We start from the raw sequence: 110,727 nt of genomic DNA on the forward strand, positions 1-110,727 counted from the left end.
CCGGATGGTCGAACAGGCCGGCTACCCCGCCGTCGCGACCAGCAGCTTCGCAACGTCCACGATCCTCGGGTACGACGACGGCGAGCAGGCCCCGGTCGACGACGTACTGACCGGGACGGCCCGGATCGTCCGCGCGGTGTCCGTTCCCGTCACCATCGACTTCGAACGCGGGTACGGGCTCCCGCCGGCCGAACTCGTCGAGCGCTTCACCGCGACCGGAGCCGTCGGTCTCAACCTCGAGGACTCGGACCCGGCCACCGGCGCGATGATCGATCCGGCCGAACAGGCGGACTTCCTGGCCGCGGTTCGCGCCGCGGCCGGGTCCGAACTCGTGATCAACGCCCGCACCGACGCATTCATCCGCAACGCGGGCTCGCCCGAGGACCAACTTCGTACGTCGATCGACCGCGCCGAGCGCTATCTCGCCGCGGGCGCCGACTGCGTCTACCCGATCGCGGTCGGCGATCTCGACGTCGTCGGCATCCTGGTCAAGGAGATCCCCGGCCCGGTCAACGTCGCCTACGGCCAGGGCGCACACTCACTCGCCGACTACACCGCCCGCGGCGTCGCCCGGATCACCTTCGGCCCGATGTTCCAGCGCCACCTGTACAGCAAGCTGGCGAACTCCCTCCTCCCAGCCCTCCAGGCGGACGAGAATCCGTTCGCCCGCTAGGCGACCGGGTCACTGCATGAGATCGGGGACCTCATGGGCCAGGATGCGGCCACGGTCCGCGGTGGTCCGGAGCTTCGCCGCTGGTACGACGGGATCCGCGGGGCGCCGGTGATGCCAGTCGGTGACAGCCTGGTAGGCGGCCGCGACGGCGAGGAGGCGGTCCTCGCCGAACGGCTTGCCACCGAGGATGGTGCCGATCGGCAGGCCGGCGGCCGTGAAGCCGATCGGCAGTGCGAGCTCGGGCAGGCCCAGCGCGTCGAACGGAGTCGGTGAGGTCTGGACGACGACGTCGCACTGGCCGAAGAGATCCTCGAGGACTCGTTCGAGCAGCAACATCTTGGCGCGCTGACCGATCAGGTACTCGTTGGCGCCGAGCAAGGCGCCCTGCAGCCAGCCCGTCAGCGAGACGCCGAAGCCGCGCAGGTCCGACCGCAGCATCGGGAGGAACGGCTCGCTCCGCTCCGGCAGCCGCACGTTGTTGAAGGCCGCGTTCGTGAGCAGGTCCCACTCGTCCGGCATGGTCACATCGACGACCGAGAGACCGTCGATTCCCGCGAGTACGCCGAGGGCCGTCGTGCGCGCCACCGCGGTCTCCGACGTACCGCTGGTGAAGCCGGGGATGACACCGATCCGGGTCCGCCAGCGGGCCTGGACACCCCGGCCGCGCACGACCGGCGTCGCGGCGGCCACCAGGTCCGGCACCGGCGGAAGCCCTTGTGTTCTGGGGTCTTCCGGGTCCGCGCCGGCCATCGCGGTCAGCATGATCGCGGCGTCCATCGCGTCGCGCGCCAGCGGACCGGGATGATCGCGGGTGTAGCTCAGCGGCACGATGCCGTGCAACGAGACCCGGCCCATCGTCGGCTTCAGCCCGGTCAGGTTCTGGGCGTTCGACGGCGCGGTGATCGAGCCGCCGGTCTGCGTTCCCACCGCCGACAGCGCCATCCGGGACGCCACCGCGGTCGCGGACCCGGACGACGAACCGCCGGGATCCGTGCTCGGATCGGCCGGAGTCCAGGCGTTCACCGTCGTGATCCGTCCGGCCGGCGTCGTCGCACGAGTAGTTGCCAACGGCCCCATCTGGGTCTTGCCCAGGACGATGCCACCGGCAGCGGTCAGCCGCCGGACGGCGGTCGCGTCGTACGGCGGGACGAAGTCCGCGAACAGGTACGAGTTCGCCGTCGTGGTCACGCCGCGCGTGTAGTAGTTGTCCTTGATCGCCAGCGGGATGCCGTGCAGCGCACCGCCGCGAGTGCGGCCGAGCGCCCGCGCCCGAGCGAGCGCCTCGTCCGCGAGCACCAGGTTGAACGCTTGGTACGTCGAATCGAACCGCTGGATCCGGTCCAAACATGCTTCCAGCAACTGTTCTGGCGTCAGCCGGCCCTTGCGGATCAGCGTGGCCGCTTCGGCGACGGTCAGCTCGCTCACGTCAACCGGCCGGACCGGGACATCGACAAGCGTCGCAGCACCGGTGGTCGCCGGTGCCGCGTGCGCGATCGACGGGAGCGCGACAGTGCCGACGGTTGTTGCGGCCGCCAAGGCGCCCGCGCGGTAGAGGAACGATCGCCGGTCGACCTGGTCGTCCTGCGGCGTGCTCATCGCGCGTCCTCCCGAACGACATCGATCGACGGGTACAGCTTCGGCGGTGCGACTTGCTGGGCGAGTGCGGCGTCGGCAGCGAACGCGTAGGCGCTCAACGGCAGAACTGTCGTCCGCATGAACCCACGGAGACTGGCGAGCACCGAATCCAGGCCCGGACTCCCGGTGTCCGGGTCCGGCGCGCTGCCCGTGGGCAGCTGATCGAGATCGATACCGATCGAGGCAAGACGCGCGCGGATCAGCACATCCAGTTCGGCGTCCGTCGGCTGACTGAGACCCATGAGTCCCTCCCGGTCGTGGCGGCAACCTGTCAGCTTTTTTATGTCACCTTCAACTACTCCGGACATTTCACCGATGTCACGACGGGGTTGCGGTCCGCCGGCTTGTGCGGGATCGGTGCGCGGTCTCTACTCCGGCACCTTCCGTGGCCCGGCACAGGAACCGGTGGGCTTGAACAGGTTATTGCTTGTCTACGCCCCCCAGCAGGGGTCTAGGCCCCCGCGATTAGGCGTCAGACCGAGCCGTAGAGGTAGCCGATCTCTGGACGCCAGTGCTGCCCAGCGTGCCGGGCGAGAGCGGCGACCAGGTCGGCGTGTTGTTGCTCGGTCAGCGGGCCGAGGACATACAGCGGGACGCTGCCGTCCGTGCGGACCGCCGGATACTGCGGGCGGGTGGGAGGTCAGGTCGCAGCCCAGCAACGGACGGCGCGTCTTCCGCGAGTTTGCGGCGTACGACGGCGAACCCGTTCGGACCCGTGTACGGCGGTTGCCCGGTGAGCAGCGTGAACAGCACGCCGCCCAGCGCGTACAGGTCGGAGCGTTCGTCCCCGCGCTCGGTGCCGAACTGCTCGGGAGCGCCGTACTCCGGTGTGCCGGCGGTCGGCAGGTCGGCCGAGCGGGCCACCGTGAACGTGGTCTGGATGAACCCGGCGATGCCGAAGTCGACCACCTTCACCCGGCCGTCCGTCGTCAGCATCACGTTCAGCGGCTTGACGTCGTAGTGGATGACGCTCGCCTTGTGTGCGGCGACCAACGCGGCGCAGATCTCCTGCGCGATCTCGAGCGCCCGGCCAGGCGGGAGCGGACCGGAGTCGCGGACGTGCGCGGCGAGCGTCGTACCGTCGACGCGTTCCATCACCAGGAACAGGTAGTCCTGGTCGACGCCGCGGTCGTGCAGGGCCACGACGTTCGGATGGTTGAGCTGTGCGGCGGCGACGGCCTCGCGTTCGAAGCGTTGCTGCAGATCGGATGGTACGGCGTCGTCCAGCGCGAGGAACTTGACGGCGACCTCCCGGCGGAGCTCGCGGTCCCGGCAGGTCCAGACTTCGCCCATCCCACCGCGTCCGAGCCGCTCGATCAGCTCGTAACGCCCGGCGATCAGCTCACCACTTCTCACACATCACCCCAGCACGACGTGACAGACCGAGCGGCTCACACTACTGGCCGTCAGGGGCTCCAGCGCCAGATGACGGCTTCGATTTCGCGGCGGCGTTCGGAGAAGTGGCCTGCGTCGGAGGCGTCCGTCAGGAGGGTGCGGAGGTCGGCTTCGAAGGCGGGAAGGTCTGAGCCGAAGAGGTGTGGGGTCGAACTGGAGAGGGAGAAGACGGAGGCGGTGACGTCGCCGACGGTGCGTTCCTCGACTTCGTTGCCGCCGACGACGATGCGGGTCGTGCCGCTGTAGCCGGCGGAGCGCATGACTTCCTCCTCACCTGGGCGCGTGCCGGTCGGCAGCGTGCCCTGACCAGCGCGGCGGACCGGACCGAGATACCGGGCGACGAGTTTGTCGATGTCGTCCCAGGGCGGGCGTGGATGCGGGAGAGCGTCCGTGCCTTCGACACCGCGATGCGTGGTGGCGCCGACGTGCACCCAAGCGCCGTCCGGCGTCAGCATCCCGCGAATCCGATCGGCGACGAGCGCCTGATCCATCCAGTGGAACGACTGCGCGAAGGTGACCACCCGGAAGCTCCCGAGATCGGCCGGCAACTCCTCCGCCCGCAACTGTCGCCAGGTCGTGTTCGTCAGCCCGGCCTGGTTCGCACGCCCCACGGCGGTGGCGAGCATGTCGCCGTCCGCGTCCACCCCCACCGCTTCCTCGACCAGCGGCGCGAGCAACAGCGTGAGCGACCCCGGACCACACCCCACGTCGAGCAACCGCCCGCGACCGTCCAGACCGAGTTCGTCGCGTACCGCATCCGCCAACGCCGCCGGGTACGCCATCCGCCCGACCGCGTAATGCTCGGCGCTCCCGGCGTACAGGCTTGGATCCCACTTCCAGTTCCACCCGGTCGAGTCCATCCCGCGATGCTATCGATGCCCCACACCCTCCCGTCGAACGAATATCCAGCGCACACTCGGCAGTGGGGAAGGGAGGGGGCATGTGGCAACCAGATGGCTGGGATGTACGAGCGCGGATCGGTGTACTCACCCCGCACGGTGACGTCGGTCCCGAGTCCGAGCTCCAGGCAATGGCTCCGGAAGGTGTTCGCGTGCATGCGGCCCGCGTCCCGTTCGGGGCGATGGCAGCAGGTGGGACGATGGACCCGACGATCCCGCTGGCGCCCGTACGGGCGTTTGTCGAAACACCGGCCATCGACGAGGCCACGGCGTTGCTCGCAGCCGCACCGATCGCCGCCATCGGGATCGGGTTCACCAGTTCGTCATACGTGGTCGGTGTCGAGGGCGAGCGCAAGGTCGTCGAGCGGCTGATGCAGCGGAGCGCCGGCATCCCCGTCGTCGCCACCTGCGCCGCCGCGGTCGCCGGGCTCCAGGCGCTGAAGGTTCAGCGGATGGCACTCGTCGATCCACCCTGGTTCGATGCCGAGCTGGACCGGCTCGGAGCCGAGTACTTCGTCTCCCAGGGGCTGGACGTCGTACGCCACGGGTCCTGCAATCTGCCGAGCGGTCAGCGCAGCATCAACCCTGCCGAGCTGTTCAGCTGGGTCGTCGCCAACACCCCGAACAACGCCGAAGCGGTCTTCATCGGCGGGAACGGCTTCCGCACGGTCGGCGTGATCGCCGCGCTCGAGGAGGACCTCCAACGCCCCGTCCTCACAGCAAACGCCTCCCTCCTGTGGGGCCTCCTCCACGCCGCCCAAACCGCGGCCAGACCAACGGGCTACGGCACACTCTTCCGCCTCTAACCGAGTTCGGTCGACAGTTGGCGCAGGAAGCTGTTGGCGACCCGACCGGCCTCGAGGGCGGCGCTGTCGACGCGAACGCAGACCCGAGTTGTGTCCGGGCTGTGGATCGGTCACCCTGCTCACGTGGTCCCGGATGATCGGTCCCAGTCGATCAGCACCGGACGATCTGCCCACCGGTCTCGGTCCAGTACCTCTTGACGAAGTAGGTCCCGCCGGCCGGCTCCAACCGCCAGGTGTCGGTGTCGCACGTACGCCGACCAGCTCGAGCGTCGCTGCTGATCCAAGGTCTCGCGGACACAAGTGTCTGGTCCACGCACGCGATCCGCCTTGTCTGGCTGAGAATTCGCTGTGAGCTCGATGGCAAGGCGAGCGTTCTTGCGGTGCGCGCCGGTGCTGATAGCAATGGCGTCGTCGCTGGTAGTCAGAAACGCCGACAGGGGTTCGATCTGACGCGATAGCGACGTAGGCTGCTGCTGCTGCGGGGGGACCGTTGGGGCTGCAGGGGGGAACTGCGTGATGCTCGACTTTGGCCTGCCCTTGGGCAGGTGGATGCGGTGATCGGGTTGGGACGGATTCTGGTCTGGATCTCTGGTGCGTCGGCCGGACTAGGCGCCGCACTGGCGGCGACGATCCCGTTCGACGCGGAAGTCGTGGACATCTCGCGCCGCGGTGGTACGCCGGGGGCCCACCACGTCGCGGTCGATCTCGCGGACCCGGCCTCGTGGCCCGTGGTCGAGAAGGATTTCTGGCAGCGGATGGATGAATATCCCGCGGACATGGTGATCTTCGTCCACAACGCCGGCACGCTGACCCCGCTGGGACCGGCCGACCGGGTCGACACCGCGCAGTACACGCGCAACGTGCTGCTCAACTCGGCCGCGGCCCAGGTCCTCGGTCACGCGTTCCTGAGCGCGGTGTCCGGGCGGGACTGCGAGCAGCACCTGATCATGATGTCGTCGGGTGCCGCCCGACGTCCGCACGAAGGCGAGTCCAGCTACTGCGCCGGCAAGGCCGCGATCGACCAGTGGGTCCGCACGACCGGCCTGGAACAGAACCGGCGAGATCGGGGCTGCCGGGTGATTTCGGTATCGCCTGGCGCGGTCGACACCGACATGCAGGCCGAGTTGCGCGCGTGTAGCGACGATCAGGTCCCCGAGTCCGACCGCTTCCGCGAGATGGACGCCAAGGGCCTGCTGGCCAAGCCGGAGGACGTCGCCCGTACGGTCTGGTCGCTGCTCGACCGCGACCTCGACAACGGCAGCGTCCTACACATCCGCGATCTCACCTGAGCGTGCCAGCCGGTGGATCTGCGCACGAGTCGCCGGATACAGCTCCGTGTAGGTCTGGAAGAGCTCAGCGTACGTCGAAGCCGTCGACGGATCGGGCCGAACCACGTGATCAGGCTTCGCCCAGTCTGTGTCCGGCGAGACCAAGCCGATCCCGATCGCCGCCAGCAGCGCATCGCCGTACGACGCTCCGATCGTCTGCCGGGGCAACTGCTGTTCGACCCCGCAGACATCGCTCACGATCTGCGTCCACAACCCGCCCTGCGTACCACCGCCGACCGCGACGATGCGTTCCGGCCGCCCGGCGGCCACCTCGAAGTTGTCGACAATCTGCCGCACCCCACAGGCGATTCCTTCGTACGCCGCTCGCAGCAAGTGACCACGTCCGTGCCGCAGGGTGAGTCCCGCGATCACGCCACGCGCCAGCGGATCGTAGATCGGCGTCCGTTCGCCACTGAAGTACGGCAGCATCACCAGTCCCTCGCTGCCCGCGGGAACAGCGGCGGCCTCCGAAACCAGGGTCTCGAACGGCACGCCGCCGGTCAGGTCCTGCAGCCAGGTGGTGATCGTCCCGGACGTCGCCATGCCGGCGGCCAGCGTGTGGGATGACGGCTCGACGCCGGATGTAGTCCAGAGCCCACGCACACTGGTCGGTGCAGTCAGCACCTGCACGAAGAACATCGTGGAGCCGTACATCAGCATCAGATCGCCAGGACGCCGTACGCCGACGCTGAAGGCTTCCGCCCACGCGTCGACCGTGCCCGCAACAACCGGAGTCCCCTCAGCCAGACCCGTCGCCGCAGCCGCCGCGCCGTGCACGACCCCGACCTGCTCGGAAGGCCACACCAACCGCGGCAGCGCCAGGCCCGGCAGTACGGCGTGCGCCCAGTCCCTGGCCCAGTCCTGCGTGTGGATGTCGTAGAAGGGATCGCACTGGCTCGCGGTGTGGTGATCCAGCACCCATTCACCGGTCAACCGGGCCACGACGTACGTGTGCGCGCTGAACCACCGGTCCTGCGGACGCCATGCCTCCCCCGCCGCACGCCGCAACCACGCCAGCTTCGGACCGATCGCCTGACTGGACAGGTCCTTGCCACAGCGTTCGAGGATCGCGTCCGCACCGAGTTGCTCGGTGATCTCGGTGATCTCCCGGGTCGCTCGCGTGTCGACGCCGTACAGGATCGCGGGCCGGCGTGGCCGAAGCTCCGCATCGGTCTGCACCACGCACGGCCCGAGACCGGAGACACAGACCGCGGCGACGTCGGGCTGCGCTGAGGTCAGCTCCGCCAGCACCTGGACGACATCACCCCACCAGTCGCGGTCCGCGTCCATCTCGGCCCAGCCGGGCCGGGGCAGGTCGGGCGCGTGATCGCGCCGCGCGACCGCGTGCACCGTCCCGTCCGGCGTGGTCAGGACGGCCTTGGTACTGGCGGTGCCGATGTCGACCCCGATGACGAAGCTCATCCGCCAATCTTCCAGCAGCGTGCGGGGTCACGGTTTGGACACCCGGGCGGCGAGGTCTTGTCAGAGATTATTCCAATGGTTAGTTTAACCGCCACTCTAATCGAGCGGGGCTGCGCGGAAGAGGTGTGCGATGGGAACAGGGTTCTCCCGGCGAGGTTTTCTCGGCATGGGACTGGCGGCCGGCGTGATCACGCTGACGGCCTGTGGATCGGACAACGACAAGGGCTCGACGTCGGGGAACAACGCCACCGCCGCCAACCTGGTGATGACGGTGTGGGGCGGGGAGAACGACAAGACGACGTACCAGAAGCGGATCGACCTGCTGGTCAAGAAGTACCCGGAGCTGAAGATCACGCTGCAGCTGATCCCGAACGACGGGTACGCCCAGAAGGTCCAGACGATGATTGCCGGTGGCAAGGGCCCCGACATCATGCAGGTCGCGGAGAGCGTCAACGTCTACTCGAGCAAGAACCAGATCCAGCCGCTGGACGACCTGGCCTCGAAGGCCGGACTGGACCTGGAGAAGCGGTTCGGCGCGATCGGCAAGCTCTACTCCTACCAGGACAAGGTCTACGCGATCCCGGACCGGTCCGGCGCCATGATCGTCTTCTACAACAAGGCGCTGTTCGATGCCAAGGGCATCAAGGCGCCGAGCGCGGACTGGACCTGGGACGACGCGCTCGGCGCGTTCAAGGAGCTGACCGTCCCCGGCAAGCAGTGGGGCTACGCCGGCGGCGGCTGGTGGGCGCAGTGGTGGAGCTTCGTGTACCAGAACGGCGGCAAGATCATCGACGACAGCGGCAAGCCCGCGGTCGCCAGTGACGAGGTGATCGACGCGCTCCAGTGGACCGGGGACCTGATCTTCAAGCACGGCGTCGTACCGACCCAGAAGCAGTACGCCGACATGGGCGCGGACGTCGGCGGGGACCAGGCCTTCGCGAACGGCAAGGTCGCGGTCAACACCACCGGCTTCTGGGGGATCAGCGGCCTGACCAAGTCCAAGATCGAGTGGGACATCGCGCCGCTGTGGAAGGGCAAGCAGCAGGCCGTGACCGCGTTCGGCAGCGGCCTGGCCATCTCCCGGACGGCGAAGAACCCGGAGGCGGCGTTCAAGGCGATCGACTTCCTCACCTCGCCCGAGGCCCAGCAGCAGATCATCGCAACCGGCCAGGACGTGCCGGCCAGCCTGGAGGTGCAGAAGAGCGACGCGTTCCTGAAGCCGGCCTGGATGACCAAGCCGGTGAACATGGATGTGTTCGGCGAGTCGAGCGACTTCATCTACCGGGCGCCGTTCATCCCGGCCTGGAACGAGATGCAGAAGGCGTTCGACGACGGGCTGGCCGACTTCTGGCTGGGCAAGCAGGACGCCCGGACGGCGCTGACCGCGGTCCAGAAGCGGCTCGAGTCGATCGTCAAGCCGGGCTGATGTCGAGGCTGCGCCGCCGTGAGGCGCTCTGGTTCTACCTGTTCGCGTCGCCGTGGATCATCGGGTTCGTCGTCTTCCTGCTCGGCCCGATGCTCGCGTCGGTCTACATCTCGCTGACCGACTGGGACTCGTTCACGGCGCCGAAGTGGGTCGGGCTGGACAACTACACCCGGCTGCTCACCGAGGATCCGGTGTTCTGGAAGGCGTTGTGGAACACGTTCTACTACGCCGCGATCTCGGTCCCGCTCGGGCTCGTGATCGGCCTGTGGCTGGCGAACCTGCTGAACAAGCAGGTTCGCGCCCGCAAGGTGTTCCGGACGCTGATCTACCTGCCGACCCTGGTCCCGCTGGTGGCGACCGCGATGATCTTCAAGATGGTACTCGCGCCGTCCGGGCCGCTGAACGACGTACTGGGCTGGTTCGGGATCCCCGGGCCGTCCTGGTTGCTGGAGTCGGGCTGGGTGAAGCCGGCGCTGATCCTGCTGTCCGTCTGGGGTGCCGGTGGCGCGACCGTACTGTTGCTCGCGGCAATGAAAGGCATCCCGCGGGAGCTGTACGAGGCGGCCGAGGTGGACGGTGCCGGACCGGTCCGGCAGTTCTGGAGCATCACCGTCCCGCAGCTGACCCCGATCATCTTCTTCAACCTGGTGATGGGACTGATCGGCGCGTTCCAGGTGTTCTCGCAGGTCTACATCCTGACCAAGGGCGGGCCGAACAACGCCAGCCAGATGATGGTGCCGCTGCTGTTCGACGAGGCGTTCTCCTTCTACCACCTGGGCTACGCGTCGGCGATCTCGTGGCTGCTCTTCGCGGTGATCCTGGTGTTCACCCTGCTCGCCTTCCGCACCGCCCGGCGCTGGGTGTTCTACGAAACCGAGGTGAAGTGATGACCACCGTCATCTCCGCTGTCGCACCACCGGAGCAGGAGTCCGGGCCCGGACCGGAGCGGACCCCCAGCAAGGACCGGATCATCGGGGTGTTCCGGGCGACGCCGTTCAGCTACGCGACGCTGATCATCGTGTCCGCGGTGCTCTCCGTACCGCTGGTGTTCGTGGTGTCGATCGCGCTGTCGAGCGATCAGACCGTCAACGCGAACACCTTCACGATCTTTCCGCGGGAGTTCGGCTGGGACAACTTCACCCGGGTGTTCAGCACCGAACTGCCGATGCAGCGGTTCCTGCTGAACTCGGTGATCATCTCGGCCGGCGCGGTGATCGGGCAGGTGCTGTCCAGCGGACTGGTCGGGTACGCGTTCGCACGGCTGCGCGCACCGGGCAAGAACGCGCTGTTCATCATCGTGATCGCGACCATGATGATCCCGGCGCAGATCACGATGATCCCGCAGTTCATCCTGTTCAAGGAGCTCGGGTGGGTGAACACCTACCTTCCGCTGATCGTGCCGAACTTCTTCTCCAACGCCTTCAACGTCTTCCTCGTCCGGCAGTTCGTGTCCCGGCTGCCGAGTGAGATCGACGAGGCCGCGATGGTGGACGGGCTCGGCTTCTTCGGGATCTACCGCCGGATCATGCTGCCGATGCTCGCACCGGTGCTGATCGCGATCGGCATCTTCACCCTGACCGCGACCTGGGGTGATTTCATGGGTCCGTTGATCTACCTGAACGACGAGGCCAAGATGCCGCTCGCCCTCGGCGTGCAGTACATCACCAGTACGTCGGCCGCCCTCCAGGCGCCGCCGTGGAACCTGGTGATGGTCGGCTCGATCTTGCTCACCTTGCCGATGATCCTGGTCTATTACCTGGGTCAGCGGTATCTGTACGAGATGGACATCAGCGGCGGGAGTGCGGGAGTCAAGTGAGCTCGATTTCTTTGAACAGCCAGGGCGTCGTCGTCGACGGCAAGCCGGCGGTCGTGCTGTGCGCGTCACTGTTCTACTTCCGGTTGCCCCGGGAGCAGTGGCGCGCTCGGCTCGAACAGGTCCGCGCATCCGGCTACACCTGCGTGGATGTGTACCTGCCGTGGAACTTCCACGAGCTCTCCCCCGGCCGGTGGTCGTTCGAGGGCCGGCGTGACGTGGCGGCGTTCCTGGACCTCGCGGCCGAGGTCGGGTTGCACGTCATCGCCCGGCCCGGGCCGTACATCTGCTCGGAGTGGGACGGCGGCGCGCTGCCGGCGTGGCTCGGCTTGGACCCGTCGTTGCGGGTCCGGCAGAACGAGCCGCGCTTCCTGGCCGCGGCGACGGCCTGGTTCGATCAAGTCCTGCCGATGCTTGCCTCGAGACAGTACGGCGCGGGCGGTTCGGTGATCATGGTCCAGCTGGAGAACGAGCTGGACTTCTTCGACTGCACGGACCGCCCCGGATACCTGACCGCTCTGCGCGACCAGGCTGTTGCGCACGGCATCGGCGTACCGCTGATCGCTTGCGCCGGGCAAGGAGATCTGTACGGCGCGACCGGCGACGTCGAGGGCGTCGTACCGGCGTGCAACTTCTATCCGAACGACGATTCGCCTTTTGTCGAAGAGGAAGTACGGCGGTACGCGGCGCTGCTCGCGGATCGTGGGTTGCCGCTGCTGATCACCGAGACCAACCGGCGGCACCGGACCCTGCGCCGGCTCTTGGCGAGCGGTGCGTCATTGCTCGCGCCGTACCTGCAGTCGTCGGGATGGAACTTCGGCTACACGCCGTCGAGTGGGAACTGGGGTCAGCCGGGCAACTTCATGAGCCACGGCTACGACTTCGCCGGGTACGTCTCGTCGACGGGCGCGGAGCGGCCCGAGTACGCCGAGGCGCAGGTGCTCGCCCGGGTGCTCGGAGCGCTGGGACCGCGGTTGGCGGTGGCGGCACCCGGCGAGGCGGTGGCGGTGGTCGCCGATTTCCCGACCAGCTCGTCTCCTTCGGTGCTGGAGCTGGACGGTGGTGGGCGGCTGGTCGCCGTACCCAACCTGGGCGCGGATGACGGGCGAGCTGTCGTCAACGGGGTGTCGGTGGCGGTCGGCGCGGACTCGTGTCCGCTGATGCTGGTGGATCTGCCGCTTCGGGACACGACACTGTCGCTGGCGTCGGCGGATCTGGTGGAGCTCTCCGATGACGGTCTGGTGTTCTGTTCGGCCGTCCCGGTGACCGTTGTCATCGGCAACACCTCGGTGGAGATCGCGGTCGGATCGTCGTTGGTGGTCGAAGACGTCGCGGTCACCGTCGAGCCTAGGCCCGGCGTCACGCAGCCGGAGACCTCCGGTGTGGAGCATGGGGCGGTTCTCCGCCGTACCTCGGCGGCTCCCTCGAAGCCGGCCGGTACGCATGAGCTTCCGCCGGCCTTGGAGTCCCTCGGCGTCTTCCGCGGCCGTGGTGTCTACACGACCACCACGGAACTGACTGACGAACTGCTGCTCGTGGGTGCGACGGACATCGTGGACCTGTCGATCGGCGGCCGTGTTCAGACGCTGGCCGGATTCGGTGCGACCCATCGCATCGACACTCGTGGTCTCAGTGGCGAGATCCAGGCGACCGTGGAGATCTGGGGTCACGCGAACTTCGACGACTCCCGGCTGCCTGCGCTCCGTCTCGGCGCGCTCCGCGGTCTCGGCACGGTGTGGACGATCGTCGAGTCCCGGGACATCTCCGCGCTGTGGACGGTCGACGGCCACTGGGCCGGCGACCCGGCGCCGCTGCGCACCCTCACCGGCTGGAGCAGCACCCGCGTCGGTACGCCGACCACGTACACGCGCCGTATCGACACAGACACCCCGACGGCTCTGCAGTTGAACGGCGTCCGCGAGCCGGTCACGGTAACCGTGGACGACGGGGAACCGCTCACCGTGCACGCCGAGAACCCATGGGCGCTGTTGCCCGCGGGCACCAAGCAGATCTCCGTGACGGTCCCCCATCACCCGAGCGGTGGCGGTCTCCGCGCCGAGCTGCTCTCGCTGAATCCGGTGGTCGACTGGGCGTGCGCCGTACAGGACGACGAGCTGCTGACGGCCTTCGCCGGCCACGACGCTCCGGGCTCGGCGATCGGGCTTCCGTTGACGCTGGAACCGGGCGAGGAGGCCTGGCTCGACGTGGAGCTTCCAACGTTGGAGAATGGTCTTGTACTCCGGCCGGAGGGGACCCAGTTGCGCGTCACGGGCTGGGCGTCCGGAGAGTGTGTGGGGAGGGTGTGGCTCGGTGACCGACCGGCCTTTTCCGGCGGCGATCCCGACGTACTGTGGATTCCGCCGGGCTGGTCCGGGCTGACGCTGCTGGTGCGGGGCGTCGAGGGTCCGGCCACGCCTGAGCTACGTACGCTACGGCTGGAGTCGACTTAGAAGGGGGACAGAGTGCCGCGGCAGACATCCCGTGACCTGCGCAACGAGAGCCGGTTCGAGGTCCTGCACGCACTCTTCACGCTCGGGCCGTCGACCCGGCAGGAGATCGCCAAGCACACCGGCCTGAGCACGGCGACCGTCGCCACGCTCGTGACCCAGTTCCTGGCCGAGGGCGTGCTGCGGATCGCGACCGTCGAGCAGAACACCGTCGGCCGCCCGTACGAGCGACTCACCATCGACCCCGACCGTGGCCGCATCCTCGGCATCGACGTGGCCGAGACCTACGTCGACGCGACCGTGTACGACGTCACCCTCGGCCCGCTCGGCCAGAGCGAGGTCGCGCTCGACGAGCACCAGAACGGCCAGGCGTACGTCGTGGACGGCATCGTCGCCGCGATCGACGCGGCGGTCGCGGCCAGCGGCACCGACCGCAAGCGGATCATCGGCGCCGGCGTCAGCATGCCCGGCCAGGTCCGCCCGGACGCCGGCGTGTCGGTGTTCGCGCCGAACTGGGACTGGCACGACGTCAAGATCGAGGCCCTGCTCGAGGAACGCCTCGGCATGCCGGTGTACGTCGACAACCCGCTGAAGGCCGTTGCGCTGTCGGAGATGTGGTTCGGTGTCGGCCGGGTGACGAAGAGCATGGCCGTGGTCAACCTCGGCACCGGGGTCGGCGCCGGGATCGCGATCGACGGGTCGCTGCTGCGCGGTGCGGCCAACAACGCGGGCGAGTGGGGGCACACGCTGCTCCAGCTCGACGGGCGGCCGTGCCGGTGTGGGCGGCTCGGCTGCGTCGAGGCCTACCTCGGTGTGCACGGCCTGCAGACCACGCTGGCCGAGATCGACCCGGATCATCCAGCGCTGCGGCAGCCTTTGCAGCGCGGGTTCGTCGACGCGGTCGCGGATGGTCTGGCCGAGGACGACCCGGCGCTGATCGAGCTCGCCCGGCGTACGTCGCACTACCTCGCGGCCTCGCTCGGCGACCTGGTGAACCTGCTGAACCTTCCGCACATCACCCTCACCGGCTGGACCACCGTGGCGTTGTCCGAGTGGCTGATCCCCGCGGTCCGCGAGGAGTTGCCCGTGCATGTCCTGCCCGGCTCCCTCCCGGGCCTCACCGTCGAGGCCTCCCACGTCCCCGGCAACCCGGTGTCGCTGGGCATGGCGGCGTTCACCTTGGAGCAGTTCCTCGGCGCCCTCGGCCTGGCCAGCCCGGCGAGCGCCCCCAGCACCCGCCGCCGCCTCCGCTCGCCGGCTTAGGCGGCTTTCTCGAACTGGGTTGCGTAGAGGTCGGCGTACAGGCCGCCGTTGGCGAGGAGTTCGTCGTGGGTGCCGCGTTCGCGGATGCGGCCGTCGTCCAGGACGAGGATGACGTCGGCGTTGCGGACCGTGGAAAGGCGGTGCGCGATCACCAGCGACGTACGACCGACGAGCGCATTGGCCAAAGCGGCCTGGACCGCGGCCTCGGACTCGGAGTCCAGGTGGGCGGTCGCCTCGTCGAGAATGACGAGCGACGGCGACTTGAGCAGTAGCCGCGCGATCGCGAGCCGCTGGCGCTCACCACCGGACAACCGGTAGCCGCGATCACCAACGACGGTCTCGAGACCGTCAGGCAGACTGTCGACCAGAGTGGAGATCTGCGCGGCTTTGAGTGCCTCGTGCAGTTCCGCGTCGGTCGCTTCCGGGCGGGCGAGCAGCAGGTTGGCGCGGATCGTGTCGTGGTACATGTGCGAGTCCTGGGTGACCACGCCGATCACCGCGCGCAGCGAGCGCTGAGTGACCTCGCGGACGTCGTGGCCGCCGACGAGTACGGCACCACCGGTCACGTCGTACATCCGCGAGACCAGCGACGAGAGTGTCGTCTTGCCGGCGCCGGACGGGCCGACGACGGCGACCATCTGCCCGGGCTCGACGGTGAAGCTGACGTCCTTCAGGACCTCCTCGCCGGTCTCGGCCGACAGGGTCGCGACCGACTCGAGCGAGGCGAGCGACACGTCCTTGGCGGACGGGTAGTGGAAGGACACGTGGTCGAACTCGATCGACGGCTCGGCGCTGGCCGGCAGTTCCTTCGCGTCCTTGCGATCGGCAACCATCGGCGGGAGGTCGAGTACCTCGAGCACGCGCTCGAAGCTGACCAGCGTCGTCATCACGTCGACCTGGATGTTGGACAGTGCGGTGAGCGGGCCGTACAGACGGTTCAGGTACGCCGTCAGGGCGACGACCGTACCGATCCCGAGGGTTCCCGCGACCGCGAACACGCCGCCGACGCCGTACACCAGAGCGACCGCCAGAGCGGCGACCAGGGTCAGGGAGACTCGGAAGATGCTCGCGTACATCGCGGTGGTGACGCCGATGTCGCGGACCCGGGCGGCCTTGCCGGCGAAGTCCCGGGACGAGTCCTCGGTCCGGCCGAACACCTTGGCCAGGACGGCTCCGGCCACATTGAACCGCTCGGTCATCGTCTGCGCCATCGTCGCGTTCAGCTTGTAGGTCTCTGCGGTTGCCTCGCGCAACTTCCCGGCCAGCAGCCGGGCGGGGATGACGAACAGTGGCAGCACGACCAGCGCGAGCAGGGTGATCTGCCAGGACATCACGAACATCGCGGCGAGTACGAGGGCGACGCTGAGCAGGTTGCTGACGACATTGGACAGGGTCGAGGTGAACGCCTGCTGGGCACCGAGAACGTCGCCGTTCAGGCGCTGGATCAGCGCACCGGTCTGCGTCCGGCTGAAGAACGCGACCGGCAGCTGCTGCACGTGGTCGAACACGGCGGTACGCAGGTCGTAGACGAGCCCTTCACCGATCCGGGCCGAGAACCAGCGTTCACCCAAGGTGATCGCGCTGTTGGCGATCGCAAGCAGTGCGACGACGAGGGCCAGCCACACCACGACCTGGGCATCGCCCGGGACGATCCCGCGGTCGATGATCGCTCGGAAGAGCAAGGGGGTGACGGCGCCGGTGCCGGCGTCGAAAGCAACGAGAACAAGAAAGACGGCCAGATAGCCGCGGTACGGCCTGGCAAACCCGGCGATCCGGCGCAAAGTGCCCGCGGAGAGCTTGTGGTGCCGAACAGAAGAGTCCTTCAGCAACGACCGCATCGCACGCCCGCCGCCACCTCCCCCACCCGGCATTCCAGAAATCTGTGACATACAGCCCCTTCCGATCAGAAACCAAACATACTGAGGTTACCTCACTATGAGCTAACCTCACAAGATGCCTGTTTTCTTCCCGCTCACGGACGTCTGTCGCCGCGGCCGCCACGTGCCGCCCCTCCGGCTGACCTGCAACTAGGCTCTGCGCATGCACGCTCCGGATGATGCCGCGGAACAGATTGCGGCTTTGCTCGACGGGATTGTCCGCCGCCAGCGGCGCGCGTCCAGGGAGGGCTTGGGCGACACCGTCACCCACGGCCAGTTCCGCGTGCTCCGTACTCTCGACCGCGCCGAGCGGCCGCTGCGCCTGAGCGAACTGGCCGCCCAGTTGGGCATCGTCCCTCGCTCAGCCACCTCGGTCGTCGACGACCTCGAGTCCGCCGGCCTGCTCGCCCGCCGGCCCGATCCCAACGACCGCCGCGCCACCCTGGTCACCCTCACCGCCGCCGGCACCCAGATCCTCACCACCCTCCGCCAAAACCGCCGCGAAGCCATGGCCACCCAACTAACCCGCCTGACCCCCACCGAACAATCAACCCTCATCCACCTCCTCCAACGCCTCGCGGACGACTGATCTGGACCAGACGCGCCGCCGAGCGCCGAGCACGGTCGGATCCAGCTGATCGAGGGCACGAACCTCAAGTACATGCTGCTCGAGTATCTCGGTCTCGACGTGGTGATCGGCGAACTGAAACGGGCCCCACGACGCTTGTGAACACTACTGTTCTCGGATGACGAGCTATCCGGCCCAGGCACCACGGCCCGCACAAAAGAACTCACGACCCGTTCTGACGATCATCGGAGCTGGGATTGTCGTGGTGGGGCTGGTGGTCAGTGGGTTCTTCATGGTGCAACTTCTGGGGAACATTCCGGGGTCGCCGGCGCGGGTGGATGGGCGGCCGGTGGGGTTGGAGCGGGTGGGGCTGACGATCTTTTCGACGGACCGGGATGCGGTGCAGAGTTGTACGGCGAAGGATGCGAGCGGCAACGAGATTGCGTTGGAGGTGCCGTCCCGTCACGAGCAGTGGGACGACGCGGGCGACCTGTACTACGTGGTGGCTCACTCGGTGGAGCGGGTGCCGGCACAGACGGTGCAGGTGGTGTGCACCGATCAGAACACGAGCTACTTCGTCGGCCAGCGGCAGTCCGCGGACATGTTTGTGGGGCCGCTCGTGCGGACTCTCGGGTCGTTCTTCGGACCGGCCGCGATCGGCGTCGTGCTGATCGTGATCGACCAGGTCAGGCGCCGGCGCCGCGCTGTCCGGTGAGCGCGGCGCCGGCCGGAAAGTGGTCCGGTCAGGCTTTCGTCTCCGCGCTCGCGTCGACCACTGACGGATCAGCTGGCGGCCGCTCGGGCGGCCGCCAGCTCGTAGAGGAACGTGTTGACCGGGGTGGGGACGCCGGCGTCGGCGCCGAGGCGGACCACCGCACCGGTCCAGGCGTCCAGCTCGGACGGTCGACCGGCGATCAGGTCCCGTTGGAGTGACGTCGTCCCGTCGGCGGGAAGCTGGTCGATCCAGGCAAGGGTCCGCGGTACGACGTCCTCGGCAAGAGCGATCCCTCGCGCGAGGGCCACGTCGCGGATCTCGGTGGTGGCCTCGGTGAGGAGCCGGCGCGTACCGGGCCTCGACCGGAGTACGCCGTACCCGACGCCGCTCGCTGCACCGAGGCCGCCACTCGGGACGACCGACAGGAACTTGGTCCACAGCGCCGCCCAGATGTCATCCGGGACGGCCGCTTGCAGTCCGGCGTCGACGAAAGCCTCACGCAGTTGGTCGGTACGAGATGACGGCTGGTTGTCCCACTCGGCGAAGCTCAACTTGCCGTTGCCGAGATGGCGGATGATCCCCGGCCCGTCGACGTACGCGATCACCTCCGCCGCTCCGGGCAGAACCGCCGCCCGGCCGTACACCTCCGCCACCTGGTCCGGCGCCTCGACGCCGTTCTGCACGGTGACGATCGCCGTACTCGCGCCGACCAGCGGGGCCATCGTGGTGATCACCTCGGGCAGCTGCCACGTCTTCACACTGACGAGCACGTAGTCGACGGCACCGAGCCCGGCCGGGTTCGCGGTCGCCCGCACCGGGAGCTCCAGGTCACCGCCCGGGCTCCGCACCACCAGTCCCTGGGACTGCAGCGCCTCCAGGTGTTTGCCGCGCGCAACAAAGCTGACGTCCTGCCCGGCCGCGGCCAAACGGGCACCGAAGTATCCGCCCACGCCACCCGCCCCGATGATCGCGATCTTCACAGCCCCACTCCTCGGTTACCGGTTTATCTGGTAACAGCGATGATAGACTACCGATCATGACGACGCGCTTCACCTGGGTCGGCGGTCGCTCGTCGGTCGACTTCACCGCGACGCTCGGCAAGCGGCTGCAGACCCCGATCGAGCGGATCCCGGCCGCCGCCGACCTGAGCCGTTGGTTCCGCGACGCCGGCCTCACCGACCAGTCCGTGACGGTCTCAGGACGCACGTTCACCCAGGCCCTGGTTCTCCGGGAAGCGCTCTACCGCCTCCTCGCGGGTACGCCGCTCGCCGAAGACGTCGACGTGGTCAACCGGTGGAGCGCCCGGCCGCTCCCCGGTCCCCGCCTGACCCGCGACCTTCGCGCCGAGCCCATCACGACCGACGCCGCCAACCTCCTCAGTGTGCTGGCGCGCGATGCGATCGACCTCCTCACCGGGCCACTCGCGGACCGGATCCGGACCTGCGCCGCCGACGACTGTTCCCTGCTGTTCGTCGATGAGAGCCGGGCCGGCCGACGTCGCTGGTGCTCGATGAACCTGTGCGGCGCCCGCGCCAAGATGGCGCAGTACCGCGCGAGCCGGGTGGATTGAAGACTTTCTTCAATCCACGGCGGGTGCGACGCGGGAACTGGTTGATTCGGGACATGCGTACACCGATGACTTCTCCGGTCGAGGCGGCCCGGTTGATCCGGGTCGACCAGGACCTGCTGTTGAGCTGGGTCGACGGACGGACCGAGGCTGAGCTGCGAGCGCCGTACCGGGTGACGGCCGGACCACTCGGCGACTTCTGCGACTCCTTGCATGACCTGATCGCGCACATCCTGATGTGGGACGAGATCACTCTTGCCGTACTCCGCGACGCCAAGGCGGGTCGTCTCCACTGGAGTCTCGACCCGCGCTGGGAGACCGCCGAGATCGGCCGCGCTCTCAACGTCGGCGGGGTCGAGGCCGGTCGCCACCTCCCGTCGGATCTGCTCCGGCACCGGTTCGACAGCGTCGGCGCTGCCCTGCTCGCCGAGATCGAGCAGTACGACGAGAAGTCGTGGGCGGACCCGTCGACGGGCGGCGGGTTCGACGGCGGCATCGGCGCTCTCGCCGAGTACGCCTCCACTCCTCCGGACGGCGTCGTCTTCGGTCACGCGGCCCGTCACCTCCAGCCCGCGCCGGTGTCCGCATGACGCCCGAGATCGTCGCCAGCCCGGAGTTCGGGGCCGAGACCGACGCACTCCTGAAGTACTTCGCGAACCAACCCGACGGGCCGGACCTCGATCCCTATCAGGCCCTCTTGCTGGACCGCGAGGAACTCCCCGATCCCGAGCTGGCCGGCGAGCGTGACCCGCGCACCAGCGCCGACGATCTCACCATCGACCTGCCGGGCCGCACCCTGCACGCTCGGGTCTACCGGATCAACCACGAGCCTCGACCGATCGTCCTGTGGCTGCACGGCGGCGGCTTCATCGGCGGCGACCTCCGCGACATCGAGAACGCGACGTCCGGGATCGCTGCCGCGGGCAACGTCATCGTTGTCTCACTCAACTATCGCGTCGCACCCGAAAACCCTTATCCAGCTGGGCTTCACGACGTCCGGGACACCCTCGACTGGCTCCGCGAACACGCCTTCGAGCTGAATGGCGACGGCCGGATCGCGGTCGGCGGGCAGAGTGCGGGTGCCGCACTCGCCGCCGGCGCCTGCCTGCTCGCGCGGGACGAGGGTACGGCGCTCCCCGACCGCCAGATCCTCTGCTACCCGAGCCTCGACGTCGACCAGGACACCGAGTCGTACCGGCTGTTCGACGGCACCTTCCTCAGCATCGCCTCCGGTCGGTGGTCCGTCGCGCAGTACTTCCCCGAGGGCGAGCTGCCCGCTGCCGCCGTGCCACTCAGGGCCGAAACCTTCGCCGGTCTCCCGCCCGCGCTGGTCCTCGCGGCCGGACGTGATCCACTGCGCGACGACGCTCGTACCTATGCCGGCCGGCTCGCGCGGGACGGCGTACCGGCGCGGTTGGTCGAGTACGCCGACACAATGCACGCATTCCTCAACTTCCCCGCCGTACTGTCCGCCGGCCGGCACGCGGTCGAGCTGATCGGCGCGGACCTGCGCACAGTGTTCAGTTGGTGTGAGGGATGAAGAACTTGCCCGGATTGCCGGCGGCCCGCGCGCCGGACTCGAGCCATGCCGCGAACGCCGCGGGCCGGCGCCGCTCGAGTTCGTCGAGGTACGCGCGGCGGACGTCCGCCATCACGATCCGACGCTCGCCTCCGGCCGCCACCTGCAGTTGCCGGAAGCTGCGCCGCCAGGCCAGACAGAGCTCCGCGTCGGTCAGTTCAGCGAGAGTCTGCCGTACGGCGAACAGATATGGACGAACCGGGAAGTCGATGAGCGGTGGCTGCGCCGTGTCGGGTCGCGTCCGGGGGGCCCGTGCCGTGACCGATCGCTTGCCGCCGGCAGGTTTCGTGGATTCGGCCGGCCGGGCGGACCGCACGCGAGCGACCACCGGCGGGGAGGAGGCGATGATCAGCCCGAGCAGGATGAGCGTGTTCAGTCCCGCGGCTGCGGCGTACCCGCTGATCGCCAGCGCCGTCAGGCCACCGCGGCCGGCCCAGCGAGGCACGATGTGGATCAGCTCTGCCGTCGGGCGCTCGTACGACAATCCCACGCTGAGGCAGATCGCTCCGGCCACGAACGCCGAAGCCAGGAAGGCGATCAGATTCGTCGTCAGGCTGAGGAACAGCGGCGCGGCGGCCACCCCGAGGACAGCCAGCAGCCCTACGGCAATTGTCCAGATTTGGTTGTACCGCGACTCCAGGCGCTCCCGCATGCGCTACTAGTGCCCATCGGGCCCCCGCTCAACACAGCGCCTCGATGAGGGCCGCCGTGGCCGGGGGGTCCGGAGGTTCGCCGTACGTCGCGAGGTAGATCCGGCGGACGATGGGCAGCTCGGTGGTCTGCACGCCCTCGAGGTGATGGGATCGCAGGGCCAGGCCGGGCATGGTCGTGACTCCGAGACCGGCCGCGACCAGAGCCTGCTTCACGATGATGTCGTCGCTGGTGTATGCGATATTCGGCGTGAATCCGGCGTTTTCGCAGTGCTGGAGCAGCTCTTGCCGGCAGTTCACGCACCCCGCGATCCACGCCGAGTCGCGATGGTCGGAGAGGGACTCCCCGGTACGGCGGCTCAACAGGTGCACCGGGTCGTCGAGCAGGTGCGTGTACCGAAGACCGTCGGCCGGGAGGTCGTCGTCGTACCGGAACAGGATCGCCAGGTCGATCTCGCCCGCGCGCAAGGCCCGCGTCGCGACGTTCGGGTGGACATCGGACAGCTCGAGCTCGAGATTCGGATGTTCCCGGCGCAGCTCGGCGGCGGCCGGTGGCACCAGGACGCTCAACGCCGAGCTGAACGCCCCGACCCGGACCCGGCCGGACCGCAGACCGACCAGCTCCGCGAGTTCGGCGTCGGCCGCGTCGACCCGGCCGATGATCTCGACCGCCCGGCGCGCGAGCACCTCACCTTCGGGCGTGAGCCGGATGCCACGCCCGACGCGCTGGACCAGCTTCGCGCCGGTCGCCGCCTCCAGGCGGGCGAGGTGGTGACTGACGGTGGGCTGGGTGTAGTGCAGCGCGTCGGCCGCCGCGGTCACCGAACCGTGCGCGGCAACCGCAGCCAGCACCCGCAGCCGAACCAGATCAAGCATGCATCGATGCTATCTATACTTCCCACCTCAGATTGGCGTTAGACGCATACGTCTGATCCGGGCAAGGTGTGAGTCATGACCGGCACAGTGATCTGGCACATGACCATGTCCCTCGACGGCTTCATCGGCGACCGGGACGACCAACTGGACTGGAGTTTCGGTTCGACCGAGCCATCCGAACTAGCCGCCGAGGTCATCCGGACCACGGGCGCCTTCCTGTGCGGCGGCCGGCTCGTGGAGGCCGTCGGCGAGAACCGGCCGTACGGCGGTTCCTGGACCGGACCGGTCCTGATCTACACGCACAAAGACCCAGCGACCAACCCGATCCCGGAGTTCACCTATGTGTCCGGCGACATCCGCGACGTGGTCGCCGGCGGCCTGAAGGCGGCGGATGGCAAGAACCTCGTCGTCACCGGCGGCGCGGTGCCCCGGCTGGCTCTGGAAGCAGGACTGGTCGACCAGATCGTCCTGCACATCGTCCCGATTCTGCTCGGCGAGGGCGTCCGCTTCTACGACAGCCCCGGCGTCGAGCCAACCAAGCTCGAACTCCTCACGGCCGAAGCCATGAACTTCCGCTTCGAGGTCGTCAAGCCGAGCTGACCCGAGCCAGCGACCTGGCGATCAGGTCACCTACCTGGTCGAGCTCGATGAGGAAGCCGTCGTGACCGTACGGCGAGGTGACAGTGTGCACGGCCCAAGGCATCGGTCAGCGCGGCTTCGGCGGTGACCTGGTCCCGGACGGTGATCGCCGGGAACCTGCTCCCCCACGGCCGCCCCTCCGGCGCGTCGCTCGACGGGCCGGTGGTCCCCTGGCAACCACCGAGCACGTTCGCGGCGACGACGTACCAGTCGGCCGGATCGAGATAGGGTCCGTCCGGTGTCTCGCGTGCTGGACTCACACGCCGGCGGGCTGATCCGTTCCCTCTGTATGGACAGATACGCGCAGCGAGTGGCCAAAGCCGACTGGGACGCCGTGACCGCCGAGGTGAACGACCTCGGGTGCGCACTGCTGCCCCGCCTGCTCACGCCGGCGGAGGCGGCGCGGATCGCGGCCCTGTACGACGAGGTCGAGCACTTCCGCGCCACGATCGACATGGCCCGGCATCGGTTCGGCGAAGGCCAGTACCGGTACTTCGACCGGCCGTTCCCCGAGGCCGTCGAGGCGTTACGGCAGGCGCTCTATCCGCGATTGTTGCCGATAGCCCGTGATTGGTACTTGAAGCTCGGTCGTGAGGCGGAGTGGCCGGACACGCTCGACGAGTGGCTCGAGATCTGCCACCGCGCCGGGCAGCCCCGCCCGACCCCGATCCTCCTGCGCTACAGCGCGGGCGACTGGAACGCCCTGCACCGAGACCTGTACGGCGACAAGGTCTTCCCCCTGCAGGTCGTCATCAACCTCAACGACCCCGGCGTCGACCACACCGGCGGCGAGTTCCTCCTCGTCGAGCAACGCCCCCGAGCCCAATCCCGCGGTACCGCAACCCTCATCCCCCAAGGCCACGGCCTCGTCTTCACCACCCGAGACCGCCCCGTCCCCTCCACCCGAGGCTGGTCAGCCTCTCCCGTCCGCCACGGCGTCTCCCCCATCCACACCGGCCAACGCCACACCCTAGGCCTCGTCTTCCACGACGCCAAGTAAAACAACAAGCCCTCAAACACAGCCTCGCCCAAAGGACACGGCCTCAGGCCGCGGCTGCCATTCCGGCCGCCTCCGGTGGCAGTCGCCACATGCATTGCGGACTACTGCAGTCGGCGATGCAACGCAAACACCCGACCACGCACACCCACGGCACGGCCTCCGGCCGCGGCAGTTCCTTCGGCCACCTTCGGTGGCAGTCGCCCACCGGTGATCAGGAGCGCCGCGCTCGGCGAGCACAGCCCAGACACCTGGCACCAGTCCAAACCGCCGCACGAATGATTCGATGGGGCCTCACCCATTCGGCGACTGGGAATCTCTCGCCACCCGCGCCGACCTCCACCTCCCCAGCCACAGAAACCGCGGTGCGCTGACTGGCGTACCTAAGGGCGTACCTAAGAACAGGACGTAGTCGTCTACGCATACCCCGGGCTGAGCGTGAATCCGCCCAGCCCAGCACCCAGAACCGGACCACCTCCTGTTCTTAGGTACGCAACCCGACTCGTAGGCGACAATTTGAGGGCCAGCCGCAGAGGAGGTGGTGCCTTTCTGACGCGAACTGAAAGAGCCCTGCAGCTATTGCGAAAGGGACAGACCCGATGGCTCGACTAAGGTGTCCGGGGTGACCGGATCTTCATCGTCGCGGTCGACCGCGGTTCTACCAGTAGAGCAGTACGTTGCCGGGCTGGCTCGAAAGCGGATGGCTGCTGGTCTGTTGTTCCGTGATCGGTCAGATCAGATCCTCTTGGTCGAGCCTTCATACAAACCGAATTGGGAGATCCCGGGCGGGGCTGTCGAAGCCAACGAATCGCCGTGGTGCACAGCGGCCCGGCAGCTGGTCGAAGAGCTCGGAATCGACCGACCAACGGGCCGACTGCTTGTGGTCGACTACGTCCGGCCGCAGGATTTCCGACCAGAAGGCGTGATGTTCGTATCCGACGGCGGTGTGCTCAACGAGAACGACGTGGCGAGGTTCGTGCCGGCCGACGGCGAGATCGTATCTGCCGGCTTCTACTCGCTGAAGCAAGCAAGAAGGCTGCTGAAACCGATCCTGGCCGACCGCATCTCCGCCGCAATCGACGCAGCTCACAAGGGCGTGACAACACTCTGCGAAGACGGCGTCCCCATCACCTGAACCACTCACCCCGCCGCACGGACCCGCCCCGCCGTCTCGGCGGCTGGTCTTCCCGTCGGCGCAGCGGGAAGAGCCAGCGAGGCGTCGTGTGGAGTTTACCCGCGCTTCGGTTGCGGCTGTCATGGATGCCGTCGGCAAGCAGCAAACCGGCCAGATCACGGCGAGTCTTTGCAATCGGCGAATCGGCCCAAGAACCAGCCAGGGCACAGCCCAGACACCTGGCACGAGTGGTTCGACGAGGGCCTCACCCACTCGGCGACTGAGAATCTCTCGCCACCCGCGCCGACCTCTACCTGCTCACCCGCACCCACGGCACCACCCTGCGCTGATCGGCGTACCTAAGAACGGGACGTAGTCGTCTACGTATATCCCCGGCTGAGCGTGACTCGGCCAAGCCAACCGCCCAGAACCGGACCACCTCCCGTTCTTAGGTACGCAGCCCGGTTCATAGGCGACAAACCACTGGGCTGATCACCTTCGCGCGTGTCCGCGTGGCGCTCGCCGACCAGCGCACCCGCCACCACTCCGCGGACCAGCACCGAAGGCGCCGCGAGAGAACAGCCGCCGCCGACGGCGGTGGCCTTAGCCCTTTACGCCGGTGAGGGTTACGCCTTCTACGAAGTAACGCTGGAGGACGAAGAAGATGAGGATGATGGGGAGGATGACTACCAGGGAGGCGGCCATCAGGAAGCCCCATTGGGCTGTGTAGCTGGATTGGAATCCTGCCAGGCCCAGCGCCAACGTGAACTTGCTGTCGTCGGTCAGGTAGAGGAGCGGACCCAGGAAGTCGTTCCAGACGCCGATGAAGGTGAAGATCACCACGACGACGATGACCGGTCTCGACAGCGGCATGATCACGCCCCAGAAGACCTTCCACGGCGTTGCGCCGTCGATGTACGCCGCCTCGTCCAGCTCGTACGGGATGGTCAGGAAGAACTGCCGGAACAGGAAGATGTTGAACACCCCGCCACCCGCGCCGGCGAACCAAGCGGGCACGGTCAACGGGACGAAGGTGTCCAGCGCCCCGACCGAACCCCACATCACGAACGTGGGGATCAGCGTCACGGCGTACGGCAGCATCACGCCGGTCAGCAGCAGGCCGAAGATCAGGTTGCGGCCGCGCCACCGGAGCCGGGAGAAGGCGAACGCCGCCAGCGCGCAGGTCAGCACGGTCCCGGTGACGACCAGCACCTCGATGATCATCGTGTTCAGGAAGTAGCGCGCGAACGGTTGCGACCCGAGCGCACCGCTGAAGTTCCCCCATGCGAACGGACGCGGGATCCATTCCGGTGGCGAGACGAAGATCTGGTTGTCGTCCATCAGCGCGCTGCGCACCAGCCAGGCCAACGGCATGAGCATCACGAGGCTGCCGGCCGCGAGCAGCACCCAGACCGCGGTACGGCGGATGACCTCCAGACGCGTCATCGGGCGGCTCCCATCTCGTAGTACACCCATCGGCGCGCGTTCCGGAACAACAGCACGGTGATGACCAGGACCACGACGAACAACACCCAGGCGAGTGCGCTCGCGTACCCGATCTCGCTGTCGGTGAACGCCTTCGTGTAGAGGTAGTAGATGTAGAACTCGGTCGCGTTGTTCGGCCCGCCTTGCGTCATGATGTAGGCCTGGTTGAACACCTGGAACGTCCCGATCACCCCGGTCACCAGGTTGTAGAAGATCACCGGCGTCATGAACGGCAACGTCACATGCCGGAACCGCGCCCACGTCCCGCCGCCGTCGATCGCGACCGCCTCGTACAGCTGCCGCGGCACCCCCTGCAACCCGGCCAGGAAGATCACCATCGTGTTGCCGAATCCCCAGGTGCTCATCAGGATCAGCGACGGTACGGCGCTCCGTTCGCCGTAGATCCAGGTCGACGTCGGCAGCCCGCCTTGCCGGAGGAGGCTGTTCAGCAATCCGAAGTCGGGGTTGAAGATCCAGATCCACAGCACCGAGCTCGCCACCGCCGGTACGAGCGTCGGCAGGTAGTAGATCGTCCGCCACGCTGACCGCCCGCGCACGCCCTGGTTGACCAGGATCGCCACGGCGAATCCGACCAGCAGCGTCAACGGTACGACGCCGAGGGTGTAGTAGGTGGTGACGTTCAACGACTTCCAGAACAGGTGGTCGTGCGCCAGCCGGTCATAGTTGCCGAAGCCAACGAACCGGGCCGGCGCCCCGATCCGCCAGTCCGTCAGGCTGAAGAACAGCGAGGCGACCATCGGCCCGATCGTGAAGATCAGGAAGCCCAGAATCGCCGGCATCGCGAGCAACCATCCCCAGCGTGCCTCCGACCGGCCGAGTTCTGTCGGGCGACCTGGCCGGGTCGGCATCGTCCGCTGGGACGGCACCGTCTCCGTCTGCGTTGCTGTGCTCATCAGCTGCCGTTGACCGGGTAGGTGCCTTGCAGCAGGCCGCCGTTCAGTTTGGCGGCCAAGGGCTTGAGCACCTCCGCGGCCGGGGTCTTGCCCTGCTGGATGACCTGGATCGCCGGCGTCAGCACCTTGTCGATCGCCTCGATGTTGCGCAGCTTCTGGTAGAAGTACGGCGCCGAGTTGTTGACCGTGTAGTCGATCGCGGCGGTCTTGTACTCCGCCGGGTGCGCGTCGTTCTTGGTCCAGACGTCGATGTCCTGCTGGTCCGTGTAGTACCGCTTCTCCAGCGGCATCCACAGACCGGAGCTGAACAGATCGACCTTGGTCGGGTTGTCGTGGACGTACTGGGTGCGTTGTTGCCGAGCTGGGCCGGGGTCGGCGCGACCCGGTGCTTGTACATCAGATCGGCCAGGTCCTGGAACACGCCGATCGCCTCAGGCGTGTCCAGCAGGGACTTGCGCCCGGCCTCGTCGGTGAAGTCGATGCCCCGGCTGAGCAGGAGTGGCTGGTATACCGTCGGTCCGAGGCCCGCGGAGACGCACGGTTAGGCAACATGTTGCCGCGATTTCCGGACCACAGCGCGGTGGTCTATCCGGCGGACGCCAACCCGGAGCAGATGTCCCAGGCTGCCTGACGAAGGAGAGCCGAGGTGTCGGCGTCGAGGCCCTTCACCGGTACGTCGATGCCGACCGGGTCCTCGTTCAGGAGCGCGATCAGGAACACGCACGCCGCGAGGTAGCTGCCGGCCGGTGCGGGGTGGCTGTTGTCCGCGTCGTGCAGCACCGGCTCATCGTGATCGGCCAGGAATCGCTCCCAGACCATTCCGACGGGTACGAGCGTCGCGCCGAGCTCCACCGCGCTCCCGGCGTACGCGTCGGTGAGCGCTCTCTGGGTTTCCGGAGCGTTCCGTCGCGCCCACGTCTCGTAGAGGGCGGTCCGGGCGCCGGCCGGTTTGATCGCGGCGTCGAAGTCGCGAGCGCTCTCCCGGAACCGCGCCGGGCTTTTGATCGGGAGCGTGCTCTGCTCCTGCAGTACGACGGTGTCGAAGCCGCCGGACGCGATCGCTTCGAGTGCTGCCCCGGCGTTGAGGTGCTGCCGGAGCGACGCGCCGCCCGCGGAGATCAGCTTGTGCTCGAGGTCGATCCCCCGGGCTCCCGCCAGACCCTTCAGCAAACCAGGCAGGTTGTTCCGCGCCGTGAAACTGTTACCGACAAAGAGAATGCGCACACCCCGGACGCTACTATGCCGAGGTGATGCCTGGGCTTCGGATCGTGCCGGTGCAGGACGACAACACCATGCAGGACGACAACACCATGCAGGACGACTCCACCCTGCTGGACTGGCAGCGCGTCCACAACGAGATCATCCCGACCGCACCGTTGTCGGTGGACGAGATCCGGGAGCGAGCCGGCCGCAACGTCCTCGAGGTCGCGTACGACGGCGATCTCCTGGTGGGCAACTCGACCGTACGGCCGCCGTCGGAGGACACCACCGCGGCGACGGTGATCGCTCGGGTGCTGCCGGAGTACCGGCGCCGTGGATTCGGGGAGGCGATCTACCAGCGCTGCCTTGCCCGTGCGCGGGAGTTGAGCACTGCGGGGGTGGAGACGCACATCCTCGCCTCCAACGAGGACGGACTGCGGTTCGCCAGGGCGCACGGGTTCGTCGAGGTCGAGACGTACCTGCTGCCCGGCGACACTATTCCGTTCGTCGAACTGCGTCTCGATGAGTGAGGATTGCGGGCATGCGCTTCTCGATCAACGTGCCGAACTTCGGAGACTTCGCCGACGCTCACACGGTCGCGCGGGTAGCCGCCGCGGCCGAGGAGGCGGGGTGGGACGGGCTGTTCGTGTGGGACCACGTCGTGCACAGCAAGGAGCGGCGGCCCGGGCAGGCGTTCGGTGATCCGTGGATGCTGATGACCGCGGCCGCACTGGCGACGTCGCGGATCAAGCTGGGCCCGTTGGTGACGCCGGTGGCGCGGCGGCGACCCGAGCAGTTGGCGCGGCAGGTCGCGACGCTCGACGCGATGAGCGGCGGGCGGGTGATCTTCGGTGCCGGGCTCGGCGGGCCGATCGAGGACGAGTTCGGCAGCTTCGGCGACGAGACGGATCCGAAGGTGCTGGCCGAGAAACTGGACGAGGGCCTCGACCTGCTGGCGGCGTACTGGTCCGGTTCGACGGTCGATCATGACGGCAAGCACTACCGCGTCGACGACGTTACGTTGCTGCCGGCAACCGCTCAGCAACCGCGGCCGCCGGTGTGGATCGCCGGCTACTGGCCGCGGAAGGCGCCGATGCGACGGGCCGCGCGCTGGGACGGCGCCGTACCGCTGTTCAAGAACGCCAACCACGGCGAGGCCCCACCCGTCAACGAGCTGCGTGACCTGATGGCCTTCCTCCGTGAGCAGCGCGGCGACCGGACCACGCCGTACGACGTGATCGTCGGCGGCATCAGCCCCGCGGACCCGGCTCGCTCGCGCGCACTGATCGAGCCGCTCGCCGAAGCCGGCGCCACCTGGTGGGACGAACGCCAACTGATCACCGGCACAGACTTCTACCGCCTCGACCCAGTCCTCCGCCGGATAGAGCAAGGCCCCCCGACCCTCAGCTGACCGATCTCCCCTCAGCCCGGATGATGTGCGGACTGGCTGAGTTGAGATCCTGGGGGCATGACCGACGAGCACCCGTCCTGCTGCGCACCGGCGAGACCGGCGGCCTCCGCGCCCACGCCGGACGCCCAGCCGGCGCGGGACGCGGGAGCGGCGGCGGATGCCGGGGCCATGCAGGACGCGCGCCCCGCCGCAGCGCATCGGGTTCAGCAGGTGGTGGTTGGGGACGGCGAGTTTGTGATGGGCGACGGCACCGGGGACGGCAACCCTGGTGACGGTGAGACGCCGACGCATCGGGTTCGGGTCGCTGCATTCAGTATTGACGCGACGAGCGTGACGAATGCGGACTTCGCGCGGTTCGTCGACGGGACCGGGTATCGGACGGAGGCGGAGACCTTCGGGTTCTCCGCGGTGTTCCACCTGGCGTTGCAGGCGGAGCCGGATGAGGTGATGGGCCCGGCATCGGGTACGCCGTGGTGGGCCGGCGTACGCGGAGCCGACTGGCGGCATCCGGGTGGATCACGGTCGGATCTGGACGGGCTCGACGACCACCCTGTCGTACACGTGAGCTGGAACGACGCCGTCGCCTACTGCCGGTGGGCCGGTCGTCGCCTGCCGACCGAGGCCGAGTGGGAGTTCGCGTCCCGCGGCGGTCTCGAGAGTGCGCGCTATCCGTGGGGCGACGACCTGCTCGGCGACGACGGTGAGTGGCGCTGCAACATCTGGCAAGGCGTGTTCCCCCGGACGAACACCGAAGAGGACGGGTACCTCACCACCGCGCCGGTGCACAGTTTCGCGCCGAACGGGTATGGCCTGTGGCAGACGGTCGGCAACGTGTGGGAGTGGTGCGCGGACTGGTTCGGCCCGCGGTACTACAAGTTCTCCCCCGACGCCGACCCCCAGGGCCCGTCCCTCGGCGCGGCCCGGGTGATGCGTGGCGGCTCCTACCTCTGCCACGACTCCTACTGCAACCGCTACCGCAACTCCGCCCGCTCCTCCAACACCCCCGAGTCCTCCATGGGCAACACCGGCTTCCGCACCGTCGCTCTGTGAGCCTGAGGACAGGAGGTAGTGGGCCAGCGGCGGCCCCGGTCGAGCAGCTCAGACGGAAGACCGCCTGGCAAGCCGGACTACCTCCTGTCGTTAGGTACCTCGGAGGTTCGCAGACCGGGGGTGGTGGCGGCGACTGTTGCTACGGCGGCTACGCAGAGCAGGGCGCCTGAGGCGAGGGCGGTGACGGGCGAGGTGAGCTGGGCGACCAGGCCGCCGCGGAGGTTGCCGAGGTCGGGGCCGGCCTGGCCGACGATCTGCTCAGCGGCGCTGACCCGGCCGAGCAGTTCGCTCGGCGTGTGCAGCTGGACGATCGTGCTCCGCGAGACGACCGCCACGGTGTCCGCAGCGCCGGCCACGGCCAGAAACACCAACGCCAGCCACGGCGCGGGCGAGAACGCGAACAGCGCCAGCGCGATCCCCCACCCCGCCGACCCCGCCAGCATCACCACTCCATGTCGCGGCAGCCGGGTGAACGTGCCGGATAGCAACGACGCGGTGACCCCACCCACCGCGATCGCGGTCAGGAACAACCCGAGCGTCCGCGGATCGTTGCCGAACCGTTCCGCATTGATCACCGGAAACAGGCTGACCGGCATCGACAGCACAGTCGCCGCGAGATCGGTGATCAACGCACCACGGATCACCGGTGTCGACCCGACGAACGCCAGCCCTTCCCACACTCCCCGCAATCCGGCCTTCACGACAGCCTCGACCCGGAGATGAGGCAGCCCGAGTACGCCGTACAGCGCGGCGAGGAAACTGAGACAGTCGATCAGGTAACAGGCGCCCGTACCCCAAGCGCCCACCACCAGACCACCGATCGCCGGTCCCAGAAGCATCGCCCCCTGGAACGCGATCCGGTTGAGCGCGATCCCGGCGGCGAGGAGCTCCCGCGGCAGCAGTTGCGGCAGAACGGTCCGCGCGACCGGCCCGGCCGCGGCCGCGAACGACGCCTGCATGGCGACGAGCCCGAGCAGTACGCCGACGGGCACCGAACCGATCACCAGCTGACTCGCCATCACGGCCGACGTGATCAACTGCCCGCACGTGGTGATCAGGTAGAACCGACGCCGCTCGAACCGATCAACGGCCGCCCCCGCGAACAGCCCGAGCAGGATCAACGGCACCGCCTGCGACAACCCGACCGCACCGGTCCACGCGGTGCTCTGCGTCTGGTCCCACACCTGGAACATCACTGCGACAAACGCCAACTGCCCACCGAACGTCGACAGCACCTGACCGAACCACAGCCGCCGGAACACCGGCGAGGCCCGCAACGGCTCGAGGTCGATCAACGCCCGCCGTACGCCGAGCGCCCCCTTCACTTCGGTGCGCCGAGCTCTTGTAATTTCTCGGCGATCCGGTCGTGGAAGCTCTTCCGCGCCAGCGCTTCTTCGACATCCCGGACGACTTGCGTCATCGGGTACGGGAGCTCTGCCTCCAGTTCGGTGATCGCCGCCTCGGTGGCCCGCCACTCGGCCGCGAGCAGCTCGACGATCTTCTTCGCCTTCGCGGTCAGCGCGACCTTCTTGCTCCGGGCATCGGTCCCCGGCACGGTCCGCACCAGCCCTGCGGTCCGCATCGCCGACACCTTCTGGCTGAGCGCCGAATGCGTCCGGCCGACCGACTCGGCCAGCTCGGTGATCGTCATCGGACCTTTGGCGTGCAGCCGGAGCAGCTCCATCACGTAGCTCGGCTTCAGTCCCTTGATCTGCCGATCGGTGTAGATGCGCCCGATCTCGGCGTCCATCCGCGCCTGCAACTGGTGCAGGCCCCGCCACTGACTCTGCTCGGTCGGATCGTCCATGGCGGAATCATAACAGCACTTATATAAGTCCTGTTGCTTCGAGCTGAGCGGCCGGCCGGGAGGAGGCTGACCGCCTGATCCAGAGCGCGGCCAGTACGGCGGCCGGCACGCTGATCGTGACGAGGGTCGCGAAGCCGTACCGGGTGTCCGTCCGCCCGGTGACCACCGAGGTCACCAGCATGACGACGACCGTGGCGGCGAGCCCGTACCCGTTGGCGACGCCGAACGCGTGCCCGACCCGCGACTCGTCGACCGAGGTCATCAGCAACGACCGCGTCGCGATCCGAGCCTGCCCGAAGACGAACGCCCCGACGAGCACCAGCCCCATCAGCGCACCCACCCCGAAGAGCGGCTGCAGCAGGAGCAATACGTTGCACACCAGGAACCCCGCCAGCGCGACCCGAAGATCGCCGAACCGTACGGCGCTCCGCCGATACGCGATCGCAGCCAGCAAGAATCCGGCGCCTCCGACCGCATCCACGATCCCGAGGATCGCCGGACCACGGTGCCACTCACCGACGAGCAGCACCGGCAACAACGCGTTGAACACCGTCACCACCACAAGCCCCTGCCCGAAGAGCAGCGCAAGCGGCGCCAACGGCAGTGCAGCCCCGGTGACCCACCCAGTCGATCCAGCCGACTCGGTCGCGGCCGGGACGGCCGGCTCGGCGGGACGGCGGCGTGGGCCGGCCGCGGCAACGAAGAGCGCCGAGGCAACGAACGTCGTCGCGTTGAACACGAACAGTGGCGTGGAACCGAAGTACTGCAAGGCGAATCCGCCGACCGATGCCGATAGCAACATCCCGCACTGCAGCGCGATCTCGTAGTGCCCGTTGAAGCGCCGGAGCTCCGAGCCCGGCACCCGCTCGCGGACCAGAGCCGCACTGGTCGGCACGAAGAGCGCGGCGATGACCGCGAGCGCGAAGTTGCTCGCGTACACGAGCGCCTGTTGCGGCCCGCCGAGCGCCAGCCCGATCGGGAGGCACAGTGCCGCGACCGCGCTCAGCACATCACACCCGATCCACAGCCGGCGCCGATCGAAGCGGTCCGCGAGGCGACCGAAATACGGCGAGAGCACTGCCTGCGGTACGGCGACCGCGATGAACAGCCAGCCGACGTCCAGCATCGACCCCTGCGCGCGGACGAGCAGCAGCGCGGCGCCGATCAGCTGGATGTTGTTTCCGAGGGACGTGATGAAGGCTGCCGGCAACAGCAGCTTGTGTCGTTGGGTCACCCGTCTACGGTCACAGCAAAACCTGACAGTTCGTGGCAGTGATCTTTTCCGCTACCGCAGTTGCGTAAATGGCTGTACAGTTCTTTTCGACACCACAGTAGCGAAAAGGAGCGACGATGGTGGGACGTGGGCGGCCGCGGGATGCCGGGGTGGAGGGACGAGTGCTGCAGGCCGCCATGGCCGAGATGCGGGCCGGCGGGTACGACGGAATGTCGGTCGACCGGGTCGCGGAACGGGCCGGGGTCGCGAAGACCACGATCTATCGGCGCTGGCCGACCAAGGCCGAGCTGGTGATCGCGATGATCGCCGGCCTGCGCTCCGCCGTACCGTTCGCACCGAGCGGCGACCCGCGACGCGATCTCACCGAGCTGGTGACCGGGATCGCCGAGACGCTGAACGGTATACCAACCACCCTGATCGCGGACCTCGCTGCGGCTGCAGCCCGGGAGCCGCGGGTCGGTGAGAGCGTGCGCGGCCTCTGGGGTGAGCGGCACGCCGCTGTCACCGCAGTCGTCGCGCAAGCCCAGGCCGATGGTCTCGTGCCCTGCCATGCCGCCCCCGCAGTTTTGGTCGACCAGACGGTCGGACCGCTGTACTACCGGCTCCTCATCACCGGCGAGCCGATCACTTCTGCCTATGTGAGGGAGCTGGTGCACAGCACCCTCGGACCTGATCCGGAGCAGTCATGAAGCTGGAGTCACCCAAGAAGTCCCGCAAGATCAAGAAGTCCCGCAAGGTACTGGCCGTTGTCGCCGCTGTCGTGGTGCTGCTGGCCGGCTACACGACGTACACAATCGCGCGGCCGTTCGTCCTGCACACCGAGATCGACATCGACGCGAGTCCCGAGCAGGTCTGGAAGGTACTCACGGATCGGCAGGCGTACCCGGAGTGGAACCCGTTCATCATTTCCTCGACCGGTGAACTGACCAAGGGCGCCAAGATCACCAACGTGCTCCGCGACACCAAGGGCGCCGAGACCAAGTTCACGCCCACGCTGCTCGCGGTCGAGCCGAACAAGGAGCTCCGCTGGGTCGGCAAGGTCCCACCCGGCGGGATCTTCGACGGTGAGCACTCGTACCGGCTCGAGGCTCTGCCGGACGGGCGTACCCGGCTGATCCAGGAGGAGAAGTTCCGCGGGGTGGCGATCCCGTTCACCCGGTCGATCCTGAACAACACCATCAAGCCGCAGTTCGTCGCCATGAACCACGCCCTCGCCGCCCGAGCTACCGGGTACTGAGCCGTAAACCGCAGCGACATCCATGCAGTGCATGCATCAAAAGCGCCACAAAGATGCATTGGACCGGATGAGAGGCGGGCTGATTGGCTTGACGGCATGGAGATGCGCAGGTTGGGACGAGTAGGGATCGAGGTCAGCCCGGTGGGGTTCGGATGCTGGGCGATCGGCGGTCCGTTCAGCAATCCGGCCGGAGAGCCGCTGGGGTGGGGCGAGGTCGACGACGACGAGTCGGTCCGGGCGATCCGGCGGGCGATCGAGCTCGGGGTGACGTTCTTCGACACCGCGGACGTGTACGGCGCCGGCCACAGCGAGCGCGTTCTCGGCAAGGCGCTCGAGGGCCGGCGCGACCAGGTGGTGATCGCGACCAAGTGGGGCAACACCTTCGACGAGTCGACCCGGGTCATGCATCACCAGGACAAGACACCCGAGTATGTGCACAAGGCCGTCCGGGCGTCCCTCGAACGGCTCGGCACGGACTACCTCGACCTCTACCAATTGCACTTCGACACGACCGACGACATCGCGCTTCCACTCCGCGAAGCGTGCGAGGACCTGGTCCGGGAAGGGCTGATCCGCAGCTACGCCTGGAGCACGGACACACTGCACAGCGCCGAGCTCTTCGCCGAAGGCGAGCACTGCGCGGCGATCCAGCACGAGGCGAGCGTTCTGCACGACGCTGCCGACTTCTTCGCGCTGTGCGAGCGGGCCGACCTCGCGAGCATCAACCGGACGCCGCTGGGGATGGGCATCCTCGGCCGGCGGAACGCGGATCGGCCGGCGACCGGCGCGGACATCCGCACCCTGCCGCCATCCTGGCTCCGGTTCTTCGACGAGGGCGGCGTACCCGCGCCGGAGTGGTGGGACAAGGTGTCGGCGATCCGCGACGTACTCGAAAGCGACGGGCGGACGCTGGCGCAGGGCGCGCTGGCGTGGCTGTGGGCTCGGAGCCCGCGGACGGTGCCGATTCCTGGGTTCCGGACGGTCTCTCAGGCCGAGGAGAACGCCGGCGCGATGGCCCTCGGTCCGCTCAGCGACGACCAGCTGAAGGAGATCGCCAAGCTGCTCGCCGACTAGGCGGGGACCCCCTCGGCCCGGCAACCGTCCAGGGACCGGTTCCGGGCCGAGGTCTTGCCACCGGCGAGGTTTATCGATATACCTCTGCGCAACAAACTCACTGCTGCGTGACGAGGTAGGCCGTGGTCTCAGTCGACAGGTTTGGTGGTGCCGCGCAGGATCAGCCGCGCCGGCGCGACCAGCTCCTGCGGTTCGCCGGTCGGTCCGCCGTTGATCTGGGCGATCAGCTGCGCGACGATCGCGTCGGCCATCTCCTCGTGTCCCGGATTGATGCTCGACAGCGCCGGGACCAGGTACGGCGCCTCGTCGATGTCGTCGAAGCCGATCACCTGGACGTCGTCCGGCACTCGCAGTCCGGCATCGGCCAGCGCTCGAAGCGCGCCGAGGGCAACTACGTCGGTGAGCGCGAACACCGCGTCGAAGCCGATCCCGCGCTCGTGCAGCGACCGGATCGCGTCGTACCCCTCTTGCAGCGTGAACTTGCACCGAACCGTCAGCTCGGGGTCCATCGGTACGCCGGCCTCGGTGTGCGCAAGCGCGTAGCCCTCGGCGCGCAGAGCCGGCATGTTCGCGGTCCACTCCGGGTTGCCGCCCAGCATGGCGACACGGCGGGCGCCGGTCGCGAGCAGATGCGCGGTCGCCTGCCGGGCGCCGTCGACATTGTCCATCATCACGTGGTCGAAACGCGACGGCAGCGCGCGCTCGCCGATCATCACCACCGGTGCGTCGGGGTGCATCTGGGTCAGCTCGGCCGGGTCGATGTCGACCACGCTGAGGATCAGACCGTCGTACATCCGCAGCCGGGAGAAGGCGACCGCGTCGAGCTCGCCCTCGCGGCTGGCGCCGGTGCGCTCCATCACGATCCGCAGCCCGTGCGCCTCGAACCGGTCGGCGAGCCGGCCGGCCAGCTGGGCGAAGTACGGGCGCTCGAGCTCCGGGACCGCGAGGCCGACCACTCCGGTGCGGCCCGCGCGCAGGTGCCGGGCGGCCAGGTTGACCTGGTAGCCGAGGTCGCTGATCGCGGCCAGCACCCGCTCGCGCGTCGCGGCACCGACCCGCGGCCGCCCGTTGATCACGTTCGACACGGTCATCGTGGAGACCCCCGCGGTCCGCGCGACGTCGGCCATCGTCACCACGGTGGATGGCCGCTTCTTGCCTACCCCACCCAGCCGCCCCGGTTTGTTCATGGCCCCAACCTTACGTAAGGAGTTCGCGATGAAACTGCGCCGTACAGTAGCCGCCCTGGCTGCCGTCGCGCTCGCCGTCCCGCTCGCCGCCTGTGGCGGTTCGTCGGACAGCGGCGGTGGCAGCGGCAAACTCACCTTCTTCTCCTGGGACGGAGAAGACACGATGAAGCCGCTGATCGCCAAGTTCGAGCAGGACAATCCCGGCCTGAAGGTCGAGTTCTCCAACGCCCCGCCGGTCGCGGAGTACATCTCCACGCTGCAGTCGCGGATCCTGTCCGGTACGGCGGCCGACGTGTTCGCGATCGCCGCCGAGAACAAGACCAACTTGATCAACGGCAAGCATGTCGTCGATCTGAAGGACAAGCCGTTCCTGAAGAACGTGCCGAAGTTCAACCAGACCACGTACTCCGGCTCCGACGGCGCGGTGTACGGCCTGTCGGTGGCGTCGTGGGGCGCGGGAATCCTCTACAACAAGGACCTTTTGGCCAAGGCGGGCGCGACCACGATCCCGCAGACCTGGGACGAGTTCCTTGCCCTGTGCCACAAACTGAAGAACGCCGGGGTCACGCCGTACCTGGAGTCGGTGCAGGCGATGTCCACGCCGCTGTCGGCGTTCCTGGGCGCGGAGAGCGCGGCCGACGGCAACTCGATGGACACGAAGATCTTCGACGGGTCCGCGAAGTTCAAGGACTACTGGGTCGAGCCGCTCACACAGTGGTCGCGGCTGTGGACCGAAGGCTTGGTCACGCCGGCGGTCGTCGGCCTGACTGGTGACCAGGTCCGGACCGAGTTCGCGACCGGCAAGGTCGCGATGATGGTCGCCGGCCCGTGGGACATCCCCGGGGTCCGCAAGGCGGCGCCGAAATTGAAGATCGAGATGGCGCCGATCCCCGGGATCGACGACCGCAAGCCGTACCTGGCCGGCGCCGCCAGCCCGGGCTACGCGATCAACGCGAAGGCGAAGAACCCGGAGGCCGCGGAGAAGTTCCTCGCGTTCCTGGACACGCCCGAGGCGATGGCCCTGTACCAGAAGGCGACCGGCGCGATCACCGTCACCACCGACTTCGAGCCAACGCTCGACCCGGCGCTGAGCCCGATCGTCAAGGACGTCCGGGCCGGCAACGTCTACCTCCCGCAGATCGCATGGAAGCGGGCCGAGGACATCCTGAACGTCGAGGCGACCGCGCAGCTGCAGCTGCTGGTCCAGGGCAAGGCGACCCCCGAGCAGGTCGCGACCGCCCTCGACACCAAGCTCGCGAGTACGTCGTGACCACAAGCCAACTCGCTCCGGCCCGGACCACCTCCCAGGTCCGGGCCGGAGCGGAACGACCACGTCCCGGGTTCAGCTGGGAGAAGGCGCGGGCGACGTCGGCGAACCAGCTGTTCCTGGTGCCGGTGGCCCTGGTCTTCGTGGTGCTCCTGGTGGTGCCGCTGACGCAGACGTTCTACTGGAGTTTCACCGACTTCACCGGCTACTCGGCCGACGTGAAGTTCGTCGGGCTGTCGAACTACCACAAGGTCCTCACGGATCCGTCGATGCTGGCCGGCCTCGGATTCACGCTCGCCTACACGATCGGTACGGCGGTGCTGATCACGGCGTGCGCGATCCCGCTGGCCGTCGTACTGAACAAGAAGTTCTTCGGCCGGAACTTCGTCCGGTCGGTGTTCTTCTTCCCGGCCATCCCGAGTATCGCGATCCTGGGCCTGGTCTGGGGTTACATCCTGTCGCCGCTCGGCTCCGGCGTACTGAACTCCGTCCTGGAGAGTCTGTTCCACGCCGGGCCGTACCCCTGGTTGTCGGATGCAACGCTGGCGCGATTGTCGGTGATCGTGGTCGCTGTCTGGGGTGGCGCCGGATGGCACGCGATGCTGTATCTGGCTTACCTGCAGTCGATTCCGACCGATTACTACGAGGTGGCAACCATCGACGGCGCCTCGGCGCGGCAACAGTTCTTCCACCTCACCTTGCCGTTGCTCACGCCGGCGATTGTCATCAGCAACTTCCTGCTGATGACCGGCGGGCTCAAGGTGTTCGACCTGCCGTTCACCCTCACCAAGGGCGGTCCGGGGTACTCGACGTACACGATCACGCAGTCGATCATCACCAGCGGCGTCGCACAGGGCCGCTACGGCCTGGCGTCCGCCCTGGCTGTCCTGTTCACCTTCGCGGTCGCCCTGGTCGCGGTCGCCCAACTCTGGGCCTCCCGCCGAATCGAACGGAGAGTGCTGTGAAACAACGACGGTCTCCGATCACCAGCGTGGTGATGATCGCGCTGGCGTGTCTGGTCGGCGTACCGCTGTACTACATCGTCGTCAACACGGTGAAGACGCAGGAGGAGATGACCCGGTCGCCGCTGGCGTTGCCGACGCGGCTGTTCCTGGACAACTACCAGCGGATCTTCGAGACGGTGCCGCTCGGGCGCAGCTTCCTGAACACGTTGCTGGTCACGATCGCGGCGCTGCTGGTCCAGCTGTTCGTCGGCTCGACGGCGGCGTACGCGATGGCGATGCGGGCCAGCCGGTTCAACCGGATCTTCGGGGCACTGCTGCTGCTCGGGTTCATCGTGCCGGGCCAGTCGACGCTGATCCCGCTGTACCGGATGCTCGTCGGGGCGGAACTGGTCGACACGTTGCGCGGGCTGGTGATCATCTACTCCGGCGGCGCGATCTTCTGCTACTTCCTGATCCAGGCGTACATCAGCCGGCTGCCGTTCGAGATCATCGAGGCGGCGCGGATCGACGGCGCCGGGGCGTTCCAGATCTACTGGCGGATCGTGCTGCCGCTGATCCGGCCGATCCTGGTCACGGTCGGGATCTTCCAGACGATGGGGATCTGGAACGACTTCATCACCCCGAACGTGTTCCTGAGTTCGCCGGAGAAGGCCACCCTGGTGCTGCAGGTCTACCGTTCGGTCGGCGAATTCTCGACCGACTGGCCGGCGTTCATGACGATGAGCGTTCTGGTGCTGATCCCGATGGTGGTCTTCTTCATCCTCACGCAGCGCCACATCGTCAGCGGCCTCCTGGCAGGAAGCGTGAAGTCTTGATGCTCTACACGGATCCGGTCCATCTGGCGCCGACCGATCCGGCGTTGATCGCCGGGCCGGACGGCTCATGGTGGATGTTCTACACGCAGCGCCGCGCGCACGAGCCGGACGACGGGCACCGCTGGGTGCACGGCACGGACATCGGCGTCGCGCGCTCGTTCGACGGCGGCCTGACCTGGCAGTACGACGGTGTTGCCGCGGGCATCGATCCGCATCCGGGCCGGAACACACTCTGGGCGCCCGAGGTGATCCTGGCCGGCGATCGGTACCACATGTTCACCAGCTACATCACCGGCGTACCGGATCAGTGGGCAGGTCACCCGCGCACGATCTTGCACCACACCTCGACGGACCTGACCGATTGGCGGTACGACGGTGTGCTGCCGCTGTCGTCGGATCGGGTCATCGACGCGTGTGCCTACGAACTGCCGACCGGTGGGTGGCGGCTCTGGTACAAGGACGAGGCGCACGGCTCGACGACCTGGTCGGTGGACTCGCCGGACCTCACCGCGTGGTCGGAGCCTGTCCAGGTGATCGGTGGGGCTCCTCACGAAGGGCCGAACGTGTTCAGGCTCGGTGAGTTCTACTGGATGATCACCGACGACTGGCGCGGACAGGCTGTCCACCGGTCGCGGGACCTGACCGCGTGGGAGCCGGCCGGCCGGATCCTGGACGAGCCCGACCGCGGATTCGGTCACCACGCCGATGTTGTCGTGGGCCGGGACGCCGATGGTCGGCACGTCGGGTGGATCTTCTACTTCACCCATCGCACCTCCGGCGTGGGTGTAGCCGATCCGCGCCGGCTGACCGACGTCCATGTCGCCGTACTGTGGGCGGACGGAGACCGGCTCGTCTGCGACCGGAACGCGCCTGTCGCACTGGATTTACGCCGCAGCATCTAGCACAAGGAGAGTTCGTTGTCTTCAGCATCTTCTGCCCGGGTCGTGATCGATCTCGACGTACCGGGTCCGACCATCAGCCGGCATCTGTACGGGCACTTCGCCGAGCATCTCGGGCGGTGCATCTACGGCGGCTTCTACGTCGGCGAGGACTCCGGCCTGCCGAACGAGGGCGGGATCCGGCTCGACGTGGTCGAGGCGCTGCGGGCGCTGAACATCCCGAACCTGCGCTGGCCGGGTGGCTGCTTCGCGGACGAGTACCACTGGAAGGACGGCATCGGGCCGAAGGCGGACCGGCCGTCGATGATCAACACGCACTGGGGCAACGTCGAGGAGAACAACCACTTCGGCACCCACGAGTTCCTGGCGTTGTGCGAGTTGCTCGGCGCGGATCCGTACGTCAACGGCAACGTCGGCAGCGGGACCGTGCAGGAGATGAGCGAATGGGTCGAGTACCTGACCCGCGACGGTGACAGCCCGATGGTCCGGCAGCGCAAGGTCAACGGCCGCGACGAGCCGTGGAAGGTGCCGTTCTGGGGTATCGGCAACGAGACCTGGGGCTGCGGCGGGAACATGCGCGCCGAGGCGTACGCCGATCTGGCCCGCCGGTACGCGACGTTCTGCCGGGACCACGGCGACAACAAGCTGTACAAGATCGCCGCGGGTGCGTCCGACGACGACCTGAACTGGACCGAGGCGCTGATGAAGGCGATCAGCTGCCTGGGCTGCGGGCGCGACCCGAAGAACATCTTCCAGGCGATCTCGTTCCACTACTACACGGTCGCCGGGACCTGGGAGAACAAAGGCCGCGCGACCGACTTCGACCTCGACGACTACTACCGGACCATCATCAAGGCGCAGGACATCGAGCGGGTGATCCGCGGCCACTCCGCAGTGATGGACGCGTACGACCCCGAGCACAAGGTCGGCCTGGTGCTCGACGAGTGGGGCACCTGGTGGGACGTCGAGCCGGGCACGAACCCCGGGTTCCTGTACCAGCAGAACGCGATGCGGGACGCGTTGGTGGCGAGCCTGCACTTCGACGTGTTCCACCGGCACGCGGACCGGTTGGTGATGGCGAACATCGCCCAGACGGTCAACGTGTTGCAGGCGATGCTGCTCACCGACGAAGACGGTGGGCTCGTGCGGACCCCGACGTACCACGTTTTCGAGATGAACAAGGGGCACCACGACGCGGTCGCCGTACCGGTGCATGTCGTCGAGCAACCGACGCCGTACGAGCTGGACGGCAAGGCGATGGAGCTGGTGTCGGCCTCGGCGTCGGTGAAGGACGGGCGGGCGCTGGTGTCGGTCAGCAACCTGGATCCCGGTGCGTCACTGGACGTCGTACTGGACCTGCGCGGTGCCGACGTCCGTGAACCTGTGGGACGGTTGCTGACGGCATCTAAGCCGCAGTCGTACAACACGACGAGCGACCCGGCCGCGGTGGCTCCGGTCCCGTTGACCGGGCTGGAACCAGAGCCCCGCGGACTGCGGGTCACCCTACCGCCGCACTCCTTCGCGACGGTCAGTGTGGCCGTGTGACCGGGATCTGGAACTCGTGCACCCAGTTCGCCGGGTTCTCCATGTCGAACTGGAGTGTGACCTCCCGGGCATAGCCCTGGCTGCGGTAGCCGTTGTCCTCGATCCACTTGGCCAGCGTCTGCATGCTGCGTTCGGCTTCCATCATGTCGCCCTTGTGCACGATGGTCGCGGCCTGCGCGAGCTCGGGGAGTTCGGTGATCTCGACGTCCGCCGCCGTACCCGCATCGACGGGTACGGCGGCGTGGACGCGGATCGTCTCGTTCTCGGCATCCTCGTAGTACGCGACCGGCGAACCGCACGGATTGATGCCGGCGGCACCGAGGCGCTCGAACAGCTGGCCGAACAACGGCTGGAGGACCGGACCGATGTCCGCACCGTCGTAGCTCGCTGAGATCGCCGACAACTCGGCGATCCGGGTCGGGGCGATGTGCTTCAGGACGACGTCATCAGTAGGCATCTGACCTTCTCTCTCGATGAGCCGGAGCCTCGCCTCGACACTCGTCAGCCGGGCCGAACTGCGGGCCAGCTCGTCCTCGAGCTGGGCCTGTCGCAGCCGCAACATGCCGCGCAGTTCCTCGGCGGACAGCTTGGCGTCGACGATCTCGTGCACCTGCTGGAGCGTGAAGCCGAGATCCTTCAGCGCGATGATCCGGTTCAGCCTGCTGAACTGCTCAGCCGAGTAGTACCGGTAGCCGGTCGCGCCGTCGACGACCGCCGGCCGGAGCAGCCCGATCGCGTCGTAGTGCCGAAGCATCCGGGCAGACACCTGCCCGAACGCCGCGAAGTCTCCGATGGTGAACATGCCTCCACCCTCCCGGTTGACACAGTGTCAAGGTCAACAGCGGACCTCCGGCACTCATCAAGTGTCCACCGGGTCCCGCTCAGGAGCCGGCCGACGGTCGCCGCCGGCGAGGCTGGTGAGGTTGGTGAGTGCGGCAGGTCCGGGTCAGGAGGTGACGCGAGTGCGGCGGTCGCGGATGGCGGCGACCGCGAAGCCGGTCAGGACGACGGCGACTCCGCCGGCGCCGAAGCCGGTGACGAAATCGCCGCGGCTGCGCAGGCGGGCGTCGCACTGCATCGGCGTGATGCCCTTCTCGGGCTGGAAGACCGAACCGCAGGCCTCACCGTTGACGTGGACCGGACGAACCGCGAAGACCACCCCGGCGATCAGCAGGACCACACCCACCGCGCCGAGAACCTTGCTCAGCACTGCCCGTCTCGCGGGGAGGCACATCGGGCAGCCAGGACCGACCACACCTGCCTGGTCAGATCCCGCATACGGCCCTCACGCTCCCTGGCTAGCACCTAAGATTTGATCAAATCTAACGCAGCTAGCAGCCTCCGCTGAAGCCCGGACCCAGCCCCTGATCGAATCTTCACTCAGTTCTAACGATCTCCGGGCGCGAACTGTTCACCCTGGGCGGAGGTTGGTTCAGGCGTCGAGTACGGCGACCAGGGAGCCGGCCGCCCTGCCGTGGGCCACGTCGGCGAGCGCCCGATCCACCGCGTCGAATCTCACCGAATTGACGTGGGCCGTGACCGGTAGCCGAGCGACGAGCCGGAACAGTTCCTCCCCGTCGCGGCGGGTGTTGGACGTGACGCTGCGAAGGTCGCGTTCATGGAAGAGGTGACGCTCGTAGTTCAGCACCGGCACGTCGCTCAGGTGGATCCCCGCGACCGCCACCGTCCCACCGGGCTTGAGCGCCTCCAACGCGTACGGCACCACCTCACCAGCCGGGGCGAACACGATCGCCGAGTCCAGCGGCACGGGCGGTCGGTCGGCGGTCTCCCCGACGTACGCGGCACCCAAGGCGCGCGCCAACTCCCGATTCTGTTCGCCACGGGTCAGCACGAAGAGCTCGGCGCCCTGCGCGGTCGCGAGCTGAGCGGTGAGGTGCGCGCTCGATCCGAACCCGTAGAGGCCGAGGCGACCGCCCGGCGGCAGGTTCGCTCGCAGCAGGGAGCGGTAGCCGATGATCCCGGCACACAGGAACGGCGCGAGCTCTTCCGCCGGACGGTCGGTCGGCAGTGCGTACGCGTAGTCCTGCGGCACGACGGCGTACTCGGCGAATCCACCGTCCGCATCCCAGCCCGTGTACGTCGACCGCGGACACAAGTTCTCGGCTCCGGCCCGGCAGAACTCGCACACCCCACAGGTCCCGCGCAGCCAGGCGATCCCCACCCGGTCGCCGTTCGCGAACCGGTCCGCGCCCGGTCCACGATCGACCACCGCACCGACAACCTGATGCCCCGGTACGACGCCCGGCCGCCGCGGCTCCAGGTCTCCTTCACACAGATGCAGATCTGTCCGGCAGATTCCGCAGACCTCGACCTTCACCAGCACCTCGCCGGATCCGGGTTCCGGCACAGTACGACGTACTCGCCGCAAGGGCCCGTCGTCGATCGGGCCGGGCCGCTCGACTGCCCACACATCCATCAGATCGGCCATGAACCAACGATCTCAGGCGACGCGCTGCAAGGCCCGCTCCCGGTGTTCGGCGATCTTCGAGCCGGACTCCCGGCGAGCCATCCGGCGCAGTACGACGGGTGCCAGGAGCAACCCACCCACGGCCCAGATCCCGAGCACGCCGACCGTCTCGAGGTGACGCCACGAGTCGCCGAGTTCGACGACGACCGCGCTGTCCGGGAGCAGCGCCGACCGCATGCCCAGCCCCATCCAATAGACAGGGGTGAGATGCCCGATCCACTGCAGCCAACCGGGCAGCGCGGTGATCGGATAGAAGATGCCGGAGATCGCGATCAGCGCGAGCACCGGCAACTGGATCAGGCCCTGTGCCCGGGCGGTGGTGAAGACCGAGCCAAGGATCGCCCCGATCGGCAATGTCGCGATCAGACCGAGTAGCAGCACCCACCCGAGGGTCGGCCAGTGCGCTGATCCGAGCGCGAGACCGTCGACAATCAACAATCCTGGAATCAGCAGGATGGCGAGATCCGCGAGCAGCCCGCCGGCCACCGAGACGACCTTGCCGACGAGGTAGCCGAGCATGCCGTTCGGGATCGCCTTGGCCCGCAACAAGGTGCCGTCCTCGCGATCGGCGGTGAGCTGCTGGCTCATGCTGACCATGCCCATCGCGGCGTTCATTCCGAGGATGCTCGGCAGGGCCAGCGCGCCGAGCAGGAACCCGGTCGAGCCGAAATCCCTGTGTCGCAGGAAGAACAGCGCGGCCAGCATCAGCACCGGCCAAAGGAAGTGACTGAACAACTCACCCCCATTGGTGAACGACTGCCGCAACTCGATCACCCCACGCCGCCACCCCGCCCGGACCGCCGCCGCCCGCGGCGACATCCCCCGCGCGCCCGCCCCCGACGCCGTCCGCTCCACGGTTCCTCCTTGTTTCATGACGCAAACTCCTGTCCTCGGACGAGTGCGAGGTACGTCCCTTCCAGTGAGGCCCGGCGGACCTCGAGCTCGCGGACGGCGGCGCCGTACGTCGCGAAGAGGTCGCGGACGAACTCGGTCGAGTCCGGTGTCGACTTTCGGAAGTGCTGATTGTCGACAATCCACCGGACCTCGTCCTCCCCCGCGATCAGCGTGGTCAGCTCGGCCGTCGTCCCGGCCGCGACGATCCGGCCGCCGGTCAGAATGAGAATGCGATGCGCCAGCTTGCTCGCCTCGTCGAGGTCATGTGTCGTGAGCAGGATCGTGGTGTCCTGCTCGACCGCGAGCCGCCGCACCAGATCATGGAACTCGTACCGCGCCTCCGGATCGAACCCCGCGGTCGGCTCATCCAGGAACAGCAGTTCCGGCCGCCCGACGATCCCGATCGCGACATCGAGCTGGCGCCGCTGCCCACCGGACAACGTCTTGATCTTCTGCGCCGCGTACGCGCCGAGTCCCACCGCCTCCAACAGCTCACCGGTCTCCCAAGGCCGTACGGCGGTCGCACTCGAGTACGGCGCGTAGTACGAGCCGAGGTGATGCAACAGCTCACGCACCCGCCAGTTGCCGTGGTCGCGCCAGGACTGCAGCACGATGCCGAGCCGGGATCGCCATCGCTCGTCGCCCTCGGCAGGATCCACTCCGAGCACCGCGACGTTCCCGGCAGACCGCAGCCGGAACCCCTCCAGGATCTCGATCGTCGTGCTCTTCCCCGCGCCGTTCGGCCCGAGTAGGGCGACCACCTCACCCGGCCGGGCCCGGAACGAGACATCGTGCAGAACCTCGGTGCCGCCGTACCGCATCCGCAGACCGTCGACCGCCAGAACCATCGTCCACCTCCTTCACAAGTGCCTGAAAGCTACGTTGCATTCACCACACCGGCAATCCCGGTCAAGCCCGAAAGGAGTGCAAAGCCTCGGGAAACCTGGCAATCTGTGCAATGAGCCTGACGCAGAATGCAACCCAGGTTGACACTCGTTGCAATGAGCTGACGGTGAACGCAGAGAGGATCCCCGATGCCCGGAGGCAGGCTGAGCCACCAGGACCGGCTCGACATCGCGACCGGCCTGACCGAAGGACGCGGGTACGCCGAGATCGCCCGGGACCTCGATCGCCCCACGTCGACGATCAGCCGCGAGGTCGCCCGCAACGGCGGCGCCCACGGATACCGCGCCGACCATGCCCACTACGCGACGGTGTCCCGAGCCCGCCGCCGCAAGCCGGCCACCGACGATGCCAGAGTCGATGCTGCCGGCGCCGATGCCCAGCAGGCCTCAGGCGCCGATCGCCGGCGACGCGAGTACGTCGAGCGGTTCGCGGCGATGATGGTCGACGGCGGTCTGCCCCGAATGGCGTCGCGCGTCCTCGCACTGCTCTATACCGCCGACTCCGCCAGCCTGACCGCGGCCGACCTGGTCCGCGAGCTCCGCGTCAGCCCCGCGTCGATCTCCAAGGCGATCGGCTATCTCGAACACGTCGGCATGGTCCACCGCGAACCGGACCCGCACCGCCGCCTGCAGCACTACGTCATCGCCGAAGAGGTGTGGCTGAAGGCCTGGCAGGTGAGCGCCCGGACCAACCTCAACTGGGCCGAGACCGCAACCGAAGGCGCGGACCTGCTCGGCCGCGAGACCCCAGCCGGCGAACGCCTCACACAGATGGCCGACTTCTTCCACCGCCTCGGCGAGGACATGTCCGGCGGCCCCGCCTTCGAAGTGATCGACGACGCGTTCACACTCCTCGCGGCCCTCCTGCACGCGGCCCGCCCACTCACCGCGGACCAACTGGCCACCGCCCTCGACTGGCCGCCCACCCGGATCACCGATGCCCTCGCCAACGCGACCAAATACGCCGAGTACTGCGATCCCGTCGTACTCGACCAGTTGGACGACACCTATCGCGCGATCCCCAACCACGCCCGGCTCACTCCGGCCCAGCTCCGCGCCCTCCGCTGACCAGTCCCCGCAGCAGTCGCGGGGTGATCAGGCCATCGGCCAAGCCGATTTCGACCAGGTCGTCGAAGATGCCCTGGTGGCCGGCGGCCGCGCGGATCCCGGCATCGAGCACGCGACCGGAGCGGGTGAGCTGCGCCGTCAGCGCGGTATGCCGCAGATGCCGCGCCAGGAGGTGAGTCGTCCGGCGACGGTACGGCGTACCCGCATCGGAACTGCCCGCCCGCAGCGCATCGGCGACCGCACGTCCGGCGAGCAGGCCGGTCGCCACGGCGTAGTAGATGCCCTCGCCGGTCATCGGATTGATCAGCCCGGCAGCGTCGCCCGCGAGCATCACGGGACCCGCCTCCGGACGCCAGGACCACCCGGACAGCGGTAGATGGTGTCCCCACCACGACTCCCCGCCATCCGTTGCGCCCGGCAACAATGCGTCCAGGTGTGCGAGCAGCTCGGCCCGGGTCGGGCGAGGCCGGTCGCTCGTCAACTGTTCGCCGTACCCGACATTCGACCAGCCGTCACCACGGTCGAACGACCACGCGTACGACGGCTGCCGCCCCGGACCGTACGCGATCACCTGACTAGCGGCCCGCGCCACCGGCGTCGGCGCATACCCGCGGATCGCCAGCGCCGCCGGCCCCGGCTTCACCCCAAGATCCCGCCGTACGACGGAATGCGCACCGTCGGCGCCCACGACGAACCGGGCATGGAGCTCGCCGTCCACCAGCACCGACCGATGATCGATCTCGAGACCACGGACCCGCCGACGGACGAGCCGTGCACCGGCCGACTGCGCCGCCTCGACGAGCCGCTGATCGAAGACGGTTCGCGGCACCACCCAGTTCGCGCGCGCCATCTCGCGGTCCACTCCGACGTCGCCGCGGGTCAGCGCGAACCGCCGTACCGGCGTCCAGTCGTCGAGGAGTCCGGTGACGCCGACCCCGGCGAGCAGATCGAGCACGTGCGGCGCGATGCCGTCGCCGCACGCCTTGTCCCGGGGGAAGTCGTGCCGATCGAGCAGCAGCACCGCGAGACTCGGGTCGGCGGCCAGCGCCCCGAGCGCGGCCGAAGCCCCCGCCGGCCCGGCTCCGACGACCACCAGATCCCACACAGCGACCTCCCCTGCGACCCATCCCAGTGTGGCAGCAGCGTGATCCGCGAGATGCTAGAGGCACCGCGTCAGGCTCCGCGGCTCTCTCCCTACTATGTCCCCGGGCGTTTCCCCGGTTTGTTGTTACGCCGAGATCCGGTGCGACGCGGGCGCGGCATCGCCCTCTCGGACAGTCCGCTGAACTGACTCGACGAGGTGACCGGACGAGCCTCGTCCAGGTCGACCACCTTCGGTGGCCGCGGTACGAAGACCGGGATGGTCTCCTCGTCATCCGGCGATGGCGGCGGGGCCTCGACGACCGGAGCCGGCTTGGCCCGCGCCGCGGACTCCTTACTCACCCGAGGCCGAGGTGCCGCGATCCTCGCCACCGACGCGGCCGCGACCGGCTTCCGGACCGCGCGGCGCGGCAGCTTCGTCCGCAGCTCGATGCCGAGCGCATCGATCAGCTTGCGACAGGCAACGATCGACAGGGCCACCGCGAACACCGTGCACCCGGCGAACAGCACCGCCTGGCCACCGGCCGCCCAGTTCGACGGGTCGGTCCGGTTCATCGCGGCGATCATCGCCACCACGATCGCGTTGGTGATGCCGAGGGCAACGGCCAGACCGCTGGTGCGGACCAGCACCCCCTGCGCGAGGTCGACGTCGTCGGCCGCCGCCACCAAGCCCGCGATCAGGCCTGCCAGCACCGGCACCGTATAGACCAGCGCCAGCGTGAGGCCCGGGCTCGCGACGAGATAGAAGACGTCGAACACCAGGGCGGTACCGGTCAGCGCTGCCGCGAAGCACACCACCATCGGCGGATACGCGCGTACCACAGCAAGCGCGTCCGCGGGCACCGTCCTGATCATCCGCAAGGCCAACAGCAACGACCTATCCCCTCGTCCTCCCCCATTGTGCAGGTCCGTCGCTCCGTGTGTGACATTCACGCACAGGCGAGTCGTCACCAGGCTGCCGGAACCTCGAGGTTCTGGGAATGGACAAAGCACACCGACCGTCACAGCCTCGGGTTGACTTCGCCGCAGGCAAACAAGTTGCCGAGGCCGCGACGGCCGGTGCGTTGGGGTGAACTAGGCGGCAGCCGGCAGCGGGGCCAGCTTGTCGCGCAGATCATCCAGGATCTTCCGCAGGACGCGGGAGACCTGCATCTGGCTGACGCCGATGTCGTTGCCGATCTCGGACTGGGTCCAGCCCTCGACGAAGCGCAGCTGCAGGATCCGCCGCTCGCGCTCGCCCAGATCGGCCAGTACCGGCTGCAGCATCTCGACTGTCTCCAGTTGGTCGATGCTGCCGTCGTCCAGATCGGCGACGACGTCGGCCAGCGTCAGCTCGGCGTCGACCTCGGCCGGACGGTCCAGTGAGAGGACATTGAAGCAGCCCTTCGCGGCGAGCGCCTGCTCGACCTCGATGACCTCGACCTCGAGGTGCTCGGCGATCTCGGCCGGCGTCGGCTCCCGGTTCAGCTCCTGCTCGAGTTCGGGCACCTTGGCGGCGATCGTGCCTTGCATCTCCTGGAGCCGGCGCGGGATCCGGACCGTCCACGCGCAGTCGCGGAAGTACCGTTTCACCTCGCCCCGGATGGTCGGGATAGCGAACCCGATGAACGGAGTGTCCGCCTCGAGCCGGTAGTGGTGCGCGGCCTTGACCAGGCCGAGGTACGCGACCTGTTCCAGGTCGTCGGCCTCGGCGCCGCGGCCGCGAAAGCGGCGCGCGATCCCCCGGGCCATTTCGATGTTGAGTTCGACGACCTCTTCGAGCAGTTGTTGCCGCTCGTGGTCGTCGGTGCTGGCAGCCCTGCGTTCCATCAGTTCCCGGGTGGCTGCTTCTCTGGCGGCCCGATCGGCCGGAGTAGAACAGCGGACAGAAATCCGCTCTGTGATGCTCGTAACCATGGGTATGACCTCGCGACTGTCGTCACGGCGTGGCACTTAGCTGAACCACGGTCATGCCTGCGTATCTCAAGTCGTACCCACCCTGCGCGAAGTCATGCATACGAAAAGGCGCGCATCCCGTCGGGGATGCGCGCCTTGTCGTCGCAGAGGGTGAGATCAGCCCTTCTTGGCGATACCCGCCATCAGGATCCGCTGCCACGGCTCCAGGTCCGCCGCGGCCGGAACGTCGCCCTCGGGGTCCTCCGGGAACCAGCGGGCCAGGAAGTCCACGCCAGGGGGCACCAGCGGCAGTCCGAGGAAGTGCTGCTCGATCCGCTCAGGGGTCCGGATCCAGCCGTTGCCGAGGCTCTCAAGTCCGGCCCGCTCCATTCCCTTCTGCAGCGGCTCGCCGGTGTCGACGAAGTCGGTGATGAACAGGTAGCTACCGGGGACGAGGGCGTCCATCAGTGTGCGGACCCACTCGTCCGGCTTCTCGTCGTCGTGGAAGTGCATGTGGATGCCGACGATCATCAACGCGATCGGACGGCCGAAGTCCAGGTGCTTCCGGATCTCCTCGTTGTCGAGGATTGCCTGCGGCTGACGCAGGTCGGAGGTGACGACGATGGTGCTGTTGTTGGTGGCCAGCAGCGCCCGGCCGTGCGCGAGCACGATCGGGTCGTTGTCGACGTAGGCCACCTTGACGTCCGGGTTGATCTCCTGCGCCGCCTCGTGGGTGTTCTTCTGCGTCGGCAGACCGCTGCCGATGTCGAGGAACTGGTCGATCCCGGCCTCGCGCACGAGATAGTGCACGCCCTTGACCAGGGCCTCGCGGTTCTCGATCGCGCACCGGCCGGCGTCCGGCACGTACTTCAAATACAGTGCCGCGCCCTCGCGGTCGGCGGCGAAGTTGTCTTTACCACCGAGCAGAGCGTCGTAGACGCGGGCGATGGTCGGTTGGGAAGTGTCGAAGTCCGGAGTCGCATCCGGACCGTCTGAAGTCGCCATCGGCGCAGCCTTCTTGTCGGGAATTCTTGATGTCATCGTAGGGCAGTTGCAGACCTGCCGACCCAGTGGTTCGGCTCGGCGTGAGTGTCGAATCCAAACTTCCCCGGAGTGCCTGATTCGTCAAGCAGATAAGGCTTTTCGGATTCACTTCAGGTCCTGACATACCACCCTCGGATGAGGGTCACTTGCCACCCTCCCCCACCCGGGCGCCGTCAATCGCTAACGACGCGCACCCAGCCTTCGCGAACACCGCCGCCGGCGCGCACGACGAGGCCGCCCGCCCGGCTGCGTGCCGCTGCCGCCGTCCGCCCTCCAGATCGGCGCGTCGCTACGGATCGCAACCGAAACCAGTGGGCCAACGGTCGTTTGACCGCAACACGATCACTACACGTAAGGGAGCGGACACGGGCCTCTGGAGCGTGTACGATGCAAATGCAAGGCCAAATGCACGTGCATATGCCAAGGACGTACGGAAGGTGCAGCTGATGACTGCTGTCTACAACGGCATGCCCGGCGACTCGATCAGCGAGCTGATCTGGCGAAAGAGCCAGCGGAGTGGCCCCAACGGCAACTGCGTCGAGGTAGCGAAGCTGCCGGACGGCGGCGTGGCGATGCGGAACTCGCGTCACACCGACGGCCCGGCACTGGTGTTCACCAAGGCCGAGATCGAAGCATTCCTCGGCGGCGTTCACGACGGCGAGTTCGACTACCTCGCCTGAGCGACCCCGGAAGCAAGAGGCCCCTTCGCCAGGCGAGTGACGAAGGGGCCTCTTCCTTTGTGTTCGATCCAGAGCCCGGGTACGACGGTCGGCGACAAACCTCACGTGCGGCCGGCCGGCCCAGGCGATCGCCCGCGGGCGATCGATCGCCGACCGGGCGAGCGCCGTACCGAGACGACGAAGGCCGACCCTCGAACGAGGGTCGGCCTTGGTGTTGCTGGAGCGCGAGCGGACTACTGGACGGTGAGCGGCCAGAGCTGTTCGCTGGGCAGTTCGGAAGCCTTGCCGGTGGCCGCATTGTCCACAGTGATACGCAATCCGGTGAACTTCGGCGTCATCACCCGCTGGTACCGCGAGGCGCGGTCGGGCTCGGCAACGTACTCGGCGATCAGGTGGTCTCCCAGCCAGATCCGCACCATTTTTCGGCCTCCTACTGCTCTGTCGGTGGTCATGGGGCCAGGCTCACGATCGGGTCGCCGTCGAGGTGGCGAACTCCGCGCAACCAGCCCTCGAAGGCCCAGCGCTGTTGCTCAGGGCAACGCGCGACCAGTTCCTGGATCTCCCGCTCGGTCAGCTCGTCGGGCGCACGTCCGCTCACGTCGGCGGTGTGCTGGGCTGCCTCACTGTCGTTGTCATTCATCGACTCGGGTTCCCCAACCAGTCATGCCAACGGGAGGGCCGTTGACGGGTCTGTAGGACCGGCCTACTGGATCGCGCGCTGTCACTTTTCGCGAGATCCAGCTCACCTTCTGTGCATGAATCAATCATGGCGTCGGCACGCTGCGAATGCAAGCGCCCGATGCACGTGCATCCGCACGGTTTCCAGTTCGTGACCCGAAGTCGCCCGTACCCGGCTTGCGGGGAGCCCGATCGGGCCGGGCGAACACTGTTCGCACGGGCATGGTGACATGGCTTTGTCCTGACAAACTCACCGGTACGCGATGGTCCGAAATGACACTGTGTGATCAGCGGCACGATTTCGGAGAGCTTGTGTAAGAAGTTCGGCAGATTGCCTGCCAGGCGTGCGATGATGTGCATTCGCGGCCGAAGTCGCCGCTGATTGAGCTGTGGGGCCTGCCTGGGAGGACAACGTGACGGAGTCGGGCGCGCAAAGCGGACCGACTGCGCTTCGAATCATCCTCGGAGCGCACCTGCGGCGAATGCGGGAAGCCGCCGGGATCACTCGGTCCGACGCCGGCTGGGAGATCCGCTCGTCGGAGTCCAAGGTCAGCCGGATGGAGCTCGGCCGGGTCGGGTTCAAGGAGCGCGATGTCCGCGACCTGCTCACCCTCTACGGCCTGGACGACGGCGAGGAGCGCGAGCGGCTGCTGTCGCTGGCCCGGGACGCCAACAACCCCGGGTGGTGGCACCGGTTCGGCGATGTGCTGCCGAGCTGGTTCCACTCCTATCTGGACCTCGAGGCCGCCGCGACGCTGATCCGTACCTATGAGCTGCAGTTCGTCCCCGGTCTGCTCCAGACCACCGACTACGTGCGTGCGGTGGTGCAGCTCGGCCGCGGCCTGATCCCGGCCGAGGAGGTCGAGCGCCGCGTCGCGCTGCGGGTCAACCGCCAGAACATCCTCACCCGTCCGGACCCGGTGCGCCTGTGGGCCGTGCTCGACGAGTCGGTGCTGCGCCGGCCGATCGGTGGCACGAAGCCGATGTGCCTGCAGCTGGAGCACCTGATCGAGATGACCCACCTGCCGAACCTGACGCTCCAGGTCATGCAGTTCAAGTCGGGCGGCCACGCCGCCACCGGCGGTGCGTACAGCATTCTCCGTTTCCCGGAGCAGGACCTGCCGGACATCGTCTACATCGAGCACCTGACCAGCGCGCTCTATCTGGACAAGCTCGAGGACCTCGACAGCTACACGGCCACCATGGAGTCCCTCTGCGTGGCGGCCCCGCCGCCGAACAAGACCCGCGACATCCTCGCCGGGATCTTGAAGGAGTTCGAGCGCTGACGCATCAGCGTTTCAGCTGTTGTCGGTCAGCCAGGTGATGAGTGGCTTGGTGGCCCGCCAGTCCGCGCGGACCTGCTCGGCCAGCTCCGGCTTGTGGATGATCGGCTCGAAGCCGTAGGACTTGCTGACGGTCAGGGACTTGTGCCGGAGCAGCTCGATCCTCGGGTGCTCGGCGTCGTACCCGCGCGGGCTCGTCTTGAGCCGGTCGCCGCCGACCGTCCAGCCGGCTGCGGTCAGCTTGGCCAGCAACTTCTCCAGCTGCTTCCCGCGCCGGTCGTCGTCGATCGCGGTCCGGACCCGGGCCAGTCGATCGGAGTTCGCCTCGTAGAAGCCGGCCGCCACCCGCACGCCCGGCGCCGACACCTGGACGTACCACCCGGTCGACGGCGCCACGTCGATGAAGGCTCCCTGATGGGTCTTGTACGGCGTCTTGTCCCGCGCGAACCGGACATCGCGGTACGGCCGGAAGAGCTTCGCCGTCCCGAACTCCGCCTCGAGCTCCCCGAGCAGCGCCGCCATCGGCGCCCGGACCGATTCCTCGTAGACGTGCTTGTGCTCCGTCCAGAAGGTCTTGGTGTTGTCCATCTCGAGATCGTCGTAGAAGTCCAGCGCGGCGGCCGGGAACCCGGTGAAGCTCATGCGGTCCACGATAGTTCGGCACGCATACTTCGGGCGTAGTTGGGTACGGGCTCGGTCAGGAGGGCTCCGGGCAGGTGCGTCGGCCAAGACCAGGCGCGGGCCGGCGCACCGCCGCTGGCTTATGCTCGACGACCATGCGCGCGATTTCAGGTCACCGAGCTCGGTGGCCCCGAGGTCCTGGTTCCTGCAGAGCTCGAACCCCCGGTCGCGAGCCCGGATCAACTCCTCGTCGAGGTCAGCGCGGCCGGCGTGAACTTCGCCGACACGCATCGCACCGACGGCTCGTATCGCGGCGGCGTCAAGCTCCCGTTCGTCCCCGGTGTCGAGATCGTCGGCCGGACCGAGGCCGGTAGGCGGGTGCTCTCCCCCATCTTCGAGACCGGTGGCGGGTACGCCGAGTACGCCGTCGCGCCGGCGGACCGGGTGGTCGACGTACCCGACGAGGTCGGTGACGGGCAGGCGCTCGCGTTGCTGATCCAGGGGCTGACGGCGTGGCATGTACTGCGGAACAGCGCGCGACTCGCACCCGGTGAGTCGGTGCTGGTCAACGCGGCGGCCGGCGGCGTCGGCTCGTTGGCGGTTCAGCTCGCCAAGCACACTTCGGCGCCGGACAGGTCATCGCGACGGCCTCCACACCAGCCAAGCGCGAGCTGGCGCTGGAGCTCGGCGCCGATGTTGCGGTGGACAACGATCCGGACGGGTACGCCGATCGGATCCGGGCCGCGAGCAACGATCGCGGAGTCGACGTCGTCCTCGATTCGACCGGTGGACCGACGATGCTCGCCGGGCTCGAGTGCCTGGCCGGGTTCGGCCGGCTGGTCAACTACGGGAACACCGGACGCGAAGGCCGGCCGTCCGTCGATCCCAGTGCTCTTGCTCAGCGCAACCTTTCGGTCGCCGGATTCTGGCTGGTGCCGGCGATGGACCTGCCGGGTGGGTACGCCGAACCGTTGACCGAGCTCCTCGCGTTGACCGCGGCGCGAAAGCTCCGGCCACTCGTCGGCGTGGAGTATCCGCTCGAGGACGCCCGCCGGTCGCACGAGGACCTGCTCGCCCGCCGGAGCACCGGCAAGCTCATACTCAGGATTCGATAGTCGCGAAGAAGGCGCGGATGTCGGCAACCAGGATGTCGGGTTGTTCGAGGGCCGCGAAGTGGCCGCCGTGCGGGTGGCTGGTCCAGCGGACGATGTTGTCGGTGTGGGCGACCTTGTGGCGCAGCGGGATGAAGTTGTCGTGGGCAAGGTCGAGCAGCGCGGTGGGCGTGGTGGACGGCTCGGTCGGCCGGCCCCAGTACGACGCGTGCGCACGCTCGTAGTAGATCGCACCGGAGGATCCAGCGGTGCGCGTGAGCCAGTAGAGCATCACGTTCGTGAGCAGGTGGTCGCGGTCGATCTCGGACGCGGGATCGGACCAGGCTTCGAACTTCTCCGCGATCCAGGCCAGCTGTCCGACCGGTGAGTCGGTCAGGGCGTACGCCAGGGTCTGTGGCCGGGTCGACTGCAGGTCGGCGTACCCCTGCTGTTCCTTGCGCCACTGCTGGAAGCGCCGCCACGAGGCCCAGGTGCGATCCCGCTCGGCCTGGTCGAGCGGCGCGAGCTCCTCCGGGGTCGGTTCGGAGGTGGCGCCGGAGTTGGGGAGGAGATTGAGATGTACGCCGATCACCTGCTCGGGGTGGATCCGCCCGAGCTCACGGGAGATGCCGCCACCCCAGTCGCCGCCCTGGACGCCGTACCGGTCGTAGCCGAGCCGGGTCATCAGGACGGACCACGCACGGGCCACTCGCAGGAACTCCCAGCCGGGCTCCCGGGTTGGTCCGGACAGGCCGAAGCCCGGGATGCTCGGCATGACCAGGTGGAACGCGCCGGCCGGGTCGGCGCCGTACGCGCGGGGGTTCGTCAGCGGACCGACGATCTCGGTGAACTCGGCGAACGAGCCGGGCCAGCCGTGGGTGATGATCAGCGGGGTCGCGTCCGGTTCGGGCGAGCGGACGTGGGCGAAATGCACGTTCGCGCCGTCGATCGTGGTGGTGAACTGCGGCCATTCGTTGAGCCGTGCCTCGGACTTGCGCCAGTCGTACTCGTGCCGCCAGTACTCGACGAGGTCCTGCAGGTAGCCCAGCGGTACGCCGTACGCCCAGCCGACACCGGGTAGTTCGTCCGGCCAGCGGGTCAGGTCCAGGCGCGCTCGAAGGTCTGCCAGGTCGGTCTCGGGCACGTCCAGGTGGAACTCGTCGACAGTCACCCCGGCAGGGTCTCGCGGCAGCCGCGCGACCGCATCCGAATTCAGGCGTTGACCTTGTCCGCCTTGTCGCGGACGACCTTGACCGTGACAGCGGCGATCAGGCAGAGCGCACCCGCGCTGATCACGATCGTGACCAGCGTGCTCGAGCCGTTCAGCGCGTTGTCGCACGTCATCGGCGTGATCCCCGCCGCGGGCCGGAAGGACGAGCCGCAGTCGACCCCGGCCGACGAGACCGACCGGAAGCCGAGCAGCACCCCGGCGAAGACCAGGACCACTCCGGCGATACCGAGAATCTTGTTCAGCATCGTCACGGTGAGACCGGCTCCGCTGATGGTGGGCATGCCGATGGCATACCCCGTGAGCCCCGTTGCACTTCGTTCACTCCTGACGTCGACGGACCACCCACCATCGAACTTACGGTCCGTTGCCGGACGATCCCCACCCGAGCGGCCCGTCAGGACTGATTCTTCACATACTCCTTACTCAGGACATGACGCTGTGTGACGGCGGTCTCAAACTGCGACCGGGCCGGCGGAGGTGACTTTCAACCGAGGCGTTCTTCCAGGTGGACGGTGATCTCCTCGCCGGGCGCCTTGCCGATCAGGTCCCGGAGATCGCCCTTGACGGGGAGTTTGTGGGTACCGTCGCCGAGGGCCATGAACGAGCTCTCGAAGGGGTGGCCGTCCATGGTGCCGCGAACCTTGACCAGGCCGCGGGTGCCGAAGTACTCGGCCGAGCCGGGCATCTGCACGTAGGTCCAGCCGCCCTTGGCGTCGCTCTTCAGCAGCGGCGCGGTGAACGTCTTGTCCAGCTTTGCGGTCTTGTTGCTCACGATGAGCTCCTCTCTACACCCCTAGGTAGAGACTGGCGGACGGGTTTCGACATCCCTGGCCAAACTATTCTGGGGAAGTGCAGATGAACATCCGCCGCGCGGGGCGGGACGACGTGCCGGTGGTGCTGGGACTGCTCGACGGGGCGACCGAGTGGCTGGTCGCGCGGGGGCTGACCGACCAGTGGGGCACCGAGCCGCACTCGACGAGTCCGCGGCGGATCGCGCAGATCACCTCGTTCGCGGACGACGACGGGTTGTGGGTGGCCGAAGCGGACGGCCGGGTCGTCGGGGCGCTCGCCGTCGGGGACGCGATGCCGTACGTGCGGCCGGCCGAGGAGCCCGAGCTGTACGTGCGGCTGCTGGTCACCGATCGAGAGTCCGCCGGGCAGAACATCGGCGGCGTACTGCTCGATCACGCGCGCGAACTGGCGCGTGAGGCGGGAGTCGGGCTGCTCCGGGTGGATTGCTTCGCCGGTGGGGACGGTGCGCTGGTCCGGTACTACGAGAAGCAGGGGTTCACGCGGACCGAGACGTTCGCCGTACCGGTCAATGGTTCGGAGTGGCCGGGTCAGGTGCTCGCCCAGCGGTTGTGATCGAGCGATGAACGGTGCCGTGGGCATCCGAGCAGTGCGCGGAGAGGTCGTCGCCGGTGGCGTGGTCGACCTGGAGGGTCGAGTGCGTCAGGTGATAGCGGTCCGCGAGGAGTGCCTCGATCTCGATCCGGATCTGGTGGCAGTCGAGTCCCTCGGCGACCAGGATGTGCGCGGATGCGGCCGGCTCGCCGGAGGTGATCTCCCAGACGTGCAGGTCGTGCACCTCGACCACGCCGTCGATCGCGCACAACTCGGTGCCGAGCGCCTGCGGGTCAATGGCGGCGGGCGCGGCCTCGAGGAAGATCCGGCCGGAGTCACGGACCAGTGAGACACCGGCCTTCAGCATCAGCGCGGCGACCACCAGCGCGGCGATCGCGTCCGCCCGGGCGAAGCCGGTGAGGAGTACGACGAGACCCGCGATCGCGGTCGCGATGAACGCGAACAGGTCGTTCAGGATGTGCTGGAACGCGCCCTCGACGTTCAGGCTCGAGCGGTTGGCCTTGCTGATCAGCCAGGTGGCGAACAGGTTCACGACGATGCCGACCACACCGGTGATCAGCACCAGCGCGCCCTTCACCTCGGGCGGGTCGATCATCCGGTTGATCGCCTCGTAGACGAAGTACGCCGCGAGCAGCAGGAGCGTGATGCCGTTCGCCTGCGCGGACAGGATCTCGACCCGCTTGAACCCGTAGGTGAAGCCGCCGGCCGGCGGGCGGGCCGCGAGCCGGATCGCGATCAGCGCGAGCACGATGGCGATCGCGTCGGTGAGCATGTGCGCGGCGTCGGTGATCAGGGCCAGCGAACCGGCCGCGAGGCCGACGACGACCTCGGCCACCATGAAGCCGACGATCAGCGCGAGCGCACCACTGAGCAACTTCCGGTCGGCGCTCGAGGTCACGCCATGGCCGTGGCCGTGGCCATGGCCGTGTCCTTCGGCGCTCACGATTCCGACCTTTCCGGGTGGATGACGTCGGTGTGCTCGGTGTGGGCGACGGCCAGGTCGAGCAGCATCCGGACGTGCGCGTCGTCCAGCCGGTAGAAGGCGTTCCGGCCGTCACGCCGTACGGCGACCACCCGGTGGGCCCGGAGCAGCCGGAGGGCGTGCGAGGTGGCGGACTCGCTCAGACCGGTGATCGCGGCGAGATCGCAGACGCACAGCTCACCGTCGAGCAGCGCGACCAGCAACTTCAGGCGGCGGGCATCGCCGAGCAGGCCGAACACGTCGGCCGTATCGACGATGTCGCCCTCCGCGGGCATCCTGGCGTTGACGCTCGCCACCCGCTCGGGGTCGACCAACCGGATGTTGCAGGAGTCGAGCTGCACATCTGCAGAACTCTTCATACGTCGACAGTAGAGGACCCACTCGCGCCCCGCAACGTGCCGCCGGTTACAGCGTGTCAGCGAGCCACCGTAGTTGCCGCATCCGCTGCACCTGTGCGCCACCGTCGTGCCCGTTGAACGGCCAGACGTCGATCTCCGCCGTACCGCCGTAGTGGTTGAACGCCGCGAAGACGGTCGACGGTGGACAGACGGCGTCCATCAGCGCGACCGAGTACCGCGCCGGCGCGGTCGCCCGGGCGGCGAGATTCACACCGTCGAAGTAGTCGAGGACGGAGAACACGTCCTCGGGTGGCACGCGCCGACGGGCGAGATAGTCGGCGATCTCGCCGTACCCGCTCTCCCCCGCCATCTCGGCGGCCCGCCGGAAGTGCGTCAGGAACGGTACGTCGATCAACGCCGCCGCCAGGTCGGAACGCAACCCGGCCACCGCCTGCGCGATCGCTCCCCCTTGGCTGCCGCCGGCCACCACGATCCGGGCCGGGTCCGCGACCGGATGGCTCTGCGCCGCGTCCACCGCCCGGACCGCGTCGGTGAAGACCCTGCGGTAGTAATAGGAGTCGCGGTCGACCAGTCCACGGGTGAGGAATCCGGGCACCTGCGGGTTCGCGCCCGGATCGGGATCCGCCGTCTCGGTCCCTTGACCGCGGGTGTCCATCACCAGTACGGCGTACCCGGCGGCCGGGAACACGAGCCAGTCGATCGGCCAGTTCCGCCCACCCTGGTACCCGAGGAACTGGACGACCGTCGGCAGTGGACCCTGCATCCCCCGCGGTGCCAGGAACCACCCCGCGATCCGATGCCCGCCGAAGCCGGTGAACCGCACGTCCCACACGTCGACCAGTGACAGGCCTGCGTCGTACGGGACGAACGACGCGTCGAGCGGATCGGTCTCGGCCTTGGCCAGCGTCTCCTGCCAGAACCGCTCGAAGTCGGCCGGCTCGGTGCGCTCCGGCGGTACTCGCGAAGCTCCGGCAACGGCTTGTCGAACAAGGGCATGGTGATTCCTCTCGAGGTCGGCTGATCAGCCTTTGATGCCGCCGGCCAGACCGGCCCCGCGGATGAAATAGCGCTGGAAGAGCAGGAAGATGACGATCGGCAGCACCACCGAGATCAGTAGACCCGCCATGAACAGATTGAGCTGCACGTTGTCGCGGATGGACGGCAGCATCACCGACAGCGGCTGCTTGGTCCGGTCCGGTAGGACCAGCTTCGGCCAGAGGTACTCACGCCAGGCCGCGATGATCGACAGCAGCGAGACCACGCCGATGATCGGGCCGGACAACGGCAGCACCAGCGAGGTGAACATCCGGAAGTTGCCGACGCCATCGATCTTCGCCGCCTCGAACAGCTCGGGCGGAAGCTGTGCGAAGAACCGGCCGGTGATGATCACGTTGAAGGCGCTCGCCCCGGCGGGCAGCCAGATCGCCCAGTAGGTGTTGATCAACGACCCGCCGAGGATCGGTACGTCGAGCACCGTCAGGTACAGCGGTACCAGCGAGATGACGCCGGGGATGAACAGGGTCGCCAGCAGCGCGCCGTTGATGATCTTGGCGTACTTCGGTCGCAGGATCGCCAGCGCATAGCCGCCAGTCGTTGCCACCAGCACCGAGACCGCCCAGTTGCCGAGGGCAACCCGATCCCAGCTGAACGGCGGCCAGCACCCCGGCGACGACCACCGCGAGCACTTTCCGAGCCGAACCGAGCATGGGCGGTCCCTCCGACAGCGAGGCGTCCGCCCGGGTGCTGCCGGCAACCTCGACCTGCTGGTGGATGCGATCACTCAGGCGAGGCCGAGGCGGTAGGCGTAGGCGACGGCTTGGGCTCGGTCGCGGAGGTTGGCTTTGGCGAAGAGGTGGTTGATGTGGGTTTTGACCGTCGCCTCGCTGACAACCAGGTGGCGGGCGATCTCGGTGTTGGAGAGGCCGTCGGCGATCAGGCGGAGCACCTCGATCTCGCGCGGGGTGAGACCGGTGTCGGCGGGGTCGGCGGGTTTGGGGGTGGCGGCGCCTTCGATCAGGCGGCGTTGGACCTCGGCGTCGACGATGGACTGGCCGGCGGCCGCCGCCTGCAGGGCACGGCCGATGGACTCGGCGTCGGCGTCCTTGGTCAGGTAGCCGCGCGCACCGGCCCGGAGCGCGGACAGGACCGAGTCGTCATCGCTGTACGTCGTGAGTACGACGACCGCCGTGCCCGGGTGGTCCGCGCGGATCCGGCGGGTCGCCTCCACGCCGTCGCAGTTCGGCATTCGCAGATCCACCAGCAAGACGTCCGGGTTGTACTCGGCAACCAACCGAACGGCCTCCTCGCCGTCAGATCCAGCCGCGACCACGTCGATGCCCGGCAGCAGCTTGAGCAACGTGACCAGCCCGTCCCGGACGACCCTCTGGTCATCGGCGACCACCACTCGCACCGCACTCATCCAGGCACCTTCAGTTCCACCCGCCAACCGTCGGACGTCGGTCCGGCCTCCAGTGTGCCGCCGATGAGGTCGGCCCGTTCCCGCATACCGAGCAGACCATAACCCCCGGGCGCGGCCCGGTCCGGGCGCCTCCCCGGCCGGTCCTCGACCGTCAGCCGGACCTCGTCGCCGTACGACAGCTTCACGACCACCGGCGCACCTGGCGCGTGCTTGCGGGTGTTCACCAGCGCCTCCTGGACCGTGCGATACAGCGTGCTCATCACGTCCGCCGGCAGCTCCCGCTCGCCGCCGCTCACCTCGAACTCCGCCGTCGCCCCGCTCTCCAGCCGGTACGCCGTGACCAGATCGTCCAGCGCCCGTACGTCGGGAACCGCATCCTCACGCAAGGCCGCCACCGCCCGCCGGGCCTCGGCCAGTCCCTCGGCTGCCAGACCCTGCGCCCGTGTCACCTGCTCGATCGCCTCCGACGACGCGCCGTCCCGAACCAGCATCAGCCGCGCCCCCTGCAGACTTAACGACAGTCCGGCCAGGGAATGCGCGAGTACGTCGTGCACGTCGCGAGCGATCCGCGCCCGCTCGGCCAGCGCGGCAGCGCGACTGTGTTCCTCGATCGCCGCCTGCTTGCGCGCCACCGAGACCTCGAGCTGATCGAGTTGCTCCTCGCGGGTACGACGGTTGATCGAGGCAAGCACCAGTGCCGTGACGCCGAACGCCGTACCGACCGCGCCCGCGACCGAGTGGGTGTTGAGGTAGATCGGCACGCTCGCACCGAGGATCCCGAGCAACACGACGACCAGTTGCAGCTGCCCGGGCGGGCGGTACCGGACGGCGACCCGCGCGGCCCAGAACGGCAGCACGATGAACAGACTCTGCGGCAACGCGAACCACAGCAGCCCACCGGCCACGGTGAAGACCAGCAGGCCGGCAGTTGCCCGGCGCGGCTGCTCGCCGTACCGCAGCTGGAGCAGCGTGAAGTTGCCCAGGACAACGAATACGGCGAGCACGAGCAGCACCGGCAACGGGAAGCGGCGCTCGTCCGCACGGGCGGCCGTCGGCAGCAGCGCGGCGATCACCAGAACCCCGGGCGCCGACCGGAGCAGGATCCCTGGGCGGGGCGAGGCCTTCGCCCGGTCCCAGAGCGTCTGGTTCATACCGCCATCATGCCCGCTCGACGGCGAACGGGATCCGCAGCCCGAGTGCCCGGCGGTAGATCATCACGTTCTGCGCCCCAATGGTGAGGCCGATCGTCAGCGCGAGGGTCGCCTGGCCGAGCTTGCTGTCCGGCCACAGCGCGGCCGACGCCGCGGCGGCACCGACGCGTAGCGCGATCGTCAGCACCCAGAGCAGCAGTGTCGCGACGGTCCCCTTCTGCCACAAACCCGCCTCCCGCCGCTCGAGCCGGATGCTGCCACCGCGGGCGAGCCCGACCCCGATCAGTACGACGCAGTCGAGCCCGAGAAACGCGAGTTCCCCGGTCGACGCCCCGTCGACGGTGGACCAGATCGCGTACACCCCGACGAGCGTCAGGACCGCCGGCATCAGCACCAGCGATCGCTGGGTCACCAGCGAACCGGTGACCTGCCGGCCGACCACACGCACCAAGACCAACAGACCCACCAAGATCCCCACCACGAGGCTGGCCGACATATCCGGTTGTCCTTTCCGAGGAGTTTCGTTGCCGGTCACAACACTCCTCGGAAAGGACGCCGTACACGTCAGCCCGGAGTTGAGACCCGGGTGGAACCGGGTCTCAACCCCAGGGTTGAGGATCAGGCCAGGGAGACCAGATCCAGGTAGTCGTCGGTCCAGAGGTCCTCGGTGGCGTCCGGGAGGATCAGGACCCGGTCGGGGCGGAGGGCCTCGATGGCGCCCTCGTCGTGGGTGACCATGACGATCGCGCCGGGGTAGCTGCCGACCGCCCCGAGGACCTCGTCGCGGGAGGCAGGGTCCAGGTTGTTGGTCGGCTCGTCCAGCAGCAGCACGTTGGCGCCGGAGTGAACGAGACCGGCCAGCGCCAGGCGGGTCTTCTCCCCACCGGACAGCACATGCGCCGGCTTGTCCGCGTCGTCACCGCTGAACAGGAACGAACCGAGCACGTTGCGGACCTCGCCGTCGGTCAGGCCGGGCGCGACCGACGCCAGGTTCTGCCGGACAGTACCGGCCAGGTCCAGGGTGTCGTGCTCCTGGGCGAAGTACCCGAGCCGTAGCCCGTAGCCGGGGACGACCTGGCCGGCGTCCGGCTCCTCGCGACCCGCGAGCAGCCGGAGCAGGGTGGTCTTGCCCGCGCCGTTCAGCCCGAGGATGACGACCCGGCTGCCCCGGTCCACGGCCAGGTCGACGCCGTCCAGGACCTGCAGTGCGCCGTACGCCTTCTTCAGGCCGACGGCGGTCAGCGGGGTCTTTCCGGACGGCGCCGGCTCGGGCAGCCGGATCCGGGCCACTCGGGCGGACCGGCGTACCGGCTCCAGGTCGGCGAGCATCTTGTCCGCGCGCCGGGCCATGTTCTTGGCGGCGACGGCAGTGTTGGCGCCGGCCTGCATCTTCGCCGCCTGGGCGTGCAGGACCGCCGCCTTGCGCTCGGCCGTGTGGCGTTCCCGGGTCCGGCGGCGCTCGTCGGTCTCCAGCTGTTCGAGGTACTTCGTCCAGCCGGTGTTGTGGAGGTCGATCGTGAGGCGCTGCGGGTCCAGGTGGAACACCCGGTTGACCGTTGCCTTGAGCAACTCGCGGTCGTGGCTGATCACGATCAGGCCGCCCGGGTAGCCGAGCAGGAAGGACCGCAGCCACAGCACCGAGTCGGCGTCGAGGTGGTTGGTCGGCTCGTCGAGCAGCAGCGTGTCGTGCTGCGCGAACAGGATCCGGGCCAGCTCGACCCGGCGGCGCTGGCCGCCGGACAGTTCGCCGATCGGCTGCTCGAGGGCGCGGTTGGGCAGGCCGACGCCGGCCGCCAGCCGGGCCGCTTCGGCCTCGGCCGCGTACCCGCCCCCGGCCTGGAACTGCGCCTCGGCCTTGGCGTACGCCGCCATCGCGCGCTCCTGGGCTTCGCCGACGGCCGTGCTCATCGCGGACTCGGCCTCGCGAAGCTTGCGGACGGCGACGTCGAGTCCGCGCGCGGACAGGATGCGTGCCGTGACCGTGACGGCGGGGTCGGCGGCGCGCGGGTCCTGCGGCAGGTAGCCGATCGAACCCGACACGGTGATCGAACCCGCAGCCGGGCGCTCTTCGCCGGCCAGCGTCTTCATCAGGGTGGTCTTGCCGGCGCCGTTGCGGCCGACGAGCCCGACGCGGTCGCCCGGGCTGACGTGGAACGAGAGGTCGGACAGCAGCAGGTGGCCGCCGACGCGAATATCTACACCGCGAACGGTGATCATGGTTACTCTCCGTGATAGCTAAAGGACACACTTCTGGCGCGGAAGCGGGTCCACAGCTAGACACAGAGGCAAGTAGCCATGCATTCACGGTAGCTGGGCGGACAAGAACCGTCAGCTGATTTTCGCCGGGAGTTCGACGGTGAAGCGTGCACCGCCGCCGGGGCGGTCTTCGACGCGGATGGTGCCGGCGTGCCATTGGACGTGGCGGGCGACTATGGCCAGGCCTAGGCCTACGCCGCGGCCTCGGCCGGAGGTTTCGCCGCGACCGAAGCGTTCGAAGATGCGGGTGCGGTCCTCGGCGGCGATGCCCGGGCCGGCGTCGTCGACGGTGATGATGACGCCGAGACCGCCGGCCTCGACACCGACGCCCTTGCAGCCGCCGGCGTGGTCCTCGGCGTTCTCGACCAGGTTCGCGATCACTCGCTCGAGCCGCCGCTTGTCGGCCTGCAGGATCAACCCCTCGGCCTCGGGCTCGACCGTGGTCACCTCCCGCCCGGCGGTGGCGTCGGCCGCGGCTCGGACCAGGTCGGCGATCCGGACGATCTCCCGGCTGCCCTGGTCACCACCGTCGTCGCGGGAGATCTCCAGCAGGTCGATCACCAGCCGCCGGAACCGGTCCAGGTCGTATCCCAGCAGCTCGACCGGCTCCCGCACCGCCGCGGGCAGTTCGGCGCGGTGGTTCTGGATCAGCTGCATCGAGTTCAGCATCGTCATCAGCGGCGTCCGCAACTCATGGCTCACGTCGCCCGCGAACCGCGCGTCCGCCGCGACCCGGCGTTCCAGGTCGGCCGCGGTCTGGTTGAACGACCTCGCCAACCCACCCAGGTCCCGGTCGTTCTCGGCCTGCAGCCGGGCATCGAGCTTCCCGCGCGCGACCGCGTCCGCCACCCGGGTCAGCTCGGCCAGCGGCCGCAGCGCCAGCGTGCTCGCGAGCCGGCCGACCGCCAGGCCGATCAGCGCGGTCACGAGCGCGGCGACGATCAGCGTGATCTTCAACGTCCGCAGCGTGTTGTCCAGGTTGTCGAGCGGATGCCACTCGAAGAACGCCTCCCCCGGCCGCGTCATCGGTACGCCGACCGCGAGCACCTGCTGCCCACTCACGTCGATCCGGCGATGCGCGGTAGCGCCGGCCCGCACAGTCGCGATCAGGTCGGGCGGGAGGTCCGGCGGCTTGCCGGTCAGGGACCACCACTGATCGTCGAAGTACAGCAGTGAGGCCGCGGAGTCGGTGGACGGCAGCGTGTTCAGCAGATCCATCACGCTGACGTCCGGGTTCGGCGTCGGGCTGCCGCACTCCGCGCGTTCGCGGGCCGGGTGGCAGGGCTGGGGCGCGCCGAACAGCCCGTAGTGCAGCGCCGCGGCGTTGTCCGCCGTCTCGACCACCGCGGACGACTCGCGCTGCTCGGTCAGGTAGTTCGAGACCACGCCCCACGTGACCAGCGCCAGAGCCGTCGACAGCCCGAGCGCCAGCAGGCCGTACGCCAGCATGACCCGACCGCGCAGGCCAAGGGGTCGCACCAAGTCGTGGCGCCTGCTACGCGCCGCCCCGCGGGCGCGACCCCTCAACCGTCCCAGCAAGGTCAGCTCACCAGTCGGTAGCCCAGACCGCGGGCGGTGACGAGGTGTTTCGGGCTGGCCGGGTCGTGCTCGATCTTCAGCCGGAGACGCCGGATGTGGACGTCGACGATCCGGCTGTCACCGAAGTAGCCGTACCCCCACACCTTCGACAGCAACTGCTCCCGGGAGAGCACCTTGCCCTCGGCACCGGCCAGCTCGGCGAGCAGCTTGAACTCGGTCCGGGTCAACGGCAGTACGGCGCCGTCGCGGGTCACCTCCGCCCCCGGAACGTCGATCCGCAGGTCGCCGACCTCGAGCAGGTCGGACTGCCGCGCGTTGCCCGGCTCGACCCGCCGCAGCAGCGCCCGGATCCGGGCCGACAGCTCCTTGGCCACCAGCGGCTTCGTCACATAGTCGTCTGCTCCCGCCTCCAGTCCGGCGACCACGTCGTGGCTGTCGGTCCGCGCGGTCACCATGATGACCGGCACGTCACTGGTACGGCGGATCTCGCGGCAGACCGTGAATCCGTCCCGGTCCGGCAGCATCAGGTCCAGCAGCACCACGTCCGGCTGGACCCGGCGAAGCGCGGCCAGAGCGTCGTACCCGTTGGCCGCCTCGGCGACCTGGTACCCCTCGTCCTCCAGGGCGAGCCGCAGCACCCGCCGGATGCGCGGCTCGTCGTCGACCAACAGCAGGCTGTGTGCCACGCCCCCAGTGTCGCTCACCGCCGGGGTTACGAGCGTCATGAAACCGTCATGTCCCCGCGCGCCCGAGGTGACAACTCGTTGACGGTTGCGTGATCGCGGATCCGGCCGCGCCCGGGAGTCCTAACTTCGGCGCTATCGAGTCCCGGAGGAGGACCAATGGCCAGAAGACGGCTGGCGGCAGTATCCCTTGCCGCCGTGGCGAGTCTCGTGCTCGCCGCCTGCAGCAACGACGGCGGATCGGCATCCGGATCCGGAGGCACCGCTGCCACGCCGGTCACCGGCGGCACCCTGAACATGCTCGGGGCCGGCGATGTCGACTACATGGATCCCAACCTCAGCTACTACTCCGTCGGGTACCTGAACCTGCGAATGTGGAGCCGGCAGCTGTTCACCTACCCGGCGGATCCGGGCACCGACAACACCAAGCCGGTGGCCGACCTGGCCACCGACATCCCGACCGCGGCCAACGGCGGGATCAGTGCCGACGGCAAGACCTACACGATCAAGATCCGCCCGGGCGCGCAGTGGAACACCACGCCGGCCCGCCAGGTGACCGCCGCGGACATGGTCCGGGGAGTCAAGCGGACCGCGAACCCGGTGCAGCCGTTCGGTGGCATCCCCGACTTCGCCAACCTGATCGTCGGGTACAAGGCGTTCACGGACGGTTTCGCCAAGGTGGCCAAGACGCCGGCCGCGATCCAGGCCTACATCGACAAGACGCCGCTGCCCGGTGTGGTCGCCAAGGACGACACCACGGTCGAGTTCCACCTCACCCAGCCGGCCACGTACTTCGTCGACATGCTGACCCTGACCGCGTTCTCGCCGGCTCCGGTCGAGTCGCTCAAGTACCTGCCGGCCAGTACCGAGCTCGGCAACCACTACCCGTCCGACGGCCCGTACAAGGTCGACTCCTGGGTCCCGACCAAGTCGATCACGTACTCGCGCAACCCGGCCTGGAACGCGTCCACCGACCCGGTCCGCAAGGCGTACGTCGACAAGATCGTGGTGAACGAGACGGTCAGTCAGGACTCGATCCAGCAGCAGTTGCAGACCGGGACCCCGACCGCCGACCTCGAGTGGGACGTCCCGCCGCCGCCGTCGCAGCTGCCCGGGCTGATCGCGAAGAAGGACAAGAACCTGAACCTCGGCATGACCGCGTCCAGCAACCCGTACGTCATCTACAACACCGCGTCGCCGAACAACAACAAGGCACTGGCGAACGTGAAGGTGCGGCAGGCGATCAGCTACGCGATCAACCGCGACCACATCCTGCAGGTCCTCGGCGGTCCGACGATCAACCCGCCGCTGACGCACGTCCTGCCGGACAACATCGTCGGCTCGAAGCAGATCGATCCCTACCCGTACAACCCGGACAAGGCCAAGCAGCTGCTGGCCGAGGCGGGCTTCCCGCACCTGACGCTGAAGTTCCTGTACCGGAACGCGTCCGAGGGCAGCAGCAAGTCCTTCCAGACGGTTCAGCAGGACCTGTCCAAGGCCGGTATCACGGTGGTCGGCGTACCGTCGCCGAACGCGGACTTCTACGTGAAGTACCTGCAGGTGCCGACGGTCGCGCAGCGTGGGGTCTGGGACCTGTCGCTGGCCGGCTGGGGTGCTGACTGGTACGGCAACGCGGCGCTGTCGTTCTTCAACCCGCTGTTCTCCGGCGAGCCGTCGTACCCGCCGATCGGCAGCAACTTCGGGCTGTACAGCAGCTCGGCGACGAACGCGCTGATCGACCAGGCCGAGAAGGCGCCCAGCGAGGACCAGGCGGCGGACCTGTGGGCCAAGGCCGACGCGCAGGTGATGGCCGACGCGCCGTTCTTCCCGCTGACCAACCCGAAGAACGCGAACTACCACGCGCCGCAGGTCAACAACGCCGTCTACGTGCCGGCGCTGCAGATGTTCGACCCGACCAACGTGTGGCTGTCCACAGGCAAGCAGGGCGGCTAGAACTGTGCTTTGGCCGGGCCTTCGGCGCCGGCAGGGTCATGGGGCCTTGCCTCCCGTCCTTCCCTCATCGCTCCAGTCGCTGCGCTCCCTACGCTCCTCAGTCCAGGACGGGAGGGCCCATGACCGCGCTATTGGCCGGGAGATCTCATGACACTGCTTGAAGTAAGGGACCTCCGGGTCTCCTTCGACACCCCGGACGGCACCGTCCGCGCCGTCCGGGGCCTGTCGTTCGACGTGGAGGCCGGGCAGACGCTGGCGATCGTCGGCGAGTCCGGTTCCGGCAAGAGCGTCTCCACCCAGACCATCGTCGGGCTGACCCGCGGCGCCAAGGTCTCCGGTACGGCGTTCTTCGACGGAACCGACCTGATCACCGCCGATCAGTCGACCCTGCGCCGGTTGCGCGGGGCCCAGATCGGGATGATCTTCCAGGACCCGCTGTCCAGCCTGCACCCGCACTACCGGATCGGCTGGCAGATCGTCGAGATGATCCGCGCGCACGACCGGGTGATCAGCAAGCAGGCGGCCCGGAAACGGGCCGCCGAGCTGCTCACCCTGGTCGGCATCCCGCGCGCGGCCGAGCGGATCGACGACTACCCGCACCAGTTCTCCGGCGGGATGCGGCAGCGGGTGATGATCGCGATGGCGATGGCGCTCGACCCGGCGCTGCTGATCGCGGACGAGCCGACCACCGCACTCGACGTGACCGTGCAGGCCCAGGTGCTGAACGTGATGCGCCGGCTGCAGGAGCAGTTCGGTACGGCGATCATCCTGATCACCCACGATCTCGGGGTGGTGGCCGAGATGGCCGACGAGGTGGTGGTGATGTATGCCGGCGCGGTGATGGAACGGGCGCCGCGCCGCGACATCTTCTACCGCAACCATCACCCGTACACCCAAGGGTTGCTGGCCTCGCTGCCGGCCCGCAGCGGCGACCGGCTGACCCCGATCCCGGGCACGCCACCCAGCCTGATCAGCCTGCCGGCCGGGTGCCCGTTCGCGTCCCGCTGCCCGCACGTGTTCGACAAGTGCCGCACCGAGGCACCGCCGCTGACCGACGTCGCCCGCGATCCGAGGCACCAGTCGGCCTGCTGGCTGCCCCACGAACAGAACGAGGCGATCGCGTCATGAACGACGACGTACTACTCAAGGTGGAGGACGTCCGCAAGGAGTTCCCCACGCAGGCGCGGGAGGTGGTCCGGGCGGTCGACGGGGTGTCTCTCGAGGTGAAGAAGGGCGAGACGCTCGGCCTGGTCGGCGAGACCGGGTGCGGCAAGTCGACCCTGGCCCGCTGCATGGCCCATCTGTACGACGTGACGTCCGGCTCGGTGTGGTTCGACGGCGCCGAGATCAGCACGTTGTCACGCCGGGCGATGCGGCCGATCCGGCGCGAGGTCCAGGTGATCTTCCAGGACCCGTACGGCTCGCTGAACCCGCGCCGCCGGGTCGGCTCGATCATCGGGGACCCGTTCGCCATCCACAACATCGCGTCGGGTGCGGAACGGAAGCGGAAGGTCCAGGAGCTGATGGCGCTGGTCGGGCTGAACCCTGAGCACTACAACAGGTTCCCGGCCGAGTTCTCCGGTGGCCAGCGGCAACGAATCGGGGTGGCCCGGGCGCTGGCCCTGCGGCCGAAGCTGGTGATCTGCGACGAGCCGGTGTCGGCGCTGGACGTGTCGATCCAGGCTCAGATCATCAACCTGCTCGCCGATCTGCAGAAGGAGTTCGACCTGACCTACGTGTTCATCTCGCACGACCTGTCCGTGGTCCGGCACGTGAGTGACCGGATCGCGGTGATGTACCTGGGCAAGATCGTCGAACTCGCGCCGACGAACGAGTTGTTCGGCCAGACCCGGCATCCGTACACCCGCGCGCTGCTGTCCGCGCTGCCGGTGGCCGATCCGGACACGGCCGACAGCCGTGAGCAGATCATCCTCGGGGGCGACATCCCGGCCGCGACGAACCCGCCGGAGGGGTGCAGGTTCCACACGCGGTGCCCGAAAGCCCGAGCCGACTGTGCATCCGGCGAACCACCACTCCAGCCGGTCCTGGATGACTCCGGCAACCACCGGACCGCGTGCTTCTACCCGTTGACCCTGGGCGAGGACTTGTCCACAGCCGTACCGGACTTGAAGGCATCATGACTGTGCTTTTGGCCGGGCCTTCGGCACCGGCGGGGTCATGGGGCTTTGCCTCCCGGCCTTCCCTCGTCGCTCCGGTCGCTTCGCTCCCTCCACTCCTCAGTCCAGGCCGGGAGGCCCCATGACCACGGCGATCGAGATGGTTGATGTCACGGGTGAGGCACCGGCGATCGAAGGGCGTAGTCCGTTCGTCTTGGCGCTGCGGAGGTTGCGGCGGGACAAGGTGGCGATGATCTCGCTGGTGGTGATCCTGCTGATCGTGCTGATGGCGATCTTCGCGCCGGTGTTCGCCGCCATCACCGGGCACCCGCCGAACGAGCAGTACCGCGACATCGGGCTGACACCGGACGGCCTGCCACGCGGACCGAACGGAACGTTCTGGCTGGGCACCGACGACCTCGGCCGGGACATCTTGGTACGAATCGCGTACGGCGCTCGCGTGTCACTGCTCGTGGGTGTCATCGCGACCGCCATCACCGTGGCGATCGGAGTCGTGCTCGGGCTCGCGGCGGGGTTCCTCGGGGGGATCACCGACACAGTCCTCGCACGACTGATCGACGTCGTCCTGTCGGTACCGTTCCTGCTGGTCGCGATCGCGCTGGTGTCGGTCACCGGACCGAGCCTGACGGTGACGGTCCTGGTGATCGGATGCTTCAGTTGGGCGTCCGTCGCCAGGATCGTGCGCGGTCAGGTGCTATCGCTGCGCGAACGCGAGTTCGTCGAGGCGGCGCGCTCACTGGGCGCGGGTGACAAGCGGATCATGTTCGTCGACATCCTGCCGAACGTGCTGGCGCCGGTGATCGTCTACACCACGCTGCTGATTCCGGTGGTGATCGTGACCCAGGCGACGTTGTCGTTCCTCGGGCTCGGACTGCCGCCGCCAACCGCCGACTGGGGCGGGATGATCAGCGCATCGCAGAACTACTACACGACCGCGTGGTGGTTCATCCTGTTCCCCGGTCTGGCACTGCTGATCACGACGCTCGCGTTCAACCTGTTCGGCGACGGTGTCCGGGACGCCTTCGACCCACGCGCGGATCGGACCTAGTCATGGCTGTCTTTCTGTTACGCCGGATCGGGCACGGCATCCTGGTCCTGTGGCTGATCACGATCGCGGTGTTCGGCCTGTTCTTCGTTGCTCCGAGCAACGTGGCGCAGACGCTGGCCGGCCGGCAGGCGACGCCGGAGACCATTGCCCTGATCAAGCACCGGCTCGGGCTGGACCTGCCGGTCTGGAAGCAGTACCTGCACTTCGTCGAGAACGCGGTGCAGGGCAACCTCGGGTACGACTACTACCACCAGGTGCCGGTGACCACGATCATCGGGCAGGCGCTGCCGATCACGGTGTCGCTGGCGCTCGGCGCCGCCGTACTGTGGTTGTCCCTCGGCGTCTTCAACGGGGTGATCTCGGCGGTGCATCCGCGGTCGCTGGCGGACCGCGGGCTGACGTTGTTCGCGTTGTTCTTCTACTCGTTCCCGTCGTTCCTGCTCGGGCTGCTGTTGCTGTACTTCCTCTACTTCCGGCTCACGCTGGCCGGATACCACTGGTTCCCAGCCGGCGGCTACTCGCCGTTGTCCGCCGGAGCCGGGGCGTGGTTCCAGCATCTGTTCCTGCCATGGATAGCGCTGGCTTTGTTGCTGGCAGCAACCTATACCCGGCTGACCCGCGGATCGATGCTGGACGTGCTCGGCGAGGACTACATCCGCACGGCGCGTTCGAAGGGCATCCGGGAGAGCCGGGTGATCGTCCGGCACGGCCTGCGCAGCGCGATGACGCCGGTGGTGACGCAGTTCGGCATCGACCTAGGCCAGCTGATCGGCGGCGTGGTGGTGACGGAGACCGTGTTCAGCCTGCCGGGGCTCGGCCAGACCGCCGTGGTCGCGATCAACCAGCAGGACCTGCCGGTGATCATCGGCATCGTGCTGTTCGCCTCGGCGGCGGTCGTGGTCGCGAACATCCTGGTCGACATCGCGTACGCCGTCCTGGATCCGCGGGTCCGCCTGCACTAGAGATAGGTAGTTCTTGCCGATGAGCCGGGCGTGGGCATCGCCGTACAAACGAAGGCATGAATGGATTACGTGAACTGATCAAAGGCCCGGTCGTGCTGCCGGGCGACCCGGGCTGGGACGCCGCACGACGCGCGTGGCACCTGCTAGACCGCGGCCAGCGCCGCGTCGGTGGCGCCGGCCAGGTAGCAGTGCCGCGACTGCTGCAGCAGCGTCTCCGTCAACGGCACGACGTCACCCAGCTGCTCGTACAGGTCCACGGCCTCCGCACAGCGGGCGACCGCCTCCGGGAAGCGGTGCGCGATGTGCAGCTCCCAAGCGAACCCGGCCAGCACCTCGGCCTGCTCGGCGATCGGCAGCCGACCGACGTACGGGATGACGGCTTCGTAGTGGGCGAGCGCCTGGCGGTGCGAGCCGGCCGCGGTCGCGTCGCGCGCCGCCCGGGGCGCGTACGCGACAATCGTGTCGGCGTCACCTGCTCGGACCGCGTGGTGCACCAGTGGATAGAGCAGCCGCTCGTGGTTGGTGCCCAGGATCAGCTCCACGATCCGCGCGTTCAGCGCGCGGCGCCGGATCACTGGCAGTGCCTGCTCGATCGCCCGCCGGGCCAGCTCGTGCCGGAACGCGACCGCGCCTGTGCGTGCCTCGAGGATGCCGCGGCGCTCGGCGCGGGTGAGGGCGTCGGTCCGGCCCTCGACGACAACTTCGGCGTACTTGAGGCCGAGCGGCCGCGGGATCACCGAGAGCAGCTCGACCACGCCGACACTCTCCTGGTCCAACGTATGCAGCCGGGCCAGCGTCGCGTCCACGACCGTCGCGGGTACGGCGTCCGCCGGGCTGGCGAGCGCTTCGGTCAGGTAGAACGGGTTCCCGTTGGTGAGGCGGAACAGCTCGTCCGCGTCACGGCCGGCGTCGACGGCCATCGACCGTACGGCGTCCTCCGAAAGCGGCCGCAGCACGACGCGATGCACCGTGACATCGGTCAACGCGCCGAGCAGGACGCGCAGTGGGTGCCGCGCATCGATCTCGTCGTCACGGTAGGTCAGAATCACCACTAGCCGGAGCTGATCCACGCGTCGCGCCAGGTACCTGAGGAGGTCGAGCGTGGCGTCGTCGGCCCAATGCACGTCCTCGATCACCAGCACGGTCGGCGTCGACCCGCCGAACTCCTGGATCACCGGCTCATACAGGTCCAGGCCACCTGCCAGCGCCCGGGCCAACGGCCCATCAGTCCCACGTACGGCGTCGCGCAATGGTTGGAGCGGTGGCGGCGCGAGCATGTCGTCGCACGCACCCCGCAGTATCCGCGTGGCCGGGCCGAGCCGGCCGGCCACTTCACGGACCACGCTCGTCTTCCCGATCCCCGCTTCTCCGGTCAGCAGCACGACGGACCCATGGTCCGCGTCCACCGCGGTCAGGGCAGCACGAACCGCCCATTCCCGCTCCAGCAACTCCATCAAAAACCCCCGAGATAGATCTCAAATCCCCCCAGCACACTCTGGTGGGCGGCGCTGTGGGAAGTGCTAGGGGTTCAGCTGAGCAGTGCTGTGGTCTGGGGACTCGGGGTGGTCTGGAGCTCGGCGGCGAGCAGGTCGGCCAGGACGTTGTACTGGCGGACGGCGGCGGCACGGTCGCCCTGGATCAGGTGCAGCGAGATGAGGGCGCGGTGTGCCGATTCGAGCAGGGGGTCATGGCTGACCGCCCGCTGATAGAGGTCGACGCTCTCCTCCACGCGTCCCTCCGTCGCGCGGGCGTCGGCGAGCGTGAGGAGGGATCGCTCGAACGTTTGCCTGAGCGCCTCCCGGCGGTCGTCGATCCACGCGGCGCCGGCGACGTCGACCAGATAGTCGCCCTGGTAGAGCGCGATCACGCGGGCCAGGTCCCCGGCTGCAGCGGCTCCCTCCAGGTCCGCGACGTCGTACGTGTGCTCGAGGGTCCGGTTGAACTCGTAGCGGCCGCCGCGGAAGGTGATCCAGTCCGAGCGACCGAGCGTACGGCGTACCTGGTGCAGGCAGGTGTGGAAACTGTTCCGCAGGGCCTGGGCGGAGGCGTCCGGCCAGAGCTCCGCGCCGATCTGGTCCTTGGTCACCGGACCGGAACCCAGCAGATAGAAGAACAGCTCGCGCGGCTTCGCATAGCCCCAGGCCGCGGCATCCAGCACGCTGTCGTTGCGCCGTACTTCGGATGCACCCAGGGCCTGCACGTGGAGTGACTCGACTCGGGTGTCCGCGATTGTGAGGGGTACCACCGACCGGCGAGCGCTTGGCTCGATCCCCGTGAGCTTGTCGACCGTGAACACCTCCCCCTCGGTCCACGCCGTACGAAAATCGTCCGGTGACAGGGCGTCGCGGGCCACCGCCAGGGTGGTCGAGACGTCCGCGGCCTCGACTGCCGGTACCGGAGTCCCCAGCTTCTCCCGCAGTGCGGCCGCATGACTCAGCAACCGGACGGCTTGCCTGATGTCCTTCTCAGCCAGGGCGGTGGTGGCCAGGGACTCGAGCAAGCTGGCTACTCGCCAGCGGTTGCCGGAGTCGTGGTGCAGACGAAGGCTCTGGGTGAGGAGGTCTCTCGACTCGGTGAGCTGACCGGACTTGCGTGCCTCCAAGCCCAAGAGGTGGAGAGCCCAGGCCAGGGTGACGGTCTGGCGCGTGCGCTCGGCCATCTGGCGAGCCTCTGTGAGGAGGATTGCGGCGGCCGCGGAGTCACCGCGGTAGTGCTGCACCGCGCCGAGCAGAGCAGTCGTCCACCCGAGTCCTTCGCCCGCACCGTCCTGCTCGTAGCGGGCGCGGGCGTCACGGAGCAGCTCTTCCGCATAGTCCAGCTCCCCGGCGAGCAGCTCACGCATGCCCAGGTAGTCGATCGCGCGGGAGAGGTTCGACTCGATGCCCAACTTCCGCCAGAGCTCGATACACCGCTGTCCGAGTCGGCGGGACTCGTCGTACTCGCCACGTCGCATCGCGGCCCCACCGAGCCAGTGCAGCTCGCGTGCCTCGGCCGTCGGATCCCCGGCAGCCTTCTGTGCGATGAATCCGGCCCGCAGTTGGGCCGTGGCCAGCTCGGCGTCGCCCTGCAGGTGGGCCATCGTGCCGAGGGCGATCTGGGCATCCGCCCGCAGCTCCGGCGGAACCGGGCCAGGCATCGCCAGCACCCGCTCCAGCCAGTCGCGGGCGTCCCGGTACCACCCGAGCAGGTACGACGCCCACCACATCCCGACCACGATCCGGGTCGCGGCCTCGGCCTCCTCGCGCTGCACATGCCAGGTCAGCACGGCCCGGATGTTCTGGCGCTCGGCCAGCAGGACATCCAGCCACTCCTGCTGTTCCTCGCCCTCCAACCGATCGGCCGCCCGCTCGATCAGGTCCAGCGCGTAGGCCGCCAGCCGCCGCGCCGGACCGAGGTCCGAACCGAGCCGGTACGCCGCGTACTGGCGGACGATCTGCAGTAACCGGTACCGCACCTCGTCGCCCTGCTGGACCATCACCAGCGAACGATTCATCAACCGGGACAGCGATTGCAGCACGTCAGGTCCGCGCAGTACGGCGACTGCCTCGACCGCGTCGACGCTGAAGCTCCCGGGGAACACCGAGAGCTGCGCGAGCAACTCCTGCTCCGGCGGATCCAGCAGACCCCAACGCCAGTCCAGCGCGTCCCGCAACGTGCGATGCCGCGGCATCGCCTCCCGATCGCCCCGCGTCAGCACGGCCAGGCTGTCGTCGAGGCGGCTCGCGATCTGGGCCGGAGACAACGTCGGGATCCACGCGGCGGCCAGCTCGATCGCCAGCGGTACGCCGTCCAGCCGGGCGCAGATCTCGGCGATGTCCGACGCGTTTCCCTCGGTCCGCTCGAACGTGTACGACGCCGCCTGCGCACGGTCCACGAACAAGCGGGTCGCCGCCTCGGCCAGCGGCGGTACGGCGAACACCGCCTCACCCGCGATCCCCAGCGCCTCCTGGCTCGTCGCCAGCACGGTGAGCTTCGGACAGGTCCGTAGCAGCTCACCGATCAGCGGGGCGACGGGATCGAGCAGGTGCTCGCAGTTGTCCACGACGAGCAGCAAGGGACCGCTGCACAGCCGCCTGGTCGCCGCCGCGACCGTTGCCTCCGGCAACTCGAGGACGTCGGCGAGGGCGGCCAGCACACCCGCGGAGCCGTCGCCCGGGCTGGTCGTGGCCAGGCCGAGCCAGCGCACTCCGGCGTACCGGGGGCGCACCCGGTCTGCCAGCGTCACCGCCAGCCTGGTCTTGCCCCCGCCCCCGGGTCCGGTCAGCGTCACCAGCCGATGCTTCCCGACCAGCTCCGCCAGCTCGGCCAGTTCACTCTCCCGACCGACGAAACTCGACAACCGCACGGGGAGATTCCCCTCCGCCACCGCTTCAGACTAGCGTTCGCGGGGCAGCGGCGTACCGAAGAACGGGTAGTGGTGGATGGGCAGGCAGGTTCACCCGCAGGCGCTGAGCGTGCGGCAGGAGCGGGAACCCGACCACTACACGTCCTTCCGTACAGTGAGGTCGTGCGGATCGTGGTGTACGGCGCGGGTGGGATCGGGTGCTATGTCGGCGGGCGGCTTGCCGCGACTGGGACCCCGGTGACGTTCGTCGGGCGGCAGCGGATGGCCGACGTACTGGCCGAGCACGGGCTGCGGCTGACCGACTACCTCGGCGCGGATCTGCGGGTCGACACCGTCCGGTACGAGACCTCGCCGGCGGCGGCCGCGGAGGCGGATCTCGTGCTCGTGACGGTGAAGTCCGCTGCGACCGAGGGGGCGGCGGCCGAGTTGGCCGACGTACTGAAGCCTGGAGCGATCGTGGTCAGCTTCCAGAACGGCGTACGCAACGGTGAGCTGCTGCGGGAGCGGCTGACCGATCAGGTCGTACTGACCGGGATGGTCCCGTTCAACGTGCTCAACCGGGGTGGCGGGGTGTTCCACCAGGGCACCGAGGGTGCTCTCGACATTCAGCGTCATCCGGGGCTGGCGCCGTACCTGGACGCCTTCGAGCGCGCCGGACTGCCACTCGAGCAGCACGACGACATCCTCCCGGTGCAGTGGGCGAAGCTCCTGCTGAACCTGAACAACCCGATCAACGCGCTGTCGAACCTGCCGCTGCGCGACGAGCTCTCGCAGCGTGCCTACCGTCGCTGCCTGGCCGCGGCGCAGGCCGAGACGCTCGGGTTGCTGGCCGCCGCGGGCATCGAGCCGGCCCAGCTGCTGGCGGTCCCGATGCGCCGCTTCCCCGCCATCCTCCGCCTGCCGGACTTCCTCTTCCGCCGCCTCGCCGCGAAGATGCTCGCGATCGACCCGCTCGCCCGGACATCGATGTGGGAAGACCTCGAGGCCGGCCGTCCCACCGAGATCGATTACCTGAACGGCGAAGTCGTCCGCCTCGCCGACTCCCTCGGCCGCCCGGCGCCCGTCAACCACAAGCTCGTCGCCCTGATCCGCGACGCCGAAGGGAACCGCCGCGCGTGGTCAGGCCCTGACCTCCTCCGCGAACTTCAGCGGTAGGTCCGCCCGGAGGTTGATACTCACGGCGCCGTAGGTGAAGCCCAGGTGCTCGTTGAGCCGGCGCATGTTCTCGTTGCCCTGCTGGGTCCACGTGTAGACCTCGGTGATCCCGTGCTCCCCCGCCCAGGCGATGCTCGTGCGCTTGAGCGTGGACGCGACGGCCTGGCCGCGCCACTCCCGTCGTACGGCGGTGTAGGCGACCTCGGCCCGCTCCGGCCGGTCGGTGTCGAGCATCAGGCCCGCCACCCCGATCACGTCGTCGCCGACGACCGCCAGGAACATCGCCGCCGGATCGTTGATCCACTCGGTCGCCCACTCCTCGGCCGTGGCCTCCAACGGCGTGGGGAGGTCCATGTCCGGGAAGGTCGGCAACGCCACCTGCTCGTACGCCGCCGCCCACAACTCCGGCCGCTCCGCGACCGTCACGATGTCGTACGACGCGGGCGGCTCCGGCCAGGCTTCGGCGCCGATCGGGCGGACCTGCTCGACCTGACGACCGGTCTCGGTGAATCCGAACCGCTCCGCGAACGCCAGCGACCCTTCGTCCTCCACCCCGGCGCCGGCGACGGTATAGCCCTGGGCCGCCGCGTGCTCGGCCAGCGCGCGCAGCATCCGTGTGCCGGCACCTTGCCGTCGGGCGTCCGGACGGACCCTCGGCGCGACGAATCCACGACCGCCCTCGTCGGAGCGGTCCGACAGTCCGTTCGCTACGACCACGCCGTCCCGTTCGGCCAGGAGCAGGAGGCGTTGCGGCGACTCCATCGCCCGCATCTCGGCGACACTCGGACACCGCTCGTGCGGCAGGACCGCGATCCGCACCTGGCGCCAGGCCTCGTAGTCCGCGTCCGTCTCGACCGGCAGAATTTCGATCACGCCCATCTGCTCAGATTGCCATGATGGGCGAATGGTTTTGTATGACGCGGCGGTCATCGGTGGGAGTGTGGCGGGGCTGCAGGCCGCGCTGACGTTGGGTCGGGCACGGCGGCGGGTGGTGCTCTTCGACGACGGTCGGGCGCGCAACCGGGCGGCCGCGCACGTGCACAACTACCTGGGTGTGGAGGATCCGTCACCGGGTGAACTGCTCGCGATCGGACGCCGGCAGCTCGAGGAGTACGGCGTGGACGTCCGGGACAGCCGGGTCGAGGACGCGGCACCGGACGAGGACGGGCTCGGTTTCGTGGTCGGCGCCGATGGTGACGGGTCCGGTCGCGTGCGGGCGCGGGCTGTTGTGCTGGCGACCGGCCTGCGGGACGAGCTGCCGGAGGTGCCCGGAGTCTGGGACTCCTGGGGCCGCCTGGTGGTGGCGTGTCCGCACTGCCACGGGTGGGAGGTGCGCGACCAGCCACTCGTGCAGCTCGGGATGCGCGGTCTGCCGGACCGGTCGGTCGCCCGGGCGCTCCTCCTCAGCCGATGGAGCACCGCCGTGACCTTGTGCACTGACGGCGATGAGCTCACCGACGAGCAGTTGGCGAGGCTCGGCAAGGCAGGAGTCCTCGTCCGCACCGAGCGGGTCGAGGCGGTCCAGACTGGCGACGACCAGGTCCGCGTGCTCTTGGCGACCGGCGAGGCGCTGGACCCGCGGGCAGTGTTCATGGTCGTCCGGCAGCATCAACAGAGTGATCTCGCCGAGCGGCTCGGGTGCCGGATCGCGGACGGTGCGGTCGCAACCGACGAAGCCGGCCGGACCAGCGTTCCCGGTGTCTACGCGGTCGGCACGACGACCGTACCGGCGCTGCTCGCGATCGGAGCGGCGGGTCACGCGAGTACCGCGGCCGTCGCACTGCACGCGGATCTGCTCGAGCGGGAGCTATAGCCGGGCGGCCGGCGGCAGCAGCGCCGGGTCCGCGAGCGGCCAGTCCGCGGGCGTCGGACCTAGCCGGTCGAGCTCGTCGAGTTGCAGGAGGCACCATGGCGACAGACCCGGGACGTCACGCACGGCAGCCCAGTCGACCCAGCGGTACGACGCCACCTCCGCGGGATTGAGCGTGGGCTCGCCGGTCCATCGGACCCGGTAGACCGGACACAGCTCGTTCTCCACCACGCCGGTCGGCATCTCGGCCCGGTACCGGAACTCCGGCAGCACCAGCTCGGCACTGTCCGTGACGATCCCGAGCTCGTCGGCGAGCCGCCGCAGGACCGCGTCGTGGACCGGCTCGTCCGGAAGTGGATGCCCACAGCAACTGTTGGTCCAGACGCCCGGCCAGGTCGGCTTGTCCGCCGCCCGCTGGGTCAGCAGCACCCGCCCGGCCGCATCGACCACGTACCCGGAGAACGCCAGATGCAACGGCGTCGCTGCGTGATGAACCGTCGCCTTGGCCTCGGTCCCGATCGCCCGCCCACCGTCATCCAGCAGCACAACTCGTTCCTCCGTCACACTCCGGAGCCTAGTCGGAATAGGCAATTCCTACCGATGTGGGCAAGGCCGGTCCGCCCGTAGAACGGTGGTATGGACTTCAGCAGCCTCGAGCCGGTGCCGTACGACGTGAGCTCGCCCACAACCGCCGGTCTGTACCGCGGTCACGGGCGGTTCGTGAAGGTGCTGCGCTCGTACCGCGACTGGGAGGTGCTCCCCCTGCTCCCCGACGAGTTCCGCAGCCTGGCCCTCGACACCGATCTCTGGCGCTACGAGGCCGACGTCTACCTCGACGGCCTGGCCTCCTCGCTCCCGGCCGGCCTCCGTCTCCCCATCCTGTACGACGTCCAGGAGCCGGACCCGGATCACGTCATCCTGGTCCTCGAAGACGTCAAGACGACCGACTCACAGTGGGATCACGACCGGTACGGCGACGCCGCCGAGCTCCTCGGCCGGCTCAACGCCCGGCTGACCAAGAACGACGCCCTCCCCGCACCGGTCGACCGTACGCCGGAACGCCTGACGCGAGCCATGATCGACGGACTCGTCCGCCCGCTCATCTTGCCGCCACTGCTCGACGAGGCGACCTGGACGCATCCCCTGCTCGCCGGGGCGGACGACGTACGCCGTGGTCTCATCGACCTGGCCGCGTACATCCCCACGCTCCTGGACGAACTCGCCGACCGGCAGCAGGTCCTCAGCCACGGCGACGCCTGCCCGCAGAACCTGCTCCTGCAGGGCAAGAGCATCGTCGCCGTCGACTGGTCCCCCGGCGGAATGGTTGCCGCCGGCGACGACCTCGGCCAGCTGCTGATCGGCCGGGCCCACCAGGGAACGCTCGGCGTCGAGGAGTTCGCCGTACTGCGGGAGCTCGTCATCGACCGGTATCACGCCGGGCTCGTCGCCGAGGGATTCGGATCCGTCACGGCGGACGACGTACGGGCCGGACTGGACGGGTCGCTGCTGCTGCGGAGTGCGTTGCTGTCGCTGCCGGTCGGGCGATTGGCCGAACCGGTGACACCGGAACTGGCGGACTTGTTCCAGCAGCGGCTGGAGTTAACCCAATACCTCGTCCGGCTCGGCGCTGCTACTGTGACGTGGTGATCAAGCGACGCGTGGCGTATCGACCGGCTCTGGGAGGAGCCGGCATTCGGTAGTCCCCGCACCTCGCTCCACCCAGAGCCTCCGACACAGGACCCCCCGGTTCCTGTGTCTTTTTTGTTGCCCGGAGGCGCTGTCGATCGCGAGGGTGCCTCGTCTCGAGAGGAAACCCCTGTGAACACGGTCATCGACCGACTACGTCGTACCACCGACTCCATCATCGGCGCGGACGATCTGCGCGATCGGCTGGCATCCGGACGGCCGCTGCGGATCAAGTACGGCGTCGATTGCACCGCACCCGACCTCCATCTCGGGCACGCGGTCAACCTGTGGATGATGCGGCAACTGCAAGACCTCGGCCATCAGGTCGTGTTCCTGCTCGGCGATCTGACCACGCGCGTCGGCGACCCGACCGGCCGCTCCGAGACCCGGCCGGTGCTGACGCCGGAGGAGATCGACGCGAACGCGGCGTCGTTCCTCGAGCAAGTGTCACTCGTGCTGCGGACGGATCCCGCGGTGTTCGAGGTACGGCGGAACTCGGAGTGGTACGACGGGATGCGCGTGGCGGAGCTGTTGGGTCTGTTCGCCCAGGTCACGCAGGCCCAGTTGATGAGCCGGGACATGTTCCGGGACCGGGTCGCGGCCGGGCGCGAGATCGGCGTCCATGAGCTGGTGTACCCGGTGCTGCAGGGCTACGACAGCTTCGCGATGCGCAGCGATCTCACCATCGTGGGGTCGGACCAGCTGTTCAACGAGCAACTCGGGCGGCACTTCCAGCAGCGGCTCGGCGCACCGCCGCAAGTGGTGATCACGACGACGATCACCCCAGGTATCGACGGCCGCGCGAAGCAGTCGAAGTCGCTGAACAACTACATCGGCCTGACCGACAGCCCACGGGACAAGTTCGGCAAGCTGATGAGCATCCCCGACTCGCTGGTCGAGCCCTACGCTCGCGTCTACACCGAGTTGCCCCTGGACACGGTCGCCGCGCTCGAGTCCGCCGCCGCGCACGGCGGTCCGCAGGCACGGGACGCGAAGCTCCGGCTGGCCGCGGCGGTGGTGACGCGCTACCACGGCGCGGGTACGGCGAAGGCCGAGCTGGACGCGTTCAAGCGGACGTTCTCCGAGCGGTCCCAACCCCAGGACATCCCGGAGGTCGTCGTACCCGACGCGACCGCGACAGCCCTGGACCTGCTGCGCGCTGCCCGACCGAGCGACAGCAACTCAGAGCTCCGCCGGCTGATCCGCCAAGGCGCCGTCACCATCAACGGCGTCCGTACGGACGACCCGGCGGGAACCGTGGACCTGAGCACCGACGTAGTGATCAAGTCGGGTGCCCGCACCTGGCACCGGATCAGAACTGCGAGCAGCCCTACGCGAGTTTGCGGGAGGTGACCAGCCAGGCCGCTGACGGGAACGTGACGCCGTCGTCCCAGGTGTAGTGCGCGACGAGAGTCCTGCGCAGATTGGTCAGCGCCCGGGTCCGGGCGTCGGCGTCGAGGTCGTCGAGCAGCCGGCCCAGCACGCCCAGGGTGAGGTGGAGGGCGGTTGGTACATCCGGACCCCAGTACATGGGCTCCTTGAGAGCCTCGCATTCCGGGGTGGCGAAGCCTGCTGTGGTGAGGATGTCGGCGACCCGTGCCGGGTCGGCCAGGGCGAACGGGCTCGGGGCTTCCATGGGCGGCGTGGGGAGCGTTCGGCCGGCTGCGAGCGCGGTGGTGAGCTCGGTGAACCACGGGTTCTGGCTCGGCGGCTGCCAGACCAGGAGGGCGAGGCGTCCGCCGGGCTTCGTCGCTCGCGCGAGGTTGGTGAAGGCGGCGACCGGGTCGCCGAAGAACATGCAGCCGGTGCGACTGAGCAGTACGTCGAAGGAGTCCGACTGGAACGGGTGCACCTGGGCGTCGGCCTGGAGGTACGTCGCGTTCCCGGCACCGGTGTCCCGGGCCCGATCGGCCGCGACCGCGAGCATCGGTGAGGACAGGTCGACGCCGAGCGCCGTACCCGATCCGGTCAGCCAGGCCGCGGCGCGCGTCGTACTACCGGTACCGCAGCCGACATCGAGGACCCGGTCACCCTCACGGATCGCGGCCGCTCGCAGCAGCCAGTCGTCGTACCGCTCCAGGCTGTGCTCGAACAGTTCCGCCTGCTCCGCCCAGAACACGCCTTCCGTGGTGTCCCACGCCTTCAACTGGTCCGCGTTCGCTGGAGCGACCCACTCGGTGTCGGTGCCGGTCATCATGGTCCCCTCTCCTTGCCCTCCTCTACGGATCAGCATTCGATCCGGTTCATGACTCTGGGCGTGTGGCAGGCTGTGCGCTCTGATCCGAGGAGGGGCGCAGATGATCCTGGTCACGGGCGCGACGGGCAACGCGGGTGGCGCGGTGGTGCAATCACTGGCGGCGCAGGGTCTTGCGGGCCGCGCTTTGATCCGGTCGGAAACTGCCCTGCCGGATGGCATCGAGCCTGTGTATGGCGACCTGAACCAGCCGGACTCGTTCGTCGATGCGTTGGCCGGGGTGACCGGGATCTTCCTGCTCAGCGGGTACGACCGGGTCGAGGAACTACTGGGGAATGCGGTGCGGGCCGGCGTACGGAAGGTCGTGCTGTTGTCCAGCAGCTCACTCGACAGCGCCGACATCTCGAACGCGGTCGCCGCCTATCACCACGCGGCCGAGGAAGCGGTGCAGGCGTCCGGGCTGGAGTGGACGTTCCTGCGGCCGAACTCCTTCATGTCCAACACGCTGCGGTGGCTCGACCAGGTACGCGCGGGGGACGTCATCCGGGTGCAGTTCCCCGAGGTGCCGGTGTCCACGATTCATCCGCGCGATATCGCGGACGTCGCGGTGCGTGCGTTCCAGGATGGGCACGACGGCGAGGTTCTCCGGCTCACCGGTCCGGTCGCCCTCAGACCGCTCGAACAGGTCGCGATTCTCGGCGCGGGCATCGGCCGGGCGTTGACGGCGTACCCGATGAGCCGTTCGGAGACTCACGACGCGCTGCATGCCTCGATGCCGCCGCAGTACGCGAGCGCCATCGAGGGCTTCTTCGGTGACGGCACCATCGACGAGACGTCGGTCAACGACACCGTCGCGCAGATCACCGGACGCGCGCCCCGAACGCTGGAGGACTGGGTCCGAGAGAACGCGGGCCTGTTCGCCTAGCTCTTGGTCAATGTGTGGAGGTGGGCGATCATCGTGTCGACCGCCGTCCGCAGTGGCGCGGGATCGCGTCGTACCTGGCTCAGCAGCAGGCCGCCCTGGACGGCGGCCAGCATCGCGACCGCGAGCTCGCCGGGGTCGGCGGATTCGCTCAGCTCGCCGCGCTTCTGCATGCTGACGAGGCCGTCACGGATCAGTTCCTCCCAACTGCCGAACGCGTTGGCGAGCTGAACCCGGGCGACCGGGTCGCTCTCGGCGAGGTCGCTGGCCAGTGATCCGAGCGGACACCCGCCGACGCACTGCACCTCGGTCAGGATGCCGACCATCAGATCGCGCCAGCGGGTCAGCGAATCGATGCTGTCGAGGTGGTCGAGACCCTCCTGCTGAACGTCCAGCACGCGACCGGTCTGGTGGTCGACGACCGCGCGGACCAGCGCGTCCTTGCCCGGGAAGTAGTGGTAGAGCTGCGACGGGCTCACGCCGGCCGCGGCCTGGATGTCCTCGATCGTGGTCCGCGCGACGCCTTGTTCGAGCATCAGCTGGGCGGCCGCGGTGACGATCCTGTCGCGGGTCGCCTGGCCCTTCTTCGTCAGTCGCTTGTCCACGGTCTTCAGCGTACCGATTTTGGAGTTGATACTCCAATTTTGGATGGCGACTATTGGAGCAATTACTCCAACTACCCGATGGGACTCGATATGACGCAGGACTTCGCCGGCCGGACCGCACTGGTGACCGGCGGTAACAGCGGGATCGGGCGAGAGGTGGCCAACCAGCTCGCCCGGCGGGGTGCGCACGTGGTGATCAGCGGCCGGGACATTGCCCGGGGCAACCAAGCGGTCGAGGAGATCCGGGTGGCCGGCGGCCGGGCCGACTTCGTCCAGGCGAACCTCGCTGACCTGGACAGTGTGCGATCGCTGGCCAAGCAGGCGATCGCGCTCGGCGACGGGCATGTCGACGTACTGGTGAACAACGCGGGGATCTTCCCGTTCGCGCCGACCGCCGAGGTTCCGGACACCGACTTCGACGAGGTGTACGCCGTGAACGTGCGGGCACCGTTCTACCTGGTCGCCGAACTCGCGCCGCTGATGGCCGAGCGCGGTCACGGTTCGATCGTCAACCTGACCACGATGGTGGCGTCGTTCGGCATGGCCGGGATGGCGTTGTACGGCTCGAGCAAGGCGGCACTGCAGTTGCTGACCAAGTCGTGGGCGGCCGAGTTCGGCCCGGCCGGGGTGCGGGTGAACGCGGTCAGCCCCGGCCCGACCCGGACCGAGGGCACCGCCGTACTCGGTGACAACCTGGACGGCCTGGCCGGTACGACGCCACTGCAGCGGGTCGGTACTCCGGCCGAGGTCGCCGCCGGCATCGTCTTCCTCGCCTCCGACGAGGCCGCCCTCATCCACGGCACCACCCTGCCCATCGACGGCGGCCGCCTCGCCGTCTGAGCGCACTGTCTCGCTTCAGGCGGACGCGCTGAGGGCCGCGATGTACTCCGTCCCGGTGCAGAGGGTGCCGAAGCGCGGGAAGACGTACGACACCGCGAAGTCGTGGGCGTCCTGGTCGAGGCCGGTCATCGCGTCCGTGACGTAGACGGTCTCGTAGCCGAGGTCGTCCGCGCCGCGGCCGGTGGACTCGACGCCGAAGTTGGTCGCGATGCCGGCCAGCACCAGGGTCCCGATCCCCCGGGCCTGCAGCTCCGGATCGAGGGGCGATCGGCCGAACGCGCCGACCGACCGCTTGACGATCTCCAGGTCGCCCGGCCGCGGGGCGACCTCCGGCGCGAATCCGCTCCCCTCGGGCTGGACCTCGACCCCCGGCCGCTCGACCCGGACATTCACGACCAGCCCGCCGACCGACCGGGTCGCGTTCGCGAGCGCGACGCAGCGCGCCAGCACCTCCGGCCCGGCCAGCGGCGCCGTGTCCAGCGCGATGATCCGCGGCATCAGATCGATCAGGACGAGCGCCGTACGACGAGGATGCAGGGTCAGCGTGGTCACGGCACCGACACTAGTTCAGACCGGCGGCCAGGTTCTCCGCGAAGGCCACGTCCTGCTCGGTGCCCGAGAATCCGAGCCGCCAACTGCCGCCGTCGTACGAACCGGGTGGGAGCGGGCGCCCACCCGGTTGCCAAGTGGCTGCCAGGCGACCGCGCCGTTCGACCGGTCGTACCAGTGGTTGTCCTCGGCCCAGGCTGAGCCCGGCCGGTACGCCGTGACGACGCTGAGGCCCAGTCCCCGTCGCCATCGACCAGCTCGGCAGGCCCGCAACGTCTCCGTCGCGACCGAACCCGCCGGGGTCGCCTTGGACGGGCAACGCCGAGTCGACGTTCAATGCGACCTCCCAGACCGGCGCGTTCGTGGCGCCCTGGACTGTCCAGGTGAGCCGCGTGTCGAAGGTGCCGCGACCGGTGACGTCCGCGAACGTCCAGTCGCTGCTCTGTGTGGTCTCGCCCCGGTGCGAGATCGCGCTGAAGTAGCCGGTCTTGCCTGTCACCAAGTCGACCGCCTTGCGTGCATCACGTGACGCGGTCACTTCGTGCTGGCCGGTCAGCGGGTACGCCGACGTGTTCACCAGAGTGACTTTGGCGCGAGCGGCGTACGGCATCGGCCACCACGAGGAGTACCAGCCGTCTGGGTCCATCGCGAAGAACAGGGAGCGGACGGGGTTCTCACCGAGGCCGGAGCCGAAGAACTCGCCGATCGGGGCGTCGACCCGCTTCTGTCCGTCGATGGTCACCTGCACGCGGACGCCGGCCAGCAACGAGTCGGACGGCTTCACCGAACTCGTTGGTGATCGTGAGCTGCGACTTGCCGGCGGTCGCGCTCGCGGGCAGCTCGACGACCTGGTCGAGCCATTGCGCACCTTGGGCCTTGAGCGGCGCCCACTCGCCGGCCTGAACGCCGTCGACGAGGACCTTCGCGCGCTGATTGCCGATCCGCAGGTCCATCCGGCGGATCAGCTTCACGCCGGTGTTGGCCGGGTCGACCTTCACGGTGAACTTGCTGCTCCCGACGAACGCCCGGCCGTCGTCGGCGAAGCTCTTCAGGTCGAGCCCGACGATCTCGGGAAGCTTGAGGCGCAGCGCGGTCAGCTCACCCGGGCCGGCAGTATCGGCCAGGGTCAGCTGCTTGCCGGGGGCAAGGTTCACCGAAGTTGCGGTGGTCTTGCTGTTCGGCTGCGCGGGCTTGGGGTCCTTCGTGCCGGCGGCCTTGAGCAGGGCGATGACATCCTCGGCCTTGTCACTCGGGTCGAACGTGCTCACGCCGTTCGCGTCCGGGAACTGGCGGTAGTCGACGTGGTAGAAGTACGGATTGCTCTGCGTGGTGATGCGCATCGAGGAGCGGTACGGCATCGGGACGCGGATGTAGACACCGCCGCTGGTCTGCACCCCGTTGGCGACCAGCGGGTAGCTGAACGGCGCGCCGAGCTTGCCGTCGACGATGTCCTGCAGTGCGGCGTGCAGGACCTGCTTGCCGTCGAGCTCGACGGTGATCGTGCCGGTCTTGGTGACGTTGCCTTCGTCGCGGGTGAACCAGATCGACGCGACCTCGCCCGGGCCGGAGTCCTCCGCGATCACACACCCGGCGTCCGTCGTACGCAGGCAGGAGTACTTGCCGTCGAACCCGTCGTTGTTGGTGCCGTCGCGGCCGAAACTGGAGAACTGTTTGGTCCGTACGCCGGTCTGCAGCTCGGGCAGCCGGTCGAGGTTGCGATACACCTCCCACCCGACCGGTCCGTTGTCGTTTCCCGCGGCTGTGCTGCCTGACGCCGAGACCGGGACGGTGAGCACTAGCAACGAACAGACAAGGAGGGCAACGGCACGACGGAGCATGGGGCGGCCTTTCCGACGTCATGGGAAATCGATTTCTGAGATACCTACCATCGATTCACCGTGGTTGAGAAGAGGTCGGCGGCGACGACTTTGCTGTCCACGAGGTGGCACCCGCTGGACCTGTCGCTGGTCGATGGACGCAGACTGGGTGCGCACACAACTTGAGACTGCGGGAGATTCGATGAGTTCTGCCAAAGCCCAGATCGGCGTCACCGGCCTCGCGGTGATGGGTCGCAACCTGGCCCGGAACCTCGCGCGCAACGGGTTCCGTGTCGCCCTGCACAACCGCTCCCAGGCGCGCACCGACTCGCTGGTCGAGGAGTTCGGCTCCGAGGGCGACTTCGTCCCGTCCACCGACCTGGCCGGCTTCGTCGAGTCGCTCGAGTTGCCGCGCAGGATCATCATCATGGTCAAGGCCGGCGCGCCGACCGACGCGGTCATCGACGAACTGGTGCCGCTGCTCGACGAGGGCGACATCGTCGTCGACGCCGGCAACGCGCACTTCCTGGACACCCGGCGCCGCGAGGCCGCGCTCCGCGAGCAGGGGCTGCACTTCGTCGGCAGCGGCGTGTCCGGCGGCGAGGAGGGCGCGCTGAACGGCCCGAGCATCATGCCGGGCGGATCACCGGAGTCGTACGCGGCGCTCGAGCCGATGCTCACCAAGATCTCAGCGCACGTGAACGGCGAGCCATGCTGCGTGCATGTCGGACCGGACGGCGCGGGGCACTTCGTCAAGATGCTGCACAACGGCATCGAGTACGCCGACATGCAGCTGATCGCCGAGGCCTACGACCTGCTCCGGCACGTGCTCGGGCTGTCCCCGGCCGAGCTGGCGGACGTGTTCCTGGAGTGGAACACCGGCGACCTCGAGTCGTTCCTGATCGAGATCACCGCCCAGGTGCTCAGCCAGACCGACCCGACCACCGGTGGGGCATTCGTGGACGTCGTACTGGACCAGGCCGAGCAGAAGGGCACCGGCCGGTGGACCGTCCAGTCCGCGCTCGACCTCGGCATCCCGGTGAGCGGTATGGCCGAGGCCGTCTTCGCGCGGTCGCTGTCGGGTGACGTCGTACGGCGCTCCGCGGCAGCCGGCGTACTCCCGGGGCCGGCCGAGACCAAGGCGGACGTCGACCGGGACGCGTTCATCGACGACGTGCGGCACGCGCTGTACTCGTCGAAGCTGGTCGCGTACGCGCAGGGCTTCGACGCCATCCGGGCGGCCAGCGAGGAGTACGACTGGGACATCGACCTGGGCGCGATGGCGACCATCTGGCGCGGCGGCTGCATCATCCGCGCCCGCTTCCTGGACCGCATCAAGGAGGCGTACGACCGGAACCCGGCGCTGCCCTCGCTGCTGGTGGACGACTACTTCAAGGAAGCGGTCGCCAACGGGCAGGAGGCCTGGCGACGGGTGGTCGCGACGGCGGCGCAGGTGGGCGTACCTGCTCCTGGCTTCTCAGCGGCCCTGTCGTACTACGACGGACTGCGGGCCGAGCGCTTGCCGGCCGCACTGATCCAGGGTCTGCGGGACCTGTTCGGTGCACACACCTACAAGCGGGTCGACCGTGAGGGCACCTTCCACCTGGAGTGGTCCGGCGACCGCTCCGAAACGACCCAGTAGACCGCGACTGCCGCGAGGCACAGGAAGCCGGCCGCTCCGAGGCTTGCCACGGTGAATCCGTGTACGGCGTCGGAGTGGGCGGCTATGGTCCCGGCGACTGTGCTGAGCAGCGCCGTACCGAGTGATGCACCTACCTGCTGAGACGTCATCACCATGGCGCCGGCCACCGCACTGTCGGGGCCGGCGCCGAGGGTAGCGGTGCTGTTCGCCGTGACCAGCACCCAACCCGTGCCCAGTCCGACCAGCAGGAACACGGGCATGACATGTAGCCAGTAACTGCTGTCTGCCTTGAGGAACCCCAGCAGCGTCAGTCCTGCTGCGATGGTGACCAGCCCTGGGCAGATAAGTGAGCGCACTGCTGCTTTGGCCAACAGTGGGCTCACTGCGCGCACGCCAGCCATCAGGCCTACGGTCAGCGGCAGGAAGGCCAGGCCGGCTCGCACCGGTGAGTAGTGCCGGATGTTCTGCAGGTAGAACGTCAGGAAGAACAATGCGGCGAACATGCCGATCGCCAGGCTGAACACCGCCAAGTACGACCCACCGCGCCTGCGGTTGAGGACGACCCGCAGTGGCAGCAGAGGCGCCTTGGCTCGCGACTGGACTGCGACAAACGCTATGAGCAACAGGACTCCGGCGGTCAGGGGCAGCCAGGTTGCGGGTGCACTCCAGCCATCCGGCTCCGCTCTGGCGAAGCCGAACACCAGTCCCATCAAGCCGGTGGTTGCGAGCAGTGCACCTGCGATGTCGACGCGCACCCCATCCGCTCTCTGCACCGGTCGGACGGCGTACAGCACGCCGCCGGCCGCCAACGCAGCGACGGGGAGATTGACGTACATGCACCAGCGCCAGTCGAGGTAGTCGGTCAGCACACCGCCGATCAGGACACCTAGACCGGACGCACTTCCCATTGCGGTGCCATAGATGCCGAACGCCTTCCCACGCTCGGCAGGCAGGGGGAAGGACGCGGCCAGGGTCGCCAGTACGGCGGGAGTGAGGAGCGCGCCGAAGACTCCTTGCAGAGCACGACCTATGAGCAGCATGGCCGGACCGGTTGCGGCACCACCGAGGGCCGAGGCCGCCGCGAAGCCGGTCAGGCCGATGAGAAGGGCACGCCGACGCCCGATCAGGTCGCTCATCCGGCCGCCGAGCAGCAGGAGGCCGCCGTACCCGAGGGCGAAGAGGGTGATCACCCACTGGCGGGTGGAGTCCGCGAGTCCGAGTGATCGCTGCACGGACGGCAGTGCGATGTTCATGATGGTCAGGTCGATGCCGATCATCAGCTGCGCCGTTGCGACGGCCGCCAACGCCCACCATCGCCGCACGTCCGGCACCTGCTGCGTCTCTGCAGCCGCTTCCGACCTGGTGATGTCGGCCATGGCTAGAACATCCCGTTCGAGTTGGCGGACTCGTCGGGAATCGGCTGCATGACGTCCCAGTGCTCGACGATCTTCCCGTCAGTGTCGAGGCGGAAGATGTCGACGATCGCCGTACCCGGTTGGCCCGGGACGCGGACGCCGTACACGTGGGCGACCACGTACTCGCCGTCGGCGAAGATCCGCTTGACCTCGGCGCGGAGCTCGGGAAAGTCCTGGCGCAGCGTCCCGAGGAACGCCTCGAAGCCGTCGATCCCGTCCGCGATCCGTGGGTTGTGCTGTCGGTAGCGGTCGCCGAGGAGAGCTGCGGCGGCCGGGAAGTCCTTCTGATTGAGACCGACCTCGTAGAAGTCGAGAACGGTCTGCTTGTTGCGTTCGAGGGTGGTGGTCATGGGTCCGTTTCCCTAAGTGAACAGCTGTAGTGCTACGACTGTAGGGCAACGCTCGTTGCAATACAATCGACTTCATGGACGCGACCACGCCGACCGCTTCGCCGACCCGCAACCGGAATCGCCGGGGCCAGGGGGAGCTGCTACGGCGCGACATCATCGACGCCGCACTGCGGATGCTGAACGAGCTGGGCGACGACGAGGCCCTCTCGCTGCGCGCCGTCGCCCGCGAGGTCGGGATCGCGGCGACCTCGGTCTACATCCACTTCGCCGACCGCGACGAGCTCGTGTTCGCCGCGCTCGAGCAGTGCACCGCGGACCTGATCCGCAACCTCGACCAGGCCGAGGCGAGCGGTGGCGACGATCCGGTGGAGCAGCTACGGGCGCGGCTGCTGTTCCTCGGCACATGGGTCCGGGAGTACGCCGGGCTCTACAAGGTGCTGCACGAGAGCACGCTCAATCGACGGATGCACCTGGCCTTCAAGGAGGAGCTGGCCACGCGTGCAGTCGCCGCCGTGCAGCGCTGCATGGACGCCGGCCTCGCGCCGGCCGACGACGCCGCCGCGGTCGCTTTCGATCTGCGGGCGGCCGTGCACGGCGCGGTGTCGATCCGGATCAACGAGCCGGAGGCCGATCTTCCGCCGCTGCAGGATCAGATCGACCGATTCCTGGTGAAGCTGCTCGGCGTGAAGGGCCACTGAGCGCTGGGCGGTTCGGCTGGCGATCGCGGGGCGATCGCGGGGCGGTTTGGCTGGGAGTCGAACGTGTGTTCTAATAAACTCTCAGCGCCAGCCCGCTCACGGCGGGCGATGTTCCGAAGGAGATCGCCGCAACGATGACTGTAGACACTCTGGCAGCAGAAGCGCCGTCGACCGACGCCGACACTCCCGACGCCTTGGTCCCATCTGTCGACAGCGCAACCCCCGAGAGCACGCCGGCACCGGACGCTCCCGTCGAGGACAAGCCCAAGAAGGCTCCCGCCAAGAAGGCGGCCGCCAAGAAGACCAAGACCCTGGAGCTGACCCTCACCGTCACCGGCACCGCCGACGGCGAATGGCACGCCGAGCTCAAGCAGGGCACCACTTACCTGGCCCGCGGCCTGGCCGTCGCAGCCGCCGCCGTCTCCCGCGCCGCGAAGGAACTCCACGAGGACCTCTCCACCCCCATCGACGAGGTCATTGAAGCCGCCCGCGAGCAGCAAGCCGCCAAGGTCGCCGCCCTCGAAGCCGAGCTGGAGGCAGCCCGCAAAGCCCTCGCCGACCTCGAGGACTAACCCCCTGCGGAGCCCCAAACCACACGCACCCCGGCCGAGCGTCTCGCCACGCCCCGGGGTGCGTGGCCCCACCTCAACCCCACACCCCAGACATAACCCGCCGGCTATTACCACGGTGACGTACCGGTGGAAATGTGATGAACCCGCCGCGCCGGATTGCTGGGCGTGGCGATGACCTAAGCCTTACCGTGTTTTTCTGGGCCGATCCCACCGGGCCCTGACCGCTCCGAACCGAAGGGGTCAGATGAGTACTTTCCAGGACATGGGATCGCTGCTGCTGGTACGCGGCGCGGATGAGCTCGAGCACGCGGGCGGGAGTCTGTACGTCCACCTCCACCGCGTCGCCAAGCGCCTCACCTCCCTCGGCGCCTCCGACACGCTCGCCCTGGCCGGCCTCGCGCACGCGGCGTACGGAACCGACGGTTTCCCGACCCACCTGTTCGACTGGCAGACCGAGCGCCCGATGCTGGAATCCGTCATCGGCACCGAGGCGGAGCTGATCGTCTACCGCTACGGCTCCTGCGAACGCGAGACCACCTGGCGCGACCTCGCTGAACACCACACGGTCACCGACCGCTTCACCGGTACGTCCGAGGAGCTCAGCACCGCCGATCTCCGCGACTTCGTCGACCTCACGATCGTCAACGAACTCGACGTCCTGGACCACGCCCCCGCCCTGGCCCCCAAGCTCCGCCTGTTCCTCCAAGAACAAATCCCTCGCTGGCAATCCCTCGCCTCCCCAGCCGTGCTCACCGAATCCCAACGCACCCTCCAGCTGTAAGGTCGCCGCACCGCCGACCTCGGCGTACTCGCGGACGCCGCGCGCGCCGACACCGCCGCACCTCACAGATCGGGCTGGGGGCGGCGGTCAGACTTGGGGCGTGAAACGGTTCCTGCGCCGGGCGTTGCTGGCCATCCTCGGTTTCTGGCTGATCGTCACGGCAGCATCACTCGGCTACAACGCCTTCACAAACGGAACCGCCACACCCCCACCCGGGCTCAAGTTCGTACAGACCGGTGACATCAAAACCCGCTACGACACCTGGGGTACGACGGGCACACCGGTGGTGCTCATCCACGGCGCAGTCGAATCAGTCGACGCCTGGTCCCGGCTCGTACCCCTGCTGGCGACCAATCACCGGGTCTACGCCTACGACATCACCGGATACGGGTACAGCGAGCGCAAAGCGCCGTACACCGTGGAACGCCTTGCCGGCCAACTCCTGGAGTTCCTCGACGCGATGCACCTCGGCGGTCCCGGGCAGCCGCGCCCGATCCTGGTCGGCCATTCCCTGGGCGCCGGCATCGCCGCCGAGGCCACGCTCGAGGCTCCGGCGCGCATCGGCGGAATCATGTTCCTCGACGGCGACGGTCTGCCGCTGCCCGGTGGTGACTCCGGAGTACGACGGGTGGTCGTTCCGCCGTACCGCACGACGATCCTTCGCCTCGTCCTCGGCTCAGACCGGCTGATCCGCAAGATCTACAACGACACGTGCGCCCCGGACTGCCCCGCGCCGGAAGTCGACCAGTGGACCCGTCCCTTCCGCCAACCCGGCGCGGAGAAGGCGATCTGGCAAATGACCGCCGATGGCATCCCTGCGGTCTCCCCCGATCGCCTCGCCCACCTCCGCGACCTCCCGATTCCCAAGTCAGTCGTCTTCGGCGCCCTCGACACCAACGGCGGCAACCCGACCGAAACCGCCACCCGCATCGGCGCCCCCGCGCCCACCCTCATCCCCCACGCCAACCACCTGACCCCCATCTCCAACCCCGCGGAGGTAGCCGCCGCCATCAACACCCTCACGCCCGCCTAGTCGCCGGGGCGGTCCAGACGCTCGGGGTCCTGACCCGCACCACGACATCCCCACGAGCCGGGCCGCACGAGCCGGGCCGCACGAGCGCCATCGGGAAGTTGCCCTCGCGGAGGGTAGCCACGCCGGACTCCACACCCCAGTGCGGCCGGGACCTCGGGTTTCTGGAAAACGAAGGCGGGGCGACGGATGATCGGGGTATGGGCCGATATGAAGTGGTTGCTCGCGCGAAGACTGATCGACGCCTGTCTGACTCCGACTATCTCGAGCTCGCCTTGAGGTCGTGTGCCCTGGACAAGGGCATGCGGTTCCAGCGGGTTGAGGCTCTGCCCGATGGAAGTGTCGCGATTGTGCTGCAGCACAAGATGGCGGCGCGCAAGCACGACGAGGCGTGTGGCATGGCGAACCGGAGCCTTGCTCAGCTCGGCTTCCCGGCCTCGCAGGTGCAGCAGATCGACCTCCACCGCTTGTCCCGCAAGGGACGCACACTCATCCGCTCCTGGCACACCCGGCAGGACCCACCCGGCACCGCAGGCGACCGCGAACCGCGCCGCCCCAACCCCACACCCCCACACCTGAACGCAGCCCTCGACCTCCCCCACGACTGACACCCCAATTCGGCCGGGGGGTGGAGACAACACTCACCTCCGCCACGACACACCCCCACCCGGCTGCGGGGCGGAGGGAAACATCCCCCGACACGCGCACTCGTCCATGGGGTGGGAGCAACATTCACCTCCCCGCGACCGGGAGCCCCACTCACCTGTGGGGTTGGGGTTAGGGGGTGAAGACTTCGAAGCGGGTGGCGTATTTGGTGCCTAGTCGGGTGCCGGCGGGGCGGGCGACGCCTTCGAGGAATTCTTCGGGGTCGAAGTGGGGCCAGTTGAGGCCGTCGATGTAGGCCTTGTGGGCTTTCAGGGACTCGATGCCGGTGGCGAAGGTCTCGGTGGTGTCGGCGGCGTGGCGGGACCCGGGTGAGCCGCAGGCCCAGACCTGGCGTACGCCGCCCCAGCGCTCGCCGGCCTCGGGGAAGATCCAGCGGTTGGCAGCGTCGCGGACGGCGTCCAGGGTGGCGCGGCCGGTGTTGATGTGGTCGGCCTGGTTGAGGAGTACGTCGCCGTCCCAGGTGTCGCGGAAGTTGTTGGTGATGACGATCTCCGGCTGGTGCCTGCGGATCACCTCGGTGATGGCGCGGCGGAGCGCAACGCCGTACTCGATGGTGCCGTCCGGCTGGCCGAGGAACTCGACCGATGAGACGCCGACGATCCGCGCGGATTCGATCTGCTCGGCTTCCCGCAACGGGCCGCACTCATCCGGTGCGACACCGTCGATGCCCGCCTCGCCGGAGGTGAGCAGGCAGTACACGATGTCCTTGCCCTGCCTGGTCCATCGCGCGATCGCCGCCGCCGACCCGAACTCCAGGTCATCCGGGTGGGCGACCACCGCCAGCGCCTTCTGCCAGTCTTCGATCACCGGTTCGAGCCCCTCCACAGCATTCATGTCCGCAGGCTAGCCCGCACCACGGCAGCCCGGAAACATCTTTGCCCAAAGGGGTCAGCCGAAGATGTGCCGAGCGTGGAGGTTCTCTAAGAGGTCAACTGCCGGGTGTGCGGGTTCTCGAACGCCTTAGCCGAAGACTTGTCGGGTGTAGGGGTTCTCGAAGGTGCGTTGCGGGTCCAGGCGGTCTCGGACGGCCAGGTAGTCGTCGAAGCGGGGGTAGCGGGTGCGGAGGTCCGCAGCGGTGAGCGTGTGGAGTTTGCCCCAGTGCGGTCGGCCGTTGTAGTCGGCGACAATGCGCTCGAAGGCGGGGAAGTACGGGTCGTGGGGCAGGCGATGGTACTGGTGGATGGCGATGTACGCGGTGTCGCGGCCGTACGCGGTCGAGAGCCAGATGTCGTCCGGCGCGGCGACCCGGACCTCGATCGGGAACGGGATGCGTGAGCCCGAGCTGTCGATCCAATCCCGGAGGCGGCGGATGACGTCGACCACGTGCTCCCGCGGTACGGCGTACTCCGACTCGCGGAAGACCACGTTGCGCTCGGAACAGAACACCTTGTACGACGCGTCGACGTACTCGCGGGCTGACAGGGCACGGGACGCGAGCTGGTTGATCCGCGGGACCAGGCCGGGACGCCGGACCGCGAGCCGGTTGGTCAGCTCGAAGACCTTGTTGGACAGGAGTTCGTCGTCGACCCAGCCGCGGATCCGGCTGACCGGAGACGCGCCGACGCCGGTCGCGACGCGGTTGTTGCGCTTCGTCAGCGCGATGTCGGTGTGCGGGAACCAGTAGAACTCGAAGTGATCGTTGCCATCGGCAAGTTCATCGAATCCGTTCAGGACGTCGCCCAGCGGGAGCGGCATCTCTTGGGCACGCAGGAGGTATGCCGGAACGCACTGCAGAGTGAGCGCGCTGATCACGCCGAGCGCGCCGACGGAGACGCGGGCCGCGGCGAAGATGTCCGGATTCTCTTCTGCCGAGCAGTGCAGGATCGAGCCGTCCGCGGTGACAAGGTCGAGCGCGACGACTTGCGTGGCGAGACCACCGAGGCGCGCACCGGTGCCGTGGGTGCCGGTGGAGATCGCGCCGGAGATGGTCTGTTTGTCGATGTCACCGAGGTTCGCCATTGCGAGGTCGAAGGCGGCGAGGCCGGCGTTGAGCTTGCGCAGACCGGTGCCCGCGCCGACGGTCACAAGGCCGGAATCCTTGTCCGCATGGATGATCGAGGACAATCCGTCCATCCGGATCATCACCTGCTCGGGCACCGAGCAGCCGGTGAACGAGTGCCCGGCGCCGACCGCTTTGAGCCTCTTGCCTTGCTCGGCCGCGGCCTTCACCACTGCCGCGAGCTCGTCGGTCGAGGTCGGGCGAAGGAGCTCCACACCGGTCGCCGACTCGGTGCCGGCCCAGTTCCGCCAGGTGCTCATCCCATCCTCCCGTCACCTCGGTCGGAGACGAGGTCATCCGGCCTGGTGCTCATCCGAAGTTCTTCCCCTCGCCGCGGTACGTCGTGAGCTCGGTCAGCTCGTCGCCGTCGATCGCGTGCACGACATCGAATCGCTCCAGCATTTCGCCCGCCTTTGCATAGCGCATCCAAACCCTGTCACCAAGATGCAGCCCATCGGCGGAACTTCCAAGGACCGGAGTCTGCACTTCTCCGGCACCTTCTGTGCCCAACAGCTTCAAGCCGGACGGCCAAGCAGGCAAGGGCAACCGCGATTTCTTGGCCGGGCCGGAGGCGACGTAGCCGCCGCCGAACAGCGTGGCGATCCGCGGGGCAGGACGCCGTACGACGTCCAGCGCGTAGGCGACCGCGTGCTCCGGCTGGAAGACATCGTACTTGTCGAACAGGGTCGGTCCGTAGAAGCCGGAGCCGGCAGTGACTTCGGTGACGACGGGGTCGGCGCTGCTGATCTCGAGGCTGCCGGTGCCGCCGCTGTTGACGAGCCGGACCGGTGCGAACTGCTTGACCGCATCGACGACTGCGCCGCGGCGGTCGGCGAGCTCGGCTGCGGAGCGGCGCTTGACCCAGCGGACGGCCGGTGAGGTGTCGGGCAGGCCCGCGATCTGCGCCTCGTAGAACATCACGCCGGTCAGCTCGAAGGCGTCGTCCGCGGTGACCGTACGGGCGAGTGCGGCGACGTCGGCGGGGGTCCGCAGCGGAGAGCGGCGTACGCCCAGATGCTGGCCGAGGACTCGCAGCGACGCGTCCACGTCGAGGCAGACCTGAATGCGGGCGCTGCCGGTGGCGACGGACTTGATGAAGGCCAGGTGCTCGGGTGAGTCGATCATCAGGGTGATCTTCGCGGCCGCCTCGGGGTCGTTGGAGAGGGTGCGGAGCGCTGTGCGGTGGGTGGTCGGGTAGCCGAGGAGGATGTCGTCGATGCCGTTGCGGGCGAGCCAGAGGGCTTCGGGGAGGGCGTAGCTCATCACGCCGTGGAACCCGGGGCGCTCGAGGGCGGCGGCGATGAGAGCGCGGCAGCGGACCGATTTGGAGGCGATCCGGATCGGTGTGCCGGCGGCGCGGCGGACCAGATCGTCGGCGTTGCGGCGGAACGCGGCGAGGTCGACGACGGCGTACGGCGCGTCGAGGTCCGCGGTCAGGCGGGCATACCGGTCGAAGTCACCCATAACCGGAGTGTAGGACAAACAATACTGAAAGGTAATACAACTTCTTGAGGTGTTGGGAGGGCACAGCGCCTGCGGCGCCCGGAGGTGAGGGGACGAGGTCAGCCGAGGCCGGGGACTACGGCGAATCGATGGTGGTTTGGAGGGTTTGGACGGTGGTGTGGGACCAGGGGGTCTGGGATTCGGGGTCGGTCGAGGTGGTGGCCAGGAGGGCGACGGTGGTGTTTTGGAGGACTGAGATGTCTACGTAGGACTCGGCTCCGGCGTAGGTGCGGATGGCCGTCGCCGCAGAGTCGTCGGACCAGAGTTGTTTGACGGCGAGGTCGCCGCCAGTGCCGCAGGACTTCATGCGGTCTTGGTAGCCGGAGAAGTAGGCGGTCGCCTTGGCGCTGTCCGCGAAGCGCAGCAACAGCGCACTGGCGGGGAGGGCGTCGGGGGTGCGGTAGCTGCCGGCCAGGGCGTACTGCGGGACCGGGAGCGAGCCGGTGACCGGCTGGCCGGAGCAGCCGGAGGGGAGGGCTTCGAAGGCGGCCTGGTGTGGTTCGCGGCGGCGGGTCCAGGTGTTGTTGCCCAGGAAACCCGCCTCCGCGCCGCCCGGATCGGCGTACGTCTTCCAGCCGGCGCCGAGCTTGTCGGGCGCCGGCAGGTTGCGTGCACTCAGCGGACCGGCTGTGGCGGGAGGTGGCGCGGTCGCTTCCTCCGGTAGCTCAGGTGGGACGGCGGCATCGGTGGGCTTCGCGGTGCTCAACGTGTTGGTCGGCACCGGCACCGTGCCACCGATCGTGCTGGGAATCGGAGTCGCCGTGGGGGCTGCAGCCTGAGGCCCCGAAGCCGCCTCAGAGCTGCAGCCCGCCAGCAGCACTGACAGCCCCACAGCGGCTACCAGGGTTTTCACTTCGGCTCGAAGTGCTGGTAGTCGGGCTTGGCCCAGCGCGCGCCCCAGAAGTAGCCCTGGGCAATCAGATACTTCGTGGCGATGCTGCTCGCGAAGAGCATGCCCGGACGCGACACCGACCGGTTGCGGTAGGCAAGCCCGTTCGACGGGTACCAGACACCGTTCGCGGCCAGGTAGGGGTTCTCCACGGTGTTGATGTCGATCGCCCAGCCGTAGGAGTGCGGCGAGAGCGAGTACGGATCACCGGTGACCCGGCGGCAGTTGAAGGCCGAGGTGTTGTCGGCCGCCATCGACCTGACGTCGCTGCCGCCGAACCTGTCCACCCGCACCATCTGCCGGATCGGGAACTTCGAGTTGAACGTCGCCGTCCAGACCGTGATCATCTTCGCCACAGCGGCGTCCCGCAGGACCAGCTCACCGCGGTGCACCTTGCCGTCGAAGCCCCAGTAGTTCAGCTGCAGCAGTCGCAGCGACGACGGCTTGACCGGGCAGCCGGCCCGGTACGTGTTCGGCACCATGGCGGCCGAGACGGCGTACACCTTGGGGTTCAGTGCGGCCTTGACCACGATCTTGGCCAGGCCGGAGTACTCCATCGCGGGCTGGCTGACGTAGCGGGTCAGTACGCGCACGGTCCGGGTGGACGGTACGTCGTCCGGGACGCGGAGCCGGAAGTTGCCGGCCGCATCCATCTTCGCGATGCTCAGCGTTCGCCACTTGCCGCTGCCGAGGTACTCCTGCAGCCCGAGCTCCTTGCCGGGCTCAGCCGGCGTCATCCGGCCGGTCACCGACGCTCCGGTCAGCGTCGCGTACCACGCGGCCGGAGTGTTGATCACGATCTTGCGGTCCTGGATCGGCACGCTCCGGTACGCCGAGATCGCCAGAGCGGTGGTGTCCTTGACCCCGATCATGGTCCGGAACGCAAACGTACCGGTGTACGGCCAGGTAAAGCTGAACTTGTATACCCCACCGGCCGTGGTCCGCGTGGACGCGCGCAACACCCAGGCACCCGGGACGCGCTGCCACAGCGTGATGTACGAACCGGTGATCGGCTGGCTGATCTTCCCGGTGAAGATCGTCGGCTTGTCCTCCCAGGACGCGGCCGGTTGATCCAGCGTGATCGACCACGCCGCCGCCGGCGTGGGAGTCGGCGTGGGCTCCTCAGCCGCTGGAGGAGTTGGCGTCTCGGCTGCCGGAGGAGGAGTCGGCTCATCCACGTCAGGCGTCCCGGACGGCGCGACACCAACGGTCGGCGGTGTCACCGACGGGTCGTCGACCGCCTGGGCAGCACCAGCCGGCAGCACCCCCAACAGCAGGACGCCAACCACTCCCATAGAACGCAACGTCTTCCGCATGCCTCCCCCTCCTTGGGTTCACCCACCTACCCACATAAGAGGCAGTCACACAAGAAGACGTCACACCCAACGCGGAAGTTCTGTTATTTCTGCAATCTTTTCACCGCGGCATCGATGCGCTCGTCCGTCCCGGTCAGCGCCACCCGCACGTGCCGCTCCCCCGCCGCGCCGTAAAAGGCGCCCGGTGCAACGAGAATGCCCAGATCCGCAAGTGCCCCGACCGAGCCATAGGCGTCGTACGACGGATGTGAGGCCCACAGGTAGAGCCCGCCGTTGGAGAGGGTGATCTCCCAGCCGGCGTCGGTGAGCGCGTCGCGGAGGACCGCCCGCCGACGCAGATACCGCGCACGCTGCTCCTCCACATGCGCGTCGTCCGCGAAAGCGACCGCCATTGCGGCCTGGATCGGGGACGGCACCATCAGTCCAGCGTGCTTGCGTACGGCGAGCAGCTCAGCCACGACCGACGTGTCACCGGCCACGAAGCCACCGCGGTAGCCGGCCAGGTTGGAGCGCTTGGACAGCGAGTGCACCGCGAGCAGGTTGTCGAAGCTGCCACCGCACACCTCCGGATGCAGCACCGACACCGGCTGCGCGTCCCAGCCGAACTCGGCGTAGCACTCGTCACTGACCAGCAGTACGTCGTTCGCCCGCGCCCACTCGACGGCACGCCGCAGGTCGTCGGCCGAGGTGATCTCACCGGATGGATTGCGCGGGGAGTTCAAGTACGCGACCCGGACCGGACCGTCGTACGTCGCCACGTCCGCAACAGGCACGCTGGTGGCACGGGCCAGTGCAGCGCCCGCCTCGTACGTCGGGTAGGCCAGATCCGGGATGAGGACAGTGTCGCCCGCTCCGATGCCCAGCAGCGTCGGCAGCAGCATGATCAGCTCTTTGGTACCGATCACGGGCAGTACGCCGGTCTGCGGGTCCACTCCGGTGACATCGAGACGCCGGGCCATCCAGTCCACGGCTGCCTGCCGGGCGGACGCCGTACCGATGGTGGTCGGGTACGCCGGGGCGTCGGCCGCGTCGGCCAGGGCCTTCTGCACCAGGTCCGGCACCGGGTCCACCGGACTGCCGATGGACAGGTCGACGATGCCGTCGGGATGCTCGGCCGCCTTCTGCTTGTACGGGGCGAGCTTGTCCCACGGGAAATCAGGCAACCGGCTGGAGGTCTCGAAGATCACTGCGCCATTGTGTCAGCACGGCTTTCCGGGATCGACCTTGTCTAGGATCTGGTCGGCGATCACCTTGAGCTGGGCGAGCTGATCCGGCGTGAGCGTGTCGATCACGTACTCGCGGACCGTCGCGACGTGCCCTGGGGCCGCGGCAACCAGGATCTCGTAGCCGGCGTCGGTCATGGTGGCGACCGTGATCCGGCCGTCGTCCTCGGCCGGCCGGCGCTCGACGAAACCGCGCTTCTCGAGCCGCTTGACCACATGCGAGAGCCGCGACAGCGACCCGTTCGCGAAGCCGGCCAGGTCGCTCATCCGGCGGGACCGGTCAGGTGACTCCGACAACCCGGCGAGCACCAGGTACTCGAAGTGGGTCAGGCCGGAGTCCCGCTGCAGCTGGTAGTCCAGGACTCCGGGCAGCTTGAACATCAACGCGGCCAGCGACATCCAGGTCGCCAGCTCGTCCTGCTCCAACCACCGCGGTTCACCCTCCACGAGACCAGCATACCGACTTAGTTGACGCTTCAAGTCACCCGAGCTACCTTTGGGTTGACGCATCAACTGATGACCGAGAGTGAGACATGAACATCTTTCTGTGGATCGTCGCCGGAGTTCTGGCCGCCTTCTTCCTGGCCGCCGGCGCGACCAAGCTGACCCAGAGCCGGCGCAAGCTGCTGGCGAATCCGAACATGCAGTGGGTCGAGGACTTCTCCGCCGGCACCATCAAGCTGATCGGCACCGCCGAGGTGCTCGGTGCGCTCGGCCTGATCCTGCCCGGCGCCCTCGACATCGCCCCGATCGTGGTCCCGCTCGCCGCGACCGGGCTCGGCGTGATCATGATCGGCGCGATCATCACGCACGGCCGCCGCAAGGAGCCGCAGCCGATCGTGATCAACGCTGTCGTACTGATCCTGGCCGCGCTGGTGGCCATCCTCCGTTTCGGCCCCAACAGCTTCTGAGCCACCTGCCACGTCCTGCTCCGTCATAGCGTCCTACTCTGCCGGGAGTAAGCGGCAGCGTTCACCCTGCACGCAGAGCAGGCCACCGCGAAGGTGAAGATGCGTCAGAACCGGACCGAGGGCGACCGGAGGGACGATTGCCGCACACGACCGTGCAAAGGGGTGAGGGATGACGTACGACGTGGCGGTGGTGGGGGCCGGGGCGATGGGGTCGGCGGCGGCGCGTGCTCTGGCGGCGGCCGGGCGTGAGGTCGTCGTACTGGAGCAGTACACGCTCGGGCACGACCGTGGTGGGTCGCACGGCGGCACGCGGCTGTTCCGGCCGTCCGCGGACCATGCGGAGGTGGCGCGGCTGACCGAGCAGGCCAGGCCGCTGTGGCGCGAGCTGGAGGAGGACTCCGGTCAGACGCTCTTCGAAGTCACCGGTGGTATCGACCATGGCGCGGATGACGCGATGGTCGAGGCCTTCCGGTCGTTGCACGCGGCAACCGGTGAGGTGCTGACCCCGGAAGCAGCGACGGAGCGCTGGCCAGGCTTCCGGTTCGAGACGCCGGTGCTCTATCAGCCGAACTCGGGACGCCTGTACGCCGATCGCACTGTCAGAGCACTCCAGTCCGTGGCAACCCGGCTGGGTGCGGAGTTCCGGGTGCAGTCGCCGGTGCGAGCGGTGCGGGTCCACGACGACCTGGTGGAGCTCGACGTACCGGGTGGTGCGGTGCGGGCGCGGCACGTGGTGGTGACGGCTGGGTCGTGGGCTCCCAAGTTGCTGACCGGACTGGTGCCGTTGCCGGAGTTCACGGTGACGCAGGAACAGCCACGGTTCTTCGCGCCGGTGTCGGACGAGCTGGACTGGCCGAGCTTCGTGCACTCGGGTCCTGGCAGCTACGGGTTGTTCGAGCCCGGGTCCGGTGTAAAGGTCGGACTTCACGCAACTGGTCCGGTGGTCGACCCGGACATGCGTGACTTCGCGGTAGAGCCGGAGCGGGACGCCAAGCTGCTCCAGTACGTCGAGGAGTGGTTCCCCGGCCTGGACACCGGGAATTCGACGGCGATCAGCTGCCTGTACGACAACACACCGTCGGACAACTTTGTCATCGACCGGGCCGGCCCGATCACGGTCGCGGTCGGCTTCTGCGGCCAGGGCTTCAAGTTCGTACCGCTGGTCGGCGCTTTCGTCCGGGACCTGGTTCTCGGCGAGGGCACTGTCCCGGCACGGTTCCGCCTCGCGAGCCACGCGGGGGTCTAGCGTTGTTCACCGACGGTCTAGCGTTGATCGACCACCACGTGCACGGGGTGGCCCAGGGCCCCTTCGACCGTGCGGGCTTCGAGCAACTGATCACCGAGTCCGACCGCCCGGTCCCGCCCTGGATGTCGACGTTCGACTCTCAGCTGGGCCTGGCCATCCGCCGGTACTGCGCTCCCCTGCTCGGACTGGAGCCACATGCGTCGGCCGACGACTACCTGGCTGCTCGGGCCCAGCAGGACGAGGGCGTCTTCCTCAGGGCGGCAGGTGTCAGCGACTATCTCGTCGACACCGGATACCTGGGTGACATGGACGGATTGGCGAAGGTGAGCGGGGCACGCACCCATGAGATCGTCCGCCTCGAGACGGAACTCGAGTACGTCGCCGCCCACGAGTCCACGGCGTCCGGCGTACCAGATGCGTTGGTACGGCGGCTCGAGACTCGGACTGCCGACGCGGTGGGCTTGAAGAGCATCGTGGCCTACCGGCACGGGTTCGACTTCGATCCGACCGAGCCGAGCGCCGCAGAGGTCCAGGCCGCGCTGGACCGTTGGTACTCCGCGGGTGCCGACCGCGTGACCGACCCAGTGCTGCTGCGCTGGCTGCTCTGGCTGGGAGCGCGACGCGGTCTCCCGTTGCAACTGCACGTGGGCTTCGGCGACCCGGATCTGAACCTACGGACCGCCGACCCGCTCCTGTTGACAGAATGGCTGCGACTGGTGGAGCCACTCGGCACACAGGTCGTGTTGCTGCATTGCTACCCGTTCCACCGCGAAGCCGGATACCTCGCGCATGCCTTCCCCCACGTGAGCTTCGACCTCGGCCTCACCACCATGTACGTCGGAGCACGCGCGTCCGCCGTGATCGCGGAGGGGCTGGAACTAGCGCCGTTCGCGAAGCTGCTCTACTCCTCCGACGCCGCCGGTCCGGCCGAGCTGCACTACCTCGGCGCCCTGTTGTGGCGGCGGGCCGTCGACACTGTCCTCGGTGGGTTCGTCGAGCAGGGCGACTGGTCCGCCACCGATGCCCATCGAGTCGCGACGCTATGGGGCCGCCACAACGCCCAGCGGCTGTACGGGATCGAGTGACAGTGACGAGTGTGTGCTGCGGGCAACGAGACAGATGACCTACAGGTAGAGGCCGGTCTGGCCGTCCTCGAGGCGGCCGGCCGCGACCGCGTGCAGGTCGCGCTCGCGGAGCAGGATGTAGTCGTCGCCGCGGACCTCCACCTCGGCCCGGTCCTCCGGGTCGAACAGGACCCGGTCGTCCACCTCGACGGTCCGGACGTTGGCGCCGATCGCGACCACCTTCGCCCAGGCGAGCCGGCGGCCCATCTGCGCGGTGGCCGGGATCAGGATGCCGGCCGACGACTTCCGCTCGCCCTCCTGCTCGACCGAGACCAGCACCCGGTCGTGCAGCATCCGGATCGGCAGTTTGTCGTCGGACAGCCGCTTGCGAGAAGTCACCGGCGACCCACCAGCCGGCGGATCAGCAGCAGGACGGCGATCACGCCGACCGCGGCGCCACCGACCGCGACGATCTTCTGGGTGCGCAACTGACCGCTTTCGTCGAAGACCTGGGCCTTGGCCTGCTCGACCTGGCGCAGCGCGACGTTCTTCGGGTTCGCCCGGTCGACCAGCTCGTCCACGGTCGAGGCCAAGCGCGCCCGGGTGGCGGCGATGTCCGCCTCGATCTGCTCGGCGGTCCGAGCCTTCGTGTCCGACACCTGTCGACGCTCCCATCTACAAAACAACACCGTACCTATCGGGCCTGCCCCGGGATGGCCGGGCCTGCCCCTGTCTGCTCCCATCCTCGCAGGTCATCCCCGCAAGTCCACGACCACCTTGATGTCATCCGGCTCCCGGACCAGTGCCGACGGCCAGTCCGACAGCGGCACGGTCCGCGTAATCAGCCGCTCCAGCCAGGACCGGTCGGCCGCGAGCAACACGTCCACAGCGTCCGCGTAGTGGCGCTTACCCGCGTTCACCGACCCGACCAGAGCCACGTTGCGGACCACCAGTTGCCGGATCAGTGCGTCCAGCTGGACGTCGATCGACGCCGGTCCGGGTGAGATGCCGGTCAGGCACATCACTCCGGCAGGCGCGAGCAGCTTCGCGCAGTCGAACACCACCTGCCCGGCCCCGGTCGCCTCGATCACCACATCGGGTACGACGTCCAGGTCGCTCAGGTCGGTCAGGTACGTCCCACCAAGTGCCCGCACCAGCTCCGGTTTCGGCCCGTCCACGACCCGGTCCAGCACATGCACGTCGTACCCACGCTGGCTGGCGATCAGTGCGGCGAGCAGGCCGATCGGTCCGGCACCGGTGACGAGCACGTGCTTCGGCCCGAACCACGACCGCCCGCCGACCTGGTCCACCTGCTCCCAAGCCTTTGTGAGGATGCTGGCCGGCTCCACGAGTATGCCGAGGTGCCCGAGCTCACCGGGGACCGGTACGGCGAAGTACGGGTCCACGCGCCACCGCTCAGCGCCGTACCCGTCCATCTCCTTGATGCCGCGCTCGGTGTACAGCCCGTTGCGGCAGAAGTCCCACTCACCGCGTGCACAGGCCGGACAGGGCTCCGGGTCGGGCCTGCGAACCACACCGGCGACCAGGTCCCCACTGCCGTAGCCAGAACCTGCTGGAGCCTCCAACACGCGGCCCAGCGACTCATGGCCGAGGACAAGATGGTCGGCGCCCGGCCTACCGCTCCCGAACGCACCGGAGACCAACTCGATGTCGGTCCCGCAGATGCCGGTGAACAGGCCCTCCACCAGGACCGATCCATCACCGTCGGGTGGCGCTGGTACCTCTTCGACCCTGGCCGAGTCGGCTTTCCCCGGCGTGACTGTCATGGCCCGCATGCGCTCAGGCTAACCGGGTCATGTCGACGGTGACCTCGATGGCGGTCGCCGCGCCACCGGAGTAGATGCCCTTCAGCGGCGACACGTCGGCGTAGTCGCGGCCGGTCGCG

Annotated in this window: 116 protein-coding genes and 2 pseudogenes (2 of these 118 only partly in view); 54 read left to right on the top strand and 64 right to left on the bottom strand. The window is 68.3% G+C overall.

The features are described from left to right. A protein-coding gene (locus ACZ3HV_RS18585) for an isocitrate lyase/PEP mutase family protein (RefSeq protein ID WP_465685853.1) crosses the window boundary here: on the top strand, positions 1-673 show its 3' portion. 83 nt of this gene lie to the left of the window's left edge; 673 of the gene's 756 nt are visible here — the last part of the coding sequence; its start codon lies off the left edge, out of view; the stop codon is at positions 671-673. A 9-nt stretch (positions 674-682) separates the two neighbouring features. On the opposite strand, the gene ACZ3HV_RS18590 is transcribed toward ACZ3HV_RS18585, so the two are convergent. The 4 genes from ACZ3HV_RS18590 to ACZ3HV_RS18605 all read right to left on the bottom strand — a co-directional run bounded on the left by ACZ3HV_RS18590 (position 683) and on the right by ACZ3HV_RS18605 (position 4,563). Further along, positions 683-2,269 (bottom strand): amidase family protein, encoded by a 1,587-nt coding sequence (locus tag ACZ3HV_RS18590; protein WP_465685855.1) that lies wholly within the window; start codon positions 2,267-2,269, stop codon positions 683-685. Then, positions 2,266-2,550 carry a hypothetical protein gene (locus ACZ3HV_RS18595; protein WP_465685857.1) on the bottom strand — a complete coding sequence of 95 codons (285 nt, stop codon included), beginning with the start codon at positions 2,548-2,550 and terminating at the stop codon, positions 2,266-2,268. Before ACZ3HV_RS18595 ends, ACZ3HV_RS18590 begins: the two co-directional genes overlap by 4 nt. A gap of 325 nt (positions 2,551-2,875) precedes the next feature. After that, positions 2,876-3,664: a serine/threonine-protein kinase gene (locus ACZ3HV_RS18600; protein WP_465685859.1), complete on the bottom strand. Its 789-nt coding sequence runs from the start codon at positions 3,662-3,664 to the stop codon at positions 2,876-2,878. A gap of 50 nt (positions 3,665-3,714) precedes the next feature. Next, positions 3,715-4,563: a class I SAM-dependent methyltransferase gene (locus ACZ3HV_RS18605; RefSeq protein WP_465685861.1), complete on the bottom strand. Its 849-nt coding sequence runs from the start codon at positions 4,561-4,563 to the stop codon at positions 3,715-3,717. A gap of 80 nt (positions 4,564-4,643) precedes the next feature. On the opposite strand from ACZ3HV_RS18605, the gene ACZ3HV_RS18610 reads away from it, so the two are divergent. Then, positions 4,644-5,408 carry a maleate cis-trans isomerase family protein gene (locus tag ACZ3HV_RS18610; protein WP_465685862.1) on the top strand — a complete coding sequence of 255 codons (765 nt, stop codon included), beginning with the start codon at positions 4,644-4,646 and terminating at the stop codon, positions 5,406-5,408. A gap of 554 nt (positions 5,409-5,962) precedes the next feature. After that, the gene (locus ACZ3HV_RS18615; RefSeq protein ID WP_465685864.1) at positions 5,963-6,697 is read left to right on the top strand and encodes an SDR family NAD(P)-dependent oxidoreductase; all 735 of its coding nucleotides are present in this window, start codon (positions 5,963-5,965) and stop codon (positions 6,695-6,697) included. On the opposite strand, the gene ACZ3HV_RS18620 is transcribed toward ACZ3HV_RS18615, so the two are convergent. Continuing rightward, on the bottom strand, positions 6,674-8,158 hold the full coding sequence (locus ACZ3HV_RS18620) for an FGGY-family carbohydrate kinase (protein WP_465685866.1): 1,485 nt from the start codon (positions 8,156-8,158) through the stop codon (positions 6,674-6,676). The two genes, ACZ3HV_RS18615 and ACZ3HV_RS18620, sit on opposite strands and share 24 nt — an antisense overlap. Before the next feature lie 166 nt (positions 8,159-8,324). On the opposite strand from ACZ3HV_RS18620, the gene ACZ3HV_RS18625 reads away from it, so the two are divergent. The 5 genes from ACZ3HV_RS18625 to ACZ3HV_RS18645 are packed head-to-tail and all read left to right on the top strand — an operon-like array spanning position 8,325 to position 15,107. Beyond that, on the top strand, positions 8,325-9,584 hold the full coding sequence (locus ACZ3HV_RS18625) for an ABC transporter substrate-binding protein (RefSeq protein ID WP_465685868.1): 1,260 nt from the start codon (positions 8,325-8,327) through the stop codon (positions 9,582-9,584). Beyond that, positions 9,584-10,471: a carbohydrate ABC transporter permease gene (locus tag ACZ3HV_RS18630; protein ID WP_465685870.1), complete on the top strand. Its 888-nt coding sequence runs from the start codon at positions 9,584-9,586 to the stop codon at positions 10,469-10,471. Before ACZ3HV_RS18625 ends, ACZ3HV_RS18630 begins: the two co-directional genes overlap by 1 nt. Beyond that, a complete protein-coding gene (locus ACZ3HV_RS18635) occupies positions 10,471-11,400 on the top strand; it encodes a carbohydrate ABC transporter permease (protein ID WP_465685872.1) in 930 nt (309 codons plus the stop codon). Before ACZ3HV_RS18630 ends, ACZ3HV_RS18635 begins: the two co-directional genes overlap by 1 nt. Then, on the top strand, positions 11,397-13,847 hold the full coding sequence (locus ACZ3HV_RS18640; RefSeq protein ID WP_465685874.1) for a beta-galactosidase: 2,451 nt from the start codon (positions 11,397-11,399) through the stop codon (positions 13,845-13,847). The genes ACZ3HV_RS18635 and ACZ3HV_RS18640 overlap by 4 nt, the downstream gene beginning before the upstream one ends. A 12-nt stretch (positions 13,848-13,859) precedes the next feature. After that, positions 13,860-15,107 (top strand): ROK family protein, encoded by a 1,248-nt coding sequence (locus ACZ3HV_RS18645; protein ID WP_465685876.1) that lies wholly within the window; start codon positions 13,860-13,862, stop codon positions 15,105-15,107. Here the strand turns inward: ACZ3HV_RS18645 and ACZ3HV_RS18650 are convergent. After that, positions 15,104-16,945 carry an ABC transporter ATP-binding protein gene (locus tag ACZ3HV_RS18650; protein ID WP_465685878.1) on the bottom strand — a complete coding sequence of 614 codons (1,842 nt, stop codon included), beginning with the start codon at positions 16,943-16,945 and terminating at the stop codon, positions 15,104-15,106. The two genes, ACZ3HV_RS18645 and ACZ3HV_RS18650, sit on opposite strands and share 4 nt — an antisense overlap. A gap of 202 nt (positions 16,946-17,147) precedes the next feature. Here ACZ3HV_RS18650 and ACZ3HV_RS18655 point away from each other — a divergent pair, with 202 nt between their 5' ends. Together ACZ3HV_RS18655 and ACZ3HV_RS18660 are read left to right on the top strand one after the other, a co-directional pair. After that, on the top strand, positions 17,148-17,573 hold the full coding sequence (locus tag ACZ3HV_RS18655; protein ID WP_465685880.1) for a MarR family winged helix-turn-helix transcriptional regulator: 426 nt from the start codon (positions 17,148-17,150) through the stop codon (positions 17,571-17,573). A 157-nt stretch (positions 17,574-17,730) separates the two neighbouring features. Then, a complete protein-coding gene (locus tag ACZ3HV_RS18660; protein WP_465685882.1) occupies positions 17,731-18,267 on the top strand; it encodes a hypothetical protein in 537 nt (178 codons plus the stop codon). Between the two features lie 68 nt (positions 18,268-18,335). On the opposite strand, the gene ACZ3HV_RS18665 is transcribed toward ACZ3HV_RS18660, so the two are convergent. Beyond that, entirely contained in the window at positions 18,336-19,247 is a 912-nt protein-coding gene (locus tag ACZ3HV_RS18665) for a 2-dehydropantoate 2-reductase (protein WP_465685884.1), read from the bottom strand. A 56-nt stretch (positions 19,248-19,303) separates the two neighbouring features. On the opposite strand from ACZ3HV_RS18665, the gene ACZ3HV_RS18670 reads away from it, so the two are divergent. The 3 genes from ACZ3HV_RS18670 to ACZ3HV_RS18680 are packed head-to-tail and all read left to right on the top strand — an operon-like array spanning position 19,304 to position 21,374. Beyond that, positions 19,304-19,837 (top strand): CGNR zinc finger domain-containing protein, encoded by a 534-nt coding sequence (locus ACZ3HV_RS18670; RefSeq protein WP_465685886.1) that lies wholly within the window; start codon positions 19,304-19,306, stop codon positions 19,835-19,837. A 53-nt stretch (positions 19,838-19,890) separates the two neighbouring features. Further along, positions 19,891-20,424, top strand: a complete 534-nt coding sequence (locus tag ACZ3HV_RS18675; RefSeq protein ID WP_465685888.1) for a DinB family protein — start codon at positions 19,891-19,893, stop codon at positions 20,422-20,424. Continuing rightward, positions 20,421-21,374, top strand: coding sequence for an alpha/beta hydrolase (locus ACZ3HV_RS18680; RefSeq protein ID WP_465685890.1), 954 nt, complete (start codon positions 20,421-20,423; stop codon positions 21,372-21,374). The genes ACZ3HV_RS18675 and ACZ3HV_RS18680 overlap by 4 nt, the downstream gene beginning before the upstream one ends. On the opposite strand, the gene ACZ3HV_RS18685 is transcribed toward ACZ3HV_RS18680, so the two are convergent. Together ACZ3HV_RS18685 and ACZ3HV_RS18690 are read right to left on the bottom strand one after the other, a co-directional pair. Continuing rightward, complete coding sequence (locus ACZ3HV_RS18685; protein ID WP_465685892.1) at positions 21,355-22,065, bottom strand: hypothetical protein; 711 nt, start codon at positions 22,063-22,065, stop codon at positions 21,355-21,357. The two genes, ACZ3HV_RS18680 and ACZ3HV_RS18685, sit on opposite strands and share 20 nt — an antisense overlap. 28 nt (positions 22,066-22,093) lie before the next feature. Further along, positions 22,094-22,939, bottom strand: coding sequence for a LysR family transcriptional regulator (locus tag ACZ3HV_RS18690; RefSeq protein ID WP_465685894.1), 846 nt, complete (start codon positions 22,937-22,939; stop codon positions 22,094-22,096). A gap of 75 nt (positions 22,940-23,014) precedes the next feature. Between ACZ3HV_RS18690 and ACZ3HV_RS18695 the strand changes: the two genes are divergently transcribed. The 4 genes from ACZ3HV_RS18695 to ACZ3HV_RS18710 all read left to right on the top strand — a co-directional run bounded on the left by ACZ3HV_RS18695 (position 23,015) and on the right by ACZ3HV_RS18710 (position 25,710). Beyond that, on the top strand, positions 23,015-23,539 hold the full coding sequence (locus ACZ3HV_RS18695; RefSeq protein ID WP_465685895.1) for a dihydrofolate reductase family protein: 525 nt from the start codon (positions 23,015-23,017) through the stop codon (positions 23,537-23,539). Between the two features lie 123 nt (positions 23,540-23,662). Further along, complete coding sequence (locus ACZ3HV_RS18700) at positions 23,663-23,806, top strand: hypothetical protein (RefSeq protein WP_465685897.1); 144 nt, start codon at positions 23,663-23,665, stop codon at positions 23,804-23,806. Positions 23,807-23,816: 10 nt separating this feature from the next. Next, positions 23,817-24,578, top strand: a complete 762-nt coding sequence (locus ACZ3HV_RS18705) for a 2OG-Fe(II) oxygenase (protein ID WP_465685899.1) — start codon at positions 23,817-23,819, stop codon at positions 24,576-24,578. Between the two features lie 619 nt (positions 24,579-25,197). After that, positions 25,198-25,710 carry an NUDIX domain-containing protein gene (locus ACZ3HV_RS18710; protein ID WP_465685901.1) on the top strand — a complete coding sequence of 171 codons (513 nt, stop codon included), beginning with the start codon at positions 25,198-25,200 and terminating at the stop codon, positions 25,708-25,710. A gap of 582 nt (positions 25,711-26,292) precedes the next feature. Here the strand turns inward: ACZ3HV_RS18710 and ACZ3HV_RS18715 are convergent. The 4 genes from ACZ3HV_RS18715 to ACZ3HV_RS18730 all read right to left on the bottom strand — a co-directional run bounded on the left by ACZ3HV_RS18715 (position 26,293) and on the right by ACZ3HV_RS18730 (position 29,312). Next, positions 26,293-27,135 (bottom strand): carbohydrate ABC transporter permease, encoded by an 843-nt coding sequence (locus ACZ3HV_RS18715; RefSeq protein ID WP_465685903.1) that lies wholly within the window; start codon positions 27,133-27,135, stop codon positions 26,293-26,295. Then, positions 27,132-28,088, bottom strand: coding sequence for a carbohydrate ABC transporter permease (locus ACZ3HV_RS18720; protein ID WP_465685905.1), 957 nt, complete (start codon positions 28,086-28,088; stop codon positions 27,132-27,134). Before ACZ3HV_RS18720 ends, ACZ3HV_RS18715 begins: the two co-directional genes overlap by 4 nt. Then, positions 28,088-28,378: a hypothetical protein gene (locus ACZ3HV_RS18725; RefSeq protein WP_465685907.1), complete on the bottom strand. Its 291-nt coding sequence runs from the start codon at positions 28,376-28,378 to the stop codon at positions 28,088-28,090. Before ACZ3HV_RS18725 ends, ACZ3HV_RS18720 begins: the two co-directional genes overlap by 1 nt. 295 nt (positions 28,379-28,673) lie before the next feature. Next, the gene (locus tag ACZ3HV_RS18730; protein WP_465685909.1) at positions 28,674-29,312 is read right to left on the bottom strand and encodes a hypothetical protein; all 639 of its coding nucleotides are present in this window, start codon (positions 29,310-29,312) and stop codon (positions 28,674-28,676) included. A 26-nt stretch (positions 29,313-29,338) separates the two neighbouring features. Between ACZ3HV_RS18730 and ACZ3HV_RS18735 the strand changes: the two genes are divergently transcribed. The 3 genes from ACZ3HV_RS18735 to ACZ3HV_RS18745 are packed head-to-tail and all read left to right on the top strand — an operon-like array spanning position 29,339 to position 31,749. Then, complete coding sequence (locus tag ACZ3HV_RS18735; RefSeq protein WP_465685911.1) at positions 29,339-29,818, top strand: GNAT family N-acetyltransferase; 480 nt, start codon at positions 29,339-29,341, stop codon at positions 29,816-29,818. Between the two features lie 11 nt (positions 29,819-29,829). After that, positions 29,830-30,699: an LLM class flavin-dependent oxidoreductase gene (locus ACZ3HV_RS18740; protein ID WP_465685913.1), complete on the top strand. Its 870-nt coding sequence runs from the start codon at positions 29,830-29,832 to the stop codon at positions 30,697-30,699. Between the two features lie 57 nt (positions 30,700-30,756). Next, positions 30,757-31,749 carry a formylglycine-generating enzyme family protein gene (locus tag ACZ3HV_RS18745; RefSeq protein ID WP_465685915.1) on the top strand — a complete coding sequence of 331 codons (993 nt, stop codon included), beginning with the start codon at positions 30,757-30,759 and terminating at the stop codon, positions 31,747-31,749. Positions 31,750-31,826: 77 nt separating this feature from the next. On the opposite strand, the gene ACZ3HV_RS18750 is transcribed toward ACZ3HV_RS18745, so the two are convergent. From ACZ3HV_RS18750 to ACZ3HV_RS18760, 3 genes are read right to left on the bottom strand one after another with little or no spacing between them, the layout of a single operon-like run. Continuing rightward, positions 31,827-33,074 (bottom strand): MFS transporter, encoded by a 1,248-nt coding sequence (locus tag ACZ3HV_RS18750; protein WP_465685917.1) that lies wholly within the window; start codon positions 33,072-33,074, stop codon positions 31,827-31,829. Continuing rightward, positions 33,071-33,556, bottom strand: a complete 486-nt coding sequence (locus ACZ3HV_RS18755; protein WP_465685919.1) for a MarR family winged helix-turn-helix transcriptional regulator — start codon at positions 33,554-33,556, stop codon at positions 33,071-33,073. Before ACZ3HV_RS18755 ends, ACZ3HV_RS18750 begins: the two co-directional genes overlap by 4 nt. 19 nt (positions 33,557-33,575) lie before the next feature. Then, positions 33,576-34,790, bottom strand: coding sequence for an MFS transporter (locus ACZ3HV_RS18760; protein WP_465685921.1), 1,215 nt, complete (start codon positions 34,788-34,790; stop codon positions 33,576-33,578). A gap of 116 nt (positions 34,791-34,906) precedes the next feature. Between ACZ3HV_RS18760 and ACZ3HV_RS18765 the strand changes: the two genes are divergently transcribed. From ACZ3HV_RS18765 to ACZ3HV_RS18775, 3 genes are all read left to right on the top strand, one after another. After that, on the top strand, positions 34,907-35,479 hold the full coding sequence (locus ACZ3HV_RS18765) for a TetR/AcrR family transcriptional regulator (RefSeq protein ID WP_465685923.1): 573 nt from the start codon (positions 34,907-34,909) through the stop codon (positions 35,477-35,479). Beyond that, positions 35,476-36,027, top strand: a complete 552-nt coding sequence (locus tag ACZ3HV_RS18770) for an SRPBCC family protein (RefSeq protein WP_465685925.1) — start codon at positions 35,476-35,478, stop codon at positions 36,025-36,027. The genes ACZ3HV_RS18765 and ACZ3HV_RS18770 overlap by 4 nt, the downstream gene beginning before the upstream one ends. 96 nt (positions 36,028-36,123) lie before the next feature. Further along, the gene (locus tag ACZ3HV_RS18775; RefSeq protein ID WP_465685927.1) at positions 36,124-37,101 is read left to right on the top strand and encodes an aldo/keto reductase; all 978 of its coding nucleotides are present in this window, start codon (positions 36,124-36,126) and stop codon (positions 37,099-37,101) included. A 128-nt stretch (positions 37,102-37,229) separates the two neighbouring features. Here ACZ3HV_RS18775 and ACZ3HV_RS18780 read toward each other — a convergent pair whose 3' ends face one another. Further along, a complete protein-coding gene (locus ACZ3HV_RS18780; RefSeq protein ID WP_465685929.1) occupies positions 37,230-38,288 on the bottom strand; it encodes a LacI family DNA-binding transcriptional regulator in 1,059 nt (352 codons plus the stop codon). 28 nt (positions 38,289-38,316) lie between these two features. Between ACZ3HV_RS18780 and ACZ3HV_RS18785 the strand changes: the two genes are divergently transcribed. From ACZ3HV_RS18785 to ACZ3HV_RS18805, 5 genes are read left to right on the top strand one after another with little or no spacing between them, the layout of a single operon-like run. Next, positions 38,317-39,558 carry an ABC transporter substrate-binding protein gene (locus tag ACZ3HV_RS18785; protein WP_465685931.1) on the top strand — a complete coding sequence of 414 codons (1,242 nt, stop codon included), beginning with the start codon at positions 38,317-38,319 and terminating at the stop codon, positions 39,556-39,558. After that, the gene (locus tag ACZ3HV_RS18790; protein ID WP_465685933.1) at positions 39,555-40,520 is read left to right on the top strand and encodes a carbohydrate ABC transporter permease; all 966 of its coding nucleotides are present in this window, start codon (positions 39,555-39,557) and stop codon (positions 40,518-40,520) included. Before ACZ3HV_RS18785 ends, ACZ3HV_RS18790 begins: the two co-directional genes overlap by 4 nt. Further along, positions 40,517-41,335, top strand: a complete 819-nt coding sequence (locus ACZ3HV_RS18795; RefSeq protein WP_465685935.1) for a carbohydrate ABC transporter permease — start codon at positions 40,517-40,519, stop codon at positions 41,333-41,335. Before ACZ3HV_RS18790 ends, ACZ3HV_RS18795 begins: the two co-directional genes overlap by 4 nt. Continuing rightward, positions 41,335-42,237, top strand: a complete 903-nt coding sequence (locus tag ACZ3HV_RS18800; protein WP_465685937.1) for a glycoside hydrolase family protein — start codon at positions 41,335-41,337, stop codon at positions 42,235-42,237. Before ACZ3HV_RS18795 ends, ACZ3HV_RS18800 begins: the two co-directional genes overlap by 1 nt. Positions 42,238-42,252: 15 nt before the next feature. Next, positions 42,253-43,779 carry an alpha-N-arabinofuranosidase gene (locus ACZ3HV_RS18805; RefSeq protein ID WP_465685939.1) on the top strand — a complete coding sequence of 509 codons (1,527 nt, stop codon included), beginning with the start codon at positions 42,253-42,255 and terminating at the stop codon, positions 43,777-43,779. Here ACZ3HV_RS18805 and ACZ3HV_RS18810 read toward each other — a convergent pair. From ACZ3HV_RS18810 to ACZ3HV_RS18830, 5 genes are all read right to left on the bottom strand, one after another. Continuing rightward, positions 43,763-44,581, bottom strand: a complete 819-nt coding sequence (locus tag ACZ3HV_RS18810; protein WP_465685941.1) for a MerR family transcriptional regulator — start codon at positions 44,579-44,581, stop codon at positions 43,763-43,765. The genes ACZ3HV_RS18805 and ACZ3HV_RS18810 overlap by 17 nt on opposite strands. 144 nt (positions 44,582-44,725) lie before the next feature. Further along, on the bottom strand, positions 44,726-44,989 hold the full coding sequence (locus tag ACZ3HV_RS18815; protein ID WP_465685943.1) for a hypothetical protein: 264 nt from the start codon (positions 44,987-44,989) through the stop codon (positions 44,726-44,728). Positions 44,990-45,211: 222 nt separating this feature from the next. Then, entirely contained in the window at positions 45,212-46,228 is a 1,017-nt protein-coding gene (locus ACZ3HV_RS18820) for a zinc-binding alcohol dehydrogenase family protein (protein ID WP_465685945.1), read from the bottom strand. A 12-nt stretch (positions 46,229-46,240) separates the two neighbouring features. Further along, positions 46,241-47,140: an ABC transporter permease gene (locus ACZ3HV_RS18825; RefSeq protein WP_465685946.1), complete on the bottom strand. Its 900-nt coding sequence runs from the start codon at positions 47,138-47,140 to the stop codon at positions 46,241-46,243. Beyond that, complete coding sequence (locus tag ACZ3HV_RS18830; RefSeq protein ID WP_465685948.1) at positions 47,137-48,009, bottom strand: ABC transporter ATP-binding protein; 873 nt, start codon at positions 48,007-48,009, stop codon at positions 47,137-47,139. The genes ACZ3HV_RS18825 and ACZ3HV_RS18830 overlap by 4 nt, the downstream gene beginning before the upstream one ends. Positions 48,010-48,195: 186 nt before the next feature. Between ACZ3HV_RS18830 and ACZ3HV_RS18835 the strand changes: the two genes are divergently transcribed. Next, positions 48,196-49,134, top strand: a complete 939-nt coding sequence (locus ACZ3HV_RS18835; protein WP_465685950.1) for a GbsR/MarR family transcriptional regulator — start codon at positions 48,196-48,198, stop codon at positions 49,132-49,134. Here the strand turns inward: ACZ3HV_RS18835 and ACZ3HV_RS18840 are convergent. The 4 genes from ACZ3HV_RS18840 to ACZ3HV_RS18855 all read right to left on the bottom strand — a co-directional run bounded on the left by ACZ3HV_RS18840 (position 49,103) and on the right by ACZ3HV_RS18855 (position 53,115). After that, positions 49,103-50,239 (bottom strand): NAD(P)/FAD-dependent oxidoreductase, encoded by a 1,137-nt coding sequence (locus tag ACZ3HV_RS18840; RefSeq protein ID WP_465685952.1) that lies wholly within the window; start codon positions 50,237-50,239, stop codon positions 49,103-49,105. The two genes, ACZ3HV_RS18835 and ACZ3HV_RS18840, sit on opposite strands and share 32 nt — an antisense overlap. Positions 50,240-50,331: 92 nt before the next feature. Beyond that, the gene (locus ACZ3HV_RS18845; RefSeq protein ID WP_465685954.1) at positions 50,332-51,090 is read right to left on the bottom strand and encodes a hypothetical protein; all 759 of its coding nucleotides are present in this window, start codon (positions 51,088-51,090) and stop codon (positions 50,332-50,334) included. Between the two features lie 219 nt (positions 51,091-51,309). After that, a complete protein-coding gene (locus ACZ3HV_RS18850; protein ID WP_465685956.1) occupies positions 51,310-52,044 on the bottom strand; it encodes a SigB/SigF/SigG family RNA polymerase sigma factor in 735 nt (244 codons plus the stop codon). Between the two features lie 243 nt (positions 52,045-52,287). Continuing rightward, a complete protein-coding gene (locus ACZ3HV_RS18855) occupies positions 52,288-53,115 on the bottom strand; it encodes an SAM-dependent methyltransferase (RefSeq protein WP_360359088.1) in 828 nt (275 codons plus the stop codon). A 485-nt stretch (positions 53,116-53,600) separates the two neighbouring features. Between ACZ3HV_RS18855 and ACZ3HV_RS18860 the strand changes: the two genes are divergently transcribed. Continuing rightward, the gene (locus tag ACZ3HV_RS18860) at positions 53,601-53,834 is read left to right on the top strand and encodes a DUF397 domain-containing protein (protein ID WP_360359086.1); all 234 of its coding nucleotides are present in this window, start codon (positions 53,601-53,603) and stop codon (positions 53,832-53,834) included. Positions 53,835-54,067: 233 nt separating this feature from the next. On the opposite strand, the gene ACZ3HV_RS18865 is transcribed toward ACZ3HV_RS18860, so the two are convergent. Continuing rightward, positions 54,068-54,286, bottom strand: coding sequence for a hypothetical protein (locus tag ACZ3HV_RS18865; protein WP_233714578.1), 219 nt, complete (start codon positions 54,284-54,286; stop codon positions 54,068-54,070). After that, entirely contained in the window at positions 54,283-54,474 is a 192-nt protein-coding gene (locus ACZ3HV_RS18870; protein ID WP_465685959.1) for a hypothetical protein, read from the bottom strand. Before ACZ3HV_RS18870 ends, ACZ3HV_RS18865 begins: the two co-directional genes overlap by 4 nt. 451 nt (positions 54,475-54,925) lie before the next feature. Here ACZ3HV_RS18870 and ACZ3HV_RS18875 point away from each other — a divergent pair, with 451 nt between their 5' ends. Continuing rightward, entirely contained in the window at positions 54,926-55,798 is an 873-nt protein-coding gene (locus ACZ3HV_RS18875; RefSeq protein WP_465685961.1) for a helix-turn-helix domain-containing protein, read from the top strand. Between the two features lie 12 nt (positions 55,799-55,810). Here the strand turns inward: ACZ3HV_RS18875 and ACZ3HV_RS18880 are convergent, their stop codons facing one another. Continuing rightward, a complete protein-coding gene (locus ACZ3HV_RS18880) occupies positions 55,811-56,707 on the bottom strand; it encodes a DUF2461 domain-containing protein (protein WP_465685963.1) in 897 nt (298 codons plus the stop codon). Here ACZ3HV_RS18880 and ACZ3HV_RS18885 point away from each other — a divergent pair. After that, positions 56,687-56,818 (top strand): annotated as a pseudogene (locus tag ACZ3HV_RS18885) (hypothetical protein); the annotation flags it as partial. The gene ACZ3HV_RS18880 and the pseudogene ACZ3HV_RS18885 overlap by 21 nt on opposite strands. 275 nt (positions 56,819-57,093) lie before the next feature. Next, positions 57,094-57,531 (top strand): zinc-binding dehydrogenase, encoded by a 438-nt coding sequence (locus tag ACZ3HV_RS18890; RefSeq protein WP_465686319.1) that lies wholly within the window; start codon positions 57,094-57,096, stop codon positions 57,529-57,531. Here the strand turns inward: ACZ3HV_RS18890 and ACZ3HV_RS18895 are convergent. From ACZ3HV_RS18895 to ACZ3HV_RS18905, 3 genes are all read right to left on the bottom strand, one after another. Beyond that, the gene (locus ACZ3HV_RS18895) at positions 57,518-58,678 is read right to left on the bottom strand and encodes an epoxide hydrolase family protein (protein WP_465685965.1); all 1,161 of its coding nucleotides are present in this window, start codon (positions 58,676-58,678) and stop codon (positions 57,518-57,520) included. The genes ACZ3HV_RS18890 and ACZ3HV_RS18895 overlap by 14 nt on opposite strands. A gap of 41 nt (positions 58,679-58,719) precedes the next feature. Next, on the bottom strand, positions 58,720-59,019 hold the full coding sequence (locus ACZ3HV_RS18900) for a hypothetical protein (protein WP_360359075.1): 300 nt from the start codon (positions 59,017-59,019) through the stop codon (positions 58,720-58,722). Positions 59,020-59,222: 203 nt separating this feature from the next. Beyond that, entirely contained in the window at positions 59,223-59,510 is a 288-nt protein-coding gene (locus ACZ3HV_RS18905; RefSeq protein ID WP_465685967.1) for a DUF1905 domain-containing protein, read from the bottom strand. 83 nt (positions 59,511-59,593) lie between these two features. On the opposite strand from ACZ3HV_RS18905, the gene ACZ3HV_RS18910 reads away from it, so the two are divergent. Next, complete coding sequence (locus tag ACZ3HV_RS18910; RefSeq protein WP_465686321.1) at positions 59,594-60,103, top strand: GNAT family N-acetyltransferase; 510 nt, start codon at positions 59,594-59,596, stop codon at positions 60,101-60,103. Here the strand turns inward: ACZ3HV_RS18910 and ACZ3HV_RS18915 are convergent. The 10 genes and pseudogenes from ACZ3HV_RS18915 to ACZ3HV_RS18960 form a co-directional block, all read right to left on the bottom strand. Next, positions 60,057-61,046 (bottom strand): cation diffusion facilitator family transporter, encoded by a 990-nt coding sequence (locus tag ACZ3HV_RS18915; RefSeq protein WP_465685969.1) that lies wholly within the window; start codon positions 61,044-61,046, stop codon positions 60,057-60,059. The two genes, ACZ3HV_RS18910 and ACZ3HV_RS18915, sit on opposite strands and share 47 nt — an antisense overlap. Further along, positions 61,043-61,444 carry an ArsR/SmtB family transcription factor gene (locus ACZ3HV_RS18920; protein WP_465685971.1) on the bottom strand — a complete coding sequence of 134 codons (402 nt, stop codon included), beginning with the start codon at positions 61,442-61,444 and terminating at the stop codon, positions 61,043-61,045. The genes ACZ3HV_RS18915 and ACZ3HV_RS18920 overlap by 4 nt, the downstream gene beginning before the upstream one ends. A 46-nt stretch (positions 61,445-61,490) precedes the next feature. Then, a pseudogene (locus ACZ3HV_RS18925) lies at positions 61,491-62,384 on the bottom strand (acetylxylan esterase); the annotation flags it as partial. An 81-nt stretch (positions 62,385-62,465) separates the two neighbouring features. Beyond that, entirely contained in the window at positions 62,466-63,044 is a 579-nt protein-coding gene (locus tag ACZ3HV_RS18930; RefSeq protein WP_465685973.1) for a carbohydrate ABC transporter permease, read from the bottom strand. Positions 63,045-63,224: 180 nt separating this feature from the next. Then, positions 63,225-63,863, bottom strand: coding sequence for a response regulator (locus ACZ3HV_RS18935; protein WP_465685975.1), 639 nt, complete (start codon positions 63,861-63,863; stop codon positions 63,225-63,227). After that, positions 63,860-65,014, bottom strand: coding sequence for a sensor histidine kinase (locus ACZ3HV_RS18940; RefSeq protein WP_465685977.1), 1,155 nt, complete (start codon positions 65,012-65,014; stop codon positions 63,860-63,862). Before ACZ3HV_RS18940 ends, ACZ3HV_RS18935 begins: the two co-directional genes overlap by 4 nt. A 7-nt stretch (positions 65,015-65,021) precedes the next feature. Continuing rightward, complete coding sequence (locus tag ACZ3HV_RS18945) at positions 65,022-65,471, bottom strand: hypothetical protein (protein WP_465685978.1); 450 nt, start codon at positions 65,469-65,471, stop codon at positions 65,022-65,024. Positions 65,472-65,632: 161 nt separating this feature from the next. Then, a complete protein-coding gene (locus tag ACZ3HV_RS18950; protein ID WP_465685980.1) occupies positions 65,633-67,231 on the bottom strand; it encodes an ABC-F family ATP-binding cassette domain-containing protein in 1,599 nt (532 codons plus the stop codon). Between the two features lie 111 nt (positions 67,232-67,342). Next, the gene (locus ACZ3HV_RS18955; RefSeq protein ID WP_465686323.1) at positions 67,343-68,749 is read right to left on the bottom strand and encodes an ATP-binding protein; all 1,407 of its coding nucleotides are present in this window, start codon (positions 68,747-68,749) and stop codon (positions 67,343-67,345) included. A gap of 62 nt (positions 68,750-68,811) precedes the next feature. Next, positions 68,812-69,495, bottom strand: a complete 684-nt coding sequence (locus ACZ3HV_RS18960) for a response regulator transcription factor (protein WP_360359044.1) — start codon at positions 69,493-69,495, stop codon at positions 68,812-68,814. 156 nt (positions 69,496-69,651) lie between these two features. Here ACZ3HV_RS18960 and ACZ3HV_RS18965 point away from each other — a divergent pair, with 156 nt between their 5' ends. The 5 genes from ACZ3HV_RS18965 (at position 69,652) to ACZ3HV_RS18985 (ending at position 75,593) form a co-directional block, all read left to right on the top strand. Beyond that, positions 69,652-71,445 (top strand): ABC transporter substrate-binding protein, encoded by a 1,794-nt coding sequence (locus ACZ3HV_RS18965; protein ID WP_465685983.1) that lies wholly within the window; start codon positions 69,652-69,654, stop codon positions 71,443-71,445. 147 nt (positions 71,446-71,592) lie between these two features. Continuing rightward, positions 71,593-72,573 carry an ABC transporter ATP-binding protein gene (locus ACZ3HV_RS18970; RefSeq protein WP_465685985.1) on the top strand — a complete coding sequence of 327 codons (981 nt, stop codon included), beginning with the start codon at positions 71,593-71,595 and terminating at the stop codon, positions 72,571-72,573. Further along, on the top strand, positions 72,570-73,586 hold the full coding sequence (locus ACZ3HV_RS18975) for an ABC transporter ATP-binding protein (protein WP_360359038.1): 1,017 nt from the start codon (positions 72,570-72,572) through the stop codon (positions 73,584-73,586). Before ACZ3HV_RS18970 ends, ACZ3HV_RS18975 begins: the two co-directional genes overlap by 4 nt. 118 nt (positions 73,587-73,704) lie before the next feature. Next, positions 73,705-74,631: an ABC transporter permease gene (locus tag ACZ3HV_RS18980; protein ID WP_360359036.1), complete on the top strand. Its 927-nt coding sequence runs from the start codon at positions 73,705-73,707 to the stop codon at positions 74,629-74,631. 2 nt (positions 74,632-74,633) lie between these two features. Then, positions 74,634-75,593 carry an ABC transporter permease gene (locus ACZ3HV_RS18985; protein WP_465685987.1) on the top strand — a complete coding sequence of 320 codons (960 nt, stop codon included), beginning with the start codon at positions 74,634-74,636 and terminating at the stop codon, positions 75,591-75,593. A gap of 143 nt (positions 75,594-75,736) precedes the next feature. Here ACZ3HV_RS18985 and ACZ3HV_RS18990 read toward each other — a convergent pair whose 3' ends face one another. Then, positions 75,737-77,047, bottom strand: coding sequence for an ATP-binding protein (locus tag ACZ3HV_RS18990; protein WP_465685988.1), 1,311 nt, complete (start codon positions 77,045-77,047; stop codon positions 75,737-75,739). 74 nt (positions 77,048-77,121) lie between these two features. Then, complete coding sequence (locus ACZ3HV_RS18995) at positions 77,122-79,959, bottom strand: BTAD domain-containing putative transcriptional regulator (protein WP_465685990.1); 2,838 nt, start codon at positions 79,957-79,959, stop codon at positions 77,122-77,124. Between the two features lie 141 nt (positions 79,960-80,100). On the opposite strand from ACZ3HV_RS18995, the gene ACZ3HV_RS19000 reads away from it, so the two are divergent. Further along, positions 80,101-81,093, top strand: coding sequence for a 2-dehydropantoate 2-reductase (locus tag ACZ3HV_RS19000; protein WP_465685992.1), 993 nt, complete (start codon positions 80,101-80,103; stop codon positions 81,091-81,093). Here the strand turns inward: ACZ3HV_RS19000 and ACZ3HV_RS19005 are convergent. Beyond that, complete coding sequence (locus ACZ3HV_RS19005) at positions 81,058-81,972, bottom strand: GNAT family N-acetyltransferase (protein ID WP_465685994.1); 915 nt, start codon at positions 81,970-81,972, stop codon at positions 81,058-81,060. The two genes, ACZ3HV_RS19000 and ACZ3HV_RS19005, sit on opposite strands and share 36 nt — an antisense overlap. 25 nt (positions 81,973-81,997) lie before the next feature. Between ACZ3HV_RS19005 and ACZ3HV_RS19010 the strand changes: the two genes are divergently transcribed. Then, positions 81,998-82,906 carry an NAD(P)/FAD-dependent oxidoreductase gene (locus ACZ3HV_RS19010; protein ID WP_465685996.1) on the top strand — a complete coding sequence of 303 codons (909 nt, stop codon included), beginning with the start codon at positions 81,998-82,000 and terminating at the stop codon, positions 82,904-82,906. Here ACZ3HV_RS19010 and idi read toward each other — a convergent pair. Beyond that, positions 82,901-83,467, bottom strand: coding sequence for an isopentenyl-diphosphate Delta-isomerase (idi, locus tag ACZ3HV_RS19015; protein ID WP_465685998.1), 567 nt, complete (start codon positions 83,465-83,467; stop codon positions 82,901-82,903). The genes ACZ3HV_RS19010 and idi overlap by 6 nt on opposite strands. 72 nt (positions 83,468-83,539) lie before the next feature. Between idi and ACZ3HV_RS19020 the strand changes: the two genes are divergently transcribed. Together ACZ3HV_RS19020 and tyrS are read left to right on the top strand one after the other, a co-directional pair. Continuing rightward, a complete protein-coding gene (locus tag ACZ3HV_RS19020) occupies positions 83,540-84,550 on the top strand; it encodes a phosphotransferase (RefSeq protein WP_465686000.1) in 1,011 nt (336 codons plus the stop codon). A gap of 171 nt (positions 84,551-84,721) precedes the next feature. Then, a complete protein-coding gene (tyrS, locus tag ACZ3HV_RS19025; RefSeq protein ID WP_465686002.1) occupies positions 84,722-85,942 on the top strand; it encodes a tyrosine--tRNA ligase in 1,221 nt (406 codons plus the stop codon). Here the strand turns inward: tyrS and ACZ3HV_RS19030 are convergent. Next, complete coding sequence (locus ACZ3HV_RS19030; RefSeq protein WP_465686004.1) at positions 85,920-86,786, bottom strand: class I SAM-dependent methyltransferase; 867 nt, start codon at positions 86,784-86,786, stop codon at positions 85,920-85,922. The genes tyrS and ACZ3HV_RS19030 overlap by 23 nt on opposite strands. 100 nt (positions 86,787-86,886) lie before the next feature. Between ACZ3HV_RS19030 and ACZ3HV_RS19035 the strand changes: the two genes are divergently transcribed. Continuing rightward, the gene (locus ACZ3HV_RS19035) at positions 86,887-87,708 is read left to right on the top strand and encodes an NAD(P)H-binding protein (protein WP_465686006.1); all 822 of its coding nucleotides are present in this window, start codon (positions 86,887-86,889) and stop codon (positions 87,706-87,708) included. On the opposite strand, the gene ACZ3HV_RS19040 is transcribed toward ACZ3HV_RS19035, so the two are convergent. After that, positions 87,705-88,310, bottom strand: a complete 606-nt coding sequence (locus ACZ3HV_RS19040; RefSeq protein WP_465686008.1) for a TetR/AcrR family transcriptional regulator — start codon at positions 88,308-88,310, stop codon at positions 87,705-87,707. The two genes, ACZ3HV_RS19035 and ACZ3HV_RS19040, sit on opposite strands and share 4 nt — an antisense overlap. 39 nt (positions 88,311-88,349) lie before the next feature. Here ACZ3HV_RS19040 and ACZ3HV_RS19045 point away from each other — a divergent pair, with 39 nt between their 5' ends. Further along, complete coding sequence (locus ACZ3HV_RS19045) at positions 88,350-89,150, top strand: SDR family NAD(P)-dependent oxidoreductase (protein ID WP_465686010.1); 801 nt, start codon at positions 88,350-88,352, stop codon at positions 89,148-89,150. 15 nt (positions 89,151-89,165) lie between these two features. Here ACZ3HV_RS19045 and ACZ3HV_RS19050 read toward each other — a convergent pair whose 3' ends face one another. Genes ACZ3HV_RS19050 through ACZ3HV_RS19060 form a run of 3 tightly spaced genes read right to left on the bottom strand, consistent with a single transcriptional unit; the run spans position 89,166 to position 91,537 of the window. After that, positions 89,166-89,702: an isochorismatase family protein gene (locus ACZ3HV_RS19050; protein ID WP_465686011.1), complete on the bottom strand. Its 537-nt coding sequence runs from the start codon at positions 89,700-89,702 to the stop codon at positions 89,166-89,168. Between the two features lie 10 nt (positions 89,703-89,712). Beyond that, positions 89,713-90,483, bottom strand: a complete 771-nt coding sequence (locus tag ACZ3HV_RS19055) for a DUF2961 domain-containing protein (protein WP_465686013.1) — start codon at positions 90,481-90,483, stop codon at positions 89,713-89,715. Continuing rightward, complete coding sequence (locus tag ACZ3HV_RS19060) at positions 90,374-91,537, bottom strand: hypothetical protein (protein WP_465686015.1); 1,164 nt, start codon at positions 91,535-91,537, stop codon at positions 90,374-90,376. The genes ACZ3HV_RS19055 and ACZ3HV_RS19060 overlap by 110 nt, the downstream gene beginning before the upstream one ends. Before the next feature lie 181 nt (positions 91,538-91,718). On the opposite strand from ACZ3HV_RS19060, the gene gndA reads away from it, so the two are divergent. Continuing rightward, positions 91,719-93,158: an NADP-dependent phosphogluconate dehydrogenase gene (gndA, locus tag ACZ3HV_RS19065; protein WP_465686017.1), complete on the top strand. Its 1,440-nt coding sequence runs from the start codon at positions 91,719-91,721 to the stop codon at positions 93,156-93,158. On the opposite strand, the gene ACZ3HV_RS19070 is transcribed toward gndA, so the two are convergent. Together ACZ3HV_RS19070 and ACZ3HV_RS19075 are read right to left on the bottom strand one after the other, a co-directional pair. Further along, complete coding sequence (locus ACZ3HV_RS19070) at positions 93,086-94,534, bottom strand: MFS transporter (RefSeq protein WP_465686018.1); 1,449 nt, start codon at positions 94,532-94,534, stop codon at positions 93,086-93,088. The genes gndA and ACZ3HV_RS19070 overlap by 73 nt on opposite strands. A 2-nt stretch (positions 94,535-94,536) precedes the next feature. Further along, positions 94,537-94,923: a nuclear transport factor 2 family protein gene (locus ACZ3HV_RS19075; RefSeq protein WP_465686020.1), complete on the bottom strand. Its 387-nt coding sequence runs from the start codon at positions 94,921-94,923 to the stop codon at positions 94,537-94,539. 74 nt (positions 94,924-94,997) lie between these two features. On the opposite strand from ACZ3HV_RS19075, the gene ACZ3HV_RS19080 reads away from it, so the two are divergent. From ACZ3HV_RS19080 to ACZ3HV_RS19100, 5 genes are all read left to right on the top strand, one after another. Further along, positions 94,998-95,621, top strand: coding sequence for a TetR/AcrR family transcriptional regulator (locus ACZ3HV_RS19080; RefSeq protein ID WP_465686022.1), 624 nt, complete (start codon positions 94,998-95,000; stop codon positions 95,619-95,621). A gap of 134 nt (positions 95,622-95,755) precedes the next feature. Next, complete coding sequence (locus ACZ3HV_RS19085) at positions 95,756-96,193, top strand: DUF6319 family protein (protein ID WP_465686024.1); 438 nt, start codon at positions 95,756-95,758, stop codon at positions 96,191-96,193. Positions 96,194-96,437: 244 nt separating this feature from the next. Then, entirely contained in the window at positions 96,438-96,974 is a 537-nt protein-coding gene (locus ACZ3HV_RS19090) for a DUF6817 domain-containing protein (RefSeq protein ID WP_465686026.1), read from the top strand. Positions 96,975-97,074: 100 nt separating this feature from the next. Continuing rightward, complete coding sequence (locus tag ACZ3HV_RS19095; protein WP_465686028.1) at positions 97,075-98,007, top strand: alpha/beta fold hydrolase; 933 nt, start codon at positions 97,075-97,077, stop codon at positions 98,005-98,007. A 197-nt stretch (positions 98,008-98,204) separates the two neighbouring features. Beyond that, entirely contained in the window at positions 98,205-98,612 is a 408-nt protein-coding gene (locus tag ACZ3HV_RS19100; protein WP_465686030.1) for a hypothetical protein, read from the top strand. A gap of 169 nt (positions 98,613-98,781) precedes the next feature. Here the strand turns inward: ACZ3HV_RS19100 and ACZ3HV_RS19105 are convergent, their stop codons facing one another. The 7 genes from ACZ3HV_RS19105 to ACZ3HV_RS19135 form a co-directional block, all read right to left on the bottom strand. After that, the gene (locus tag ACZ3HV_RS19105; RefSeq protein ID WP_465686032.1) at positions 98,782-99,504 is read right to left on the bottom strand and encodes a PIG-L deacetylase family protein; all 723 of its coding nucleotides are present in this window, start codon (positions 99,502-99,504) and stop codon (positions 98,782-98,784) included. Between the two features lie 126 nt (positions 99,505-99,630). Continuing rightward, positions 99,631-100,929, bottom strand: coding sequence for a D-arabinono-1,4-lactone oxidase (locus tag ACZ3HV_RS19110; RefSeq protein ID WP_465686034.1), 1,299 nt, complete (start codon positions 100,927-100,929; stop codon positions 99,631-99,633). Positions 100,930-100,978: 49 nt separating this feature from the next. Then, positions 100,979-102,133 carry an amino acid deaminase/aldolase gene (locus tag ACZ3HV_RS19115; protein WP_465686036.1) on the bottom strand — a complete coding sequence of 385 codons (1,155 nt, stop codon included), beginning with the start codon at positions 102,131-102,133 and terminating at the stop codon, positions 100,979-100,981. Positions 102,134-102,248: 115 nt separating this feature from the next. Next, positions 102,249-102,899, bottom strand: coding sequence for a hypothetical protein (locus ACZ3HV_RS19120; protein WP_465686038.1), 651 nt, complete (start codon positions 102,897-102,899; stop codon positions 102,249-102,251). 122 nt (positions 102,900-103,021) lie between these two features. Further along, a complete protein-coding gene (locus ACZ3HV_RS19125; RefSeq protein ID WP_465686040.1) occupies positions 103,022-104,377 on the bottom strand; it encodes a M15 family metallopeptidase in 1,356 nt (451 codons plus the stop codon). An 83-nt stretch (positions 104,378-104,460) separates the two neighbouring features. Then, positions 104,461-105,561, bottom strand: coding sequence for a succinyldiaminopimelate transaminase (gene dapC, locus ACZ3HV_RS19130; RefSeq protein ID WP_465686325.1), 1,101 nt, complete (start codon positions 105,559-105,561; stop codon positions 104,461-104,463). A gap of 15 nt (positions 105,562-105,576) precedes the next feature. Beyond that, positions 105,577-106,047, bottom strand: a complete 471-nt coding sequence (locus ACZ3HV_RS19135; protein ID WP_360358984.1) for a MarR family winged helix-turn-helix transcriptional regulator — start codon at positions 106,045-106,047, stop codon at positions 105,577-105,579. An 86-nt stretch (positions 106,048-106,133) separates the two neighbouring features. On the opposite strand from ACZ3HV_RS19135, the gene ACZ3HV_RS19140 reads away from it, so the two are divergent. The 3 genes from ACZ3HV_RS19140 to ACZ3HV_RS19150 all read left to right on the top strand — a co-directional run bounded on the left by ACZ3HV_RS19140 (position 106,134) and on the right by ACZ3HV_RS19150 (position 108,842). Then, positions 106,134-106,511 (top strand): DoxX family protein, encoded by a 378-nt coding sequence (locus ACZ3HV_RS19140; RefSeq protein ID WP_465686042.1) that lies wholly within the window; start codon positions 106,134-106,136, stop codon positions 106,509-106,511. Between the two features lie 169 nt (positions 106,512-106,680). Then, entirely contained in the window at positions 106,681-107,757 is a 1,077-nt protein-coding gene (locus ACZ3HV_RS19145; protein WP_465686044.1) for an FAD-dependent oxidoreductase, read from the top strand. A gap of 23 nt (positions 107,758-107,780) precedes the next feature. After that, on the top strand, positions 107,781-108,842 hold the full coding sequence (locus ACZ3HV_RS19150; RefSeq protein ID WP_465686046.1) for an amidohydrolase family protein: 1,062 nt from the start codon (positions 107,781-107,783) through the stop codon (positions 108,840-108,842). 39 nt (positions 108,843-108,881) lie between these two features. On the opposite strand, the gene ACZ3HV_RS19155 is transcribed toward ACZ3HV_RS19150, so the two are convergent. From ACZ3HV_RS19155 to ACZ3HV_RS19170, 4 genes are all read right to left on the bottom strand, one after another. Then, entirely contained in the window at positions 108,882-109,220 is a 339-nt protein-coding gene (locus ACZ3HV_RS19155; protein ID WP_465686048.1) for a GroES family chaperonin, read from the bottom strand. After that, a complete protein-coding gene (locus ACZ3HV_RS19160; RefSeq protein ID WP_360358976.1) occupies positions 109,217-109,480 on the bottom strand; it encodes a DUF3618 domain-containing protein in 264 nt (87 codons plus the stop codon). The genes ACZ3HV_RS19155 and ACZ3HV_RS19160 overlap by 4 nt, the downstream gene beginning before the upstream one ends. A gap of 93 nt (positions 109,481-109,573) precedes the next feature. Continuing rightward, entirely contained in the window at positions 109,574-110,617 is a 1,044-nt protein-coding gene (locus ACZ3HV_RS19165; protein WP_465686051.1) for a glucose 1-dehydrogenase, read from the bottom strand. Between the two features lie 4 nt (positions 110,618-110,621). Further along, positions 110,622-110,727, bottom strand: partial view of a transglutaminase family protein gene (locus tag ACZ3HV_RS19170; protein ID WP_465686053.1) — the 3' end only. The gene runs 770 nt beyond the window's last position; 106 of the gene's 876 nt are visible here — the last part of the coding sequence; its start codon lies beyond the right edge, outside the window; the stop codon is at positions 110,622-110,624.

The organism is Kribbella sp. NPDC020701, assembly GCF_055562215.1.

What these genes read in the sequence shown, in the direction of transcription:
- ACZ3HV_RS18590 (WP_465685855.1), bottom strand. Translation starts at nt 2,269, where the DNA reads ATGAGCACGCCGCAGGACGACCAGGTCGACCGGCGATCGTTCCTCTAC.
- ACZ3HV_RS18595 (WP_465685857.1), bottom strand. Translation starts at nt 2,550, where the DNA reads ATGGGTCTCAGTCAGCCGACGGACGCCGAACTGGATGTGCTGATCCGC.
- ACZ3HV_RS18605 (WP_465685861.1), bottom strand. Translation starts at nt 4,563, where the DNA reads ATGGACTCGACCGGGTGGAACTGGAAGTGGGATCCAAGCCTGTACGCC.
- ACZ3HV_RS18610 (WP_465685862.1), top strand. Translation starts at nt 4,644, where the DNA reads ATGTGGCAACCAGATGGCTGGGATGTACGAGCGCGGATCGGTGTACTC.
- ACZ3HV_RS18620 (WP_465685866.1), bottom strand. Translation starts at nt 8,158, where the DNA reads ATGAGCTTCGTCATCGGGGTCGACATCGGCACCGCCAGTACCAAGGCC.
- ACZ3HV_RS18625 (WP_465685868.1), top strand. Translation starts at nt 8,325, where the DNA reads ATGGGACTGGCGGCCGGCGTGATCACGCTGACGGCCTGTGGATCGGAC.
- ACZ3HV_RS18630 (WP_465685870.1), top strand. Translation starts at nt 9,584, where the DNA reads ATGTCGAGGCTGCGCCGCCGTGAGGCGCTCTGGTTCTACCTGTTCGCG.
- ACZ3HV_RS18635 (WP_465685872.1), top strand. Translation starts at nt 10,471, where the DNA reads ATGACCACCGTCATCTCCGCTGTCGCACCACCGGAGCAGGAGTCCGGG.
- ACZ3HV_RS18650 (WP_465685878.1), bottom strand. Translation starts at nt 16,945, where the DNA reads ATGCGGTCGTTGCTGAAGGACTCTTCTGTTCGGCACCACAAGCTCTCC.
- ACZ3HV_RS18655 (WP_465685880.1), top strand. Translation starts at nt 17,148, where the DNA reads ATGCACGCTCCGGATGATGCCGCGGAACAGATTGCGGCTTTGCTCGAC.
- ACZ3HV_RS18660 (WP_465685882.1), top strand. Translation starts at nt 17,731, where the DNA reads ATGACGAGCTATCCGGCCCAGGCACCACGGCCCGCACAAAAGAACTCA.
- ACZ3HV_RS18670 (WP_465685886.1), top strand. Translation starts at nt 19,304, where the DNA reads ATGACGACGCGCTTCACCTGGGTCGGCGGTCGCTCGTCGGTCGACTTC.
- ACZ3HV_RS18675 (WP_465685888.1), top strand. Translation starts at nt 19,891, where the DNA reads ATGCGTACACCGATGACTTCTCCGGTCGAGGCGGCCCGGTTGATCCGG.
- ACZ3HV_RS18680 (WP_465685890.1), top strand. Translation starts at nt 20,421, where the DNA reads ATGACGCCCGAGATCGTCGCCAGCCCGGAGTTCGGGGCCGAGACCGAC.
- ACZ3HV_RS18685 (WP_465685892.1), bottom strand. Translation starts at nt 22,065, where the DNA reads ATGCGGGAGCGCCTGGAGTCGCGGTACAACCAAATCTGGACAATTGCC.
- ACZ3HV_RS18690 (WP_465685894.1), bottom strand. Translation starts at nt 22,939, where the DNA reads ATGCTTGATCTGGTTCGGCTGCGGGTGCTGGCTGCGGTTGCCGCGCAC.
- ACZ3HV_RS18695 (WP_465685895.1), top strand. Translation starts at nt 23,015, where the DNA reads ATGACCGGCACAGTGATCTGGCACATGACCATGTCCCTCGACGGCTTC.
- ACZ3HV_RS18715 (WP_465685903.1), bottom strand. Translation starts at nt 27,135, where the DNA reads ATGACGCGTCTGGAGGTCATCCGCCGTACCGCGGTCTGGGTGCTGCTC.
- ACZ3HV_RS18720 (WP_465685905.1), bottom strand. Translation starts at nt 28,088, where the DNA reads ATGAGCACAGCAACGCAGACGGAGACGGTGCCGTCCCAGCGGACGATG.
- ACZ3HV_RS18725 (WP_465685907.1), bottom strand. Translation starts at nt 28,378, where the DNA reads ATGCCGCTGGAGAAGCGGTACTACACGGACCAGCAGGACATCGACGTC.
- ACZ3HV_RS18735 (WP_465685911.1), top strand. Translation starts at nt 29,339, where the DNA reads ATGCCTGGGCTTCGGATCGTGCCGGTGCAGGACGACAACACCATGCAG.
- ACZ3HV_RS18740 (WP_465685913.1), top strand. Translation starts at nt 29,830, where the DNA reads ATGCGCTTCTCGATCAACGTGCCGAACTTCGGAGACTTCGCCGACGCT.
- ACZ3HV_RS18745 (WP_465685915.1), top strand. Translation starts at nt 30,757, where the DNA reads ATGACCGACGAGCACCCGTCCTGCTGCGCACCGGCGAGACCGGCGGCC.
- ACZ3HV_RS18755 (WP_465685919.1), bottom strand. Translation starts at nt 33,556, where the DNA reads ATGGACGATCCGACCGAGCAGAGTCAGTGGCGGGGCCTGCACCAGTTG.
- ACZ3HV_RS18765 (WP_465685923.1), top strand. Translation starts at nt 34,907, where the DNA reads ATGGTGGGACGTGGGCGGCCGCGGGATGCCGGGGTGGAGGGACGAGTG.
- ACZ3HV_RS18770 (WP_465685925.1), top strand. Translation starts at nt 35,476, where the DNA reads ATGAAGCTGGAGTCACCCAAGAAGTCCCGCAAGATCAAGAAGTCCCGC.
- ACZ3HV_RS18775 (WP_465685927.1), top strand. Translation starts at nt 36,124, where the DNA reads ATGGAGATGCGCAGGTTGGGACGAGTAGGGATCGAGGTCAGCCCGGTG.
- ACZ3HV_RS18780 (WP_465685929.1), bottom strand. Translation starts at nt 38,288, where the DNA reads ATGAACAAACCGGGGCGGCTGGGTGGGGTAGGCAAGAAGCGGCCATCC.
- ACZ3HV_RS18785 (WP_465685931.1), top strand. Translation starts at nt 38,317, where the DNA reads ATGAAACTGCGCCGTACAGTAGCCGCCCTGGCTGCCGTCGCGCTCGCC.
- ACZ3HV_RS18800 (WP_465685937.1), top strand. Translation starts at nt 41,335, where the DNA reads ATGCTCTACACGGATCCGGTCCATCTGGCGCCGACCGATCCGGCGTTG.
- ACZ3HV_RS18810 (WP_465685941.1), bottom strand. Translation starts at nt 44,581, where the DNA reads ATGTTCACCATCGGAGACTTCGCGGCGTTCGGGCAGGTGTCTGCCCGG.
- ACZ3HV_RS18820 (WP_465685945.1), bottom strand. Translation starts at nt 46,228, where the DNA reads ATGGCCGATCTGATGGATGTGTGGGCAGTCGAGCGGCCCGGCCCGATC.
- ACZ3HV_RS18825 (WP_465685946.1), bottom strand. Translation starts at nt 47,140, where the DNA reads ATGAAACAAGGAGGAACCGTGGAGCGGACGGCGTCGGGGGCGGGCGCG.
- ACZ3HV_RS18830 (WP_465685948.1), bottom strand. Translation starts at nt 48,009, where the DNA reads ATGGTTCTGGCGGTCGACGGTCTGCGGATGCGGTACGGCGGCACCGAG.
- ACZ3HV_RS18835 (WP_465685950.1), top strand. Translation starts at nt 48,196, where the DNA reads ATGCCCGGAGGCAGGCTGAGCCACCAGGACCGGCTCGACATCGCGACC.
- ACZ3HV_RS18845 (WP_465685954.1), bottom strand. Translation starts at nt 51,090, where the DNA reads ATGATCAGGACGGTGCCCGCGGACGCGCTTGCTGTGGTACGCGCGTAT.
- ACZ3HV_RS18850 (WP_465685956.1), bottom strand. Translation starts at nt 52,044, where the DNA reads ATGGAACGCAGGGCTGCCAGCACCGACGACCACGAGCGGCAACAACTG.
- ACZ3HV_RS18855 (WP_360359088.1), bottom strand. Translation starts at nt 53,115, where the DNA reads ATGGCGACTTCAGACGGTCCGGATGCGACTCCGGACTTCGACACTTCC.
- ACZ3HV_RS18860 (WP_360359086.1), top strand. Translation starts at nt 53,601, where the DNA reads ATGACTGCTGTCTACAACGGCATGCCCGGCGACTCGATCAGCGAGCTG.
- ACZ3HV_RS18865 (WP_233714578.1), bottom strand. Translation starts at nt 54,286, where the DNA reads ATGACCACCGACAGAGCAGTAGGAGGCCGAAAAATGGTGCGGATCTGG.
- ACZ3HV_RS18870 (WP_465685959.1), bottom strand. Translation starts at nt 54,474, where the DNA reads ATGAATGACAACGACAGTGAGGCAGCCCAGCACACCGCCGACGTGAGC.
- ACZ3HV_RS18880 (WP_465685963.1), bottom strand. Translation starts at nt 56,707, where the DNA reads ATGCGTGTCGGCGAAGTTCACGCCGGCCGCGCTGACCTCGACGAGGAG.
- ACZ3HV_RS18900 (WP_360359075.1), bottom strand. Translation starts at nt 59,019, where the DNA reads ATGCCCACCATCAGCGGAGCCGGTCTCACCGTGACGATGCTGAACAAG.
- ACZ3HV_RS18910 (WP_465686321.1), top strand. Translation starts at nt 59,594, where the DNA reads ATGAACATCCGCCGCGCGGGGCGGGACGACGTGCCGGTGGTGCTGGGA.
- ACZ3HV_RS18920 (WP_465685971.1), bottom strand. Translation starts at nt 61,444, where the DNA reads ATGAAGAGTTCTGCAGATGTGCAGCTCGACTCCTGCAACATCCGGTTG.
- ACZ3HV_RS18935 (WP_465685975.1), bottom strand. Translation starts at nt 63,863, where the DNA reads ATGAGTGCGGTGCGAGTGGTGGTCGCCGATGACCAGAGGGTCGTCCGG.
- ACZ3HV_RS18940 (WP_465685977.1), bottom strand. Translation starts at nt 65,014, where the DNA reads ATGAACCAGACGCTCTGGGACCGGGCGAAGGCCTCGCCCCGCCCAGGG.
- ACZ3HV_RS18950 (WP_465685980.1), bottom strand. Translation starts at nt 67,231, where the DNA reads ATGATCACCGTTCGCGGTGTAGATATTCGCGTCGGCGGCCACCTGCTG.
- ACZ3HV_RS18965 (WP_465685983.1), top strand. Translation starts at nt 69,652, where the DNA reads ATGGCCAGAAGACGGCTGGCGGCAGTATCCCTTGCCGCCGTGGCGAGT.
- ACZ3HV_RS18970 (WP_465685985.1), top strand. Translation starts at nt 71,593, where the DNA reads ATGACACTGCTTGAAGTAAGGGACCTCCGGGTCTCCTTCGACACCCCG.
- ACZ3HV_RS18975 (WP_360359038.1), top strand. Translation starts at nt 72,570, where the DNA reads ATGAACGACGACGTACTACTCAAGGTGGAGGACGTCCGCAAGGAGTTC.
- ACZ3HV_RS18980 (WP_360359036.1), top strand. Translation starts at nt 73,705, where the DNA reads ATGACCACGGCGATCGAGATGGTTGATGTCACGGGTGAGGCACCGGCG.
- ACZ3HV_RS18985 (WP_465685987.1), top strand. Translation starts at nt 74,634, where the DNA reads ATGGCTGTCTTTCTGTTACGCCGGATCGGGCACGGCATCCTGGTCCTG.
- ACZ3HV_RS18990 (WP_465685988.1), bottom strand. Translation starts at nt 77,047, where the DNA reads ATGGAGTTGCTGGAGCGGGAATGGGCGGTTCGTGCTGCCCTGACCGCG.
- ACZ3HV_RS19005 (WP_465685994.1), bottom strand. Translation starts at nt 81,972, where the DNA reads ATGGGCGTGATCGAAATTCTGCCGGTCGAGACGGACGCGGACTACGAG.
- ACZ3HV_RS19010 (WP_465685996.1), top strand. Translation starts at nt 81,998, where the DNA reads ATGGTTTTGTATGACGCGGCGGTCATCGGTGGGAGTGTGGCGGGGCTG.
- ACZ3HV_RS19020 (WP_465686000.1), top strand. Translation starts at nt 83,540, where the DNA reads ATGGACTTCAGCAGCCTCGAGCCGGTGCCGTACGACGTGAGCTCGCCC.
- ACZ3HV_RS19030 (WP_465686004.1), bottom strand. Translation starts at nt 86,786, where the DNA reads ATGATGACCGGCACCGACACCGAGTGGGTCGCTCCAGCGAACGCGGAC.
- ACZ3HV_RS19035 (WP_465686006.1), top strand. Translation starts at nt 86,887, where the DNA reads ATGATCCTGGTCACGGGCGCGACGGGCAACGCGGGTGGCGCGGTGGTG.
- ACZ3HV_RS19060 (WP_465686015.1), bottom strand. Translation starts at nt 91,537, where the DNA reads ATGCTCCGTCGTGCCGTTGCCCTCCTTGTCTGTTCGTTGCTAGTGCTC.
- gndA (WP_465686017.1), top strand. Translation starts at nt 91,719, where the DNA reads ATGAGTTCTGCCAAAGCCCAGATCGGCGTCACCGGCCTCGCGGTGATG.
- ACZ3HV_RS19070 (WP_465686018.1), bottom strand. Translation starts at nt 94,534, where the DNA reads ATGGCCGACATCACCAGGTCGGAAGCGGCTGCAGAGACGCAGCAGGTG.
- ACZ3HV_RS19075 (WP_465686020.1), bottom strand. Translation starts at nt 94,923, where the DNA reads ATGACCACCACCCTCGAACGCAACAAGCAGACCGTTCTCGACTTCTAC.
- ACZ3HV_RS19080 (WP_465686022.1), top strand. Translation starts at nt 94,998, where the DNA reads ATGGACGCGACCACGCCGACCGCTTCGCCGACCCGCAACCGGAATCGC.
- ACZ3HV_RS19085 (WP_465686024.1), top strand. Translation starts at nt 95,756, where the DNA reads ATGACTGTAGACACTCTGGCAGCAGAAGCGCCGTCGACCGACGCCGAC.
- ACZ3HV_RS19090 (WP_465686026.1), top strand. Translation starts at nt 96,438, where the DNA reads ATGAGTACTTTCCAGGACATGGGATCGCTGCTGCTGGTACGCGGCGCG.
- ACZ3HV_RS19100 (WP_465686030.1), top strand. Translation starts at nt 98,205, where the DNA reads ATGGGCCGATATGAAGTGGTTGCTCGCGCGAAGACTGATCGACGCCTG.
- ACZ3HV_RS19105 (WP_465686032.1), bottom strand. Translation starts at nt 99,504, where the DNA reads ATGAATGCTGTGGAGGGGCTCGAACCGGTGATCGAAGACTGGCAGAAG.
- ACZ3HV_RS19110 (WP_465686034.1), bottom strand. Translation starts at nt 100,929, where the DNA reads ATGAGCACCTGGCGGAACTGGGCCGGCACCGAGTCGGCGACCGGTGTG.
- ACZ3HV_RS19115 (WP_465686036.1), bottom strand. Translation starts at nt 102,133, where the DNA reads ATGGGTGACTTCGACCGGTATGCCCGCCTGACCGCGGACCTCGACGCG.
- ACZ3HV_RS19125 (WP_465686040.1), bottom strand. Translation starts at nt 104,377, where the DNA reads ATGCGGAAGACGTTGCGTTCTATGGGAGTGGTTGGCGTCCTGCTGTTG.
- ACZ3HV_RS19140 (WP_465686042.1), top strand. Translation starts at nt 106,134, where the DNA reads ATGAACATCTTTCTGTGGATCGTCGCCGGAGTTCTGGCCGCCTTCTTC.
- ACZ3HV_RS19145 (WP_465686044.1), top strand. Translation starts at nt 106,681, where the DNA reads ATGACGTACGACGTGGCGGTGGTGGGGGCCGGGGCGATGGGGTCGGCG.
- ACZ3HV_RS19165 (WP_465686051.1), bottom strand. Translation starts at nt 110,617, where the DNA reads ATGCGGGCCATGACAGTCACGCCGGGGAAAGCCGACTCGGCCAGGGTC.